Source organism: Lachnoclostridium phocaeense, assembly GCF_959599685.1.
GTDB lineage: Bacteria > Bacillota > Clostridia > Lachnospirales > Lachnospiraceae > Claveliimonas > Claveliimonas monacensis.
This window is the reverse complement of record NZ_CAUGIN010000002.1, coordinates 1-115,343: the sequence shown is the minus strand read 5'-3', so window position 1 is coordinate 115,343 and position 115,343 is coordinate 1. Positions and strand designations below refer to the sequence as shown.

Sequence of the window (115,343 nt, the reverse complement as noted above, 5' to 3'; positions counted from 1 at the left end):
TGGAAACAGATATGACAGTTGGAAGCCCGGTCAGGGTGATCCTGAATTTTACGCTCCCTATCTTTATAGGGAATATATTTCAGCAGCTCTACAATATGGCGGACGCGGTGATCGTGGGAAAATTCGTGGGACCAAACGCCCTGGCAGCTGTGGGATCCTGCGGAACGCTCATGTTTCTGATCATCGGTTTCCTGCAGGGACTGACGGCAGGTTTTACCGTGATCACGGCCCAGCACTTTGGGGCAGGCAACAAGAAGGCTATGCGCCAGTCTGTGGCGTCGGCTTACATTTTGTCCGCTATTGTCTCTGTCATCATGACCGTGCTGAGTATGTCCATGATGAAGCAGATCCTGGGCTGGATGAACACGCCGCCGGAGATCTACAGCGAGGCTTACGGGTATATCATGGTGATCTGCGCCGGAATTGTGGCCCAGGTGCTCTACAATCTGCTGGCCAGCATCCTGCGGGCTCTGGGAAACAGCAAGGTGCCCCTCTATTTCCTCATACTGGCGGCTTTTTTGAATGTGGTTCTGGACCTTGTGTTTATCGTCGTATTCCACATGGGGGCGGCGGGGGCTGCTTACGCCACCGTCATCTCCCAGGGTGTGTCAGGCATCGCCTGTCTGATTTACATTATTAAGAAAGTGCCGGATCTGCATCTGAAAAGAGAAGACTGGAAGCTGCATCGGGATCTGTCCTTGTGGCAGATCAAGATCGGATTGCCCATGGCGCTTCAGTATTCCATCACGGCCATCGGGACTATTATGGTGCAGGCGGCTCTGAATACGCTGGGAGCCCTGTCTGTGGCCAGCTTTGCGGCGGCCAGCAAGATCGAGCAGGTGGTGAGCCAGGCCTACGTGGCCCTTGGGACGACCATGGCCACCTACTGTGCCCAGAATATGGGAGCCGGCAAGTGGGACCGCCTGAAAAAAGGGTTTTCTTCTGCCACAGTGATCGGGAGCATTTACGCCGTCATCGCGGGAGGAGCCATCTTCTTCGGAGGGAAATACCTGGTGGTCCTCTTCGTGTCTGAGCAGGTGGGGCAGATCATGGAACTGGCGGACATCTATCTGAAATGTGCCGGTGCTATGTTCATCCCTCTGGCTGTGGTCAATATATACAGAAACGGGATCCAGGGGATGGGGTACGCGCTCCTTCCCATGATGGCGGGCGTGGCGGAGCTCATCGGCAGAGGGGCGGTGGCCCTGATCTCAGCGGAGAGAGGCAGCTACCTGGGTACCTGCATGGCAAGCCCCACGGCCTGGATCCTGGCCGGCGGCCTGCTGCTGGTGATGTATGTCTGCATTATGAGATCCCGCGCCCCGAAAGGCGCTGGATCGGGAAAAAAGTAAGTTCCCTTTTTCGGGAACCTATGCTATACTTTACCTTAGATATGCACAGAAGGAAAAGCCGGATGTGCAGCGGAGTACAACAGTAAGACAAGGAGTTAAACTTTATGAAAAGAGTGTTGTTAAAGCTGAGCGGAGAGGCGCTGGCAGGTGCGAAGAAGACCGGGTTTGACGAGGAGACCTGCATCGGCGTTGCAAAGCAGGTAAAACAGATCGTGGATCAGGGATACCAGGTGGCTATCGTGACCGGAGGCGGAAATTTCTGGAGGGGCAGGACCAGCGAGACCATTGACCGGACAAAGGCAGACCAGATCGGCATGCTTGCCACCGTCATGAACTGCATCTATGTCTCCGATATCTTCCGCCATGTGGGGATGCAGACAGAGGTGTTCACCCCCTTTGTGTGCGGTGCCTTTACGACTCTGTTCTCCAAAGATAAGGCTGTGGAGGCGCTGGAGCAGGGAAAAGTCATCTTCTTTGCGGGAGGAACAGGCCATCCCTATTTCTCCACGGATACAGGGGCTGTGCTGCGGGCCATCGAGATCGAGGCCGACGCCATGCTGCTTGCCAAGGCGATAGACGGTATCTATGACAGCGATCCGAAGGTGAATCCGAATGCTGTAAAATACGATGAGATCTCTATCCAGGAGATCATAGACAAGAAGCTGATGGCAGTGGATCTGACCGCCTCCATCATGTGTCTGGAGAACAAGATGCCCATGCTGGTGTTCGGACTGAACGAGGAGAACAGCATTGTGGAGACATTATCAGGAACATTTACCGGTACAAAAGTGACCGTGTAGCAGAAAGTCATAAGGGAGGAAACCAACATGAATGAAAGACTGAAACCATACGAGGACAAGATGAAAAAGACGCTGGCGAACCTGGAGGGAGAGCTGGTGACGATCCGTGCAGGGCGTGCAAACCCCAATGTGCTCAACAAGATCACAGTGGACTACTACGGATCTCCCACACCGATTCAGCAGGTGGCCAACGTGTCTGTGCCGGAGGCCCGGATGATCCAGATCCAGCCCTGGGAGAAGAGCATGCTGAAGGTTATCGAGAAGGCTATCAACATGTCAGACATTGGTATTAATCCGACCAACGACGGTTCCTGCGTGCGCCTGATCTTCCCGGAGCTGACAGAGGAGCGCAGAAAAGAACTGGTGAAGGATGTCAAGAAAAAAGGCGAGCAGGCCAAGGTGGCTGTCCGCAACATCCGCCGGGATGGAAATGACGCTTTTAAGAAATTAAAGGGAAGCGACGTATCAGAGGATGAGATCAAAGATCTGGAAGACGACCTTCAGAAGCTTACCGACAAGTTCATCAAGGAAGTAGATAAAGCGGTGGAGAGCAAGTCAAAAGAGGTTATGACAGTTTAGCCGGAAAAAACAGAGAGAAAAGACGGGGGACGGGACATCATGTGCCCGTCCTCCCTTGTGAAGGGAGACAATGCGATGAATGTACCAAGGCATGTGGCGGTCATCCTGGACGGAAACGGACGGTGGGCCAAGTCCAAGGGGATGCCCCGCAATTATGGGCATGCGCAGGGAAGCAAGAATGTGGAGAAAATCTGCGAGGAAGCCTGGAGGATGGGGATCAAGTACCTGACTGTGTACGCCTTCTCAACAGAGAACTGGAGCCGTCCCAAGGATGAAGTAGATGCTCTTATGAAGCTTCTTCGCAACTATATGAAGACCTGTCTGAAGACGGCGGCGAAAAATGATATGAAAGTCCGGGTCATCGGCGATAAGACCCGGCTGGATGACGATATCCGCAGCCGGATCGCGGAGCTGGAGGAGGCTACAAAGAATAATGGGGGACTGAACTTTCAGATTGCCCTTAACTACGGAAGCCGGGATGAGATCGTCCGGGCAGTTCAAAGAATAGCGGCAGATGTCAGGGTAGGAAAGATGGAGCCGGAGGACATTACCTCAGAGGTCATCTCCTCCTACCTGGACACTCATGACATACCGGACCCTGATCTTCTCATCCGCACGAGCGGGGAGGAGAGGCTGTCAAATTTCCTTCTGTGGCAGCTGGCCTACTCGGAGTTCTATTTTACAGATGTGCTCTGGCCGGATTTCACAAAAGAGGATCTTGTAAAAGCCATAGAGCAGTACAATGCAAGAGACCGGCGCTACGGCGGCGTGAAGAAGAAGGAGGGTGGGGAAGATGTTTAAGACCAGACTTTTGAGCGGGATCGTGCTGGTGATCGTTCTGATCGCCACGGTGGGATACGGTGGTAATCTTCTCTTTGCGGCCCTGGCGGTGATCAGCCTGATTGGCATGAGCGAGCTCTATAAAGTAGTGGATGCGCACAAAAAGGCGCTGGGCATTACAGGCTATGTGGGGGCGGTCTGCTACTACGCCCTTCTGTATTCAGACCATATGGAGTGGATGACCGCCTTTACCATCCTTTTCCTTGTGGTGGTCATGGCAGTCTATGTGTTCACCTTCCCGGCCTTCAGGACCGAGCAGGTGATGGTGACATTCTTCGGCCTGTTCTACGTGGCAGTGATGCTCTCCTACGTGTACCAGACCCGGATGCTGCCGGAGGGAGGCACGGCGGTGTGGCTGATCTTCTTAAGCTCCTGGGGATGTGACACCTGCGCCTACTGCGTGGGCATGCTCATCGGGAAGCACAAGATGGCGCCCCGCTTAAGTCCCAAGAAATCTGTGGAAGGCGGCGTAGGAGGCGTTCTTGGCGCGGCGCTTCTTGGCGCGCTCTTTTCCCTGGCCATGAACCAGTGGGGCGGTGCGGACGTGGATCCTCTGCTCTATGCAGTGATCTGCGGTGCCGGCGGTATTATCTCTCAGATCGGGGATCTGGCTGCTTCAGCCATCAAGCGCAATCACGACGTGAAAGATTATGGAAAGCTGATCCCGGGGCACGGCGGTATCCTGGACCGGTTTGACAGCGTCATCTTTACGGCGCCGGTGATCTATTATCTGGCAGCCATGATCCGATAGGCTGAACCTTTTTGCAGGAAGGAAGATAGAAATGAAGAAAATTGCCATACTGGGTTCCACAGGCTCCATTGGCACACAGACCCTGGAGGTTGTGAGGGAAAACAGAGATATAGAAGTGACGGCACTGGCAGCGGGCAGCAATATCGATCTGCTGGAGGAGCAGATCCGGGAATTCTCGCCCTGCCTGGCTGCAGTCTGGGAGGAAGAGAAAGCGGCGGAACTGAAAAGCCGCATCCGGGATCTGGATACAAAGGTTGTATCCGGCATGGACGGACTGATTCAGGTATCAACAGAGGAAAAGGCGGATATACTTGTAACAGCTATTGTCGGTATGATCGGTATCCGCCCCACTATGGAGGCTATCCGGGCCGGAAAGGACATTGCACTGGCGAACAAGGAGACCCTGGTGACAGCGGGACATCTGATCATGCCCCTGGCCAAGGAGCGGGGCGTGTCCATCCTCCCTGTGGACAGCGAGCACAGCGCCATATTCCAGTCTCTCCAGGGAGGGCAGGAGCGGTCGCTGAAGAAGATCCTTTTGACCGCTTCCGGAGGGCCCTTCCGGGGCAGAAAGCGGGAGGAGCTTAAAGATGTGCAGGTGGAGGACGCCCTGAAGCACCCCAACTGGGAGATGGGCAGGAAGATCACCATCGACTCCTCCACCATGGTGAACAAAGGTCTGGAAGTGATCGAGGCAAAGTGGCTCTTCGGTGTGGACGTGGATCAGATCCAGGTGGTGGTCCAGCCCCAGAGTGTGGTCCATTCTATGGTGGAATACGAGGACGGAGCAGTCATTGCCCAGCTGGGGACGCCGGACATGAAGCTTCCCATCCAGTACGCCCTCTACTATCCCCGGCGGAGGTATCTGCCGGGAGAGAGACTGGATTTCTGGAGCATCGGAAAGCTGGATTTTGAGAGGCCGGATACAGATACGTTCCAGGCGCTTGAACTGGCGTACAGGGCCGGGAGGGCAGGAGGCAGCCTTCCCACTGTGTTTAACGCAGCAAATGAGATGGCTGTGGCCAAATTCCTGGACAGAAAGATCAGGTACCTGGAGATTACGGATCTGATCGGAGAGTGCATGGAGCGTCACGTAAATATTCCATCCCCCTCTCTCGACGAGATACTGGACACAGAAGCGGGCGTCTATGAATACATAAACAGCAGACTTGGCAGGAGGTAACACTTGGGTATAATCATTGCAATCTTAATCTTCAGCTTTATCATCTTTTTCCACGAACTGGGACATTTTACCCTGGCAAAGCTGAACCACATCGATGTGCAGGAGTTCTCTGTGGGCATGGGACCGGCGATCTTTACAAAAGAGTACCACGGCACCCTGTACGCAGTGCGTATCCTGCCCATCGGCGGGTACTGCGCTATGGGAGAGGACGAGGAGGCTACGGACTCTCCCACCAATTTCAACAATAAATCCGTTTGGGCCCGGATCTGTGTCATAGCGGCCGGCGCTGTCTTTAATTTTATCCTGGCTCTTATATGTGCTGTCGTCCTTATAGGGATGGCCGGTTACGACGAGCCTTTGGCAGGTGAGGTGGAAGAAGGATATCCGGCAGCGGAGGCGGGACTTCAGCCGGGAGACCGGATCGTTGAGATGAACGGCAAGAACATCCATCTTTTCAAGGAAATCCAGGTCTACAACCAGTTTCACCAGGGAGAGGACGTGGAGCTGACCTATTTAAGGGACGGGGAGGAATACACAGTCACCATCACGCCGAAATTTGATGAGGACCTCCAGTATTACAGGCTGGGCATCAGCAGCAGCGGCTACACGGCGGCGAATCCTTTGACGGCCATCCAGTACGGGGCCTACGAGGTCAAGTACTGGATCGATACCACTATTCTGAGTCTTAAGATGCTGGTGACGGGCCAGATCGGCATTGACCAGCTGTCAGGGCCTGTGGGGATCGTGGATGTGGTGGATGACACCTACCAGGAGGCCAGAAGTTACGGCGCTGCCACAGTGGCAGTCAATATGCTGAACATTGCGATCCTGATTTCCGCTAACCTGGGAGTTATGAACCTTCTGCCTCTGCCTGCTCTGGACGGAGGACGGCTTGTCTTCCTTGCCATAGAGGCGGTGCGGCGCAAGCGCATCCCGCCGGAGAAAGAGGGGTACGTCCACTTTGCAGGGATCGTGCTTCTGATGGCACTGATGGTAGTCGTTATGTTCAATGATATACAGAGAGTGTTCTTTTAGGGAGTCTGCCCCGGGGAGGGATACAGACTATAAATATATTGCAAAAAGAGGAACAGTTCCGCGTCTTGGGAGACGGATCTGCTCCTCTTTTTTTGACCTTTTGCCGGCAGAAAGATGTATTGCTAAAAAATTAACAGAAATACGAAAAACAGTTGAATTAGAGAGAAAAAAAATATATAATATAATAGGCAGAAAATTTGGTTGACTTTTTGCAATTATCTATAATCTGCATGGGAAAACCTGATTTAAATAATAATGAAAATGGAGGGCTAGGTTATGAGCAACATGGCAACAGAAAATGCAGCAAGCCGGAGAATCATGTCTCTGCTTGATGCAGGCAGCTTTGTTGAAATCGGCGGCGGCGTGACTGCCAGAGCAACTGATTTTAACATGCAGGAAACAAAAACTCCGGGAGACGGCGTCATTACCGGATACGGACTGATCGATGGAAATCTCGTCTACGTCTACAGCCAGGATGCATCTGTTCTTGGAGGATCTATCGGCGAGATGCATGCGAAGAAGATCGTGTCCGTCTACGATATGGCGATGAAGATGGGCGCGCCCGTCATCGGACTTGTGGACTGTGCGGGTATCCGTCTGCAGGAGGCGACAGATGCGCTGGACGCATTTGGACAGCTGTATCTGAAACAGACGCTGGCTTCCGGCGTTGTTCCCCAGATCACAGCGATCTTCGGAAACTGCGGCGGTGGACTGGCTGCCCTTGCCGCACTGACAGATTTCACATTTATGGAAGAGAAGAGCGCAAAACTGTTTGTGAATTCGCCCAATGCAATTCCGGGCAATACGGTCCAGAAATGCGACACATCCTCCGCGAAATTCCAGAGTGAGTCTGCAGGCCTTGTGGATGCGGTGGGAACAGAGGAGGGGATCCTCTCTGACATCCGCTCACTGATCTGTATGCTGCCGTGCAACAATGAGGAGGACGCCTCCTACGATGAGTGTACCGACGACCTGAACCGTCTGTGCGCGGATATCGAGAATGCGGCAGAAGATACATCCATAGCTCTGGCCCAGATTTCAGACAACGGTGTTGTGTTTGAGGTGAAGAAAGACTATGCGAAAGACATGGTTACCGCTTTTATCCGCCTCAACGGCATGACTGTGGGAGCTGTTGCAAACCGCTCCAAAGTATACAACGAGAATGCAGAAGTGGTGGCAGAATTCGACGGTTCTTTGTCCACAGCGGGCGCGAGAAAAGCAGCGCAGTTTGTGAAATTCTGTGACTCCTTCAATATTCCGGTTCTTACCCTGACAAATGTGACAGGCTTTGATGCTTCCAAGTGTGCGGAGAGAAACCTGGCAAGGGAGACGGCAAAGCTGATCTATGCATTTGCAGACGCAACCGTTCCGAAAGTAAATGTCATTATCGGGAAAGCTTACGGCAGCGCTTATGTGGCTATGAACAGCAAATCCATCGGCGCGGACATGGTATACGCCTGGCCGGACGCTGAGATCGGCATGATGGACGCGGACCTGGCAGCCAGGATCATGTATCCTGACGCTGACAGGACAGCCCAGAGGGAGAAGGCGGCAGATTACCGCGCCCTGCAGTCCAGCCCGGCTTCTGCAGCAGGACGGGGATATGTGGACGCCGTCATCAGCCCGGCAGAGACGCGCAAGTATATTATCGGAGCATTCGAGATGCTCTTTACCAAGAGGGAGGATCGTCCTGCCAAGAAACATGGAACAGTTTAGTGAGGTGAGACAAATTGAAGAAGAAAATTAGCTTATTATTATGCACGCTCATGGCTGTGTTTGCCCTGGCCGGATGCAGCGGCAGCGACTCGGGAGTCGAGTATGACCAGGCGGCCATAGAGGAGGCCACCGAGTTCCTCATCACCTACTGCTCCACAGCGGATGATACGACCATTGAGCAGTGGAACAGCCTCTCTGATGAGCAGCTGGAGATCCAGATGGCGCAGTCAGGTTATCCTTTCACCGGGGACAGCTTCCTTGGCTCCATGGACGCCTGGCAGGCAGGCGTGGAGGAGTGCGGAGCTTACGAGGGACACGGTGATTTCACATACGATGCCTCCCAGACAGAGCTCTCTGTGACGACTACAGCTCAGTTTGCGGACCGCGAGGCAAACCTGGAGATCATCTACAAGACAGATGTCCGCGGCAACCTGCATCTGGACAGCCTTACAGTCAGCGGTATCTACTCCATGAGCGAGATCCTGAGCAAGGCGGGATTGAACACCCTTCTTGGTATGGGAACCGTGTTTGTGGTACTGATCATCATCAGCGTGATCATCTCCCTGCTGAAATATATACCGAAACTGCAGGAGGCGTTTTCTAGAAAGAATACAAAAGCCCAGGCGGCGGAAGTTTCTGCGGCAGCAGCTCCGGAACCGGTTCAGACGGCAGTGCCGGAAGCGGCGCCCGAACCGGAGCCTGAGGATGTGACAGACGATGGCGAGCTTGTGGCAGTTATCGCAGCAGCGATAGCGGCATCGGAAGAAGTACCGGCAGACGGCTTTATCGTGAGAAGCATCAGACGTCGGAAATCAAATAAATGGATGTAAGTATAACCGGATCAGGAGGATATAAAAATGAAAAATTACACAATCACAGTAAATGGAAATGTATACGATGTAACGGTTGAGGAGAAAGCAGCAGGAGCAGCGCCGGCAGCGGCAGCAGCACCGGCAGCGGCACCGAAAGCAGCAGCGCCGGCACCGAAGGCACCTGCGGCAGCACCCGCACCGAAAGCGGCAGCAGGGGCAGGCTCCATCCAGGTGAAGGCAGGAGCGGCCGGAAAAGTATTCAAGATCGAAGCCAATGTAGGTCAGGCCGTAAAGCGCGGTGACGCTGTTATCATCATTGAGGCTATGAAAATGGAGATCCCCATCGTGGCACCCGAGGACGGAACCGTTGCCAGCATCGATGTGGCTGTAGGCGATGCCGTTGAGGCAGGCGCAGTTCTGGCTACATTGAACTAGGCGGCTAAGATGCCGTTCTGACGGAAACTTTTGAAACACGACTGGAGGTTAAAAAATGGATTATATTATAACGACCTTGGGAAACCTCGTGCAGCAGACAGCCTTCCTCAACCTTACATGGGGAAATCTGGTCATGATCGCTGTTGCATGTTTTTTCCTCTATCTTGCAATCAGACATGGATTTGAACCTCTGCTGCTCGTGCCTATTGCCTTCGGTATGCTGCTTGTCAATATCTATCCGGATATTATGCTGCATGCAGAGGACGCGGCCAACGGCACAGGAGGACTTCTCTATTATTTCTACGTACTGGATGAGTGGTCCATCCTTCCGTCACTGATCTTCCTCGGCGTGGGAGCCATGACGGACTTCGGACCGCTGATCGCCAACCCCAAGAGCTTTCTTCTGGGAGCGGCAGCACAGTTCGGTATTTTCGCCGCTTACCTTGGCGCTATGGCCATGGGATTTTCCGACAAGGCGGCTGCCGCTATCGCCATCATCGGCGGTGCGGACGGACCGACGTCCATCTTCCTTGCCGGAAAGCTGCAGCAGACAGCAATCCTTGGCCCTATTGCCGTGGCAGCTTACTCTTACATGGCGCTGGTTCCTATCATTCAGCCGCCGGTAATGAAACTTCTGACAACAGAAAAAGAAAGAAAGATCAAGATGGAGCAGCTTCGTCCTGTATCCAAGCTGGAGAGGATCCTCTTCCCCATCATTGTTACCATCGTGGTATGTATGATCCTTCCTACCACAGCACCTCTCGTAGGTATGCTCATGCTTGGTAACCTGTTCCGCGAGTGCGGTGTGGTAAGACAGCTTACAGAGACAGCTTCCAATGCACTGATGTACATTGTAGTTATCCTTCTTGGTACATCCGTCGGCGCTACAACAAGTGCAGAGGCATTCCTTAATCTGGATACACTGAAGATCGTGGCCCTCGGACTGATCGCTTTTATCTTCGGTACAGCGGCAGGTGTCCTGCTCGGAAAACTGATGTGCGTGCTTACCGGAGGAAAGGTCAATCCGCTGATCGGATCAGCCGGCGTGTCAGCCGTGCCTATGGCGGCCAGAGTATCCCAGAAAGTGGGTGCGGAGTACGATCCAACCAACTTCCTTCTCATGCATGCCATGGGACCGAACGTGGCCGGAGTTATCGGTACGGCGGTAGTCGCCGGAACCTTTATGGCAATCTTCGGAGTTATGTAAGACCGGATTTCCGGTCTGCATGACAGCCGGACCCGGCAATTTGAATAGAATATAATGGAGGAAGAAATAATGGCAGAAATTCAGAAAAAACCAGTGAAAATAACAGAAACCATTCTGCGGGATGCACACCAGTCTCTGATCGCCACACGTATGACAACAGAGCAGATGCTGCCCATTATCGATAAAATGGATAAGGTCGGCTACCATTCCGTGGAGTGCTGGGGCGGCGCTACATTTGACGCGTCCCTCCGCTTCCTGAAGGAAGATCCCTGGGACAGACTTCGCAAGTTCAGGGATGGATTTAAAAACACAAAGCTTCAGATGCTTTTCAGAGGACAGAACATCCTGGGATACCGTCCCTACGCAGATGACGTGGTAGAGTACTTCGTACAGAAATCCGTGGCAAACGGCATTGATATCATCCGTATCTTTGACTGTATGAATGATCTCCGCAACCTGCAGACTGCGGTCAAGGCGGCAAACAAGGAGAAAGCGGACGCACAGGTGGCCCTTTCCTACACACTGGGAGATGCCTACACAATGGACTACTGGGTAGACATCGCCAAGAGAATTGAGGATATGGGTGCCAATTCCATCTGTATCAAGGACATGGCAGGTCTGCTTCTGCCCTACGAGGCTACAAAGCTGATCGGAGCACTGAAAGAGGCAGTGGATCTCCCAATTCAGCTTCACACCCACTACACATCAGGCGTGGCTTCCATGACTTACCTGAAAGCAGTGGAGGCAGGTGTGGACGTCATCGACACAGCGATGTCTCCGTTCGCCCTGGGAACATCCCAGCCGGCCACAGAGGTTATGGTGGAGACCTTCCGCGGAACACCTTACGATACAGGACTGGACCAGAAGCTTCTGGCGGAGATCGCGGACTATTTCCGTCCTATCAGAGATGAGGCTCTGGACAGCGGACTTCTCAATCCGAAGAACCTTGGCGTCAACATCAAGACACTTCTGTACCAGGTACCCGGAGGTATGCTCTCCAACCTTACATCCCAGCTTAAAGAGCAGGGCGCTGAGGATAAGTACTACGAGGTCCTGGAAGAAGTGCCGAGAGTCCGCAAGGATCTGGGCGAGCCACCTCTTGTTACACCTTCCTCACAGATCGTGGGAACACAGGCTGTGTTCAATGTGCTGATGGGAGAGCGCTACAAGATGGCCACAAAAGAGACAAAGGACGTCCTGAGCGGAAAATACGGTGCTACTGTTAAACCGTTCAACCCGGATGTGGTTAAGAAGGTTCTCGGAGATAATCCGGAAGTTATCACATGCCGCCCGGCAGATCTGATCCCGGATGAGCTGGATACGCTTAGAAAAGAGTGTGAGCAGTGGATCCAGCAGGATGAGGACGTGCTGACATACGCCCTCTTCCCGCAGGTGGCAACAGACTTCTTCAAATACAGGGAAGCACAGCAGACAAAGATCGATCCTGTTGTTGCGGATACAGAAAGCGGAAGCTATCCTGTATAACAGGGCAACGGAGGATCGTGTAAGAAAGAAATAGTGGACAGACAGACTGCCGGCAGATCATGGGATCTGCCGCGGCCTGTCTGCTTTTTTATACATGGCTATACATTGAAGACTGTTTCTCTTCAGGTGAGCTCCGCGATCCGGGATACGCCCACGTAGATTTCGGAAATTTTATACCAGGTGGAATAATCTGTAATCCCTGTCTGTGGCAGCCCGAAGACTCCCTGGAACTGCCGCACTGCCTCAGCCGTGGCAGGTCCGTAAATGCCGTCTGCGTTAAGTGTGGGGAGAGCTGGATAGGCTCCGGCAATAACATTCAGTTGCTCCTGGAGTTGACGGACTTTCGCTCCGGTGGAGCCGATTTCCAGATTGTAGCCGGGCCAGGAGGAGGGAATGCCGGAGATGGCCTCTGCGGTGTTAATGTACATGTCATCCCCGTAGTAGTAGCGTAGGATCTCAATGGGAGAGTAGCCCTGGTCTCCCAGAGATTTTGATCCCCACTGGGTCATCCAGTTTGGACACTGTACCTGGCGCCCGTCGCAGTACTGGGTCAGGATGGGCTGGCGCACATTGGGGCGGGACAGGTAATCCGCAAAGAGCTCATCCACGATGACGGAGATGGTATCATAGATATTCCGTTCCGGGATCCACTTGTGGTCAAAGGCTGTGGAAGAGGTGATGGTGAAATCAAATCCCTGATTCCTGTACCACTCTGTATAAACCCGATTCAAGGTGAAGGACATGATGGCCAGCACATTGGCCCGGATGGTGTTGGCGGGCCAGGTGGCGTAGATCTCGCTGGAGGCCACATTTTTGATGTAGTCCTTGTATTTCACATAGTAATTCCGGGCCGTGCTGTCCCTGGGGCTGCCGTCGTGGACCACGATGTACTCCGGCACCACCACTCGGCTTAAGACGATCTCCCCGGTCTCATTTACCGGCTTGATCTCATCCTCCGGGATTTTGGGAGGATAGTTCCCGTAGAGAGTGTGGGCTGGGATGACAAAGCGCTCCTCCCGCCTGTCTGTGGAGTCGGAGGGACGCATCCTTATGTTCTGGATGGCAGTCACATCTCCCAGGATCTCGGCCCCTGCTATGCTGACTGTCTCAAATCCCGGGGCGCTGGCGAGGATAGTGTACTCGGAGTAGGGCTGCTCGTCAGAATTGACATCTAAGCTGTACTCCACGGGCGGCGCGTCCAGCTCCAGTGTCTCTGTCTGGCCGGAGCTGTCCGTGGAAGTCTCCTCCAGTATGTTGTCGGGGATGCCGGTGTAGGAGATGCGGATGTCGGCGCCGGAGACCGGATACCCGTTTATTTCTGAGGTGACGTTGATCTTCAGTTTTCCTATGGAAGAAGGCATAGTGAACCTCCCGGCACAATGGTTTTGTCAGTGTCAGTATATGAGGGGAAAATCAGATTGTGAAAAAAAGAAAATTTTCATATACTATATGTGGATACGAAAAAGCCGGCTGTGCCGGCCCGCAGGATTTTTTGACAGGAGTTTGGCTATATGGATAGAAGAAAGAGAAAGAGAGGATGCGGGGTGCTCTGCCTGCTCCTGGCGGCTGCCGCCGGAGCGGTCCTCTTTGGCTGCAGGGACAGCATTGCCGCCCTTTTAAGAGCGCAGCAGGAGAAGATCATGGAGACGGCAGCCCTGGAGGATGCGTCCACAGAGGACGGCGGACAGGAGCAGGCCGGGGCAGGAGAGGGAAGCGCGGTGTCCGGGGAGCCTTCCGGGACAGAAAAGTACTACTTTCAGCAGCTGGATGAGAGGGAGAGGGAGGTCTACGGGAAGATACGGGATGGACTTCTGGCCTTTCAGGAGGAGATAGAGCTGGAGGACGCGTCCACGGAGGAGATAGACCGTCTGTACGGCCTGGTCATGAAGGACTACCCGGAAATATTCTGGTGCGACGGGGCCGGCAGCGTGGTGACGAGCAGCGCCTCCTTTGGACTTTCCGGCCGCAGCGCCGCACTGCGGCCGGAGTACAACTGCTCGGAGGAGGAAAAGGAGGAGCGCCGGAGCCGGATAGAGGCGGAGGCGGACCAGTGTCTGTCAGGGATAGACAGCCAGGCAGGTGATTACGATAAGATCCTGTACGTGTACGAGTATGTGATAGGCGGCGTGGAGTATGACCTGTCAGCACCGGACAATCAGAATATTTACAGCGTGTTTGTGGGGAGGCACTCGGTGTGCGCCGGCTACGCCAAGGCGGTGCAGTATCTTTTGGAGAGGCTGGGCGTGTTCTGCACCTACGTCAGCGGCACGGCCGTCTCCCGGTCAGGGGAGGGCGGCCACGCCTGGAACCTGGCCAGGTGCGAGGGACAGTACTGCTATGTGGATGCCACCTGGGGAGACCCGGTCTACCTCCAGGAGGGCCGGGAAGAGGACCAGGAGGCGCAGGAGAGTCCGGAGATCGCCTACGATTACCTGTGCTGCGATGACACACAGCTCTTCCGGACCCATACGCCGGACAGCGACCAGGAGCTCCCGGCCTGCAGTACCATGGCCTACAATTACTATGTGGTGAACGGCATGTACTATGAGACCTACGATCCGGAGACCATCCTGCAGGCTATGAACCGTTCCATCGCAGCAGGAGAAGGGATGACTGTGCTGAAGTTTTCAGGGCCGGAGGTGTACCGGGAAGCCAGGGAGGAAGTGCTGACGGACTTGGCCGACAGGGCAGCCCGGAACCTGGCTCACCTGTACGGTATCGGCACGGTGAGATACTCCTACCGGGACGATGACAGCCTTGACAAGATAACCATGTACTGGGACTACGAATAAAATGTATTTTATCGGTTGAAAATTGTCCTGATCTGTAGTATAATCTTTACAATTTGTGGAGACATGATTTGTCGCTGGGGAGAAATGTAGAAAGGCAGTTGTGCTTGCACATACTGCCTTTTATTTCGCCCGGAAACATGCGGGCGCTTCAGCTGGCAGAACAATCTTCGCATATTACATGAAAACATTGTGAAGGGAAAAGGTGAATAAATGAAAGCGTTTCTTATTTTGGAAGACGGAACTGTCTTTACGGGAACCAGCATTGGATCTACGAGAGACATGATCAGTGAAATTGTATTTAATACCTCCATGACAGGCTATCTGGAGGTGCTGACTGACCCTTCTTACGCAGGACAGGCCGTAGTTATGACCTATCCATTGATTGGAAATTACGGAATTACACCGGACATGGAGTCAAAGAAAGCATGGCCGGACGGTTACATCGTAAGAGAATTATCGAGAATGCCAAGCAACTTCCGCTGCGAGGGAACCATCCAGGACTTCTTAAAGGAGCAGGATATCCCGGGCATCGCAGGAATTGATACCCGCGCCCTCACCAAGATCCTGAGGGAAAAGGGAACCATGAACGGTATGATCACTACCAATGAAAACTTTGATCTGGATGAGATCCTTCCGAAACTTCATGCGTACACAGTGGGAGATGTTGTGTCAAAGGTTACATGCCAGGAACCATATGTGCTGGAAGGAAATGGACCGAGGGTGGCGCTGATGGATTTCGGAGCCAAGAACAATATCGCAAAGTCCCTCAACAAGAGAGGCTGCCAGGTGACCATCTATCCGGCAGACACGACCGCTGAGGAGATCATCGCCTCCAGGCCGGACGGCATCATGCTCTCCAACGGCCCCGGGGACCCGGAGACCTGCACGGAGATCATCGGGCAGATCAAAAAGCTCTACGAGACAGATATCCCCATCTTTGCCATCTGTCTGGGACACCAGCTTATGGCTCTTGCCAATGGGGCAAAGACATACAAACTGAAATATGGTCACAGAGGCGGCAATCATCCGGTGAAGGATCTGACAAACAACCGGGTGTACATCTCCTCCCAGAATCACGGCTACGCGGTGGATGCCTCCACCATTGACCCGGCCATCGCAAAAGAGGCCTTTGTCAATGTCAACGACGGCACAAACGAGGGACTTTCCTATGTAGGAAAGAATATTTTCACTGTGCAGTTCCATCCGGAAGCATGTCCGGGACCACAGGACTCCGGGTATCTGTTTGACAGGTTTATGGATATGATGAAAGGAGCAAACTAATGCCTAGAAATAAAGATATTAAAAAAGTACTGGTTATCGGTTCCGGTCCGATCGTCATCGGGCAGGCGGCAGAATTTGACTATGCGGGAACACAGGCCTGCCGTTCTCTGAAAGAGGAAGGCCTGGAGGTTGTCCTTCTCAACTCAAACCCTGCCACCATCATGACAGACAAGGATATTGCGGACCGCGTCTACATCGAGCCTCTGACAGTGGAAGTGGTGGAGCAGCTCATCCTGAAGGAGAAGCCGGACAGCGTCCTTCCCACTCTGGGCGGACAGGCAGCTCTGAACCTGGCCATGGAGCTGGAGGAGAACGGCTTCCTGAAGAGAAACAATGTGCGCCTCATCGGTACCACATCCGAGACCATCAAGAAGGCGGAGGACCGTCTGGAGTTCAAGACCACCATGGAGAAGATCGGCGAGCCATGTGCGGCTTCCCTTGTGGTGGAGAACGTGGAGGATGGTATCAAGTTCGCAGAGAAGATAGGCTACCCGGTAGTCCTGCGCCCCGCCTACACGCTGGGCGGCAGCGGCGGCGGTATCGCCCACGACAGAGAGCAGCTTGTGGAGATCCTGGAAAACGGACTTCGCCTCTCCCGCGTGGGACAGGTCCTTGTGGAGCGCTGCATCGCGGGTTGGAAAGAGATTGAGTACGAGGTGATGCGGGATGGCAACGGCAACTGCATCACGGTATGTAATATGGAAAACATTGACCCGGTCGGCGTGCACACAGGCGACAGTATCGTAGTGGCTCCCTCTCAGACACTGGGGGACAAGGAGTACCAGATGCTCCGTACCTCAGCCCTGAACATCATCAGCGAGCTGAACATCACCGGTGGATGTAACGTGCAGTATGCCCTGCACCCGGATACATTTGAATACTGCGTTATCGAGGTAAATCCCCGTGTCAGCCGTTCTTCTGCCCTGGCTTCCAAGGCAACAGGCTATCCCATAGCCAAGGTGGCGGCCAAGATCGCTCTTGGATACACCCTGGATGAGATCAAGAATGCAGTTACACAGAAGACATACGCAAGCTTCGAGCCCATGCTGGACTACTGCGTGGTGAAGATGCCCCGTCTTCCGTTTGATAAATTCATCAGCGCAAAGCGTACGCTGACAACCCAGATGAAGGCCACAGGAGAGGTCATGAGTATCTGTGACAACTTCGAGGGCGCCCTCATGAAGGCCATCCGCTCCCTGGAGCAGCATGTGGACAGCCTTATGTCCTACGACTTCACGGCCCTTACAAAAGAGGAACTGCTGGAGAAGCTGGAGATCGTGGACGACCGCCGTATCTGGATGATCGCGGAGGCACTGAGAAAAGGCATCTCCTACGATGAGATCAACAGGATCACAAAGATTGACAAATGGTTCATCGACAAGATCGCCCGCCTGGTAGAGATGGAGCAGACACTGAAGACAACACCTCTGTCAGCAGACATCTTAAAAGAGGCAAAGAGAATGGAGTTCCCGGACAATGTGATCGCAGACCTGACCGGAAACACAGAGCGTCAGATCCATGACATGCGCCACGAGTACGGCATTACTGCTTCCTACAAGATGGTTGACACCTGCGCGGCTGAGTTTGCGGCTGCCACACCGTACTACTACTCTGTATACGGAAGCGAAAATGAGGTGGAGGAGACAAAGGGACGCAAGAAAGTCCTTGTCCTCGGTTCCGGCCCCATCCGTATCGGACAGGGGATCGAGTTCGACTTCTGCTCCGTGCACTGTACATGGGCTTTCTCCAAAGAAGGATATGAGACCATCATCGTCAACAACAACCCGGAGACAGTTAGTACAGACTTTGACATTGCAGACAAGCTGTATTTTGAGCCTCTCACACCGGAGGATGTGGAGAGCATCGTGGATCTGGAGAAACCGGACGGCGCCGTGGTACAGTTCGGCGGCCAGACAGCCATCAAGCTGACAGAAGCTCTCATGAAGATGGGCGTGCCCATCCTTGGTACATCCGCAGAGAACGTGGACGCGGCAGAGGACAGGGAGCTCTTTGACGAGATCCTGGAGAAATGCGGTATCCCGCGCCCAACAGGCGGCACGGTGTTTACTGCTGAGGAGGCAAAAGAGGTTGCCAACCGCCTTGGTTATCCTGTGCTGGTACGTCCTTCCTACGTACTTGGCGGACAGGGCATGCAGATCGCCATCAACGACCATGACATAGATGAGTTTATCGGTATCATCAACCGGATCGCTCAGGATCACCCCATCCTGGTAGACAAGTATCTCCAGGGCAAGGAGATCGAGGTGGACGCTGTCTGCGACGGAGAGGACATCCTCATACCGGGTATCATGGAGCATATTGAGAGAGCGGGTATCCACTCCGGAGACAGTATCTCCGTCTATCCGGCGCAGAGCATTTCCGAGAAGACAAAGAAGACCATCGAGGAGTACACCAGGAAGCTGGCCCAGTCCCTCCATGTCATCGGACTGATCAACATCCAGTTCATCGTGTGCGGGGAGGACGTGTACGTCATCGAGGTCAACCCCAGGTCCAGCCGTACCGTTCCCTACATCAGCAAGGTGACAGGCATCCCCATCGTGCCGCTGGCAACAAAGGTGATCATCGGACACAAGCTGAAGGACCTGGGCTACACCCCGGGACTGCAGAAGGAGGCAGACTACTTTGCCATCAAGATGCCGGTATTCTCCTTTGAGAAGATCCGGGGCGCTGATATTAGCCTCGGACCTGAGATGAAGTCCACAGGAGAGTGCCTGGGTATCGCAAAGACCTTTGACGAGGCCCTCTACAAGGCATTCCTGGGAGCCGGCATCAAGCTGCCGAAGCACAAGAACATGATCATCACCGTCCGGGATGAGGATAAGCCGGAGGCTGTGGAGATCGGACGCCGCTTTGAGAAGATCGGTTACAAGATCTTCGCCACAAGGAGCACAGCCGAGGCCCTGCAGGCCGGAGGCGTGAAGGCCGTTCCCGTGAACAAGATAGAGCAGGAGTCACCCAACCTTATGGATCTGATACTGGGACACAAGATCGACCTTGTCATCGACACGCCGCCTCAGGGGGCGGACAGGGCAAGGGATGGCTTTGTGATCCGCAGGAACGCCATCGAGACAGGCGTCAACGTGCTGACAGCCATCGACACGGCGGAGGCCCTCATCACCAGTCTGGAGAACACGGACATCAAGAAGCTGACCCTCATCGACATTGCGAAGATTTAGGAGAGGGCCAGATAAGAGAGGAAGAAATAAAAAAACGGGCAGGAATATCATTCCTGTCTGTTTTTTATGGTACAATGAAAAAGCGAAAAGGAGGATGACAGCATGTACCGTATTTTGATCGTGGAGGACGACAGCACCATCGCGGAGGCACTGAAGAGACATCTGGAGGGCTGGGATCATGAGACAGTGATAGCGGAGGATTTTAAGAATATCATGGCTGAGTTTACCAGGGTGGAGCCGGACCTTGTGCTCCTGGATATCGGCCTTCCCTTTTACAACGGATTTTACTGGTGCAGCCAGATACGGCAGGTTTCGGATGTGCCGATCATTTTTATCTCCTCTGCCAGCGACAATATGAACATTGTCATGGCCATGAACATGGGAGGGGATGAGTTTATCGAGAAGCCCTTTGACCTGCATGTGGTCACCGCCAAGGTGCAGGCGCTCCTGCGGCGGGCCTATTCCTACCGGGGCAGCGCAAGCCTCATGGAGTACAGGGGCTGCATCCTCAATCTGGCGGACGCTACAGTCACCTACCAGAACAGGAAGACGGACCTGACGAAAAATGAATTTAAGATTTTCCAGTGTCTCCTGGAAAATGCGGGAAAGATCGTGACGAGAGATGAGATCATCGCAAGGCTGTGGGAGAGCGACGCGTTCATCGACGAGAACACGCTGACGGTGAACGTTGCAAGGCTCAGAAAGAAGCTGGCCCAGATCGGCCTGGAGGAGGCTGTCGTGACGAAGAAAGGCATCGGGTACATGGTGGAGGCATGAAGACGTTTGGATACTATCTGAAGGAAATAAGAAGGCCCCTGGCTGTCTATGCCGGGACTGTGTTCATTTTTGCCCTTGTGGGCTATCTCTATGAGGTGACGCGGGACGCTGTGGGCTATGCCCTGCTCCTGTCGGCAGTCATCCTGCTGGTGTGCACGGCTCTGGACCTTGCCCGCTATCTGAAGAGAGAAAGGCGGATAGAGGAGATACGGAGAAATCTCCCCTATGCGGACCCCATGCTTCCGGGGGCGGACACTCTGGCGGAGAGGGAGTACCAGGAAATGCTGACAGAGCTTTTAAGAAAGAGGAGCGAGGAGAAAAATGACGCTGCGGAGAGGCGGCAGGAGAGCATGGATTATTACAGTCTGTGGGGGCACCAGATCAAGACGCCCATAGCGGCCATGCGCCTCCTTCTCCAGGAGGAGGAAAGAGAACGGCAGGGGAAGGACAGCTTTTTAAGGGAGATGGACAAGGAGCTGTTCCGGACAGAGCAGTATGTGGAGATGGTCATGACCTATCTGCGGATCGGGGACATTTCCCAGGATATGGTGCTCTCCTGGTATCCCCTGGACGACCTGATCCGCCAGGCGGTGAGAAAATATTCCAGGCTCTTTATCATCCAGAAGCTGAAGCTGGACTTTAAGGAGACGGACAGCCTGGTGCTGACGGATGAGAAGTGGCTTGTGTTTGTCATAGAACAGATTTTGTCCAACGCGCTGAAATACACAAAGGAGGGCGCTGTCTCCATCTATGCACAAAAAGACGGCCCCAGCCAGATCGCCCTTGTCATAGCGGACACAGGCATCGGCATTGCCCAGGAGGACCTGCCCCGGGTCTTTGAGCGGGGATTTACCGGATACAACGGGAGGGAGTACAAGAAGTCCACGGGCATTGGCCTCTATCTTTGCAGGAGAGTGATGGACCGACTGGGACACGGGATGCGGATCCAGTCTGCGCCGGGAGAGGGGACGAAGGTCTTTCTGGACCTGGGGAGAAAGCCTGTGGAGGCAGAATAAAAGAAGAGAGAGGAGAACACCAATGAAGATACAGAGACTGACGACAAAGAAGGAAAAGGGCTATTCGGCTCCGGACATCCAGGAGGCCATAGACCGGCTGGGGCGCCTGGAAGACCTCTATGAGGCCCTCTATGCGGAGCAGGACAGGATCACTGCGGATATGGAGCGCCTCTCCCAGGCCGGGCGGACGAAGAGCGCCACCTACCGGCAGCTCTTTGCCAGCAAGATGAACGTGACCAATCTCATCTCCAGGATGGAAATCTACATGTGAAGGAGGGGCTTCTAAAGGGGCGGCAGATACCCCAGGCGGATGGCCTTTGTGACCGCCTCCACGGAGGAGGAGACGAAGAGCTTCTCAAATATATGCTGCAGATGGTTGGATACCGTCCGCTCGCTTACCTGTAAGCGGCGGGCGATTTCTTTTCGCTTTATCCCCTGGGAGGAAGATCCTTACATTTTTGTAAGAAGGAGGCGGGCGCTGCGCGGCCATGGTATAATATAACCACTGACTACAGCAAAACAGGAGGCGGAGCAGAGCATGGACAGACTATTTCTTCTGGAGGACGATCAAAGCCTGATAGACGGACTTAGGTATTCCCTTGAGAAAAACGGATTTCGGCTTACCGTGGCCCGCACGGTGGAAGAGGCCATGGAAAGGCTGGAGCGGACGGAGGACTATGACCTTCTGCTCCTGGACGTATCTCTCCCCGATGGGACCGGGTTTGACGTGTGCCGGCAGGTGAGGGCGCAAGACACGGGCATCCCCATTATCTTCCTCACGGCGGCTGACGAGGAGACCAACGTGATCCGGGGGCTGGACGGGGGCGGGGACGACTACATCACAAAGCCCTTCCGCTTAGGGGAGCTGTGCTCCCGCATCCGGGCACAGCTTCGGCGCAGCAGCCGGCCCCAGGAGAGGGAGAGAAAGGAGCTGCGCTCCGGCGGCCTTTTCATAGACCTTCTGGCAGGCCGGGCCTACATGGAGGACAGGATGCTGGAGCTGACAGCGGCAGAGTACCGCCTCCTCTGCCTTCTCGTGGAAAATGAGGACCGGGTGCTGACAAGGACTCAGATCTTGGATGCCCTGTGGGATGGAAACGGGAGCTTTGTGGACGACAACACCCTGTCCGTCTATGTGCGCCGTCTGCGGGAAAAGCTGGAGGAGGACCCGTCGGCTCCGGCCCACCTTCTGACAGTGCGGGGCCGAGGCTATGAATGGAAGGGACAGAGGAGGGGATAAAAGATGAGAGGGATTTTGGAGGAAAGACAGACGAGGAGCTACCTGGCATTTATCCTCCTTCTGGCGGCGGCCATGGTGGCGGCAGCCTGTCTCCTTGGATGGGGGCAGACAGACCGGATGAGGACCCTTTATTTCCAGTGGGAGGGCAGGGTCAGCTCCGGCCTCCTCGGGGAGGGGGTGGAGCCTGCGGTCATTGCCAGAGCCTTTGCCGGGACAGAGGTGACAGCGGAAGGAGAGAGGTTCCTTTTGCAGGCGGGCTACACGGAGGAGACCACGCCCCTCTGGCTTTTGCCGGACCTCTATGAGGCGGGGATGAGGCAGGTGGGAGGACAGGCCGCTGTCTTTGGCGGGCTGTCCCTTCTGCTGCTTATGGGGACCCTTCTCTTCCTGGGACGGAGACAGCGGCTCTATGAGAGGGCGGCGGAGGTGATGGGAGAGTACGCAGGGGGAAATTTCTCCCGTCATCTGCCGAGAAATGAGCGGGGGACTCTGTTCCGGATGTTCGCCTCCGCGGAGCAGCTTGCCACAGCGCTGCAGGCCAGGAGCCAGGCCAGGCAGGCGGAAAAGGAGATGATGAAGGAGACTCTCTCTGACATCTCCCACCAGCTGAAAACCCCGCTGTCCGCTCTTTTCATGTACATGGAGATCATGGAGGGAGAGCCGGAGGAGCCCTCCGTGGTGCGGGAGTTTTCCGGGAAGGCCCTGAAGGCACTGGAGCGGATACAGGAGCTCATCCAGACGCTCTTAAAGGTGGCCCGGCTGGACGCAGGGGCGGTGGCCTTTGAGAAGGAGGACTGGCCTGTGGGCCGGCTTGCCGGGGAGGCGGCGGAGCAGCTCCTTGACAGGGCCCGCAAGGAAGAAAAGCAGCTCCTCCTTCAGGGGGAGGAACGCTCCCATCTGGTCTGTGACAGGTCCTGGATGCGGGAGGCCCTCTCCAACCTCATAAAAAATGCCCTGGACCACACGGACCCGGGCGGTGTCATCCGGGTGCGGTGGGAGGAGTCCCCGGCCATGCTGCGGATTTTCGTGGAGGACAACGGCCACGGCATACCGCCGGAGGACATCCATTTTATCTTCCGGCGCTTCTACAGGAGCAGCCGCTCCTCTGACAGGGAGGGGTGCGGGCTTGGGCTTCCCCTGGCAAAGTCTGTCATAGAGGGGCAGGGAGGCGTGATACAGGTGGAGAGCCGGCCCGGCCGGGGGAGCCGGTTTATCATCTCCTTTCCGGGCTTTGGGACAGAGGCCGCATCCGGCGGGCAGGTGACGAAACTGTAAGCTCACATTCATCTGGCTGTAAGGCTAAGGGAGTAGGATATCTACTGTAAAAGGAAGGAGCCGGCCTGGCCGGCGCCGGATAAGGAGGACAAAGACAATGGAACTTTTACGTGTAGAAAATCTCAGCAAGACATACGGGAAGGGGGAAGCGGCGGTCCGGGCCCTCCGGGACGTCTCCTTTTCCATGGAACGAGGGGAGTTCGCCGCCGTGGTGGGAGAGTCCGGCTCCGGCAAGAGCACCCTTCTGAACTGCATCGGCGGGCTGGACGCTCCCACAGGGGGAAAGGTGTACCTGGACGGAGAGGACCTTTTCTCTATGACAGAAAACAAACGGACCATCTTCCGCAGACAGAATATCGGTTTTATCTTCCAGTCCTTCCATCTCATCGAGGAGCTGGACGTGGAGCAGAACATTATTTTCCCCCTGCTTTTGGACTATCGGAAGCCAAAGAAGGGGCAGGTGGAGGAGCTTTTGGAGCTGCTGGGGCTCACAGAGAGACGCCACCATCTGCCGGGGCAGCTCTCCGGCGGGCAGCAGCAGAGGGTGGCCATTGGCCGGGCCCTGGTCATGCGCCCCATGCTCGTGCTGGCAGATGAGCCCACGGGCAACCTGGACTCCAGGAGCAGCCGGGATGTGATGGACCTTCTCTGCAAGGCGTCCCGGCATTACCAGCAGACCGTCCTCATGATCACTCACAATATGAACCTGACCGCCTCTGTGGACCGGGTCATGAAGGTGTCGGACGGAGTCCTCACAGAGATGGGAGGTGTGAGGCGATGAAGAGCTATCTGGACCTGGTGAAAATTTCCGGGAAGGTACACAGGAAGCAGAGCCTCATGACAAGGATCTGCATTTTCCTGGCTGTGTTTCTCGTGGCCGCCATTTTCAGCATGGCGGATATGGAGATCCGGGCGCAGCGGATTTCCACAGTAAAGAGCGACGGGGCCTGGCATGCGGTCTTCAGGGTACTGACCCGGGAGCAGCAGGAGCTGATCGCCGCAAGGCCCGAGGTGGAGGAGAGCTCCTGGTATGGAGCTACCAACTACTGGGTGGACATGGGCTATCAGATCCAGGGGACAGAGACCGTCATCTGCGGATTTGACAGGGAGTTCCTGGACCTTTACCCCTCCGTAGAGATAAAAGAGGGGAGCTTCCCTGAGGGGACGAAGGACGGTGTCGTGCTGACGGAGACTGCCGCTGACAGGCTGGGCATCGGCGTCGGGGACAAGGTCACTCTGGATACGCCGGAGGGAGAGCAGCTTGGCTTTACCGTGTCGGGCATTACGGGGGACACCTCCTCCATCCTGCAGCAGGGCGTCTACGGCATGTTCACGGACCGGGAGATTTACCAGGAGTATTTTATGAAGGACACCCAGGAGCTGGACGGGGAGTTCTACGTGTCCTTCACGCCCTGGTGCGATATCCAGGAGAAGATCAGGGAGATCAGGGACGCCTACTCCTTAAGTGACGAGCAGGTGGGGCAGAACGCGAAGCTCCTTGCCCTCATGCTGCAGAGCAGCGACCCCTACATCTTCCAGCTCTACGGGACAGCGGCAGTGCTGGCGCTCCTCGTTGTCCTGGCAGGCGTGCTGATGATATCGGGGAGCCTCAGCAGCAACATTGCCAGGAGGACCGGATTTTTCGGCATGCTCCGGTGCCTGGGTGCCCAGAAGAGGCAGGTTGTCCGCTTTGTGCGCCGGGAGGCCCTTGGCTGGTGCGTGACCGCCATTCCCCTGGGGGTGTTGGCAGGGGTTCTTGTCACCTGGGCTCTGTGTGCTCTGCTGCGGCTTGTGAGCGACAGATTTTTCGGCGATATGCCGGTCTTTGGCGTCAGCCTGCCGGGGATAGCGGCGGGCGCTGTCATTGGCCTTATCACGGTCCTGCTGGCCGCCAGGGCGCCGGCGAGAAAGGCCTCCAAGGCATCTCCCCTTGCGGCAGTGTCGGGGAACACCGGGGAGATCACCAGGGTCAGGCGCGCGGCCAGGACGAGGTTTTTCCTCGTGGACACGGTGCTTGGCATCCACCACGCAAAGGGAAAGAAGCGGAACTTCATCCTGCTGTCCGCCTCCTTTGCCTTCAGCATCCTGCTCTTTTTGTCCTTCAGCACGGCGGTGGATTTCATGCACCACGCCCTGGTGCCCCTGCGGCCCTACACACCGGACGTGTCCGTGGTGAGCGCAGACGAGACCTGCTCCATCCCGAAAGATCTGGCCCGGGAGCTTGAGGGGAAGGATTATGTAAAGCGGGTCTACGGCAGGAGCTTTGCCTATGAGCTGCCGGCGCAGACCGGCGGGAGGGCGGGCAGCATCAACCTCATCTCCCTGGAGGAGAACCAGCTTGGCTGGGCCGGGGAGGGCATTATAAAGGGAGATATAGAGAGTGTGGAAAAGGGAGACGGCGTGATGGGCGTCTACGTCAGCGAGGACGAGGGCCTCAAGCTGGGGGATGTGATCACTCTGGAGACCTCCTACGGCGTGCAGAAGCTGCCTGTCACAGCCCTCACCTCCTTCTCCATCGTGGGAACCCAGCAGGGGGCGGAGAATGTCTACTGCAGCGAGGCTCTTTTTAGCCAGCTCACAGGTCAGGACGGCTACACCATCATCGACGTGCAGCTTGCGGGAAATGCAACGGAGGGGGACGTGGAGGAAATCCGCAGCCTGGGCGGAGAGGAGACGACCTTCTCGGACCGGCGCATGGACAACGGCGAGGTGAGAGGAGTCTGGTACTCCATGGTCATCTTTGTGTACGGGTTTCTGGCTGTCATCGCCCTCATCTCCATGTTCAACATCATCAACAGCATTGGCATGAGCGTGGAGGCCAGGATGAAGCAGTACGGGGCCATGCGGGCCATCGGCATGAGCAGCGGGCAGCTCATTAAGATGGTGGCGGCGGAGGCGCTCACCTATGTGCTCTCGGGCATGCTCCTTGGCTGTGTTGTGGGCCTGCCCCTCCACAGGCTGCTCTACCAGTCCATGATCACCTCCCGCTGGGGAGATGAGTGGCAGATACCGGGAACAGCCCTTGCCGTGATACTGGCGGTGATGGCCCTCTCCGCCGTGCTGGCGGTGTGGGGCCCTGCAAGGCGGATCAGGAACATGTCCGTGGTGGACACCATCAGCGCTCTTTAGAAAAGTGCGGGGACAGGATTTTGTAAAAAGAGGCGTTTGCAAGCTGCCGTACAGCCTTTGCGCTGTACTACAGGGGTAACTTGCGAACGCCTCTTCTTTGCCCGTTTTTTTAATTCTGGCAGAGAGAAGGAACATAGTCAGGATGTGAAAAACAGAAAAAATAGTTGCGTACGCTACTAAAGTGTGGTATAGTCCTTCACCGGAGCAGAACAAGCAAGACAAGGAGGATTTTCTATGCAAGAGAGAGATTTCCCGGAAATAGGCCGGTGGGTGTCCATCTTCGACAGGCTCATGAAGATGTACTATGACCGGGGCCTGTCCGGGTATGAGATAGGCTGGGGCCAGCAGTTCTATGTGGAATATCTCCAGGAGCATCCCGGGGCCACGTCCCAGGAGATGGCAGAGCGGTTCCGGGTGGACAAGGCGACCCTGACCAAGATCATCAAGAAGCTGACGGAGGTTGGATATATAAGAGTCAGCGGCGATGAGCAGGACCGGCGGGTGAAGCATCTGTATCCCACCGACAAGGCGGTCCCGGCGGCCAGAAGGATCCGTCAGATCCATCAGGATTTCTACGAGACTGTCAGCCAGGGGATGGCCCCGGAGGAGCTGGAGGCTGTAGAGCAGGCGCTGCGGCACATGTCCGACAACATCAATCAGAAGGTATGGCATAGAATGGAGGTACATCATGGAAAATGAACATAAAAAACGAGAAATAAAGGATGGACAGAGGGCCATGATCTTTCTGTGCCTGGTGGTATCAGGCATTTCCTCCTCTGTCCTCTCCACGGCAATGACAACCGCTCTGCCGGGCGTGGTGGAGTATTTCGGGATCAGCACATCGGTGGGCCAGTGGATCACCAGCGGCTACTCCCTGGCCATGGGTATGATCATGCCCCTGACTGTCTTCCTCATCACCCGTTTCCCGACAAAAAGGCTGTATCTGACGGGAATAGGCGCATTTATCGCAGGACTTCTGGTCAGCATATTTGCGGGGGATTTTGCCCTGATGATGGTGGGGCGTGTCCTGCAGGCCTGCGGCAACGGCGTGCTGATGACAGCCGCCCAGGTGGTCATCATGACCATTTATCCCATAAAGAAGCGGGGGACCATGATGGGGACATACGGTCTGGCCACCACGGCCGCGCCTGTCGTGGCGCCCACCATCGCAGGGCTTATGATCGATGCCTTTGGGTGGAAGTCCATCTTCTACGTGTCGCTGGTCATCATGATACTGTCCTTTATCATATCCTGTATCGTGTTTGACGATGTCCTGGAGCTGCAGGACAAGAAATTTGACGTGGTCTCCTTTGTGGAGAGCATCGTGGCCTTTGGCGGCGTGACCCTGGGTATCGGGAACCTGAGCACCTTTGGCATTCTCAGCATAGAGGCAGGGGTTCCGCTTCTTCTCGGAGCCGTGGTCTGCGTCTTCTTTGTGACCCGCCAGTGCAGGCTGGAGAAGCCTTTCCTGGATGTGAAGATACTGGTCAACCGGAATTACGCGGTAAGCGTCATCTCCAGCATGGTCCTCTACCTTGTGATGATGGGCTCCTCCGTTATGATGCCTCTCTATGTCCAGAGCGTCATGGGCTACTCGGCGGTGGTGTCCGGTCTTGTGACCCTTCCCGGCTCCCTGGCCACGGCCCTTGTCAGCCCCTTTGCCGGGAAGCTGTACGATGAGATTGGGATAAAGAAGATTTTTGTGGCAGGGGCTGCCGCTCTTGTCATCAGCAACATAGGCATGTTTTCCCTTTCTATGGAAACGCCTCTGTGGACCGCTACAGCGCTGAATGTGATCCGCAACATTTCCATCGGAAGCCTGATGATGCCCCTCCTCACCTGGGGGACCAGCAACGTGCACCCCACAAAGATAGCGGACGCCTCCTCCCTTCTCACCTCCCTTCGGACCATCGCGGGCTCCATCGGCTCGGCGGTCTTTGTGGGGATCATGACCATGGTGGCTGCGTCCTCAGCGGAGACCTACGGGGACAACGCCATGATGCACGGCATGAACATGTCCTTTTTCTGGATGGCAGTGGGAGCGGCAGTACTTCTGCTGATCGCGGTCTTTGCTGTCAGGGAGCGTTAGGAAATAAATAATAGATCAAAGGGTACTCCTGGTTGACAGAAGATATAAGCTGATGTAAACTTGGAGTACCTTCTTTTTTGAGAAGACATTTCTTGAACCGCATCATTCAAAAAGCGGTTCCCATTCATATCTGACGTATCGGGCATATCTGCCGGATCACCTGGAAATGATGAAAAATTTATGTAAAAGTTGCGCGTGGGGAAGAAACTGTATTATACTGACAAGGAGGAGAGGGATGGAGCAGGAGAAGAGAAGACTGTCCTGGCATCCGGCTGGAGAAGAATATCGGAAGGATATTCAAGAGCTACAATATCATTGAGTACAAATCCCCGGAGGACTATCTGAGCATCAACGATTTCTACAAGGTGTACGCCTATGCCTGCCTGTATCAGTCAGACACGGACCGGGTGATGGAGGTGGACCCGGAGGAGATTACCCTGACATTCGTGTGTATGCGCTACCCCAGGAAGCTGCTGGGGCATCTGAAGAAGGCGAGAGGGATGAAGGTCATCAGGCAGGGTGACGGGATTTACTATCTTGAGGGAGACGCCCTTGCGATGCAGCTCCTGGTGACAAGGGAGCTGTCGGAGAGAGACAATTACTGGCTGCAGCATCTGAGGGGGAACCTGAAGGAGGGCCGCGAGCTGCAGGACCTGATGGAGAGATATGAGCGGCACAGACATTCAAAGTGGTACCAGGCGGCCATGGATCTGATCGTGCGGGCCAACTGGGACAGGATGAAGGAGGAGAAGGAAATGTGCGAGGCATTGAGAGAGCTGTTTGCAGACGAGCTGCAGGAGTCGAAGGAGCAGGGAGAGGAGACAAAGCTTATCTCCTGGATCTGTGCGAAACTAAAAAAGGATAAGCCCATTTCTGCTATCATAGAAGATTTCGGGGAACTGGGAGAGCCGGAGGAGAAGGTAAGCCTCATCTGCGAGACAGCCCGCCGGTTTGCCCCGGACTATGATGTGGACGAAATCTATGCTGCCCTCGCAGAGAGAGGGAGGAGAGGGGCCGGGGAAAAGCAGGTAAACGAACCGTCGGGCTGTGTATCCGGAAAATAGATCATACACAGGCTGACAAAGCCATTCTCTTAGAATATACTCTCTTTAGAAGGAGGGGATGAAATGGACGTAAAAAGGACAGGAAGCTTTATCGCGGAAATGCGGAAGGGGAAAAATATGACCCAGGCGGAGCTGGCAGCAAAGCTCCAGGTGACGGACAAGGCTGTCAGCCGCTGGGAGCGGGGCGTGGGCTACCCGGACATCACGCTTCTTGAGCCGCTGGCCGGGCAGCTTGGGGTTACAGTCCTGGACATTCTGAGAGGAGAGAAGACCTTCCCGGACAAAATGACGGGAGAGGAGACGGAACAGACAGTGGCGGAGACAGTCAGGCTGGCGGCCGGGCAGAGACGCCAGGCAGTCCGGCGCGTTATCCTGCTGGCCATCGTGATGCTGATCGGCGCTGCCATGCTCATTTGGGGTATCCTCTGGTGGACTTCCCAGCAGAGCGCCCTGAAGATCATTGCAGGGGCGGACGGGCCCTCGGCAGTCTTTGTGGCCTGGAAGGTGGAGCCGATGCTGCCGGTTGCTGTCTCGGCGGCGGGGGCTGTGCTGATCCTTGCTTCCCTGCTTATTTACAGATGGAGGAAATAGAGCATGTCAATAGAACACACGGAATCTATCCGCCTTCGCACTGCCTGTGAGGAGGACGCGGAGGCGCTGCTGGATATCTACGCGCCCTATGTGGAGCACACAGCTGTCAGTTTTGAGTATGAGGTGCCCTCTGTGGAAGAGTTCAGAGAGCGTATCCGCCGCATAAGGGAGCGGTATCCGTACCTGCTTGCAGAGTCAGAAGGAGAAATCCTGGGCTATGCCTACGCCTCTCCCTTTCACGAGAGGCGGGCCTACGACTGGGCGGCGGAGATGTCCATTTATCTGCGGAGGGACAGAAGGAGACAGGGGCTTGGGAGGAAGCTGTACGAGGCCCTGGAGGAAATCCTGCGGATGCAGGGGATTACGGATCTCTACGCCTGCATCGCCTGCCCGGAGGGGGAAGACCCGTACCTGAACGGGGACAGTATCCTGTTCCATCAGCGCATGGGATTTCGGACTGTGGGGCGGTTCCCGAGCTGCGGCTACAAATTCCACAGGTGGTACCACATGGTGTGGATGGCAAAAAATATAGGAGCGCATCGGGAAGAGCAGCCTGAGGTAAAGCCTTTTTCATCCATACGGCAAGGAGAGTGATAAGATGGATAAGACACAAGAGAAAAGACACAAGATCAAACTCCTGGCTGTGGACATGGACGGAACCTGCCTGGATGGAAGGAGCCGCATGTCCCGGGAGACAGTGGAAGCCTTGCGGGAAGCGGCCCGGGCGGGTATCATTGTGGTGCCCGCGACAGGCAGGAACCTTCACTGTCTCCCTCACCGGCTGGCGGGGGAGAGAGAGATTTACCGATATGTCATCAGCTCCAACGGGGCCGCAGTGACAGACTGTCGGACGGGAAAGGACCTGTTCCGGTCTATGATCCCAAAGGAGACGGCCCTGGGACTTCTCCGGGACTGCCGGAAGACAGGGGCCGGCATCACGGCCCATCTCCACCATGAATACCTGATACAGGGGCGGCTTCTTGTCCTTCTGGGCAGGCTGATATACGGGAAGGACGCCAGGGGCGTGTACCGTGTAAAGAGCATGGAGAGGACCATTGCAAGATCCAGGTACGGGGTGGAGGAGATCCAGTTTTATTTTCTGCGTCCCGGCGTGCGGGAACGGCTTGAAAAGCTGCTTAAGAGGACCCGGGGCCTGACCTGGGCCAGCACGCCCATATACGTGGAGGTGTTCTCCGAGAAGACGTCCAAGGGGATGGCTCTGGCCGCCCTGGCGGAAAGGCTTGGGATAAAGAAAGAAGAGACGGCCTGCATAGGCGACGGGGAGAACGACCTGCCCATGTTCCGGGCGGCAGGCCTTAAGATGGCCATGGGGAACGCCGTGCCGGAGCTGAGGGAGAAGGCGGATATCATCCTTCCATCCAACGGACGCGGCGGAGCGGCGAAGGGGATACGGCTGTGTCTTCCCCGCTGAGTCAAGCCCGGACAAGGGCAGGAAAACAGATATATAAAAGGAAGAGGACAGATGAGGATCGTAAACCTGATAGAAAACACAGAAGGCCAGCCCGGCTGCCGCTGTGAGCACGGACTGAGCTTTTACATAGAGACGGGGAGACATAAGGTGCTCATGGACACAGGGGCAAGTGATGGATTTCTTGCAAATGCCGACCTTCTGGGAATTGACCTGGGAGGGGTGGACGCGGTGATCTTAAGTCACGGCCACTATGACCACGGCGGCGGGATCCCCGCTTTCGCAAAGAAATATCCGGGGACAAGGATTTATATGCAGCAAAGCGCGGGAGGGAGCTTTTACCACCTGAAGCCGGAGGGTGAAAAGTACATCGGGCTGGAGCCCTGCATCCTGGGGCTGCCCCAGTGCGTGCTCCTCCAGGGAGACCACCGGATCGACAGGGAGCTGTTCCTTTTTTCCGGCATAGAGGGACACAGGATGTGGCCGGAGGGCAACCGGGCGCTGAAGCGGAAGGCCGGGGCGGTGTATATCCAGGACGATTTTTGCCATGAACAGTGCCTTGTGGTAAGTGAGGGGGATTTTCACGTGCTGCTCTCGGGCTGCGCCCACAACGGGGTGCTGAACATACTGGACAGATACCGGGAGATTTTTGGAGACTGGCCGGATGTGCTGGTCAGCGGTTTCCACATGAAGAAGGACAGGTATGAGGAGGCGGACCTGGAACATATCAGGGAGACGGCCCGGCTCCTGAAGAAGACGGGTATTCTCTGCTTCACAGGCCACTGCACAGGACAGAGGGCCTTTGACGTGATGAAGGATATCATGGGGGACCAGCTCCGGGCCATCCACAGCGGGGAAGTGGTCCTGGATACGGGGAAAGCGCTTCCGGATACCGGAGAATTGCTTCAGGATATGAGGGAGGAAAAAGATGCGGATAGCAGTATGTGACGACGAGCCTCTTTTCCTGGAGATGCTCCGGGAGAAGCTGGAGAGATACTACCGCAGCCTGGACCTGCGGATCGACGCCTTCTCCTCCGGGGAGGCCCTTGTGCGGGCTGTGGAGAGAGAGCCCTTCTGCTGGTCCCTGGTCTTCCTGGATATCGAGATGCCGGGGATGGACGGGCTGGAGGCGGCTCGGGCGGTGAGAGACGTAAATGACGCCATCCCGGTCATCCTCCTCACCAGCCACACAGAGTACGCCATGAAAGGGTACGAGGTGGAGGCCTTCCGTTTTCTTGCCAAGCCAGTGGAGGAATCGTCCCTCTTTGGGGCGCTGCGGGCTGTGGAGGAGAGGGAAAGGCGGAACAGGAGGATACAGGTGAAGGCGGACGGGAGAGAGCTTTTTATCCCTCTTGTAGAAATCCTGTATTTCCGAAGTGAGAACGTGTATCTCACCCTGTACATGACAGGCGGGAGACATTGCCTGCTCCGGAAGAAGCTTAAGGACCAGGCGGAAGGACTGCCGCCCCTGGATTTTTTCCAGATCCACAGGAGCTACCTGGTGGGACTGCGGCATGTGTCTGCCTTTGACGGGCGGGAGGTGATCCTGTCAGATGGGACCCGGCTGCCGGTGAGCCGGGGGAAGCGGGCTGCTTTTGTCCAGGCTCTCTCCCGGTATATATCTGAAAAGGAGTAGGAAGATGGCGGCAGAAACAGGAAAAATCTTATACAGCCTGGCGGGAGCGGCGGAGATCCTCATAGTTCTCATCCTGATTTCCCGCTATATTTATCTGGAGCCGGTCTTTGACACCAGGAGAAAATGGGCTCTCTTCTGGGGCATTTTCCTTTTCGGCCAGACAGCGCTCTTCCTGACAGTGGGGACAGACGGGGATCTGGCGGTCTTCTGGCCCCTCGCTGTCTTCGGGGGCTACACATCGGCGGTGAGGGACAGGCACAGGGCCAGGGGGTTCTTTCTATTCCTCCCGGTGACGGGATTTCTCATCGCGCCGGCCTCCCTTCTTTTCGGTATCCCCTACGTGCTGACCGGGGTCAGGGTGAGCGATATGGGAAATTCGGAGCTGCTTTTAGACCTTCTCATCTGGGGGCTCCTGCTTCTGGCTCTCTGGAAGAGCAGAGAAGCCCGGCGCCGCTTCCGGGCGGAGGCAGCCCACAGAAGGCTGGGAAGGTGGGAGCGGAACCTCCTCCACGGCACGGGCCTTTTTCTCCTGGCCATTGGAGTGATGATCGCGGGGGGAGAGGAGCTGCCAGTCTCAGAGGAGGCGGCCAGGGGCTTTACCCTCCTTGCCAGCGTGGCGGCCGTGCTCCTGGAGGTGTCTGTGACCGCGCTCGTACAGCAGGGAAACAGGCGGTCCTACTACCAGTACATGGCAGACCTGAACCGGTCCTACCTGAGGGCGGAGCTGAAGCATTTCCAGGCGCGCAGGGAGAGCGACACAAGGCTCCGCATGTTCCGCCACGATATCCGCAATCACCTGCTGTGCATCCGGGAGCTGGCCGACAGGGGGAACTACAGCGGTCTCTCCGGCTATATCGGGGAGCTGGAGGGGCGCCTGGAGATGGCGGACATCTCCCTCCACTGCGGAAACGATATCGGGGATGCCATCCTGAATGAAAAAAATATGCTGGCAGTCCAAAGAGGCATAGAGATACGGCTGGACGGCCGGCTGCCGTCCCCCTTGCCGGTAGACGCCGCGGACATCTGCGCCCTCTTTGCCAATGCCCTGGACAATGCCCTGGAGGCCCAGCCTCACGGCGGGTGGGTCCGGGTCCGCATCCGGCAGCAGGGGCAGATGCTCAGCCTTGTGTTTGAAAATCCGGCAGGAAATGCCAGGGCGGACATACCCCTGGGGCATACGGAAAAAGAAGACGGGGAGGAGCACGGCTTCGGCCTTCTCAATATGGAGTGGGCGGCAAGGAAATACCAGGGCACTCTCCGGCGGGAAATCCTGGAGCCGCCGGATGGCGGGCAGGGGGAGCGGATCTACCGCCTGGAAATCCTCCTCTTCCTTCCGGCGGAAAACAGGGCGTAAAAGGTTGCTGCCTCCGAATGTCCCGGGTGCCTCTCTCATATATATGAAGAAAAGCCCCAGGGGGAGAGGAAAGATGAAGCTTCCAGGGAAGAGGGCCGTGTTCCTTCTGTATGCCTGCGCCCTGCTCCTGCCGGTCCTGGCCGGCTCCTTCAGAGAGCAGGCCGGGGCCGGCAAAGTGACAGCGAAGACAGAGGCGCCGGTCCGGGAGACCGGCACAGGCGGCGGGACAGTGGAGACCGGTGCAGGAGGCAGGACGGCGGAGACCGATGCGGGCAGCAAGGCTGAGGCGCAGGAGGACGAAAAGTCCCGGCAGGTGGCGCTCACCTTTGACGACGGCCCCAGCCCCGACTGGACGCCAAAGCTGCTGGACGGGCTGAAGGAGCGGAATGTGCGGGCCACCTTTTTCCTCATCGGCATGTACGCGGTGCAGTACCCGGAAATCGTGGAGCGGATGGACCGGGAGGGACATCTCATCGGGAACCACACCTATCACCACGTCCAGCTGGATCTGGAGGATGAGGAGCATCTGCGCCGGGAAATAGGGGATACAGACAAAGTCATCTACCTTATCACGGGAAAGCACACAGACTATGTGCGCCCGCCCTTTGGCGTCTGGGATGAGAGGCTGGAGGAGGAGCTGCAGGTACTGCCGGTCCTGTGGACGGTGGATCCGCTGGACTGGACTACGGAAAATACGGACCAGATCGTAGAAAAGGTAGTGACGGAGGCGGAGGATGGTGATATCATTTTACTGCACGACTGCTACGAGTCCTCCGTGGAGGCGGCGCTGCGCATCGTGGATATCCTCCGGGACGAAGGATTTGCGTTCGTGACGGCAGATGAGCTGGTGCTGCCCTGAGGGGCGCGCCGCTGCAGGGCGTGAGGCATGGACCGCAGGCATGCGCGGCGATATGAAAATCGGCGTTTCAGTGAAGGCAGCGCTGAAAAGCAGGGAAAAAAGCAGAAAGAAAAGGCAAAAAGGATGACAGAATTGAGAGAACAGGAATATACAGCAGATGAATTTGCAAGGACAGCGCTCCTCATAGGGGAGGAGAAGCTGCAGAAAATACGAAGCTCCTCGGTCATGGTGCTGGGGGTGGGAGGCGTGGGCTCCCACTGCATCGAGGCTCTGGCAAGGGCCGGGGTGGGGCGTCTCATCCTGGTGGACAATGACAGGGTGTCCATGACCAACATCAACCGCCAGTCCATCGCCTGCCACAGCACGGTGGGCCGGTACAAGACGGAGGTGATGCGGGAGCGGATACAGGATATCTGCCCTGAGACGGAGGTACAGACCTTTGAGACCTTTGTCCTGGCGGACAATACAGACCCGCTTTTTGCGGAGAGGCCGGACTACATCGTGGACGCCATTGACACGGTGACGGCAAAGCTGGCGGTGATCGAGAGGGCGGACAGGGAGCGGATCCCCGTCATCAGCTGCATGGGGACAGGAAACAAGCTCCACCCGGAGCTCTTTGAGATTGAAGATATAAGCCGGACCTCCGTGTGCCCCCTCTGCAAGGTGATGCGAAGAGAGCTGAAAAAGCGGGGGATCGAGCATGTGAAGGTGCTCTACTCCAAAGAAAAGCCTGTGGACGTATCAGGACGGGACACGGGGGAGGACAAGGGACAAAGGAGGAGCCTGCCGGGAAGCATCTCCTTTACGCCCCCTGTGGCAGGCCTTCTCATCGCGGGGGAAGTGGTGCGGGATATAGCAGGACTTTAGGCTGGAAAGGTGGCAGAACAGATATGGATCTATTTGAGTACGCAAGAGAACAGAATATGGACAGGGAGTCTCCCCTGGCCTCCAGGCTGCGGCCGGAGACGCTGGAGGAGGTGGTGGGCCAGCAGCACATCATCGGGAAGGACAAGCTCCTCTACCGGGCCATCAAGGCGGACAAGCTGGGCTCCCTCATTTTCTACGGCCCGCCGGGAACCGGGAAGACTACCCTTGCCAAGGTCATCGCCCACACCACGAAGGCGGAGTTCACCCAGATCAACGCCACAGTGGCGGGAAAGAAAGACATGGAGGAGGTGGTCCGCCAGGCGAAGGAGCGCCGCGGAATGTACGGCCGCCGGACCATCCTCTTTGTGGATGAGATACACAGGTTCAACAAGGGGCAGCAGGACTATCTCCTTCCTTTTGTGGAGGACGGAACCATCACCCTCATCGGGGCCACCACGGAGAACCCCTATTTCGAGGTAAACGGGGCTCTCATCTCCAGGTCCAGCATCTTTGAACTCTATCCCCTGAGCAAGGAGGATGTGAAGACCCTCATCAACCGGGCGGTCTACGACAAAGAGAAGGGGATGAGCAGCTATGACGCGGTGATCGATGAGGACGCTCTGGAATTCCTGGCGGACGTGGCGGGCGGGGACGCAAGAAACGCCCTGAACGCGGTGGAGCTGGGTGTGCTGACCACAGAGCGGTCCGCTGACGGAAAGATCCACCTGACTCTGGAGGTGGCCTCCGAGTGCATCCAGAAGCGGGTGGTCCGCTACGACAAGACCGGGGACAATCACTACGACACCATCTCCGCCTTTATCAAGAGCATGAGAGGGTCAGACCCGGATGCGGCCGTGTACTATCTGGCCAAAATGCTCTACGCGGGGGAGGATATCAAGTTTATCGCCCGCAGGATCATGATATGCGCTTCGGAGGATGTGGGAAATGCGGACCCTATGGCTCTCACCGTGGCGGTTTCCGCCGCCCAGGCGGTGGAGCGGGTGGGGATGCCGGAGGCCCAGATCATCCTGTCCCAGGCAGCGCTCTACGTGGCCACGGCCCCCAAGAGCAACTCGGCGGTGAACGCCATTTTTGCCGCCATGGAGAATGTGGGGCGCTACAAGACCACCGTGCCTGCGCATCTTCAGGACGCCCACTACAGGGGGGCGAAGGACCTGGGCCGCGGCACAGGCTACAAGTACGCCCACGATTACCCGGACCATTATGTGGAGCAGCAGTACCTGCCTGACGAGATACAGGGCACCCGGTTCTATGAGCCCGGGGACATGGGATATGAGAGGCAGATCAAGGAGCATATGAGAAAGATAAAAGGACAGAAGAACTGACAGAGGGACTGACGGGCCCGCAGCTCCTTTACACCTTTCACAACAAAAAGAGCACCATTCGCAACAGAGGATGTGTGCTCTTTTTGTCTGGGGGCTATAGTAGGGGTACAAGGAGGTAAAAAAGAGAGATGAAAAAACAGGTACGGAAAATGACAAACCGCACAGCGGGCTATATTTTTTTCTACAATCTGATCATGGTAGCCGTCATGTTCGGAGCTGTCGCTATCAGGACCATCGCCATCATGGCAGGAGCCGGGTCAGAGCAGGCGGCAGATCGGGCGGTGGGGGCCTTTGGGCAGAACATGGGCTCTTTCCTGGGGATACTGAGCATTGCGGGCGTGTGCGGAGGACTTCTCTTCCTGGCCATAGCCAGCCGCAGGACAGGTCTTGTGAGGGAGGCATTCCGGAGCAGCCGAAAGATGGAGTCCGGAAATTTTATCCGGATATTCTGCGTTTTTATGGCCTGCCAGACAATCTTTACTGTGGCGGCTCTCCTGGCAGAACTGGTCCTCAATCCCTTTGGACTGACTCTTAAGAACGCGGCTGAGAGTGCATCGGCAGTGAGCGGCGACCTGCCCATGTTCCTCTACGCCTCCCTGATAGGGCCTGTGGCGGAGGAGCTTGTATTCAGGGGATTTGTATTGAGAAGGCTGCTGGGAGGGGGCAAAGGGTTTGCGATCGTCCTGTCCGCTGTCCTCTTTGGCGCCATGCACGGGAATTTCCTGCAGGGCACCTTCGCGGTGGGAGCGGGGCTGGTCTTCGGATATGTGGCGGTGGAGTACTCCATAGGGTGGTCCATCCTGATCCATGTTCTCAACAATCTGGTGTTCAGCGACCTCCTGGGGCGGCTGGCGGGGGCTCTCCCGAAGACGGCCGGGGCGGTGCTGGAGTACGGCGTGCCGGGATTTTTCTTCCTGGCGGCCTGCGTCATCCTTGTGAAGGAGAGAGAGAAGGTCGTCTCCTGGTGGCGGCGGAACCGCCCGCCCAGGAGGTACTGGCTGTGGGCTTTCACCACCTTCTGGATGCTCCTCTTCCTCATCATGGAGACAGTGGTGGCTCTGGAGGGAGTGAGCCGGCTTTAGGGAGACAGCCGCTGTGTGACAAAAATGTAAGGTACAGACCCGGAAATGTAATATGAAAAAATGGATAGCCTGCCTTTCCTTCGGTATAATGTCTACAGAACATACGAAGAGAAAGGCAGGTTATTTTCATGGCATTACTGGAAGTGAAAAATGTAAAGAAAATATATACGGCCCGGTTTGGCGGCAGCCAGGTGGAGGCGCTGCGAAATGTGAGCTTCTCTGTTGAACCCGGCGAGTATGTGTCGATCATGGGTGAGTCCGGCTCAGGCAAGACCACCCTCCTCAACATCCTGGCGGCGCTGGACCAGCCGACCGCCGGGAGAGTCTATCTGAAGGGAAATGATATCGGAAAGGTGAAGGAAAAGGAGATGGCGGCCTTCCGCAGGCAGAACCTGGGTTTTGTCTTTCAGGACTTCAATCTGCTGGATACCTTTTCCCTGAGGGACAACATTTTCCTGCCCCTGGTCCTGTCGGGAAAGAAGTATGAGGAGATGGACCGCCGCCTCCAGCCCATAGCGCAAAAGCTGGGTATCCGGGAAATCCTTGGCAAATTTCCCTACGAGGTGTCGGGAGGACAGAAGCAGAGGGCCGCGGTGGCAAGAGCACTCATCACAAAGCCCCAGCTTATCCTGGCAGATGAGCCCACGGGCGCCCTGGACTCCCGGTCTGCAGACGAGCTGCTGGGAATGTTCATGCAGATCAACAGAGACGGCCAGACTATCCTCATGGTGACCCACAGTGTGAAGGCGGCCAGCACGGCGGGGCGGGTCCTGTTCATCAAGGACGGGGAAGTGTTCCACCAGCTCTACAGAGGCAGCCTGACAAACGAGCAGCTCTACCAGAAGATTTCGGACACACTGACCGTTCTGGCTACGGGAGGTGAGAAGAGGTGAGCAGCAGGATCTACGCAAAGCTGGCGGTTACCAATATAAAGAACAACGGGAAGACCTATGTTCCCTTCATGCTGACGGCCGTGCTCACGGTCATGATGTACTACATGATGGATACTCTGGCCAGGAATGACAGCATCGGAAACAGGAATGTGACCACAATCCTCTTCCTCACCATACCGGTGATGACCCTTTTTTCCCTCATCTTCCTGTTTTACACAAACAGCTTTCTCATCAGGAGGAGGAAGAAGGAGATTGCGGTCTACAATATCCTGGGCATGGGGAAGGGACACATCGGCAGGATGCTCACCGTAGAGACGCTGCTCATATGGGCTGTCAGCCTGGTGCTGGGGATACTGGGAGGCATGGTCTTCGGGAAGCTGATGCATCTTCTCCTCCTGCGCATCCTGCAGTATGATGTGGGCATACGCTTCCATATCTCCCTGCCCTCCATCCTCTACACGGCGGTCCTCTTTACCTTTATCTTTTTCCTGACATGGCTCTACAACCTTTTTCAGGTAAAGCTGGCCAATCCGGTGGAACTCCTGCGGGGCGGCAATGTGGGGGAGAGGGAGCCGAGGACAAAGTGGCTCCTTGCTCTTGTCGGCGGGCTGGCAATGGGAGTGGGATACTATCTGGCGATCACTACGGAGCGGCCCATTGACGCCATCGACACCTTTATCGTGGCAGTCGTCCTTGTTATCATAGGCACCTACTGTCTCTTCATCGCGGGCAGCATTGCTGTCCTGAAGGCGCTCAGGAAAAAGAAAAATTTCTACTACAAGGCAAATCATTTCACAGCGGTGTCGGGCATGATCTACCGGATGAAGCAGAACGCGGCGGGGCTTGCCAATATCTGCATCCTGAGCACCATTGTGCTGGTGCTCATCTCCAGCACGGTGAGCCTTTACGCGGGGATGGAGGACATACTGGACCAGCGGTTCCCCTACGATTACTGCATCACCACGGCGGACGCCTCCGATCCGGCGACCATTTCGTCCATAGACCGGATCGTGGAGGAGGAGCTCTCTGCCCGCCATGTGGAGAAGGAGGACGGCATGTCCTACAGGTACGGCGCCACCGCCGTGCTCCGGCAGAGCGACACAGCCTTTACCAACAGCCAGACTGTGGACTACACGGTGGAGGATATGCAGGAGATGTATTTTATCCCTCTGGAGGACTACCAGAAGGTCCAGGGGGACCCCACGGAGCTCGCCCCGGACGAGGTCATCCTCTTCGTCACCGACGAGGGCAGCTACGGCCGGGACACCATCACAGTCAACGGAAAAGAGCTGAAGGTGGTGAAGGAGCTGAAGGATTTCCGGCTGGAGGACAAGAGCGTGGCCCGGGTGGTCACCGGCTGGTATCTGATCATGCCGGATGTGCAGTCCATACTGGATATGGGCGTGGTGAACGGCGCTCTCCAGTACTCCACCTACTTTGATATGGGAGGCAGTCGGGAGGACTGTCTGGCGGCGGTGCAGAGTATTGCGGACCGTGTGGGCCGGGAGGTGCCCGGGGCTGTGTGCGAGAACAGGGAACTGAGCCGGGAGAACTTCTTCTCCCTGTATGGAAGTCTCTTCTTCATCGGCCTCTACCTGGGTTCCATGTTCCTCATAGCCACCGTGCTCATCATCTACTACAAGCAGATTTCAGAGGGCTACGATGACAGGGAGCGGTACCAGATCATGCAGAAGGTGGGCATGGGAAAGCGGGAGGTCAGGCGGTCTATACGGAGCCAGGTGCTTCTGGTGTTCTTCCTGCCCCTTGTGGTGGCGGTGATCCACATTGCGGTGGCCTTCAATGTCATCGACAAGCTGCTGGCCATGCTGGGTCTTGTCAACACGCCTTTGTTCCTGGCCTGCACGGCGGCCACGGTGCTGGTGTTCGCCGTCTTCTATGTGATGGTCTTTGCCGTCACGGCGAGAGAGTATTATAAGATTGTCAATGAGTGAGACAGTGTGATAAAATAGTGGCAGATCAGTTCAAAGGAGGAATGTCACTATGACAAAAACATCAGAGAGAGAGACTGTCAAGGCAGAGCATGTCAACGGCGGCGCGGGATTTATCATGAAGGAGGCCCTCATCACAGGCGAGGAGCTGGGAGAGCACTGCAAGATGTTCAGCCGCGTGACCATAAAGCCGGGCTGTGAGCTGGGCCATCACGAGCACCACGGGGAGACAGAGACTTACTACGTGCTCAGCGGCAGCGGCATGTACGACGACAATGGGAAGGCAGTTCCCATCGAGGCGGGGGATGTGACCTTCTGCAAGGACGGGGACGGCCACGGGGTGAAGAACACAGGGACAGAGGACCTGGTCTTTGTGGCCCTCATCCTGAAAAAATAACAGGAAGGACAAGATGAAAGAGGGCGGACCTGCGCCCGGGAGCTTCTCCCGGATGCGGTCCGCCCTTTGCGGTGCACACGATCATTCTTCTGTGCTGTTTCCTATGCCAAGCAGGTTGTTCAGCACATCGCTGCTCACCAGGTACACCAGGTCGGAGTCCTGCACCTGCACGTACCTGGTGCCGTCCCCCGAGTCGCTGCCCAGGTAGAGGGTGTAGGTCAGACTGCCGCTGTCCTCCTCTTCGCTGTCCCCGGAGTCAGAGTCGGAGCTGTCGGAGGATGACTCCTGGTAGGTCAGGGTGACCGTGGTCCGGGACGCTTCGTCCAGTCCGAAGGTCGTCAGCTCCTCCGCGGTGGCGTGATAGCTGGCCAGGTCAGTGAGGGTCATGGCCCCATATCCGCCGGCGATGGTGGCGATGGTCTCGCTCTGCTCCTCATCGTCGGAGGAGTAGGTGGTTGTCTGCCCGTTCTCTGTAAATTCCGCTGTCAGAAGATTGCCGCCCCCAATGGCGGGCATGGTGTCCTTCTCTACCAGCGTGTCCAGATCGTACTGGAGGACAGATACAGCCGAGCTGGTGACTGTGTAGACAGGCGCCTGGGCGCTGTCCACAGTGAGATAGTAGTCCTCATCCGCCGCGTCCCCGACGGAGAAGGTGGTGGTGTTCCCATCGGCGTCTGTGGCCTGGACTGTGTAGGCCGGACTGTCAAGCCCGTAGTCGGACAGAGCGTCCGGCTCATCGATCTGTCTGGTGGCAGTCAGGGAGGCGTAGGTGTTTTCCATGGCGTCAATGTAGGTCTGGTCCAGGGGGATTTCCCGGTCATCTGCCATATACCAGGTGCCGTCCTCCTTCACAAAACTCATGCCTGTGCCGGTGGACTGGTCCGTGAACTGGAAGGAGGAAAGCTCGCCCAGGTCCGTGACCTGTATCTGGGAGTCCTCCCCGGAGTCTGCCTCATCCGCATCCCACTGGTAAGAGGAGAGGGCCAGGTAAATGAGGACCAGAACGATGAAAATGCCCCCCAGCAGAAACAGTGTGCGGTGTTTTCTTATATCCATATCCAGATTTCCTCCTTACGCTTTTCTACGCTTCATCCACCGGCGCAGGCCGTACAGCAGGAAGACGACGGGGATGCCGACGATGGCTGCCAGACCGATGAGACCGGTGTACTGCATGGTGTTGTACTCGATCTGCAGGCTCTTGGGCTCGATGGAAAGGTTCTCTATGTCGTCAAAATTGGCGGTCACAGCGTTCATGAACAGAGTCAGGTTCTCGATATTGGTAAACTGGCTCGTGATAGTCTCGTCGATCATGGACTCTGAGCTGATGACCGTGAGCCGGCTGTCGTTCTCCGTGGCCGTGGCTCCCAGCACATAGGTCCCCTGGGTAGACTGGCCGTCCTCTGTCACAGCGTAGCCGCTGGAGGAGGTGGTCATGAAGGGGGTCAGAGTGATGGTGTCTCGGGAGGGAGTTCCCTCCACCAGCCCGTTGGCATTGACCAGGAGGACCATATCTGACTGGAGCTCGTTTGCCATGTCGCCGGACACGGAGAGCTCGGGAAAGATGTAGTAGTAGTTCCCCTGGTAGCTTCTCTGCATATCTGCAATATAGCCGCCGGCAGAGGTCAGCCCGTATGTCTCCAGGAAGGAGGCCAGGTTGGGAGTCTGGCTGACATCGCTGCCCAGGATGACAAAGAGGTGGCCGCCTCCGTCCATATAGTCCGTGAGCATGGAAACCTCGTCCTCCGACAGGTCGTTGGCCGGGGCGTCCATGAGGAGCAGGTCACAGTCCTCCGGGATGGAGGAGGTCATCATCAGGTTCAGCTCGGTCAGTGTCAGGGAGGACTTGCCCAGCAGGTCCGTGACAGAGGAGGACAGAGAGCTCTCCCCGTGGCCGGAGGTGTAGTACACATTCCTGGTCACGTCTGTGGTCACATAGTTGACGGCGCTGGACAGCTGCCCCTCCCCGTCAAACTCCGATTCAGTGGCGCTCCCGGTGGTGTAGTAGGACATCTCGTCGTAGGTGATGATATCGCTGAAGGCGACCGTCGTGCTCCGGTCCGTGTCATCGCAGGATACCACGATGGTGTCGGAGTCAGCGCTGTAGGTTGTGAGAGCCGAGGGGTGCAGCACCGGGTCGATCCACTCCACGCTGATGTGGCTGGAAAGAGCGCTGTACCTGTCTATAAAGTTGCTGATGCGCTCGTCCGTGCTGCTTTTGTCAGCCAGCACCGTAAAAGTCACATCCCTGTCCAGACCGTCCAGCAGCTCCCGGCTCGTGTCCGTGATCTCGTAGATGTTGTTGGTGCTGATGTCGATCTGCCGGACCTGGCTGGGAAGCTGCCCCACAATGAGGTTGATGAGCACCACAATGGCGATAACGAGGGCAGTCAGTCCCACGCTGTAGCTGCCCTGCTTTGATGCAATACTGTTAAATGAATGTTTGATCTTATCCATGATTTTGCGTTCCTCCTAACTCCAGCGTCTTTTCTGTATGGACTGCATTGTCAGGAAGATGAAGAGCCCGATGACAGAAAGGTACAAGATGATACTGCCTGTATCCAGCAGGCTGCTGGCCACTACGTCCGTCAGAGGCGCTGTCAGATCCAGCTTTCCCAACACATCTGGCAGCAGGTTCTCATAGAGGCTGGAATCTACTGCGTAGACGATAATACCTGCGGCCAGGAAGAAGAGTTCCAGGACGCCTGCGATAACCAGATTCCCTGTTATGTGCCAGACAAGGACACTGACCAGACTTAAAAGCACCAGGAGAATGATCAGGTTCAGAAGGGCGGAAGAGGGCAGGAAGCCTAAAATTCCGTCCCACAGATAGAGGACCAGAAGCACGCCGAAAGAAGAGATGGCCGCAATGATCTGACTCTCTGTCAGGGAGGAGAGAAACATGCCGATGGATATGAACACACACCCCATCAGGAAGAACATAAGGATGCCGCAGTAGTCAGTCAGCAGATAGGCATTTCCCTGCATCTTGATTACAAGTGGATAGAGACAGAATACCAGGCTGGGGATCAGGTAGACTGTCACCATGGCCAGATATTTTCCCATAACGATCTGTCCCAGGGACACCGGGGCTGTCAGAAGAAGCTGGTCTGTCCTGCTTTTCCTGTCTTCCGAGAAGCTCTTCATGGTGAGTACAGGGATGGCGATCAGCAGAATGAACACAAGGGAACTGAGCACATAGGAAAATATGGGATATCCGTAATTCAGGTTGTACGCCATGAAATATACTCCTGTAAAAGCAAGGAAAAAGGCGATAAATACGTAACCGATCATAGAGTGGAAATAGGAGTCCAGCTCTCTTTTATAAATTGCTCTCATCTGTTGGATCCTCCTTTGTGATGTCATTGTTCCGGGAGGACTCTGAAGAGGTGAGCTCCAGGAAAATATCCTCCAGAGTGGTCCGGGTGTTGGCCAGGCGGAGCAGAGGAAGCTCGTTTTTGCAGAATGTCCAGAAAATATCCTCGCGGATGTCGTTTTGTTCTTTCACAGTGAGAAGAGCCTTTGTGCAGCCTGTCTCACCGGAGTCTTCGATCTGTGAGGAGAGGATGGAGGGGAGCTGCCTGATGACAGAGCCCGTCTGTTCCGGGCTGCCTTTGATGAGCAGCTCTATCGTCTCGTTCCCTTGCATCTTCTGTTCCAGGTTTTCCGGTGTGTCGCTGGCTACCAGCTTTCCCTGGTAGATGATCATGATGTGGTCGCAGACCTCCCGCACCTCGGACAGGATGTGGGAGCTGAGGATAACGGTGTGGTCTTTGGCGAGTCCTCGGATCAGCTGACGGATCTCAATGATCTGCTGAGGATCCAGGCCGACTGTGGGCTCATCCAGGATGATGATCTCCGGGAAACCGATGAGCGCACCGGCAAGCCCGACACGCTGGCGGTAACCTTTGGAAAGGTTTTTGATGAGTCTGTTTTTGACAGGCTCCAGACGTACCAGGCTGATCACCTGGTCAAGCTGTGCACTCTTGATGCTTTTGTCGATGAGTTTCAGAGCAGCCACAAACTTCAGGTATTCCAGAACTGTCATGTCCATGTAAAGGGGCGGCTGCTCCGGCAGATAGCCGATATCCCTCTTGGCCTTGTAAGGTTCTGCGAGGATATCGTGCCCGTTGATGAGTATCTGGCCCTCGGTGGCCCCAAGGTACCCTGTCATGATATTCATAGTTGTGGATTTCCCTGCGCCGTTGGGCCCGAGGAATCCATAGATCTGTCCCTTCTGGATGGTAAAATTCAGGTGATCTACAGCCATGTGATCGCCGTAGTATTTCACCAGATTTTTCGGGCGTATAATACATCCATGCATAATAGGTGTGGGCGAAGATGTCTAATACGTCTTCGCACATGCCTTTTTTGTATTTTATAGCATACATGAAATTCAAAGAATATATATTATTCTTATAACTGCTGTTATTTATATGTTATATTTATAACGGGTATTGCCATTATCAGAAAATTCTGATAGAATGTTATAAACGAACATGAAGAGGAGGCAGTTCTTCGTGTATTGTTATGTAGCTGTTTGTAAAGGAAAATCGCAGAGAAAAAAGAAAAAGGGGGCATTTTATGTTTGAATCTATCAGTAATGCAATCTATGCGATCGACGATGTGATCTGGGGATGGTGGATTATCATCCTCCTCTTTGGAACCCATGTATTTATGACATTCCGCACTGGCTTCATCCAGTGGAAGTCTATCAGCAAGGGAATCAAGCTTTCCGTTACGAGAGATCCTGAAGCGGAAGGTGAAGTATCCAACTTTGGAGCCCTGACTACAGCCCTGGCGGCTACTATCGGAACCGGCAACATCGTCGGCGTGGGAACAGCCATTGCTCTTGGAGGCCCCGGAGCGGTGCTCTGGTGCTGGCTCTCCGGTGTGTTCGGGATCGCCACAAAGTATTCCGAGTCCCTGATCGCCGTGAAATACCGCGTGAAGACAAAGGACGGACGTATGCAGGGCGGTGCCATGTACGCTCTCTCCAGAGGACTGAAATGGCAGCCCTTCGGCAAGATACTGGGACTTATCTTCGCTATCTTCGCTGGCTTTGCATCCTTTGGTATCGGATGTGCCACGCAGGTGAACGCTATCGCTAACATCGTGGAGGAGAACGTGGGGATTCCTGGCTGGATCATCGGTATCGTGATCGCAGTGCTGACAGCCATCGTTATCTTCGGCGGCATCAAATCCATCGCAAACGTGTGTGAGAAGCTGGTGCCCTTCATGGCCATCTTCTATGTGCTGGGATGTCTCATCATCCTCGGCATCAACTACGATTATATCATCCCGGCCATCAAGACGATCTGCACCTTGGCCTTCACACCGGGCGCCGCGGCAGGCGGACTTGTGGGAACAGGTATCATGGCAGCTATGAGATTCGGTGTTGCCAGAGGCCTTTTCTCCAATGAGTCAGGTATGGGCTCCGCTCCCATCGCGGCTGCAGCAGCACAGACAAGGAACCCGGTGCGTCAGGCGCTGGTATCCTCCACAGGTACATTCTGGGATACAGTTGTTGTTTGTCTTATGTCCGGACTTGTTATCGTGACATCTGTTATGAAGAACCCGAATATCAATGCGGATGAGATTGAGGACGGCGGTGTCCTGACAACACTTGCTTTCCAGCAGATCCCCTATCTTGGACCTATCATCCTGACACTTGGTATTATCTGTTTCGCATACTCTACTGTTCTTGGATGGGCTTATTACGGAGAGCGTGCAGTTGAGTACTTTGCCGGGAAGAAAGTTATTTACGTGTACCGTACCCTTTACATCCTTGTGGCAGCGATCGCTCCTATCGTCGCCCTGGACGTTGTATGGGCTCTGGCAGACATCCTGAATGCGCTGATGGCTGTGCCTAACCTGATAGCTGTACTCCTTCTGTCCAATGTTATAGCAAGCGAGACGAAGAAGTACATAAACGATCTGGACGCCTGGTCCGAAGAACCTGTACCGGTTATTGACGACTGATCGAAATTAAAAGGTAAAAAAGTTCTTGACAAAAATGCTTTGTCAGAGTAAAGTATTGTATATCAAATAAATATTCTATAAACCGATGAGAAAGAGAAGTAGATTATCACAGCAATGTCAAAGAGAGTGGCAGATGGTGAGATTGCCATACAGGGCGGATATTTGAATGGACTTTCGAGGGCAGCTTGAAAACTTTGAATAGTGAGTATGGCTTGTCGGGAACCGAACCCGTTATCAATCAGGAGTGTATGTTAGTACATGAGAAAGTGGACATTTGTCAATTTGAGTGGTACCGCGATAATAAAGATTTTATTACCGTCTCAAACCTTTAGGTTTGGGACGGTTTTTTTTGTTATTTCCGGCGCTCCACAGATTTTCTCTCCTGTACGGCAGCAAAAAAACAGATCAATAGTAAAGGAGAACAAAACAATGATGAAAAGAAAAATGATGGCAGTAGTATTAACGATGGCGATGACAACAGCGATGGCAGCAGGATGCTCCGGCTCCTCTGACACTTCCGGTTCCGGTGAGGACAGCTACACAATAGGTATCTCACAGTTTGCGGAGCATGGATCCCTGGATAACTGCAGGGAGGGCTTCCTTAAGGGTCTGGAAAACGAGGGCATCGTTGAGGGAGAAAATCTGACAGTAGAATACCAGAATGCAGCGGCTGACATGGGAACGGCAAGTCAGATCTCGGACGCCTTTGTATCTGACAAGGTGGATCTGATCTGTGCTATTGCAACCCCCACTGCCCAGAGCGCTTACAACGCAGCCATGGATACAGATATCCCGGTTGTTTACACAGCGGTGACAGATCCGGTAGCAGCAGAGCTGGCGGACGAGGATGGCAATCCGGTGGGGAATGTGACAGGAACCTCCGATGAACTTCCTATTAAGGAGCAGCTTGAAATGATCCGTCAGATGCTTCCGGAGGCTGAGACAGTGGGAATCATGTACACCACAAGTGAGGCAAATTCTATCTCTGCTCTGGAGACCTACAAGGAACTGGCGGGAGATTACGGTTTTGAGATCGTGGAGAGCGGCATCAGCTCCACGGCAGATATCTCCCTGGCAGCGGACGATCTTATCAGCAAGGTGGATTGTATCACCAATCTGACAGACAATACAGTGGTTGCCTCCCTGCCGACAATCCTTGAGAAGGCAAATGAGAAAGGCATCCCGGTATTCGGAAGCGAGATCGAGCAGGTAAGGATCGGCTGCCTGGCGGCGGAAGGCCTGGACTATGTGGCTCTTGGAGAGCAGACAGGTGAGATGGCGGCAAAGATCCTCAAAGGAGAAGAGCAGGCATCCGATATGGCTTATGAGACCATTACAGAGCCAGGCTTCTACGTAAATACAAAAGTGGCGGAAAATCTTGGCGTCACCGTGCCGGAAGAACTGGCACAAAACGCGGTGGAAAGCTTTGACGAGATCACAGAGTCATCCGCTGAATAGAGAATCAAAGCAGAAGGCGAGGCAGTTTTCATGGATTTTATCATAACAATACTGGAGCAGGGACTGATCTACGGGATCCTGGCCCTGGGTGTATACATCACATATAAAATACTGGATTTCCCGGATCTGACAGTGGACGGCAGCTTCCCGCTCGGGGGAGCTGTGACAGCCCTCCTTATCACAAACGGCATCAATCCCTATCTGAGCCTGCTGGCCTCCTTTGGAGCGGGGGCCCTGGCAGGGATCTGTACAGGGCTGATCCACGTAAAAGGGAAAGTAAGGGATCTGCTGTCCGGGATCATCATGATGACCGCACTGTGGACCATCAATCTGTATATAGCGGGCACATCCAACGTGCCGCTGTTCTCCCAGGACAGCATCTTTAAAAATGACTGGCTGGATGGGATCGTGCCGGAGGATCTCTCGGGTTATACCACATTGATCATTATCCTGATTCTGACAGTGATCGCCAAGGTGCTGCTGGATCTCTATCTGAAGACAAAATCCGGTTATCTGCTGCGGGCGGTGGGAGACAATCCGGTGCTTGTCACTTCCCTGGCAAAAGATCAGGGCAATGTGAAGATCGTGGGTCTTGCCATTGCCAACGGACTGGTGGCTCTGGCGGGAAGCGCTTTCTGCCAGGAGGAGCGGGTGTTTGAGATATCCATGGGAACGGGCGCCATCGTCATCGGACTTGCCAGCGTGATCATAGGAACCAGCCTTTTCAGAAAGATCACCATTATGCAGGCTACCACGGCGGTGCTCATCGGATCCGTGATCTACAAAGCCTGTGTGGCTGTGGCCATTCGCAATTTCCAGCCCCAGGCCATGAAGCTGATCACAGCGGTATTGTTCCTTGTTATTCTGATTATCAGCATGGAGAGAAGAAAGAAGGTGAAGACAGATGCTGGAACTGAAAGGAATTCATAAGTATTACAACCCCGGCACTGTCAATGAGATGTGCCTGTTTCAGAATTTTGATCTGAAAGTGGAGGACGGGGAGTTCGTGTCTGTAGTGGGCAGCAACGGCTCTGGAAAGACGTCCATGCTGAACATCATCTGCGGCAGTATCCCGGTGGAGGCCGGGAAAATATATATCAACGGCACGGACATTACAAAGGAGAAAGAGTTCCGGCGTAACCGCCGGATCGGACGTGTATACCAGAACCCTGCCATGGGCACCTGTCCCTCTATGACCATACTGGAGAACATGTCCCTGGCGGACAACAAGGGAAAGGTCTATGGCTTTGGCAGAGGGACCAGCAAAGCCAGGATCTCCTATTACCGGGAGAACCTCTCTCAGCTTGGGCTGGGACTGGAAGACAAACTGGACATCAAAGTAGGCTCCCTCTCCGGCGGGCAGCGGCAGGCCATGGCTCTTCTCATGTCAACCATGACGCCCATTGAATTTTTGATCCTGGATGAACATACAGCGGCCCTGGATCCAAAGACGGCGGAGCTGATCATGGAGTTGACAGATAAGATTGTGAAGGAAAAGAAGCTGACTACCATCATGGTTACCCATAATCTCAGGTACGCAACGGAGTACGGCGACAGACTCCTCATGATGCACCAGGGAGGTATCGTCCTGGACATGAAGGGGGAGGAGAAGCAGAAGGTTTCCGTGGATGAAATCCTGAAGCTGTTCAATGAGATCAGTATTGAGTGTGGAAATTGAAAAACAGTCTCATATAAGTATACAAAAATAAGAGCCTTCAGAGGCTCTTTTTTTGTGAAATATTTTCACGGTATTTCATTGACGGGGACAGATGCGGGATGGTAATATAGATAAGACATTTTTGCACAGCATATTGTGAAAATATAAAATACAAACACTAAATATAGCGCATGTGGGGATGCGCGAAAGATGGTGTGTCCATAAAGGAGAAACAGGTTTTATGAGAAAAGACAACGTGAAAGTAGTAAAAAAGGACGGTACAAAGGAATCCTTTAACGTCCAGAAAGTAGTGGTGGCAGTCAACAAATCTGCCTACCGCGCTCTCATTAAATTTACAGATGAGGAGCTGAAGTTCATCTGCCGGTTCGTGGAGGAGAAAGTGGATGATCTGGACATTACGGAAGTGCCCATATCCCAGATGCACAATGTGGTGGAGGGAGCCCTTGAGAAGGTGAATCCCGTGGTGGCAAAGAGCTACCGGGATTACAGGAACTACAAGCAGGATTTTGTCCAGATGCTGGATGACGTGTACAAGAAGAGCCAGTCCATCATGTATATCGGGGACAAGGAGAACAGCAACACGGACAGCGCCCTTGTATCCACAAAGAGGAGCCTTATTTTCAACGAGCTGAACAAGGAGCTGTACAAGAAATTTTTCCTGACCGTGGAGGAGATACAGGCCATCCGGGATGGCTACATCTACATCCACGACATGTCGGCCAGGAGAGATACCATGAATTGCTGCCTCTTTGACGTGAAGTCCGTGCTCACAGGGGGATTTGAGATGGGGAACCTGTGGTACAATGAACCAAAGACGCTGGACACAGCCTTTGACGTCATCGGGGACATTGTCCTGAGCGCGGCCAGCCAGCAGTACGGCGGTTTTACAGTGCCCAGTGTGGATGATATACTGGAGCCATTTGCCAGAAAATCCCACGAGAGACTTATCAAGAAATACAGAGATCTGGGTCTGGACGAGGAGACCGTGCAGAAGGTGGCCTGGGCAGATCTGGAAAAGGAGATGGAGCAGGGCTTCCAGGGATGGGAGTACAAGTTCAACTCCGTCTCCTCCAGCCGGGGAGACTATCCTTTTATCACTGTGACAGCGGGAACGGTTCCCAGTAAATACGGAAAACTTGTGACTATGAAGATGCTGGAAGTGCGGAAAAACGGACAGGGAAAAGAAGGACACAAAAAGCCTGTGCTCTTCCCCAAGATCGTGTTCCTCTACGACGAAAAACTCCACGGTCCCGGCGGGGAGATGGAGGATGTGTTCGAGGCGGGGATCGACTGCTCTGCAAAGACCATGTACCCGGATTGGCTTAGTCTTACCGGAGAAGGCTATGTGGCCAGCATGTACAAAAAGTATGGAAAAATTATCAGCCCCATGGGATGCCGGGCATTTCTGTCACCCTGGTATGAGCGCGGCGGCATGGAGCCGGCGGACGAGAAGGACGAACCGGTCTTTGTGGGAAGGTTCAATATCGGTGCCATCAGCCTTCATCTGCCGATGATTTACGCAAAGGCGAAGCAGGAGAGCCGGGATTTCCATGAGGTGCTGGACTACTATCTGAACCTGATTCGCCAGCTTCACCTGCGGACCTACGACTACCTTGGAGAGATGAAAGCCTCCACCAACCCTCTGGCCTACTGCGAGGGCGGTTTCTACGGCGGCCACCTGGGACTGTACGACAAGATCAAGCCGCTTCTTAAGTCGGCCACAGCCTCTTTTGGCATCACGGCACTGAATGAGCTGCAGCAGCTCCACAACAAGAAATCTCTTGTGGAGGACGGGCAGTTTGCCCTGGAGACACTCCAGTATATCAATGACAGGGTGAATGAGTTCAAGAAAGAGGACGGACGTCTCTACGCCATTTACGGGACACCGGCGGAGAACCTTTGCGGCGTGCAGGTGCAGCAGTTCCGGAAAAAATATGGTATCATAGAGAATGTATCGGACCGGGAGTACGTGAGCAACAGCTTCCACTGTCATGTCACCGAGGACATCACGCCTATCCAGAAGCAGGACCTGGAAGGAAGGTTCTGGGATTTAAGCAACGGCGGAAAGATCCAGTATGTGAAATACCCGGTCAATTATAATAAAGAAGCCATCCGTTCCCTGGTGCGCCGGGCCATGGCAAAAGGCTATTACGAGGGGGTCAATCTGTCTCTTGCCTACTGCGATGACTGCGGACACGAGGAGCTGTCCATGGATGTGTGCCCGGTGTGCGGAAGTACAAATCTGACAAAGATCGACCGCATGAACGGCTATCTGTCCTACTCCAGAGTCAAAGGGGATACAAGGCTCAATGAGGCCAAGATGGCGGAGATCGCAGAAAGGAAGAGCATGTAGGACAATGAGATACCACAATATTACGAAAGACGATATGCTCAACGGGGACGGCCTCCGGGTAGTGCTCTGGGTGGCCGGATGCTCCCACGCCTGCCCCGGATGCCACAACCCTGTTACCTGGGACCCGGCAGGAGGGCTTCCCTTTGAGGAGGAGGCCCGGCAGGAGATATTCCGGGAGCTTGACAAAGACTATGTCAGCGGCATCACCTTTTCCGGGGGAGATCCGCTCCACCCGGCCAATCTGGAGGGAGTGACAGCCCTTGCGGCGCAGATCCGGGAGAAATATCCGGACAAGACCATCTGGCTCTACACAGGAAGCACCTGGCAGGAAGTGAAAGACCTGGAAGTGATGCAGTATGTGGATGTGCTGGTAGACGGAGAATTTGAGGAAGAGAGAAAAGACACATCCCTGCCCTGGAGGGGCAGCGCCAACCAGCAGGTGATCGATGTGCCGGAAACAGTCAGGACAGGGAGGATGATTTTACATGGCTAAGAGGATTGCAAAATTTCACAAAGTAAGCTTTGAACAGTTCCAGGAAGGGTGGACAGATACATTCGGACCGGAAGATAAGAGCCGTATCCAGGAGATCTACGACGGCATCCGGCTGCCTGCCAGAGCCACAAAGGGCTCTGCAGGGTACGATTTTTTCGCACCTGCAGCCTTTACCCTTAAGCCGGGGGAGACGGTGAAGATCCCTACCGGCATCCGGGTGGAAATGGAGGAGGAGTGGGTGCTGAAATGCTACCCGAGAAGCGGCCTTGGTTTCAAGTACCGGCTGCAGCTCAACAACACGGTGGGTATCATAGACAGCGATTACTTCTACTCAGACAATGAGGGCCACATCTTTGCCAAGATCACCAACGACACCAACGAGGGTAAAACAGTGGAGATCCCGGCGGGGACAGGCTTCATGCAGGGGATCTTCGTGGAGTACGGCATCACGGTGGACGACCAGGCGGAGGGTATCCGCAATGGTGGATTTGGCAGCACGAATTAGTCTCGTCAGTTCAGCTTGATGTTCAGATAGCTCCGGCCGGAGAGGGTTTTGTTGAAGCAGATGCTGCAGATGATGATGACGCAGCCTGCGGCAAACCCGATCCAGTTGAAGAGAGCTGTCAGTATAAGGAGAAGAAGACGCATGAACTTTAGTGCATAACCCAGCTCAAAATTGGGCTGGGTATAATTGGCTACAGCCACAAATGCCATATACAGCATGACCTCTGAGTTGAACCAGCCGGACTGAACAGAAAATTCTCCCATGACAATACCGGCGATGACACTTAAGGGGGTGCTAAGCATACTGGGCGTATTCAGCGCCGCCAGGCGCAGGCCGTCGATGGCCATTTCCAGCAGGAGAAACTGGAGCACAAGGGGGATGTTGACCGTGTCCCGCAGAGCCACAAACCGGAACATATCCGGCAGCCATTCCAGGTTCTGCATAAAAAGCAGAAACACTGGCGTGAGAAACACGGTCAGAAACGTGATGAGGCTCCTGGAAAGCTTCAGATAAATCTGGGTCAGAGTCGGGAAATAGTAGTCGTTCGCCTCCTCGATGATATCCAGGATGGAAGTGGGCAGGATCATGGCGGAGGGGGAATTATCCACAAGGATCACCACTTTTCCCTCCAGAAGGCAGGCTGCCGCCGTGTCCGGACGCTCTGTGAACTTGAACTTTGGAAAGGGATTGAACCACTTCCTTTTAAAAAGCTGCTCAGCCAGGCTCTGCTGGTTCATGCGCAGGTCTCCTGTGCGGATGGACCGGAGCCTGTTTTCTGCGTTTTTAAGGAGAGCTTTGTCGGCCCGGTCTGACATATAGCACAGGGCCACGTCCGTCCGGGAACTGTCTCCGATCTCCATCATCTGCATGACAAGGTGCGGGTCACGGATCCTTCTGCGGATCAGGGCTGTGTTGAAGACGATGGTCTCCACGAACCCGTCCCTGGAACCCCGGAGGGATTTATCCTTTTCCGGCTCCCCCACGCTTCTGGCGGGGTAGGTGCGGCAGTCGATGACGATGCAGGTTTCATAGCCATCTATGAAAAGGCAGGTTGTGCCGGAGAGAAGGTTCCGCAGGACCTGGTCGAAATCGCTGATGGTGTCCACCTCCACATAAGGCAGGCACTGCCGGGCAAATCCGGTGGCGCTTGCCGGCATGTCTTCCTTTCTGACCTTCAGAAAAGAGTCCATGACCTTCAGCATGATCTCATCTTTCATAAAACCGTCTATAAAGAAAAAAGATGCTTCCCGTTCTCCTATCATAATATCCCGCTCTATAAGATCAAAACTTTCTTTCACAGGCAGGACCTGGTTCATGTATGCCACATTTTCTTTGACTGATGCGGTCACAATTCTTGTATCCGGCATAAATTTATTCCTCCATATCCACGCTTATACAGTACTTTTCGATAAAAATAATCTGCCCGGAATGGTGCGAAATATGCATGGGAAGTCAAAAGGCTTTGCCTTACTATATAAAAAATGTTATGATTAATATATTAGGATGAATAGGAGGTATAAGACCATGAGGGATTATGTGATTACTGTGAACAGTACGGTGGACCTGCCGAAGGAATGGCTGGAAGAGAGGAATGTTCCGGTTGTTCCTCTGAGATATACAATAGACGGACAGACCTATGAAGATATGAGCGGTCTGACTGCCAAAGAATTTTTCGACAAACTGAGAGAAGGGAAAATGTCCGTCACTTCCCAGGTGAACCCCGAGGAAGCCAGGGCGGCTCTGGAGCCTTTCCTGAAGGAGGGGAAGGACATCCTGCATCTCGCTTTTTCATCCGGCCTTTCCGGGACATGCAACAGTATGAAGATCGCAGGGGAGGAGCTGAAGGAGGAGTATCCGGAGGCAAAGATCATTGTCATTGATACTCTGTGTGCCTGCCTGGGTGAGGCGCTTCTTCTCTACAAGGCCCTTCAGCAGAAGGAGGCGGGAAAGACCATTGAGGAGACAGCGGCCTGGGTGGAGGAGAACAAGCTTCATATCTGCCATGATGTGACGGTGGACGATCTGAATCATCTGCACAGAGGCGGACGTGTCTCCAAGGCTACTGCTGTGGTGGGTACCATGGTGAAGATCAAGCCTATCATCCACATGGATGACAACGGCAAGCTGCAGGTTGTCGGAAAGGAGAGAGGACGTAAGAAATCTCTGAATAAGATCGTGGACATGGCTGTGGAGCAGTCAGAAGGCTGGGACAATGATATCATCATGATCACCCACGGAGACTGCATCGAGGATGCCGAGTACGTGGCCGGCCTTGTACGGGAGAAGATGGGCATTGACAACATTCTGATCAACAATATCGGCACAGTCATCGGAAGCCACACAGGCCCCGGTGTTGTGGCCGTGTTCTGTATGGGAAACAAGCGCTAGGCATATGGCAGGCCTTGCGGACAGAGGCCGGGGACCAAAAAAGCGGGCCCCGGCCTTTTTTGGCACAACAGGCCCGAACAGGGAAAGGAGACAAAGCGATATGAGAAAACAACTGTCGATCGATGAGGAGATGAAGGCCAAATGGCCGGACACGAGAGTGGGCTGCCTTCAATATAAAGTGAAAGTGGAAAAAAAGAATGAGGAAATGTGGGCCTATCTGAAGAAAGAGATCTTTAAGAAGACCAAGGACGCCATCTTTGACTTCGGTGTGACGGAGATCCCCAATATCAAGGAATCCAGGGCAGCCTACAAAGCCTTTGGAAAGGATCCGAGCCGGTACCGGGTTTCCTCCGAGGCGCTGATCCGCAGGATCGGCCAGGGCAAGGGACTGTACGAAGTCAACACGGTCGTGGACGTGAATAATCTGATCTCCATCGAGTCCGGATTTTCCGTGGGATCCTACGACACAGCCAATATAGGGGAGGACCTTGTTTTCCGTATTGGCCGGGAGGGGGAGACCTACAAGGGCATCGGAAAGGACGAGATCAATATTGAGCATCTGCCGGTGCTGGCTGACGAAAAAGGCGCCATCGGGAGCTCCACAAGCGACTCCGAGCGTGCCATGATCACGGATGAGGCGAGGGAGGTGCTGACCCTGATCTATTGCTTCTCCCCGGGAGATGAGCTGGAGAAGGCGCTGGAGTACGGAAAGAAATATCTGGAGAAATATGCGGGCGCGACAGACATGGAGAGCTGGATCGCAAAGTAGGCGGCTATGTTGATCAGCAGTCGGGACAGGAGCGATGGTTGTATATGCGTATATTGATAGCAGAGGATGAGAGATCCCTTTCCAGGGCACTTCTTGTGATCCTGGAGAAAAATGGATATTCAGCAGATGTGGTGTATGATGGACGACAGCATCCTCCTCTCTTCTTCGCCTGGGAAATGTCACTCTTGACCGGGCGGCTATGGAGCTCTCCTCAGTCGGGGGGAGATGTCAGCTCACGAACAAGGAATTCCAGGTAATGGAGCTTTTGATGAGTAATCCAAGACACCTCATTACCTCCGAGCATATGCTGGAGAAGATATGGGGGTATGACAGCGAGGCACAGGTCAGCGTGGTTTGGGCCTATATCTCGTATTTAAGGAAAAAACTGGCGGCTCTCAGAGCGAACGTTCGGATAAGAGCCAGCAGAAATGCCGGATACTCTCTGGAAATCGGGGAGGGTGGAGATGATTAGAAGGCTTCGGATCAAATTTACAGCGGCAGCAGTGGGAGCGATGGCCATAGTACTGACGGTCATACTTGGAATCGTTAACGGGGTGAATTATCACAATGTGATACGGGATGCCGGGTATGTTCTGGATCTGCTGGCAGAACATCAGGGTGACTTCCCTGATGACGGAGTGCGTGGAAGCAGGCAGAGGCGTCCGGGGATCTCTCCGGAGACGCCCTATGAGACGAGATTTTTTACAGTGACAGTCGGGAAGAATGGCGATATACTCGCGACAGACACGGAGAGGATCGCAGCGGTGGACGCTGCTGATGCGGAGGTCTACGCCGGGAAGGCGCTGGATACAGGCCGCAAGGAGGGGTTCCTCGATGATTACAGATACAGGTGCGAGAGTGTGGGGGGAGATGATATCCTGATCATTTTCCTGGACTGCACCCGCAGCCTAACAACATTTCGAAATTTCTTTTTTACAAGTATCCTGGTATCGGTCATGGGGGTGGCGGCTGTATCACTGCTCATCCTTCTTGCTTCCGGGCGCATCGTCCGGCCTTTTGTGGAAAACTATGAAAAGCAGAAACGCTTTATCACGGATGCGGGGCACGAGCTGAAGACACCTCTGACCATCATCGATGCGGATGCGGCGGTGATGGAAATGGAGCTGGGAGAGAATGAGTGGCTGCAGGATATAAAGCGGCAGACAAGGTATCTGCGGGAATTGACGGAGGATCTGATCTATCTGTCCCGGACAGAGGAGAGGGGAGAACATTTTGTGAGGGCGGATTTTTCTATCTCAGAGGTAGCGGAAGAGGTGACGGATTCTTTCGGCGCACTGGCAATAGCCCAGGAGAAAAAATTCCGGTCAAGGATAGAGCCCATGGTGAGCTACTGTGGGGGAGCAGGGGAAATCCGAAGGCTTTTCGCCATCCTTCTGGACAACGCTGTCAAATATTCAGCCCCGGAGGGTGAAATCTCCTTCTCGCTTGGAAAGGAAGGAAAGGCGGTTCGGATCCGCGTGTCCAATACGGTGGAGCATATTGACAGAGAACAGCTAGCACGGCTGTTCGACCGGTTTTACCGCACGGACAGCTCCAGAAATTCCGAGACAGGAGGACATGGCTTAGGGCTGTCCATTGCCAGGGCTGTGGTGACGGCGCACAGGGGAAAGATATGGGCTTCCACTGAGACGGGAAGAGATCTTACGGTCACTGTGCTTCTTTTTAGGTCTGTTTAAGGCAGTTCCTTTAAACTACAGGAGAGACGTTAGTTTAAAGGAGCTGTTTTATTATGAAAAGAAGAAAAAAGGGATACAGAAGATATGTGTCAGGAAGAAAAGGGAGAAAAAAAGTGCGCGTGCGGCGCTGGGAGTTCTCTGTCTGTCCTGCGCTGCTCTGCTCATGAACTGCCGGAAAGCAGCGGGAGAGGGAAGCGGGGATAAGGGGGATGAGGCCCAGGCTCTGGTCATAGACACAGCCGATGAGGATGAAGAAGCGGCCCGGGAGGTGCAGGAAGCACTTGATGAGCTGGACGATGATCTGGTAGAGCTGACAGGGAATGCAGACGGGACATGGAGTATTTATATCAAGGACCTTCTGACAGGCAGTGTGCTGTCTGTTAACAGTCAGCCGCTCTACGCAGCCAGCCTGATCAAACTTTTTGTCATGGAGAGCTGCTATGAGCACATGGATCTGATACTGGAAAATGACAGCGCCTATTCAGGGTCCACAGAGGAGAGCAGCAGTAAGGTGGATGAGCTGCTCACGAATATGATCACTGTGTCGGACAACGAGTCCTACAATGAGCTTGTTCGCATGCACAGTGCAAGCCGCAGCTTTACTGAGGGCTGCACTGTGGTGGAGGAATATATAGAGGAGAGTGTGTACAGGAATACGGGGATCTTCCACACGCTCAGCCCTTCCAGTACCCCGTCCCAGGCGACGGAAGATACAAGCAACTATACCTGTGTGGAGGACTGTGGGACGCTCCTCGAAGCCGTGTATGAAGGCACATGTGTGTCCGAAAGTGCATCGGAGGCGATGCTGGAACTGCTCAGAGGCCAGCAGTCTACGAGCAAGATACCTGCCGGTGTGCCAGGGGGAGTGGAGACGGCCAACAAGACCGGGGAGACAGATGAGGTGCAGCACGACGCGGCCATTGTCTTTGGAGAGAAAACAGACTATATCCTTTGCGTTATGTCTGAGGATATTGTGGATTCTGAAGCTGCGGTCAGCACGATACAGGAAATATCGGCGATGGTATACGAATGCCTGAACTGACCACAGATATCTGTCGGGAATGGAAATGCGGCAAAAAGCAGCCCTGCCATGTGAACTCACGGCAGGGCTGTTCCCTTTATTCCGATATTTTTTATTCCGGTATCTTGCACACATCTACCCATTCCTCGAAGCGGGAGTAGGTCTCCAGCTCCGGGATGGTCAGTTCAATGGCGCTGTTGGCGCTGCCGCAGGCAGGAAAGACGGTGGGAAACCGCCTGAGCGACTGGTCCAGATAGACCTTCACGCCCTCTTTGATCCCGAAGGGGCAAACACCGCCCACGGGATGTCCGACCAGTTCTGTCAGCTCATCCACCTTCAGCATGGTAGCCTTTTTGTGGAAGGTGGCTTTAAACTTCTTGTTGTCGATCTTGGCGTCCCCGGCTGCCACTACCAGGATGGGACCGTCATCCAGTATAAAGGACAGTGTCTTGGCAATCCGCCTCTCCTCGGTTCCCACCGCTTTGGCAGCCTCGGCCACAGTGGCGCTGGAGACCGGGAATTCCAGGATCTTTTCCTCCATGCCGGGCCACTGGCGGAAGTAGGATCTGACTTTTTCGATAGACATGTTTATCTACGACCTTTCTTAATTTACATTTACAGTTTGAACCAGCCCATGGAGTTGGCCACGGAGCTTCCAAGAATCAGCAGGAGAAATACCGGTGTGATCCATTTAATCATAACAGTGAAAAGCTTTTCTCCCACAAACTTTCCATTGGTCACTTTCACTTCGTCTGAGATCGCCTTTGGTCCGATGAAGAATCCTACGAAGATACAGGTGAAGAAAGCGACGATTGGCATCAGTACGCTGTTGCTTACAAAGTCCATGATATCCAGGATGGTCATGTTTGCCCAGGTGATGAAGCCTAACGGGCCGAATCCAAGGGAGGACGGAATGCCAAGTACCAGTGACAGGACTGTCACGAAGATACATGCATTCTTCCTGCTCCAGTGGAATTTATCCCGGAAGATGGATACAATGGTTTCCATCAGCGAGATGGAAGAGGTCAGGGCCGCGAAGATAACCAGCAGGAAGAAGGCAGCTCCGATGGCGCCGCCCATGGGCATGCTGCTGAACACCTTCGGGAGGATGACGAACATAAGGCTCGGGCCGCTCTGAAGGATCTTCGGATCACCGCCGGAGAATACAAACACGGCGGGGATGATCATAAGACCAGCCAGGAAAGCGATGACTGTGTCAAATATCTCGATCTGGCGCACAGAGCTCTCCAGGTTCGTGTCTTTTCGCATGTAGGAACCATATGTGACCATGATGCCCATAGCCAGGGACATGGAGTAGAAGAGCTGCCCCATGGCGGAAAGCACGGTCTTCACGGAGAAGTCTTCCATATGGGGCTGCACGTAATAGGCCAGTCCGTCCATGGCGCCGTCCAGAGTCAGACAGTAGATGGAGATGACAATGGCCAGCAGGACAAGGATAGGCATGGCGAATTTACTCACCTTCTCAATTCCTTTTTCCACGCCTAAAAGAACAATGATGGCTGTTGCACCGAGGAAGAGAAGGAACCAGCCCAGAGGCTCGAAGGTACTTCCCACGAAACCGGTAAAATAATCGTCAGCGGCTGCCGCAGAGCCACCGCCTGTCAGGAAGACGGTAAAATATTTGATGACCCATCCTCCGATGACGGAATAATATGGAAGAATGATAATGGGTACGGCGGACGCTAGGATTCCCAGGAACCCGAAGCGGGAGTCCAGAGCCTTGAACGCACCGATGGCCGACAGGCCTGTCTTTCTTCCGATGGCAATCTCTGCAACCATAAGGGAAAATCCGAATGTTACTGCAATGATCAGATAGATAAGAAGGAACGTACCTCCTCCGTACTGTGCTGCAAGATAGGGGAAACGCCAGATGTTTCCAAGACCTACCGCAGAACCGGCAGCGGCCAGCACAAAGCCCAGTTTGCCGGAAAAACTGCTTCGCTTATTCATTTGTAAAACCTCCTCAATATTTATAGATATCCTTTTTACTCTCACATATTCTGGACATGTGTAAGCCTTATTATAATGAATACCGGGATATTTAGCAAGGGAAAACGGGGGAGAAAAAAAGAAAAGTGTTGACATGGCCATGAAAGTGTGATAAATTAATTGATGCGTAAGGTGTAAAACAAAGCAGAGTATCCACTCTCACCGTAGCACAAGCGGGTGACTACTGGTTGATATTGAGACATTATACACTATGTGAGGTGTATTGTGCAATAGATTAAGTGGATAGTCTGGACTATTCGCTTATTTTTTTTGATGGAGGTGCACGACAATTAGCGATTTAATGATTAACGAACAGATCAGAGACAGGGAAGTACGTGTGATCAGCGAAGCGGGAGAGCAGCTTGGAATTATGTCTGCCCGGGAAGCCATGAAGCTGGCAGAGGAGGCTCAGCTGGATCTGGTCAAAATTGCTCCCAAAGCTCAGCCGCCGGTATGCAAGATCATTGACTACGGCAAGTATAAATATGAGCTGGCAAGAAAAGAAAAGGAAGCCAGAAAAAAACAGAAAACGGTTGAAGTGAAGGAAGTGCGTCTTTCACCAAATATTGACACCAATGACCTGAACACCAAGGTGAACAATGCGAAGAAATTCCTCACCAAGGGAAATAAAGTGAAGGTTACGCTCCGTTTCCGCGGAAGAGAGATGGCTCACGTACAGCAGAGCAAGCACATCCTGGATGATGTGGCTCAGATGCTTGCGGACGTGGCGGTTGTGGAAAAGCCGGCCAAACTCGAAGGAAGAAATATGAGCATGGTTTTAACTGAAAAACGTTAAAAATACTATTTATCTTTAAGGAGGAAAACATCATGCCAAAAATTAAAACAAATAGAGCTGCTGCAAAGCGCTTCAAAAAGACAGGTACAGGAAAGCTGAAAAGAAACAAAGCTTATAAGAGCCATATCTTAACCAAGAAGTCTACAAAGAGAAAAAGAAATCTCAGACAGGCTACAATCACAGATGCAACCAATGTAAAGAATATGAAGAAAGTATTACCATATCTGTAAGATTGGGAAAGATTGAAGGAGGAATTAGGACATGGCAAGAATTAAAGGCGGCTTAAACGCTAAGAAGAAACATAACAGAACATTAAAACTGGCGAAAGGATACAGAGGAGCCCGCTCCAAACAGTACAGAGTTGCAAAACAGTCTGTCATGAGAGCACTCACATCTGCATATGCAGGCAGAAAACAGCGCAAGCGTCAGATGCGTCAGCTGTGGATCGCACGTATCAACGCTGCTGCAAGAATGAACGGACTTTCCTACAGCAAGTTCATGCACGGACTTAAGGTTGCTAACATCGACATCAACAGAAAGATGCTGGCTGAGATGGCTGTCAATGACAAGGAAGGATTTGCTTCTCTGGCAGAGACTGCTAAGAAGAGCATTGCGTAACAGCACTCCGTGAGTGTATATGTGAAATCCGAAGATTTCCGCCCCGCAGAAGGGCGGGAATTTTCAAAGGATTTCTGAAAATATATATATTACAAAAAATATAAAAAATTTAAAAATAACTGTTGACATTCAGGCTGGCCTGTAGTATTATACTTTTCGGACAGCGAAATAAAGCAGTCATGCGGAAGTGTCGGAACTGGCAGACGAGCAAGACTAAGGATCTTGTGACATTCGTGTCGTGTGGGTTCAAGTCCCATCTTCCGCATTCAGTGAGAAGCCTTGAGTTTTCAAGGCTTTTTCTTTTTTGCGGCGAATGCCGGAAGGAGGATGCCCCATAAAAGCGGGCGCCTATAATATAAGGAAGGAAAGTGAAAATATGTTTTTTATCATAGGCCTCACCAGCGGGAGAAAGGATCTGAAATTTAATCAGGTGGTTATCTGCAGCAGATGCGGAAAGTACGGGAGATATATGGTGTATATGACATACACGGCACTGTCTCTGTTTTTTATTCCCTGCTTTAAGTGGAATAAACAGTACTTTGTACAGACAAGCTGTTGCGGCACGGTGTACAGGCTGGACTCGGAAGTGGGCAGGCGGGTCGCCAGGGGTGAAGAGCTGGAGATCCGGCAGGAGGATCTGGAGCCGGTTTCCGGAGGATGGCCGGGCGGACAGATGAAACGGTGTCCGAACTGCGGCTATACGACAGATGAAGATTTTACATTCTGCCCGAAATGCGGTGGAAGATTTTAAGGTTTACCGGGAAGGCTAACCATGATATAATAGTGTCTAATTTTGGAAATGTTTGTTGAAATCCAACAATATAACGGATAGAGGGCTTATGAAGATCAATACAAAGAGATTGTGGGATCACATTATGGAGTTGGGAAGGATCGGAAGCGGGGCGGACGGCAGCGTCACCCGCTTCCCGTTCACCCCTGAGGACAAAAGCGCAGAGAAGCTGATCTGCCGCTATATGGAAGAGGCAGGGCTGGACGTGGAGAGAGACGGAGCGGGCAACCTGATCGGAAAGTGGACGCCTGCCGGAAGTGGGGCAGCGGGACAGACACCGGTGATGACCGGCTCCCACTATGATACGGTCCTGCAGGGAGGGAAATTTGACGGATGCCTGGGGGTTCTGGGAGCCATTGAGGCAGTGCAGACTCTGTGTGAGGAAGGCTATGAACCGAAAGTGCCTGTGTGGGTGATCGGCTTTAAGGATGAGGAGGGTAACCGGTTTGGATACGGAATGATCGGGAGCAAAGCCATCTGTGGGAGAGTCCTGCCGGAGGGGCTGGCGTCTGTGGACGCGGACGGCATTTCTCTTGGCGACGCCATGAGAGCATACGGGCTTTCTCCCGACAGTCTGGACACCTGCAGGGTGGACAGGATAAAGGCTATGCTGGAGCTTCACATTGAACAGGGACAGGTCCTGGAAAAGAATGGCAGCCAGATCGGGATCGTGGAAGGCATTGCAGGACTGGAACGGTACACAGTGACCATCACAGGGAGCAGCGCCCACGCCGGAGCCACTCCCATGAGCGAACGGTCTGACCCGGTTCCTGCCATGAGCAGATGGATACTGAAGGCGACAGAGCTTGCAAAGGAGCGGAAAGACTGTGTGGCTACGGTGGGACGCATCAAAGTGCTGCCCGGAACCTGCAATATCATCTGCGGGGAGACGGAGTTTTCACTAGATATCCGCAGCGTCCGAGATGAAGATATACGGGATATCATGGAAGAGATGAGCCGATATGAAAAGCTGCTGGAAGAGCAGGAGCGGGTCAGCATAAAAAGAGCACTGGATCAGTCTCTTCCCGGCGTGCCTTGTGACAGCGGGCTGAAGGAGAGAATGGAGCAGATCTGCGACCAGTATGGATACGCCCACAGACGCTTGATGAGCGGTGCAGGGCATGACAGCATGAATTTCGGTGGGCTGTGTCCTGTCAGTATGATCTTTGTGCCGTCCCAGGGAGGATATTCTCACCGGAAAGAAGAGTTCACTTCTATGGAAGACTGTGAGGCCGGAACCCAGGTGCTCATGGAGATGATCCGGGAGATCACATCCCGGTAAAAAAGGAATGATTTTAACTTCCGGACAGGGCCTGTATGGACGGCCCTGCCGGGGGATAAAATAAAACTACAGAAAAGAAGAGTAAGAGGAGGTAACAAATGAAAGAAAAAATCAACAGTTTCTTTCAATTTAGTGAGAGAGGAACAAATTTCAAAGTGGAAACCATAGCTGGTATCACTACATTCATGACTATGGCGTACATTCTGGTCGTACAGCCCAGCCTTATGGTGGGGGATGCCGACTATGTCATTGACACCAACGGGGTGATGATCACCAAGGAGGCGATCCTTGTCACCTGTGCCCTTGTCAGCGCTGTCATCACACTGCTTATGGCCCTGTATGCCAACATGCCCTTTGCCCTTTCCACCGGAATGGGAAACAACGCCATGTTCGGTGCAATGCTCATCGCAGGGGCGATCTCTTTTGGGGGCATCATGTCTCTGATCCTGATATCAGGATTAATATTTCTGCTGCTTACAGTGTTTGGCGTTCGTGATCTCATTGTGAAAACGATTCCAAAGAACCTGAAGATCGCTATCAGTACAGCCATCGGTTTCTATATCGCTTACCTTGGATTTAACAACAGCGGTATCGGTACATTTACGGACGGCATCAGCCAGGGGGATTTCAAGCAGCCCTCTGTGTATCTGGCAATTTTCGGACTTATTCTGATTGCGGTGCTGACAGCCCGCAAAGTGACAGGAGCCATCCTGATCGGTATTGTGGCAGTCACTCTTCTTGGCATTCCTCTCGGTGTGACGACTGTGCCGGACACACTGGCAAAAGTGCCGGATTTTGACGGACTGGGCAACTTGATGTTTGCCTTCGACTTTAAAGAGGTGCTTTCTTTCTCAGCCGTCCCGCTGATCTTTGTCTCCTTCTGCGGTGACTTCTTCTCCACTCTGGGAACTGTTCTGGGTGTGGGAGCCAAGGCCGGTATGCTGGATGAGAATGGAAACCTGCCAAATATCCAGAAACCGTTCCTTGTAGATGCTATCGGTACCTGCGTGGGTGCATGTACAGGTAACACAGTTGTGACCACCTTTGTAGAATCCAGCGCCGGCGTAGAGGCGGGCGGACGCACCGGATTTGCCAGCGTGATCACAGCTCTCATTTTCGGGCTGATGGTATTCCTTTCACCTCTTGTGTTGATGATTCCCAACGCGGCTACAGGACCGGCTCTGATCTTTGTGGGATTCCTGATGATCCAGGGCATTCAGAACATCGACTTTTCTGATTTTACTGAGGCCTTTGGTCCTTTTGTCATGATCATGTTCACGATCTTCACAGGATCTATCGCAGGCGGTATTTCTGCAGGCATCATCGCTCACGGGCTCATCAAGCTGCTTACAGGCAGAGCAAAAGAGGTACATCCTTTCCTTTATGTTCTGTGCATTCCGCTGATCCTGTATTTCCTTTCATAAAATAGTTCCGGCAGATCTGAGGGTCTGCAGAAAGGCGGTATACAATGAAAATCCAACCGAATGATAAAAAACAGCTGCTCAAGGCAGCGCTGGGAGAGATCAGAAGTGATCTCGCCATCACAAATGTACAGCTTGTCAATGTGATCACCGGTGAGATCTACCCGGCGGACGTGTTCGTCTATGACGGGATGATCGCCCATGTGGAATACAAAAATCCCGGTACTGAACTGGACAAGGCAAATGAGGTCATCGACGGAGAAGGGAAATATCTGATCCCCGGCTTCATCGATGCCCATGAACACATTGAGAGTTCCATGATGACTCCCAGGAATTTTGCCAAGGGAGTGATCCCCCACGGCACGACGACTGTTGTCACAGACCCCCACGAGATTGCCAATGTGTGCGGCATGGAGGGTGTGCGCTACATGCATGAGGCAGGAGAGGATCTGCCTATGAGGCAGCTTATCGATGTACCCAGCTGTGTACCGGCGGTTCCGGGGCTGGAAAATGCGGGCGCGGAGTTCTTTGCAAAAGAGATAGAAGAACTCGCTTCCATGGACCGTGTGATCGGCCTTGCTGAGGTGATGGACTTCCTGGCAGTGATCCACGGGGAAGACCGGATGATGGATATTATTGATGTGATGGACAAAAAAGGACTTTATCTGCAAGGCCATGCGCCCTCTGTGTCCGGCAGGATGCTGTCTGCCTATCTGTGCGGCGGCCCCAATACCTGTCATGAGTCCAGGGAGAGAAATGAGGCGCTGGAGAAGCTTCGAAGCGGCATGTATGTGGATGCCAGGGAATCCTCCATCACGAAAAATGTGGAGGAGATCTATGAAGGCGTAAAAGGCGTGAAGTTCTATGACCATTTCTGCCTATGCACAGATGACAGGGAGGCGGATGATATCCTTCACGTGGGACATATGAATGATGTGGTTCGCACAGTCATCCGCAGCGGCATGGATCCGGTGACAGCGATCAAGAGCGCCACTTTAAACACGGCAAGAGAGATCCATATTGAGAATCTGGGCGCCATTGCCCCGGGATATGTGGCGGATATGCTCCTTGTGGGCGACCTGGAAGAGCTGAAACCGGACCTGGTATTCTTCGGTGGCAGGCTGGTGGCAGAAAAAGGCCATATGACTGTGCCCATAGAAGCAAGAGAGTATCCGCTGGAAAAGGTCAATACCATGTATGTGAAGGATCTGAAGGCGGAAGATTTCCGGATCAAGGCGCCGGTGGAGACCGGTACAGTCACAGTCAACGTGATGGAGTACCCGGATCTTCTCCTCTCCTCCACTGTGCTGACAACTGCGGAAGTCCCGGTAAAAGACGGGTATGTATGCCTGGAGGGAGAGGACCTGAAGTTCGTGGCAGTTGTGAACAGGCATAAAGGCCATGATACCATTGGGCTTGGCATTGTAAAGGGATTTGGAACGACCTGCGGTGCCCTGGCATCCACCGTGTCCCACGACAGCCACAATCTGACCGTTGTCTATGATACGGCAGAGAATGCGCTTATGGCTGCAGAGGCTCTGATCCAGTGCGGCGGCGGTATGAGTGCAGTCAGGGATGGTCGGCTGCTCCATGTTCTGGAGCTGCCTCTTGCAGGGCTGATCTCCCTGAAAGACGCAGCAGAGCTGGCAAAAGACAGCCAGCTGATGAAGGAGGCCAACAGGGAGCTGGGCCTTACCGGTCTGGAAAATCCGCTCCTTCGTATTGTGACGCTGGCCCTTCCCGTTATCCCGAAAGTGAAGATGTCTGACCTTGGGATGGTGGATGTGCTGAAAAAAGAACTGATCCCCCTGTTTGTGTGATCAGTCTGTACCTTATAACATAGAGAATGATAGTTATTGGAGGAATCGACGACTATGAAACAGCAAAAATCCGGAAGCGGAGAATTTAAGAAAGAGATCGGCCTGTTTGGCGGCATGAGCGTCATCTGTGGCATTATGATAGGTTCCGGTATCTTTTATCTGGGGTCCTATGTGCTCCAGAGGTCGGGCTATAGCCTTGGACTGGCCCTGATCTGCTGGCTCCTCGGAGGACTTGTGTCCCTGCTTGGAGGCCTCTGTTTTGCAGAGCTGGGAGCTTCTGACCCGAAAGCGGGAGGCCAGCTGGTGTATCTGAGCAAGGCTTACCATCCCGTGCTGGGATTTATGTATGGATTTACCCAGTGGATACTGGCCAGCTCAGGCTCTATTGCAGCCATTGCCGTGGCTATTCCCACAGCCCTGGTAGATTTTATCCCGGGGCTTACCCAGCTTCACATCAAACTGATCGCTATTGCCCTGATCGTGCTCCTTACGCTCTTTAATCTGCGGGGAGTCAAGGGGGCGTCCAATCTGCAGACATTTTTTATGGTAGCAAAACTGCTCCCGATCTTCATTATTATGATCGGAGCGCTTGTGCTGGGAAACCAGACACCGGATTTAAGTCCGGTTCCCGCCTCTGCGCCAGACGGATCACCGCTGACGGCAGGCTCTGTCTTTGGCATGATCGCCTTTGCCACCGTGGCGTCACTGTGGGCCTATGAGGGTTGGACCAACCTGAATGCTGTGGCAGAGGAGATCAAGAATGTAAAGAGAAATCTGCCCCTTGCCATTATCCTGGGCATCGGCGGCGTGGCTATTTTCTATGCACTTTTCAACTATTCCCTGATGCGGGTGATCCCGCTGGATGAAGCAAAGAGCCTGATCGAGAGCGGAAGCCTGTACCTGGGAACGACTGTGGCCGAGCGGCTCTTCGGCGTGGCCGGAAAGGTTATCGTGCTGATCGGCATGCTGCTGGCTATGTTCAACTGCCTGAACGGCATGGTGCTGGCCTTCTCAAGGATCTACTATGCCATGTCTGCTGAGAAGATCTTCTTCAAAAAGCTGGGCACACTGAATAAAAACGGAGTTCCGGCTGCAAGCCTGATCTCCCAGATGATTATTTCCATCATCCTTGTGTGTCTGCGGAACCTGGATCAGCTCACATCTCTTGTGGTATTCTGCGGTATGCTGTTCAACTGTCTTGCAGTGACAGCGGTATTTGTCTACAGGAGGAAGTATCCGGACCTGGAGAGACCCTACAAAGTATGGCTCTACCCGGTATCTGTCATCGTCACAGTCATCCTCTTTGTGGGGCTGATGATCAACAATCTGATGGAAGATCCGGTGACAGCACTGACAGGTCTGATCGTTCCGGTGATCGGCATCTTCTTCTATCTCTACTTTAAAAAGAAATACGGCGGGGAGGAGAAGGAACATGCGTAGGCCGGTGATCGGAATATCGGGGAATTTGATCCCTATTGAAAATGACGGAGTTTTTACAGGAAATCTGCGGCAGTATATCCACACGGATTACACGTCCAGCGTGGAGCGGGCGGGGGGCACCCCGCTGCTTCTGCCGGTCAGCGATGACCCGGAAGTGATCCGCGCACACGCGCAGCTCTGCGACGGCATCATCCTGTCGGGAGGGGCGGACGTGGACCCCATTCTCTACGGAGAGGAGGGCATTCAGGGCCAGGGTTACTCCATGCGGGAGATCGATGTCTACGATATGGAGCTCTTTCGGGCGGCTCTGGAGCAGAAGAAACCGGTCCTTGGCATCTGCAAGGGACTGCAGATCATCAACATCTGCTTCGGAGGGACTCTCTACCAGGATATTCCCTCCCAGAGAGAGCACTGTATCAAGCACACCCAGAATACGGAGCGCTACCAGGGTACCCACAAGATCCGGATCAAGGAGGACAGTGTTCTCCATGGTCTCCTGCCGGACGGCACATTTGTCAATTCCTGGCACCACCAGGCTGTCAAGGACGTGGCCCCAAAGCTGACCGTGACGGCTGTGGCTTCCGACGGTGTTGTGGAGGCTGCCGAGTATATGGAGGAGGGCCAGTTCATCATGGGCGTGCAGTGGCACCCGGAGATGATGGCCTCCTGTGGAAATGCGGAGCAGCTGGGCATTTTTAAGGAACTGGTGCGCAGATGTTCCCAGGGAGAAAGCGAGCAGTAAAAATGACAGAGATATTTATAAACGGAGATGTGACAACCATGGACGAGGAGCGGCCGCAAGCGGAGGCTTTTGCCGTCAGGGACGGCGTGTTCACTTTTGTGGGAACGAAGGAGGAAGCCCGGAAGCTGGCCGGCGAACTTAAGGCAGCACAGGAGAGCGTGATTTTTACCGATCTTAAGGGAAAGAGCGTGCTCCCGGCCTTTCAGGATTCCCACATGCACTTTGTCGGCTTTGCCAAACATTTTATCAATGTGGATCTGAACGGCTGCACCAGCATACAGATGATGCAGCAGCGCTTCCGGGACAGGCTCAGCCAGTGCGGCCCGGATGGCCGCTCCTGGCTGGAAGCTACGGGGTGGAACCAGGACTATTTTACAGAGGGAGAGAAAAGATTTCCCACAGCAAAGGATCTGGATAAAGTGACGGGGGATCGGCCTGTCATCGCCCTGCGTGTGTGTGAACATGTAGGTGTTGTTAATTCCGCGGGCATGCGTCTTCTCGGTTTGACCAGGGAGTCTGTCCGGGGGCTGGGAGACTTTGCCCTCACAGATGAGGCGGGAGAGCCTCTGGGCATTTTCAAGGAGCGAGTGCTGGACCGGATCCGAAGCCAGGTGCACACGCTGAACCGGGAGATCCTGGAGGACATCCTCCTGAAAGCACAGGAGGAGGCTTTCTCCTACGGTCTTGCCACGATCCAGACAGACGACATCGGCTTTATGCCGGACGAGGATTACAAGCTGCTCTTTTCCGTTTACCGGGATCTTCTGGAGAGCGGCAAGCTGAAGATCCGCATCTGCCAGCAGAGCCTCAGGCAGACGCCGGAGCGGATCAGAAAGTACTACGAGGATGGTTTCCGGTACGGCGGGGAGGACCATCACCTGCGCATCACCGGGATCAAGCTTTTGCAGGACGGCTCTCTGGGAGCCAGGACCGCCGGCCTCAGAGAGCCATACGCGGATGATCCTTCCACCTGCGGCCTTACCATCTTCACGGAAGAACAGCAGGATGAGCTGGTGAAGACGGCCCATGATCTGGGGTATCCGGTTCTGGTCCACGCTATCGGGGACCGCGCCATTGAGATGGTGCTGGACGCGCTGGAGAGGGACAAAAAGAACAGAAAGGCGGGAGAGACTTACCGGGACGGGATCGTCCATGTGCAGATCACAGACGGGGAGCTCCTGGAGCGTTTCAAAAGACAGCAGGTCATGGCGCTCGTGCAGCCGATCTTCATTGACTATGATATGCACATTGTGAGGGGTCGGGTAGGAGAGGCGGCGGATACATCCTATGCCTGGAAGACTCTGGTGGACAAGGGCGTGCGCGTCTCTTTTGGCACAGACTGTCCGGTGGAGTCCTGCGAGCCGCTCCCCAACATATATACAGCTGTGACTCGCCGCAATCTGACGGGGGAGGAGCAGCAGACTTACAGGCCGGAGGAGCGAATGTCTGTCTACGAGGCAGTAAGGGCTTACACGGTTGAGGGCGCCTACGCCTCCGGCGAGGAGGATGTGAAGGGCAGGATCCGGGAAGGGATGCTGGCGGATTTTATCATTCCGGACCGGGATCTTTTTGCCCTGGCAGATGAGGAGGAGCTGAAAGAAGCTAAAATCCTTGCCACCTATATAGACGGAGAAAAAGTATATCAGCGGGCCTGACAGGAAAACAAAAACGTCGATACACGCAAAATTGTGTGATATCGGCGTTTTTTGTATGTTAAATTATAGAAAATGATGTATAATAAGAGAAAAATATTCTGAAAAAGCAGAAGGGAGGAAAATCATGCTGGAAAAACTGGATCTCACGAAAAAGATGGAAAAAGAAGAGTATAAGGAGAAAATGGAGCATCTGGAGAAAAATCTGGGAAAGCTGCAGAGAAGATGCAAGGAGTTGAACATTCCGGTTATGATTGCCTTTGAAGGCTTTGGGGCTGCAGGGAAAGGACTGCAGATCGGCAAGCTGATCCAGTCTCTGGATCCGAGAGGATTCCGGGTGTATGCGGTGAAGAGTGAGACGGAGGAGGAGAAGATGCATCCCTTCCTGTGGCGGTTCTGGACCAAACTCCCGGAGAAAGGGCGCATTGCCATCTACGACACAAGCTGGTACAGGCGGGTCCTCACAGACCGTTTTGACAAAAAGATAAAGAAGTCCGAGCTTGCGGACGCTTATGAGTCCATCCTCTCTTTTGAAGACCAGCTCACAGAGGATGGGATGGTGATCATTAAACTCTTCCTTGCCATTGACAGGAAGGAGCAGAAGAAGAGATTTGACAGGCTGCTCTCCTCTAAGGATACGGCCTGGCGGGTGACAGAGGACGACCTGAAGCGGAATGAGAAATTTGACAAGTACCTGGAAATGAACGAGGAGATGCTTGCGCGCACAGACACAGAGAAAGCCCCCTGGCACATTGTGGAGGCGGTGGACCGGCGCTTTGCCACCGTGAAGATCTACTCGATCGTGGAGGAGATGCTGACAAGGCAGATCGAGGAAGCGGAACTTTCCCTGGCAGAGGAAGGAGCGGACGCACCGGAGGCAGATGCGGCGGAGACGAAAGAGCTGATGGAGTCCATCCTTGGCAAGGCGGATCTGAGCCTGTCCTGCAGCCGGAAGGAGTATGAAAAAGAATTAAAAGAGCTGCAGAGCCGCATCCAGGAGCTCCACGGAGAACTGTACAGGCGCAGGATCCCTGTTGTGCTGGGATTTGAGGGATGGGATGCCGGAGGAAAAGGGGGAGCCATCAAGCGGCTCACCGCCAAGATGGATCCCAGAGGGTATGTGGTCCACCCCACAGCCTCCCCCAATGCGGTGGAGCGGCAGTATCACTATCTCTGGCGGTTCTGGAAGGACATGCCCAAGGCAGGCCATATCACTATCTTTGACCGGACCTGGTACGGGCGGGTTATGGTGGAGCGGATCGAGGGCTTCTGCACGAAGAACGAGTGGCGCAGAGCCTATCGGGAGATCAATGACATGGAGCGGACCCTGACAAGGGAGGGTGTGCTGGTGCTGAAATTCTGGATGCAGATTGATAAGGACGAACAGGAGCGGCGATTCAGGGAGAGACAGGAAAATCCGGAAAAGCAGTGGAAGATCACGGAGGAGGACTGGCGGAACCGGGAGAAGTGGGATCAGTACGAGGCGGCTGTCAATGAGATGCTGATCCGCACCTCCACAGTCAATGCCCCCTGGATCGTGGTGGAAGGTAACGACAAATACTATGCGAGACTGAAAGTCCTGCGGACAGTGGTTGCGGCCATTGAGGAGAGGATCAAAAGTGGAGGGAAGAGAGCATGATGAACATTCGGGAGGAGATGGAGGCCAGGGAGGAAGCCAATTTAAGCCCCTACGCCACTCTCAGCAGCAGATCCAAAGGGAGAAACCGGCCGGAACCCCAGTGTGACATCCGACCGGTATTCCAAAGAGACAGGGACCGCATCCTTCACTGTAAGTCTTTTCGCAGGCTGAAGCAGAAGACGCAGGTATTTCTTCTGCCAAAAGGAGATCACTACCGTACCAGGCTGACCCACACACTGGAGGTGTCGCAGAACGCCAGGACCATCGCCAAGGCGCTGCGGCTCAACGAAGATCTGGTGGAGGCCATAGCCCTGGGCCACGATCTGGGCCATACCCCCTTCGGGCACGCCGGAGAGCGGGCTCTGAATCAGGTGTGCCCGGAAGGATTCCGCCACAATGAGCAGAGCGTCCGGGTGGTGGAGCTGCTGGAGAAGCAGGGGAGAGGGCTCAACCTGACCTGGGAGGTGGTGGACGGTATCCGGAACCATAAGTCCAGCGGTACACCCCACACACTGGAGGGCCAGATCGTCCGCCTCTCAGACAAGATCGCCTACATCAACCACGATATAGACGACGCGATCCGGGGAGGCCTGCTGACCGAGCAGGACCTTCCGGCGGAGTATACAGACGTGCTGGGACACAGCACCAGGATGCGATTGAATACGATGATCCACGACGTGGTGACCCACAGCATGGACAGGCCGGAGATCATCATGTCCGAGCGCATCCGGACAGCGACCATGGGACTGCGCAGATTTCTCTTTGAGAACGTGTATCAGAACCCGGTGGCAAAGGGGGAGGAGACGAAGGCAATCGGCATGATCCAGAACCTGTATGGCTGGTATCTGGACCATATGGAACTGATCCCCCAGCAGTATCTGGACATGGTGGACAGGGGCATAGCTGCAAAAGAGAGAGTGGTCTGCGATTATATAGCAGGGATGACAGACTCTTACGCCGTAAAAAAATTTCAGGAATATTTTATCCCGGAATCATGGAAAAATTAAAGGAAATCAAGAAGTTTTGTCGAATATTATAAATGTAGGCAATTGGAAAGCCGCAAAAAAATGAGAAGAGGATGACGACAGCTGATGTATTATCCGGATGAAGTGGTTGAGGAAGTCAGATCAAGAAATGACATTGTGGATGTGATATCAAGCTACATAAAATTACAGAAAAAGGGCAGTTCCTACTTTGGTCTCTGCCCTTTCCATAACGAAAAATCCCCCTCTTTTTCAGTGAGCCGGGACAAGCAGATGTACTACTGCTTTGGCTGCGGAGCCGGAGGCAACGTGTTTACCTTTCTGATGGAGTACGAGAACTTCTCTTTTGTGGAAGCTCTGAAGTTTCTCGCGGAGAGGGCAGGGGTCCAGCTCCCCGAGGAAGAGTATTCCAGGGAGGCAAAACAGAAGGCGGACCTGCGGTCCAGGATCCTGGAGGTCAACAAGCTGGCGGCCAAGTATTTTTACGCCCAGCTCAGGTCGCCCCAGGGGAAGACGGCATATGACTATCTGAAAAAGAGAGAGTTGGGAGACGAGACGATCGTGGCCTTTGGCCTTGGCTATGCCAACAAATACAGCGACGACCTGTACCGGTATCTGAAGACAAAGGGGTACACGGACCAGCTCCTGTCCCAGGCGGGGCTTATCTCCATAGATGAGAAGCATGGCCCCTACGACAAATTCTGGAACAGGGTCATGTTCCCCATTATGGACGCCAACAGCCGTGTCATCGGTTTTGGCGGACGGGTGATGGGAGATGCCAAGCCCAAGTATCTGAATTCTCCGGAGACAGTTGTCTTTGACAAGAGCCGCAACCTGTACGGACTGCACAGGGCCCGGACATCGAGAAAGCCCTATTTTCTCCTCTGCGAGGGGTATATGGATGTGATCTCCCTGCACCAGGCCGGATTTACCAACGCGGTAGCCTCCCTGGGGACTGCTCTGACAGCGGGACATGCCTCCCTGATCAAGCGGTATGTGAAAGAAGTCTATCTCACATATGACAGCGACGAGGCGGGGACAAAGGCGGCCCTGCGGGCTGCGCCGATCCTGCGGGCAGCCGGCATCACAGCCAGGGTGATCCGGATGGATCCCTACAAGGACCCGGATGAATTCATCAAGAATCTGGGGGCGGAGGCATTCGAGGAGAGGATCCGCAGCGCCAGGAACAGCTTCATGTTTGACCTGGAGGTGCTGGAGAAGGACTACGATATGACCAGCCCGGAGGGAAAGACAGGATTTCTGAAGGAGGCGGCCCGGCGTCTGACCACCTTTGACGAGGAGATCGAGAGAGGCAATTACATAGACGCTGTGGCAAAGGCCTACGCAGTCAGCAGCCAGGATCTGCGGAAACTGGTGACCCGCATGGCTGTGGAGGGAGGACTGGCAAAACCGGCCTCCCGCCCGAGGACAAGCGGTGACCGGGAGAAAGAGAAGGAGGACAGGCACCTGAAATCACAGAAGATCCTGCTCACCTGGATGCTGGAGGGGGAGGACATCTTCCGGCAGATCAAAAAGTACATCTCTCCTTCGGACTTTACGGAGGATCTGCTGCGCACAGTGGCGGAAAAGCTGTACCAGCAGTATGAAGAGGGAGATGTGAATCCGGCCCGGATCATCAACTTCTTTACAGACGAGGAGGAACATCGCCGGGTGGCGGAACTTTTCAACACAAAGATCCGTGAGCTACCCACTGTGAAGGAGCAGGAGAAGGCTCTGAGGGAGACGATCCTCCGGGTGAAAGAGAACAGTATAGAGGAGGCAGCCAGGAAGCTGGCACCCACAGATATTGCCGGACTCCAGAGACTGATGGAGGAGAAGCGGGCGCTGCAGGCCCCGGACAAACTGCATATTTCTATTAATTAAGGATAAAATATAAACAAGCAATGAGAGGATGGACACTGCATGGACGAGAACATGATAAAATTTACGGAGAAGCTGAATGAACTGAAGGCTCTTGCCAGAAAGAAAAAAAATGTGCTTGAGATCACAGAGATCAATGATTTTTTTGCTGACATGGATCTGAATTCCGATCAGATGGACAAAGTCTTCGAGTATCTGGAGGCGAACAATATCGATGTGCTCCGGATAGGAGATGACGATGAGGGACCGGACGATGCGGATCTCATGCTGACAGACGAAGATGAGGTGGATATGGAGAAGATCGACCTGTCCGTCCCCGACGGTATCAGCATTGAGGACCCGGTGCGCATGTATTTAAAAGAGATCGGCAAGGTGCCCCTTCTGTCTGCCGAGGAGGAAGTGGAGCTGGCCAAGAGGATGGCAGATGGAGATGAGGATGCCAAGAAGCGTCTGGCGGAGGCAAACCTTCGTCTGGTTGTGAGCATTGCCAAGCGCTACGTGGGAAGAGGTATGCTCTTCCTTGACCTGATCCAGGAAGGAAACTTAGGCCTTATCAAGGCAGTGGAAAAATTTGACTATGAAAAGGGATTTAAGTTCAGTACCTACGCCACATGGTGGATCCGTCAGGCTATCACCCGCGCCATTGCAGACCAGGCAAGGACCATCCGTATTCCTGTCCATATGGTGGAGACCATCAACAAGCTGATCCGTGTCTCCAGACAGCTGCTCCAGGAGCTGGGGCGCGAACCCACCCCGGAGGAGATCGCGGAGGAGCTGGACATGCCTGTGGACAGAGTGCGTGAGATCCTGAAGATCTCTCAGGAGCCGGTGTCCCTGGAGACGCCCATTGGCGAGGAGGAGGACAGCCATCTGGGAGATTTCATTCAGGACGACAATGTGCCGGTTCCGGCTGAGGCAGCAGCTGCCACCCTTCTCAAAGAGCAGCTGGATGAGGTGCTGGACACACTGACAGACAGAGAGCAGAAAGTGCTCCGGCTTCGTTTTGGCATGAACGACGGACGGGCCCGCACCCTGGAGGAAGTGGGAAAAGAGTTCGACGTCACAAGAGAGCGTATCCGTCAGATCGAGGCGAAAGCGCTCCGCAAGCTCCGGCATCCAAGCCGCAGCAGAAAACTGAGAGATTATCTGGATTAAGAAAGAGGCGCCTATGGAACTATCAAAAAGACTATCTGCCGTGGCAGGTCTTGTGACAGAGGGCGCCTCTGTCGCGGATATAGGCACGGATCATGGATACATACCCATCTGGCTGGCCAAAAGGGATCCGGCTGTAAAGCTGATCGCCATGGATGTCAATGAAGGTCCCCTTGAGAGGGCCAGGGAGCACATCCTGGCGGAGGGGCTGTCGGACAGAATCGATCTGCGGCTGTCAGACGGATTTTCTGCATTAGATCCCGGGGAAGTGCATACGATTATTGCAGCGGGCATGGGAGGCGGACTGGTGATACATATCCTGGAGGCGAATCCTGCAGTCACGGACTCGGTGCAGGAATTCATCCTCCAGCCCCAGTCTGAGATCGAGAGGGTTCGGGCTTATCTGGAGAGAGAAGGCTACACCATTGTGCGGGAAGAGATGGTGGAAGAGGATGGAAAGTACTACCCCATGATGAAGGCAGTGTACAGGAGGGAGATCATCCCCTACTCCGAAGTGGAGCTTTTGTACGGGAGGGATCTTCTGCGCCGCCGGCATCCGGTGCTGCGAGATTTTCTCCTGCGGGAGGAGCGTATCCGGGAGGACATCCTGGAGAGGCTGCGCCGGGCGGGAACGCCGGGGGCTGTCCAGAGGCAGGAAGATGTGGAAAGAGAGCTGGCCAGGATTCGGGAGGCTCTGGGCAGATACGCCTGCCAGTAAGGCAGGGAAAGGAGGATCAGACAATGCTTTGCAAAGAGGTAATGGATATACTGGAGGAGAACTACCCGGCAGACTATGCGCTGGACTGGGACAATGTAGGGCTTCTTGTAGGGAGAGATGACAAGGAAGTGAGGCGGATCTATGTGGCGCTGGACGCGGACGATGAGACCATCGAGGCTGCAGTCCGGTGGAAGGCAGATATGCTGGTGACCCACCATCCCATGATCTTCTCCGGGCTGAAGAGGATCAACAATCTGGACTTTATTGGAGCGCGTATCCTGAAGCTGGTACAAAACGACATTTCCTGCTATGCCATGCACACCAACTATGATGTGCTGGGCATGGCGGAGCTCTCCGGGAGAAAAATGTCCCTGGAAGACCCGGAAGTGCTGGAAGTGACAAGAGACGGCGAACAGCCGGAGGGCATTGGGAGAGTGGCAGATCTGGCCAGCCCGGCGCCCCTTCGGGAAATCTGCTGGTCTGTGAAGGACCGTTTTCACCTGGGGGCTGTGAAAGTCTTTGGGGATATGGATCAGCCTGTTTCAAGGATTGCTATCTCACCGGGCTCCGGCAAGAGCATGATAAAGGCTGCGCTGGACAAGAAAGCGGATGTCCTCATTACGGGGGACATCGATCATCACACCGGCATCGACGCCGTGGCACAGGGGCTGGCTGTCATTGACGCCGGACATTACGGGATCGAGCACATTTTTATAGAAGATGTCAAAGAGTACCTGAAAGAAAAGCTGGAGGGCGTGGAGGTGAAGGCTGCGCCGGTCCGCCACCCCTTCCAGATCGTGTGACAGCAAGAGATGTCGCAGAGACGTCAGACAGGAGGTAAGACATGGAGCAGAAGATGTACCGGATCGAGGCCGACGGAGAGACAAGAGAATACCCGGAGGGCACGCCCTACAGGGTGATCGCCGGGGATTTCCAGAAAAACCATGAAAATGATATTGTGCTTGTCTTTGTGGACGGCAAGCTGCAGGAGCTCCACAAGACACTGAGCCATGACTGCCGTCTCGTCTTTGAGACGACGGGAGATGACATTGGACATTCGACCTACAAAAGGAGCATGTGCCTTATGCTGGTCAAAGCCATCTACGATGCCGCCCACCATGAAGGAATCCGCAAGGTGCGTATACAGTATTCTCTTGGAGATGGCTATTACTGCACCATGGATGCGGATTTTCCGTTGACCCGGGATTTCCTTGCCCGGGTGGAGGCGAAGATGCGGGTTATGGTGGAAGAAGATATGCCGGTGCGCAAAAGGTCCATACACACAGATGAGGCGGTGGATCGGTTCCGCAGACATGGCATGTACGATAAGGAGAGACTTTTTGCGTACCGCAGGGTTTCCAAGGTCAATATCTACAGCATGAACGAATTTGAAGATTACTATTATGGCTACATGGTGCCCTCAGCCGGATATCTGCGGTATTTTGCCCTGTATCTCTATGATGAGGGCTTTGTCATCCAGATGCCCTCGAGGAAAAATCCCCGCAGTCTGTCCGCCTTTGCGCCCAAGAATAAGCTTTTCCAGGTTATGAAAGAGTCCACCAAGTGGGGAGACATGCAGGGGATCGAGACGGTGGGCGCACTCAATGACCGGATCACAAAGGGCGGCGATATGCGGGATATGGTGCTGGTGCAGGAGGCCCTTCAGGAGAAGAAGATCGCCCAGATCGCAGAGGAGATCGCGGGGAGAAAACAGGCTAAATTTGTGCTCATTGCCGGACCCTCCTCATCCGGGAAGACCACCTTCTCCCACAGGCTGTCCATTCAGCTTCGGGCGGCAGGCATGGTGCCTCATCCGATTTCTGTGGACAATTATTTTGTGGAAAGGGAGGATAATCCCAAGGACGAAAACGGCAACTATGATTTCGAGTGCCTTGAGGCGGTGGACACAGCCCTCTTCAATGAGCAGATGAACCGGCTTTTGGAGGGCCAGGAAGTGGTCCTGCCTGTCTTTAACTTTAAGACAGGGCACAAAGAGTTTGAGGGAAAGCCAAAGAAACTGGGGCCAGAGGACGTGCTTGTGATCGAGGGGATACACTGCCTCAATCCGAAGCTGACCCTCTCTTTGCCGGATGAGAACAAGTTCCGCATCTACATCAGCGCTCTCACCCAGCTCAACATAGATGAGCACAACCGGATCCCTACCACAGACGGCCGCCTGATCCGGCGGCTTGTCAGGGATGCCCGTACGAGAGGCTCCTCGGCCCGGAGGACCATAGCCATGTGGCCTTCTGTGCGAAGGGGGGAGGAGAAGAATATCTTCCCCTACCAGGAGGAGGCGGACGTCATGTTCAATTCGGCTTTGGTCTATGAGCTGGCGGTGCTGAAGCAGTACGTGGAACCCCTGCTTTTCGGAATAGAAAAAGACTGTCGGGAATATCTGGAGGCGAAGAGGCTGCTGAAATTCCTGGACTATTTTGTGGGAATTGAAAGCACCCTCGTGCCGGCCAATTCCCTGCTGCGGGAATTTATCGGCGGAGGATGCTTTCAACTATAGATCTCTGTAAAATTTTTTGATGCCAGACAGTCTGGAGCTCATGTTCACCATGAGGAGGTCTGCCACAGTGAGAGCGGCCATGGCCTCAACGACCACCACGGCTCTGGGGACGATGACAGGATCGTGGCGGCCGTGGATGAAAATCCGGACATTGTTTCCGTTTCTGTCCACGGTCTCCTGCTCCCTGGAGATGGAAGGAGTAGGTTTAACAGCGGCCCGGAGGATGACCGTGCTGCCGTCGCTGATGCCGCCCAGTGTGCCGCCGGCGTGGTTGGTCTTTTTCCGCACGGCTGGGCCGTCAGCATAGAACGGATCATTGTTCAGGCTGCCAAAAGACCGGGCTGCCCCAAAGCCGTCGCCGATCTCTACGCCTTTGACAGCGCCGATGGACATGACAGCACCCGCCAGGGAGGCGTCCAGCTTGCCAAAGACCGGTTCGCCGATACCGGCAGGAAGGCCGTCGATCCTGCACTCGATGACGCCGCCTGCGGAGTCCTGCTTTTGGATGCACTCTTCCAGAAAAGCGGCCGCCAACTCAGCGTGGGAGCGGGAGGGCATATAGAGAGGATTTTCTGTGATCTGGCTGAAATCATATGCGCCATCGGGGATAGAGATATCTCCGATGGCTTTTGTGTAGGTTGTAAAGTGTATGCCAAGTTCGGCCAGCATCTTGGCAGCCACGGCGCCGGCAGCTACCCGCCCGGCGGTCTCCCGTCCGGAGGAGCGCCCGCCGCCCCGGTAGTCCCGGATGCCGTATTTTTGGTCGAAGGTGTAATCTGCATGCCCCGGACGGCAACAGTCTTTGATGGCGCTGTAGTCCCGGGATCTCTGGTCTTCATTTCTTATTATAATGGAAATGGGAGTGCCGGTTGTCTTTCCCTCAAACACGCCGGAGAGGATCTGCGCCCGGTCTCCCTCCTTCCTGGCTGTCGTGTATTTCCCCTGCCCGGGTTTTCTGCGGTCCAGATATTTCTGTATGTCCTCCTCGCGCAGAGAGAGGCCGGCAGGGCATCCGTCCACGACAGCGCCCAGGGCGGCTCCGTGTGACTCACCCCAGGTGGTGACGGTAAAAAGTGTTCCCAATGTAGAACCTGCCATGTTGTATCGCTCCTTTATTTTGTGAAGTATGTGTTAAATCCTGTTAAGATATATTAAGAATTATTATAATCAAGAGTCGGATTATTGACAAGAGAAAGCCGGGACACTATAATTACTACGTATTACGAAAAGTGTAGTTATAAGTATATATAATATAAACAGGGAGCAGATTTTTATGAGTAATAGCGAAAACAGCAGGGAGGATATCGAGCGCTCTTCAGAAGAAATTCTCGAGGAGACCATGCGGGAGATCCGTGATGACCTGCAGAGTTCATCTCAGGACGATGTTTCCAATGCTTCATCAGAAGAGGAAGATGACGGCGTGATCCGGCTCGACGACAATGAAGAATTCTATGACATGGCAGAGGACGAAGAGGATGCATATTTGTCCGAGAAAGATGGGATAGAAGAGGATGAGCTGGACGAGGAAGAGGAGGAGAGCGGAAAAAAGCGTGGGAAGAAGAAAGCGCTGATTGTTCTGCTTGTCATTCTCGGTGTTCTTGCACTGGCCTATCTTGGCACAGCTTTGTTCTTTACAAAGCATTTCTTTTTCTATACAAAGATAAACGGCACGGAGTTTTCTGCTGAGACTGTCAGCGCCGTGGAGAGTTATATGGAAGAGCAGGTGGAGGGGTACGAGCTCACGCTGGAAGAGATTGACGGAGGTACGGAGACCATTGTCGGTGACGACATAGACCTGACTTATGTGGACGGGAAGGAAGTGGATGACCTTTTGAAGGATCAGAACCCACTTCTGTGGATCACAGCTCTCTGGGATCACCCGGATATCGAGGCTCCTGTGGGTGTGGAATATGACGCGGACAAGCTGAACGAAGTGATCGCAGGGCTGAAATGCATGCAGGCGGAAGAGCAGGTGGCGCCCCAGTCAGCCCGCCCGGTCTTTCAGGAGACAGAATTTGTGATCCAGGACGAGATGGTCGGCTCACAGATCGACACAGAGAAGTTCACGGAAGCCGTCAATGAAGCGATCAGCGGATTTCAGTCCACCCTGGACATGGAGGCGGAAGGATGTTATGTGCTGCCTGCATTCACTGCTGATGCGCCGGAAGTGGCGGCAGCAAGAGATGCCATGAACAGTTATCTGGGAGCCAGCATTACCTACGACTTCAGTCCTTATACGGAAGTGGTGGATTCTGCGGTCATCTCGCAGTGGGTGACGGTTGACGACAGCATGAATGTGACCTTTAACCAGGATGCAGTGCGGGCTTATATCCAGGAGCTTGCAAATAAATATGACACATACGGAAAGAACAGGACCATTGTCACAAGCCGCGGAAACACGGTGGAGGTCTCCGGCGGATCTTACGGCTGGCAGATCGATCAGGAGGCAGAGTACAATGCCCTTATCGCCAACATCCAGAATGCGGAGACAGTGACCAGAGAGCCCCAGTATGCGCGGCGCGCCGCTTCCCACGAGGGCAATGATTACGGCGGCAGCTATGTGGAGATCGATCTGACGAACCAGCATGTGTGGGTATACGTAAATGGCCAGTGCGTCGTTGAGACAGACTGCGTCACAGGAAATCCCCAGGAGGGCAACGGCACGCCCCAGGGCGTTTACTCCATCGCCTACAAGCAGATGAACACAACCCTCCGTGGACCGAAGCTGCCAGATGGGACCTATGAGTGGGAGTCTCCGGTTACCTACTGGATGCCCTTTAACGGAGGGATCGGACTTCACGATGCCCCCTGGCGTTCTGCCTTTGGCGGGAATATCTACCAGGGCGGGGGATCTCACGGCTGTGTAAACCTTCCCCCGTCAGTGGCCGGAACAGTATACAATAATATTCAGGCCGGCACACCGGTTGTATGCCACTATTAAGACAGATGAGGAATTTATAAGAATGTATGAACTTTTAAAAAGAGACGGAGCGGCCCGCAGAGGCCGGCTCCACACAGTACATGGGGTCATTGAGACCCCTGTATTTATGAATGTGGGAACAGTCGCCGCGATCAAGGGGGCTGTGTCCACAGAGGATCTGGAGCAGATCGGCACCCAGGTGGAGCTGTCCAACACCTATCACCTGCACGTGAGGCCGGGCGACCAGATCATTAAGAAGATGGGAGGTCTCCACAGGTTCATGTCCTGGGAGAAGCCTATCCTCACAGACTCGGGCGGGTTCCAGGTGTTTTCCCTGGCAGGCCTTCGAAGGATCAAGGAGGAGGGCGTCTATTTTAACTCCCATATAGATGGAAGAAAGATTTTTATGGGGCCTGAGGAGAGTATGCAGATTCAGTCCAATCTGGCCTCTACCATTGCCATGGCGTTCGATGAGTGCCCCTCCAGTGTGGCGGACAGAGAGTACATGGAGCGGTCTGTGGCCCGCACTACCAGGTGGCTGGAACGCTGTAAAAAAGAGATGGACAGGCTGAACAGCCTTCCGGATACCATCAACCGTCATCAAATGCTTTTTGGTATTAACCAGGGCGGTGTCTATGAGGATATCCGTATCCGCCACGCAAAAGAGATCGCTTCCATGGATCTGGATGGGTATGCTGTGGGCGGTCTGGCTGTGGGAGAGTCCCACGAGGAAATGTACCGCATACTGGATGCTGTAGTTCCCCAGCTGCCTCAGGAGAAGCCCATTTATCTGATGGGCGTGGGGACGCCTGCCAATATTCTGGAGGCAGTGGATCGGGGCGTGGACTTTTTTGACTGTGTGTACCCCAGCAGAAACGGACGCCACGGGCATGTGTATACAAAACAGGGAAAGAGGAATCTTTTCAACGCAAAATACGAGCTGGATGACCGACCCATCGAGGAGGGGTGCCAGTGCCCGGCGTGCCGCAGGTATTCCCGGTCCTACATCCGGCATCTCCTGAAAGCCAAAGAGATGCTGGGGATGCGTCTCTGTGTGCTCCACAACCTGTATTTCTACAACCATCTGATGGAGGAGATCCGTCAGGCCATCGAGGAAGGAAACTATAAAGAGTATAAAAAGAAGACATTAGAGGGCCTGCAGGGCGGAAAATAATTGCAAAAAGTCAAATACCGAAAAAAACTCTTGATGAAAACCCGGATATTGTGTATGATTACAATAGTGTCAAAAAGTGAGTGATTTAGGAGGAAATATTTATGTATACTTTAGCAGCTAGCAGCTTTTTGAACAGTCCCATCGGGCTGATCCTTTTATATGCTGTGATCATCGGCGCTTTCTGGTTTATTCTGATGCGTCCGCAGAAGAAGGAGCAAAAGAGGATTGCAGCCATGATCGCAGACATGGAAGTGGGCGATACAGTTCTCACAACAAGCGGTTTCTACGGAGTGATCATTGATATCACAGACGACGATGTGATCGTGGAGTTTGGAAGCAACAAGAACTGCCGTATTCCGATGCAGAAGGCAGCTATCGCACAGGTAGAGAAAGCGGATGCGGAATAAGAGACATTGACCTGAAGAAGGGCCGGTCCAGCGACCGGTTCTTTTTTTGTCTCAAACTGGCAAAATAAGTAAAAAGAGGTTATTCCTTGCAGAAAAGGGAAAAGTATGTTACGGTTATTCTGTATCAGTTTATATAAATAATTGAATAAGGGGAAGGAGGAAATCAAACCAATGAGAAAAAGCAAGTTGCTGATACTCCTGCTTTTCATGTGCATGGTGCTCACAGGACTGCCGGCCATGGAAAGCAAAGCAGAAGAGAGTGCGCAGGGAGGGGACGCGTATTCGGAACTGCAGGATGAAAATCCATACCGGACAGAGAATGTCACGGCTATGGATGAAAATGGAAATATCACTGAGGTGGGTGATTCCGACGGAAGTATGACAGACGGAGACGAGGTGTCTTCCGGCAGCATTTCTACATATGCAAGGTCATCCCGTGCGGCAGTTTCATCTGTCAAGGTGGTGAATTTCAACACGAAGAACAACGCGGTCACAGAGTACACAGAGGACGGCACGGGAGTCGCCGGCTACACAAACGGTGACTACGGCGCTGATGCCGCCTACCTTGGGACCAGCGGTGGAAAAGTAAAATTTATGATGTCCGGCGTGATCGGCTGGGTCAACGCATCGGAGGTGGAGGTCATTGACCTGTCGCAGGCCGCTGTAGTGAGCGGTTATGAGGTAGAGAATGGGAGACTTCTCCACGGTATCGTGTACACGATGGCCACACCCGGCTACAGGACAAGGCTGGATAACGGCCCGGCGCCCTCTTATCTGAGCGCAGGAGTCAAATACTACAGCTATGACGGCCACTATTTTTACACAGATTACGGGGTGATGATCTCTGACTATCAGAACAATACCCGTGCAAATTCTGTCAATCCGGACAATCCGTACTATAACTATTACCAGTATCTTCCGCTCAGGAGCAGTACATCCTACAGTGTGGACGCGCTGAACGCCATGATCGGCAGCAAAGCGTCGGCAGGATCTCTGATGGCGAACAAAGGAAGCGCTTTTATAGACAGTCAGAATACATATGGCGTCAATGCGCTTCTCATGACCGGTGTAGCAGCAAACGAGAGCGCCTGGGGGACAAGCAGCATTGCCCGGAGCAAGAACAATCTTTTCGGGCTGAATGCGGTGGACTCTTCTCCGGGAACAAGTGCCAGCACGTTTGCCAGCGTGGAGGCATGTATCAATGATTTTGCAAATGGCTGGATGTCCAGAGGATATCTCTATCCCGCGGACAGCAGATATAACGGCGGATTCCTTGGAAATAAGGCAAGCGGTATCAACGTAAAATATGCTTCGGACCCGTACTGGGGCGAGAAGGCGGCCAATGTCGCCTACACTCTTGACGCGGCCCAGGGCGGCGCGGATTACGGTCTGTATACTATCGGTGTGAAAGACACCCTGGCCTCCGGCCATCAGACCGTGAACGTGAGAAATGAAAGCAACACATCGTCCACAGTGCTCTACACTACAGGGCGGGCATCCAATTACTCTGTCCTGATCAAAAACAGCACTTCGGAAAATGGATTTTACAGAATCCAAAGTGACGCGGTGCTGGACAGTGGAAGGACCTCCATGGTCAAGGGCAGTGGGGCTTACAGTTATGATAATATGTATGCCTACATTTCGGCGGACTATGTGCAGATCGTAAACCAGGGAACTGTGTCGCAGCCGGAGCCAGAACCGGAGCCAGAGCCGGTACCAGTGACGCTGGACTCCATAACCATTGCAGCAGCGCCGTCCAAGACCGTTTATACGGAGGGAGAGAGCTTCGATCCCACGGGTATGTCGGTGCAGGCAAACTGGAGTGACGGCTCAGCCAGCGATGTGACTGGAGAAATCAGCTATACAACAGATCCGCTCACAGCAGATGTGACAGCTGTGGAGATCTCCTACACAAGCGGAGACGTGACAAAGACAGCGTCCCAGCCTGTACAGGTAAAAGCAAAGGCAGTCGTTACAGGAGTTATGATCAACCCCTCTGAAATTGATCTTTATCCTGGCGATGTAAAGACCTTTGGCGTATCTGTTCAGGGTACAGGGGATCCGTCTCAGGATGTAACGTGGTCAGTGGAGGGCGCTTTCAGCAGCCAGACAGTGATCGATGGAAATGGAAAACTGACTGTGGGGGCAGACGAGTCGACCCAGCAGCTTACGGTAAAAGCCCAGTCGGCCGTGGACCCATCCCAGTATGCGCAGGCGGTGGTGACGGTTCTGCAGAAAGCCAGTGAGGAACCGGACGAAGAGCAGCCTTCACAGCCTGATGCCGAGGAGCCTGGCACAGGCCAGGAAGGATCTGACGCGGATACAGAGGAGCCGGGAGAGGATGACGGACAGACAGAACCGGACGGCTCCGATGAAGCGTACCAGTCTATGGAGCTGAAGGCAGAGACAGAGGGCGTCAGTGCAAGCGGCGAATTTGCTGCGGGCACGGAGCTTGTAGTTACGCCTGTAGGGGAAGAGACAGAAGTGTACCAGACCCTTGTGAAAGAAGTGGGCGGAAAGCCTGTTCTTGGAGTGTTTGACCTGTCCTTGAACGGATCCGCAAAAGAGGGAAGCGCTATACAGGTTACATTCAGCCTGGATGAGCAGTACAATGGAAAAAGTATTCTGATCCTTCATTTCCCTGAAAAGGATGGTGTCTCTTACATTGAGAGATATGAGGTGACCGCCCAGGATGGCAGTATCACAGTGGAAGTGGACAGCTTCTCACCTTTTGTTCTTGCACTGAATGAGGAGAGCACCGGGGACGAAGCTGGCGACGGACAGACACCGGACAACGGGGAGACTGGAGATACAGGTGAACCCGCCGTGCCGGAGGATCCGGGAACATCCGAAGAACCAGGGACAACAGAAGATCCGGGAACTACAGAAACTCCAGGGACAACAGAAGATCCGGGAACTGTAGAAGATCCGGGAACCGCAGAAGAACCGGTTGTGCAGGATCCGGCAGCTACAGGCGGATCTGAAACAACGGATCCCGCAGATGTGTCAGGAGGAACAGGCACAGGCCAGTCATCCGGCACATCAGGAAAGACCACAGGAGCAGCAGCTTCAACAAATGTGGTTGGCCAAAATAAGACTGATACAAAGAACGCAGACAACAGTCAGGTGACAGCAGCGCCGAGAACGGGAGATACAGCTTCTCCGGTACTTTGGATCGTGCTTGTCATTGCCGCAGCAGCGGTGATCATTGCAGCTGTTGTCATCAAAAAAATCAGAAAATAGATTTTTAGGATAAAGGATATCACCGTTTAGGCGGTGGTATCCTTTTTTGCCATTTGTACCTGTGCAAAACAGAGGACGCTCTATTTTTTTGCGCTTTTACAGAGTAAAGGGTTGAAACACTGATAAAAATGCGATATGATTATGAAATAGTTAAATTTGTTGTACATAGAAAGGAAGAAGCATATGAACCTCAAGATCGGAGTTATCAAAGGGGATGGCATTGGACCGGAGATTGTCACAGAGGCCATGAAAGTGTTAGATAAAGTGGGAGAAGTATACGGACATACACTGGATTACGATCAGCTGCTTATGGGCGGAGCATCCATCGATGTGCACGGCGTGCCGCTCACAGATGACACGATTCGCAGAGCAAAGGAGTGTGACGCGGTGCTTATGGGATCGATAGGAGGAGATGCAAAGACCTCTCCCTGGTATCAGCTGGAGCCGGACAAGAGGCCAGAGGCAGGACTTTTGAAGATCCGCAAAGCGCTGAATCTTTTTGCCAATTTGCGGCCCGCTGTTCTCTATGAAGAATTGAAAGGCGCCTGTCCGCTGAAAGAAGAGATCACAGAAGGCGGGTTTGATATGATGATCATGCGTGAGCTGACAGGAGGTCTCTACTTCGGAGAGCGCAGGACCGTGGAGGAAAACGGGGTGATGACAGCCTATGATTCTCTCACGTACAATGAGAACGAGATCCGGCGGATCGCGAAGCGGGCATTTGACATAGCTATGAAGCGCCGCAGAAAAGTGACAAGTGTGGACAAAGCAAATGTACTGGACTCTTCCAGACTGTGGAGAAAAGTCGTAGAGGAGGTCGCCGGGGAGTATCCGGAAGTGACTTTGGAACATATGCTGGTTGACAACTGTGCTATGCAGCTTGTGAAGGATCCAAAGCAGTTTGATGTCATCCTGACAGAGAACATGTTCGGAGACATCCTCTCCGACGAGGCGAGCATGGTCACCGGTTCTATCGGAATGCTGGCCAGCGCCAGCCTCAACGAGACAAAGTTTGGACTGTATGAGCCAAGCGGCGGGTCAGCGCCGGACATTGCCGGAAAGGGCATTGCAAATCCCATCGCCACGATCCTCTCCGCAGCCATGATGCTCCGGTTCAGCTTTGACCTGGACGCAGAGGCAGATGCCATAGAAAAAGCAGTGGCAGACGTCCTGAGAGAAGGATGGAGGACCATCGATATCATGTCCGACGGCAAGAGCCAGGTGGGTACAGAAAAGATGGGAGACCTGATTGCTGCGCATATTGCGTAATGTAGTCAGAATAGTTTGTTTGATCACACACAATGTGACAGGAGTATTTTTATTCCGGACGTAATACTTTTAAAGAGGGTTACGTCCCCACTTACATGTATCCCTGTGGAATTGTGTGAATTGTAGATGGAGGTAGAACAATATGAGAAGTGACAATGTGAAGAAAGGGGTCCAGCAGGCGCCCCACCGTTCCTTATTTAACGCGTTAGGACTTACGAAGGAGGAGCTGGACCGACCGCTGATCGGCATCGTCAGCTCCCACAATGAGATCGTGCCGGGTCACATGAACCTGGACAAGGTCGTGGAGGCTGTAAAAATGGGAGTTGCCATGGCAGGCGGAACGCCCATCGTATTTCCGGCTATCGCAGTCTGTGACGGCATTGCCATGGGACATATCGGCATGAAGTACTCCCTGGTGACAAGAGACCTGATCGCGGACTCCACAGAGGCCATGGCCATGGCCCACCAGTTCGACGGACTGGTCATGGTGCCCAATTGTGACAAGAACGTGCCGGGACTTCTGATGGCAGCCGCAAGGATCAACATTCCAACGATCTTTGTCAGCGGCGGCCCCATGATGGCTGGCCGGGTACAGGGAAAGAAGACCAGTCTCTCCAGCATGTTTGAGGCTGTAGGAGCCAACGCGGCGGGCCTTCTGGACGACGAAGGGCTTCTGGAATATGAAAATAAGACCTGCCCCACCTGCGGTTCCTGCTCCGGAATGTACACAGCAAACAGCATGAACTGCCTGACCGAGGTGCTGGGTATGGGACTTCGGGGAAATGGCACCATCCCGGCCGTGTACTCTGAACGCATCCGTCTGGCAAAACATGCCGGTATGCAGGTTATGGAGCTTGTGCGCAAGGATATCCGCCCAAGAGATATCATGACAAAGGATGCCATCTTAAACGCCCTGACAGTTGACATGGCTCTTGGATGCTCCACAAACAGCATGCTCCACCTTCCGGCCATTGCCCACGAGATCGGCATGGACTTTGAGATCGATTTCGCAAACGGCATCAGTGAGCGTACACCGAACTTGTGCCACCTGGCGCCGGCTGGCCCCACCTACATAGAGGACCTCAACGAGGCGGGCGGTGTGTACGCTGTCATGGCGGAGCTGAACAAGAAGGATCTTCTCCACACAGACTGTCTGACCGTCACAGGAAAGACCGTGGGAGAGAATATAGCAGGCGTTGTCAACAAAAACCCCGAAGTCATCCGGCCCATTGACAATCCGTACAGCCAGACAGGCGGCCTGGCTGTTCTGAAAGGCAACCTTGCACCGGACGGAAGCGTGGTAAAACGCTCCGCCGTGGTGGAGGAGATGCTGGTGCATGAAGGCCCTGCCAGAGTGTTTGACTGTGAGGAAGATGCTATTGCAGCCATCAAGGGAGGCCAGATCAAAGAGGGAGATGTGGTTGTCATCCGCTATGTGGGACCCAAAGGCGGTCCGGGTATGCCGGAGATGCTCAATCCTACCTCTGCCATTGCGGGCATGGGACTTGGCACCAGCGTGGCCCTCATCACAGACGGGCGCTTCAGCGGTGCATCCCGCGGCGCTTCCATTGGACACGTATCGCCGGAAGCAGCAGTGGGCGGCCCCATCGCTCTTGTAGAAGAGGGGGATATCATTAAGATCGATATTCCGTCACTGAAGATCGAGCTGGATGTTCCGGACGAAGTGCTGGCCAAGAGAAAGGCCAACTGGCAGCCCCGCAAGCCCAGGATCACCACAGGCTATCTCGCAAGATATGCCGCTATGGTCACATCCGGCAACAGAGGAGCTGTCCTGGAGGTTCCGAAGAGCAGCCAGCAGTAAAGAGCTGTAAAAGGATGGAATAATCATAGAAAAGAGGAAGAGAGATTTATGCAGTTAACAGGTGCAGAAATTGTAGTGGAATGTTTGAAGGAGCAGGGCGTTGACACTGTGTTCGGATACCCGGGCGGCGCCATCCTTAATGTATATGATGAGCTGTATAAGCATAGTAATGAAATCAGGCATATTCTCACCTCCCACGAGCAGGGAGCGTCCCATGCGGCGGACGGATATGCCAGGGCTACAGGCAAAGTGGGCGTCTGCTTTGCCACAAGCGGTCCGGGTGCGACTAACCTGGTGACAGGGATAGCCACTGCCTACATGGACTCCATCCCGCTTGTGGCTATCACCTGCAATGTAGGTGTGTCCCTCCTTGGAAAAGACAGTTTCCAGGAAATCGATATAGCGGGCATCACCATGCCCATCACAAAGCATAATTATATTGTAAAGGATATAAATCAGCTGGCAGACACCATCCGCAAGTCCTTTATTATTGCCAGGAAAGGACGTCCCGGCCCGGTGCTGATCGATATTCCCAAGGATGTGACAGCAGCGAAGACAGAGTATACGCCTCAGCCCGCTGTTCAGGTGATGCCCTCCAGCGATATAGACGAGAGGGATCTGGAGACGGCTCTTGCCATGATCCGCAGGTCCGAAAGGCCTTTTATCTGTGTGGGTGGCGGTGCCATCCTGTCCGATGCAGCAGAGGAATTTTACAGATTTGCCAAGAAGGTGGACGCTCCTGTGACAGATACGCTGATGGGACACGGCGCCTTTCCGGAGACAGATGAACTCTACACGGGCATGGTGGGCATGCACGGAACCAAGGCGTCAGACTACGGCGTGGATGAGTGCGATCTCCTGATCGTGGCGGGCGCCCGTTTCAGCGACAGAGTCACCGGCAATGTAAATGAATTTGCGAAAAATGCAGAGATCCTGCAGTTTGACATTGATGCGGCGGAAATGAATAAAAATGTACTGATCACCGAAGGAGTGATCGGTGATCTGAAAGTGATCCTTGAGAAGCTGAACAGCAGACTGGAACAGCAGGATCACACGCAGTGGAAAGAGAGGATCAACAGCTACAAAGAAAAATATCCGCTGGTTTATCCGGCAGAAGGACTTTCGGGACCCTGGGTAGTGGAGGAGATCTACCGCCAGACAGGAGGAGACGCCATTGTGGTGACTGAGGTGGGACAGCATCAGATGTGGGCTGCCCAGTTTTATCAGTTCACAGAGCCCCGCACGTTCCTTACATCCGGAGGACTGGGAACCATGGGATATGGCCTGGGAGCCTCCATCGGAGCCAAAATGGGACGCCCGGATAAGACAGTAGTCAATATTGCAGGGGACGGCTGCCTTCGCATGAACATGAACGAGATCGCCACAGCGGCCAGAAACAATATACCGATCATTGAGGTGGTCATCAACAACCATGTGCTTGGCATGGTGCGCCAGTGGCAGGATCTGTTCTATCAGCAGAGGTATTCCCAGACTGTGCTGAACGATGCGGTGGACTTTGTCAAACTGGCGGAGGCAATGGGGGCTGTAGGATACAGAGCCCAGACAAGAGAGGAGTTCCAGAAGGCATTCGCCGAAGCCCTCACTCTTGGCAGGCCCGTGCTTATTGACTGCCAGATCGATAAAGATGAGAAAGTCTGGCCCATGGTGGCTCCCGGCGCGGCGATTCGGGACGCCTTTGACGAGGCTGACATGAAGAAAAAAGCTGACTAGAATCAAGAGAACAAAAAAGAAATCGGAGGGATCAACAATGAGCAGAGTGTACAATTTTTCAGCAGGACCGGCTGTGCTGCCGGAAGAAGTCCTCAAAGAAGCAGCAGACGAGATGTTAGATTACAGGGGAACGGGGGTGTCCGTGATGGAAATGAGTCACCGCTCAAAGGCTTTTGCCGGGATTATCCAGGAGGCAGAGGCGGACCTGCGGGAGCTGATGCATATTCCTGACAATTACAAGGTTCTCTTCCTGCAGGGAGGGGCATCCCAGCAGTTTGCCATGATCCCCATGAATTTGATGAAAAACAGGGTGGCGGATTACATTGTCACCGGACAGTGGGCGAAAAAGGCGTACCAGGAGGCCCAGAAGTACGGGAAAGTGAATAAGATCGCCTCATCGGAAGACAAGACATTTTCCTATATTCCGGACTGCTCGGATCTGCCTGTATCCCCGGATGCGGACTATGTGTACATATGTGAGAACAACACCATCTACGGTACAAAATTCAAGACCCTGCCCAACACAAAGGGAAAGACACTGGTGGCAGATGTGTCCTCCTGCTTCCTCTCTGAGCCGGTAGATGTGACAAAATACGGCCTGATCTATGGAGGCGTGCAGAAAAACATCGGCCCCGCCGGCGTCGTTATTGCCATCATCCGGGAAGATCTGATCACAGATGACGTGCTCCCGGGGACGCCCACGATGCTGAAGTATAAGACCCACGCAGATGCAGGATCCCTCTACAATACGCCGCCTGCCTACGGCATCTACATCTGCGGGAAGGTGTTCAAATGGCTGAAGGTCCAGGGCGGCCTGGAGGCGATGAAGGAGAGAAATGAGAAAAAGGCGGCTCTTCTCTATGATTTCCTGGACCAGAGCAGCCTGTTCAAGGGCACCGTCCGCAAAGAAGACCGCTCTCTTATGAATGTGCCCTTTGTGACAGGAGATGAAAAGCTGGACGCAAAATTTGTGGAGGAAGCGAAGAAAGCGGGACTTGAAAACCTGAAAGGACACCGTACAGTTGGCGGCATGAGAGCCAGCATTTACAACGCAATGCCTTACGAGGGCGTGCAGGCACTGGTAGACTTTATGGCACAATTTGAAAAGGAGAACTTATAATCATGTATCACTATTACTGCCTCAACCCTATTTCCGAAGTGGGAATAGATGCTATGACTGAAAATTATGTACCTGTTAGTGATCCTAAGAAGGCAGATGCACTTCTTGTCCGCAGCGCCGGCATGCACGATATGGAATTTTCACCGGAGCTGAAAGCCATTGCCCGGGCCGGTGCCGGCGTCAACAATATCCCCCTTGAGCGCTGCGCAGAGGAAGGCATTGTTGTGTTCAACACGCCGGGGGCCAACGCCAACGGTGTGAAAGAGCTGGTGGTTGCCGGCATGCTCCTGGCTTCCAGAGATATTATCGGGGGTATCAACTGGGTTCAGGAGAACGAGGAGGACGGCAACATTGCCAAGGATACGGAGAAGGCCAAGAAGGCCTTTGCCGGCTGTGAGCTGGAGGGCAAGAAGCTGGGCGTGATCGGTCTGGGGGCCATAGGCGGCCTGGTGGCCAACGCAGGCATCCACCTGGGCATGGAAGTCTTCGGATACGATCCCTATGTGTCCGTGGATGCGGCCTGGAGGCTGTCCCGCAATATCCATCATGCCAAGACCGTGGATGAGCTCTACAAGAACTGCGACTACATCACGCTCCATGTGCCGGCTACGGAGAGCAACCGGGGGATGATCGACAAAAATTCCCTGGGGCTTATGAAAAAAGGCGTAGTTGTGCTGAACTTTGCCAGGGATGTCCTGGTCAATGAGGAAGACATGATCGACGCGCTGGAGAGCGGCCAGGTCAAGCATTATGTGTCCGACTTTCCAACCCCTGTCATAGCCGGGGTGAAGGGGGCCATCGTAATCCCCCATCTGGGAGCTTCTACGGCGGAGTCAGAGGACAATTGTGCCAGGATGGCAGTGCGTGAGCTGATGGATTACCTGGAATACGGCAATATCAAAAACTCTGTCAACTATCCGGACTGCGATATGGGAATGCCGGGGGACAACAAGCGTATCGTACTCCTGCATTACAACAAGCCTAACATGCTGGGACAGTTTACCAAGATCCTGGCGGACGACAATATGAATATCGCGGATCTGTCCAATAAGAGCAAAGGCGCCTACGCCTACACGATGATCGACATTGACTCAGATATCCCTGCAAACGTGGAGCGGGATCTGAGAAATATTAAGGGTGTTTTAAGAGTAAGGGTTCTGAATTAGATCAGAACCCTTTTTTATTAACAAACTGTTACATGAAAGATAATAAATATTACATCTTCGTCACTTTTGTTGCAGGATACTGTATATAGTGTTATTCTCTACAATATAAAACAATTCTTTGTATTTTTCGGCAAATAGAGACAAAAGAGAAAGATTGCCGGACAGAAGGGGTACATATGTCAAAGAGGAGTAGAAATATCCGGTCTATGAATGCCAGGAAGAGATGGCTCGTCCACAGGCTGAGAAGAAGGAGGATACTCGGGGCACTGATCTTGCTTCTCATAATAGTGGCCGGGGCAGTGACTGTGACAGCGGCAACAAGGGCTGCCATGACAGATATCACGCTGAAGGTACAGTCTGTATCGATAAAGCAGGGGGAGCAGATGCCGGCTCTGCAGGCTGAGGTGTCCTGTGATAAGAAAGAGAAAAAACTGAAAAAGAAGGTGCTGGATAAAGAGACCGGCTATACAGCATGGAATCTTGTGGAAGATCTGAAAGCGGGAAAACTTTATCAGCTGCTCTGTGACAGTGACGGCGTGACAGAGGGCAAGTACCCGATACGCATCGAGCTGGACGGGGAGCTGAAGAAAAAGCTGGAAGATAAAGGCAGCTGGAAAAAGAAAGTGACACTTCACATCGAGGAGGGAACCTTCCAGGTACTCAACCAGGTGGGGAAATGGGATGGAGATAAATTCAAAAAGTGGGACGGAACCTATGTCCAGAACGATTTTGTAAATGCCAAGGGGAAGACTTACTACTTTGGAGAAGACGGCGTTAAGGTGACGGGCTGGAAGGAGATAGGCGTTACATACTACCATTTTGACAAGGACGGGGTCATGCAGACCGATATGTGGCTGGACAAAGGAGAAAGCAAGGCCTATCTGCAGTCGGATGGCAAGGCGGCGGCCGGGTGGTTTGACCTGGATGGGGCCACCTACTACTTTACCCAGGAAGGGGAGATGGTTACCGGGAAAAAACGGGTCGGTACCCTGGACTGTGTCTTCTCGGAAGATGGGAAGCTGGAATCCCAGAAAAGCAGCATTGATCCGGACAAGCCCATGATGGCACTGACCTTTGACGACGGACCGGGCGACAGGACCGGAGAGCTTCTGGATATGCTGGAGAAATATGACGCCCACGCTACCTTCTTTATGCAGGGGGTGAGCATTCCGGGAAGAGAGAGCCTCATCGCGCGGATGTTGGAGGCGGACTGTGAGCTTGGCAATCACTCTTACAACCACCCGGAGCTGACAAAGATCAGCGATGCGGATATCAGATCCCAGATCGGTACTACTGATGATCTGATCAAAGATGCCTGCGGGGAGGGGGCTACGCTCATGCGCCCGCCCTACGGCTCTATCAACGATGCAGTGAAAAAGAATGTGGGTATGCCCATGATCCTGTGGAATGTGGATACACTGGACTGGAAGGGAGACACCCAGTCTGTGATCAATTCCGTGCTCCAGAATGCTGATGACGGAGACATTGTTCTTATGCACGATATACACAGCACCACCGTGGATGCGGCCCTGCAGCTGATCCCCAAGCTGGTGGATCAGGGGTACCAGCTTGTGACTGTGTCCGAGATGGCTCAGGCAAGGGGCATTAACATGAAGGCAGGAGAGACGTACACAGACTTCAATAAATAAAAAGACAGACAAAAAAAGAGAAGACCGATGTGAGTCTTCTCTTTTTGCTATGATCTTTAGTTGTCATCGCCTTCCACGACAGTGTAAGTCTGGCGTTTTCTGGCCATCTCGTCGCTCTCAAGATACTCGTCGTATGTGGTGATCTTGTCGATGAGCTTTCCGCCGGGGACGATCTCCATGATCCGGTTTGCTGTTGTCTGTACGATCTGATGATCCCTGGAGGAGAAGAGGATGACGCCCGGGAATTTGATCATTCCGTTGTTGAGTGCGGTGATGGACTCCATATCCAGGTGGTTGGTGGGCTCGTTCAGAAGAAGTACGTTTGCACCGGAGATCATCATCTTGGAGAGAAGACATCTCACCTTCTCGCCTCCGGAGAGAACCTTCACACGCTTCACGCCGTCGTCGCCGGAGAAGAGCATACGTCCAAGGAAACCGCGCACATAGGTGGCATCCTTCTCCTCGGAGTACTGGGTCAGCCACTCCACGATAGTGTAGTCGTTGTCAAACTCATTGCCGTGATCCAGGGGGAAGTAAGCCTGGGTGGTGGTCACGCCCCACTTGTATGTTCCCTCATCCGGCTCCATCTCTCCCATAAGGATCTGGAAGAGGGTGGTCTTTGCCAGCTCATTGCCGCCTACAAAAGCTACTTTGTCCTCCCTGTTCAGGGTGAAGGAGATATTGTCCAGTACTTTCTCTCCATCGATGGTCTTGGAGAGGCCGTCCACAGTGAGCACCTCGTTTCCGATCTCCCTGTTGGGGCGGAAGTCGATGTAAGGGTATTTTCTGCTGGATGGCTGGATGTCGTCAAGCTGGATCTTTTCCAGAGCACGCTTTCTGGATGTAGCCTGCTTGGATTTTGAGGCGTTGGCGCTGAACCGGGAGATAAATTCCTGCAGCTCCTTGATCTTTTCCTCTTTCTTTTTGTTGGCTTCTTTCATCTGGCGGATGAGAAGCTGGCTGGACTCGTACCAGAAATCATAGTTTCCGGCATAGAGTTTGATCTTTCCGTAGTCGATATCCGCGATCTGTGTGCAGACCTTATTCAGGAAATAACGGTCGTGGGATACTACGATGACCGTGTTCTCAAAACCGATGAGGAACTCCTCCAGCCAGGCGATGGCGTCCAGATCCAGGTGGTTGGTAGGCTCGTCCAGAAGAAGGATGTCCGGGTTGCCAAAGAGTGCCTGGGCCAGAAGGACCTTCACCTTCTCGGGACCGTTTAAGTCCTTCATCAGTTTGTAGTGCATATCTGTGTCAATGCCAAGACCGTTTAAGAGAGAGGCAGCGTCGGACTCGGCCTCCCAGCCGTTCATGGTGGCGAACTCAGCTTCCAGCTCGCTGGCCTTGATGCCGTCCTCGTCTGTGAAATCCTCTTTGGCGTAGAGCACTTCCTTTTCCTTCATGATTTCATAGAGTCTTGCATTTCCCATGATGACCGTGTCAAGCACAGGGAATTCGTCATATTTAAAATGATCCTGCTGCAGGAAGGAAAGGCGCTCACCGGGTGTGATGATGACCTCGCCGCTTGTTGGCTCAAGCTGTCCGGAAAGGATCTTGAGAAAGGTGGATTTTCCGGCTCCGTTGGCACCGATCAGGCCGTAGCAGTTTCCTTCCGTGAATTTAATATTTACATCTTCAAACAATGCTTTTTTACCGACACGCAGTGTCACATTACTTGTACTGATCATAAATCCTGCTCCTTATCAATCTGTTTACAAGGTTTTTTACATACAAAGCCTATATTAGCAAAAAAAGGCGGAAATAGCAAGGAGAAAAGCGGCTTTGACAAAACAAAAAACAGTGGTTTCCAACCGGAAAAAATCCGTATATAATATAGGTTGAAAAGGAGGCTGACAATATGGTAAAAGCAACACTGGTACTGGAAGGCGGAGCCACCAGGGGAGTATTTACCTCGGGAGCTCTTGACTATCTGATGGAAAAGGATTTCTATACATCCTACGTTATCGGCGTCTCGGCCGGAAGCTGTAACGCGGTGGGTTACGTGTCAAAACAGCCCGGCAGGACAAGGGACTGCATGATCCAGAAGGATAAGGAATACAGTTATTACTACGGATTCAGAAAATTTATCAAAGAAAAAAGCCTGATGGATATGGACATGGTCTTTGACCGTTATCCCAACGAGATCTATCCTTTTGACTACGACACATACTTTGCCTCGGACATAGAGTGCGAGATCGTGACAACCAACTGCGTGACAGGGCGTGCAGAGTATATGACTGAGGATTCAGACAAACAGAGGCTGATGAAGATCTGCCGGGCTTCCTGCAGCATGCCCCTCATCTGCCCTATGGTCAACGTGGACGGTATCCCCTACCTGGACGGCGGTCTTGCGGACTCCATCCCCATAGAGAGGGCCATGGAGATCGGCAACGGAAAGAGTATTGTGATCCTTACGAGAAACCCGGGCTACCGCAAGAAGATGCCTTCCCGGGCCACTGTACAGCTCTACCGCAGAGCCTACAAAAAATATCCAAACCTGATCCGGAGCATCGTGAACAGGAGCATTGTGTACAACAGGACCATGAAACTTCTGGAGCAGCAGGAGGCGGAGGGGAAGATCTTTGTCCTTAGGCCTCTGATCCCCACGGTGTCCAGGCTGGAGAAGGACTACGACGCCCTGATGCATTTCTATGAGCACGGCTACAGACTGATGAGAAAACAGTACGATGAGCTCATGAGATTTCTGGAGAAATAAAAGGAGGACAAAGATATGCATTTGTTTGAACATCACATTTCCACGAGAGGATCACAGCAGATGACCAAGGTGACGGACATGGTGAGGGAGGACATTGAGAAGAGCGGCGCGAAGGACGGCATCGTGGTGGTCTTCTCCCCTCACACGACAGCGGGATTTACCATCAATGAGAACGCGGACCCGGATGTGGTGCGGGACATGCTCCAGGGCTTTGAGAAAGCCTTCCCTACAAAGACGGACTATTACAGACACGCGGAGGGCAATTCCCACGCCCACATGAAGACCACCCTGTTCGGCCCTTCCCAGACTATGATCTTAAGCGGCGGGGAGCTGATCCTGGGGATCTGGCAGGACCTGTATTTCTGCGACTTTGACGGCCCAAGAAACCGGACATACTACGTTAAGATACTGGAAGGATAAAACAGCATGATGGATCACGATACATTGCTTGGGTTCCTTGGACTGGCGGAAAAGCTGAAATGCCGCACCCGCCATTCCTGGACAAGCAGCGGGCGCCATGAGAGCGTGGCGGAGCATGTGTACCGCCTCATGGTTTTTGCCTGGCTTGTGAGAGATGAGTTTCCGGATGTGGATATGAACCGGGTCATGGAGCTGGCCCTCTTTCACGATATGGGAGAGGCGATAACCGGAGACATCCCGGCTTTTGAGAAGACAGGAGAGGACGAGAGGGCGGAGGAACAGGCGCTGGAGCAGATCGCGGATCTTCTGCCGGGCCCCCGCGGGGAAAAGCTGCGGGAAATTTTCCGGGAGATCAAGGAGAAGCAGACGCCGGAGGCACGGCTTGTGAATGCTATGGACAAGCTGGAGGCGCTGATCCAGCACAACGAGGCGGACCTTTCCACCTGGCTGCCCCTGGAGTACGACCTGCAGCTCACCTACGGGGAGAAGGAGACGAGGGATATCCCCTATATGGCGGCGCTTCGGGAGAGGGTGAACCGGGACTCGGTGGAGAAAATAAAAAAGGAGGACTAAAGATCCTCCAGGTTGATGCCCCTTGGCACATCCATATGGCGCAGGGTAATGTCGTAGATATGGGCTGTGTCCCCGGCCTCCATGGCTTCCAGGATGGCGAGGTGCTCATTGTACGTGTCCTCCATACGTCCCGGGTGGGAGAGGGACATCTGGGCCAGCCGCTGCATCCGGTACATAAAGGTGTCAAATATGGCGGAGAACTGCTGGTTCTCCAGATAGCGGACCACCGCTACATGAAACTGAAAATCGTAGGTACAGAAATCCTGGATAGACTGTGTTGTGTCCAGGATTTCTTTCATTTCTTCCATATTGAAGCGAAGCTCCCTGAACAGCCGCTTTGCTTTCCTGGAGGTGTAGGTGCGGGTGATCTCCATGGTGCAGTAGGTCTCCAGAGCGGAGCGGACCTGGAAGGTCTCTATCACATCCTGCTTTGTGAGCTGGTGAAGGCGGAATCCCTTGCTTGGGATGATGTCGATGTAACCCTCCTGCACCAGCCTGTGGATGGCGTCCCGGAATGGGGTGCGGGAGATGCCCAGCTCTTTCGCAAGTTTTGTCTCCGAGTAGATCTCCTGGTAGGAGAGCTGATCTTCCGTGATCATCTTTTTTAAATGTTCATAGGCTTGTTCGTTCAATGTCATCATGTCTTAGGGCTCCTTTTTGGCAATCGTTTATGTTTTGTCAAAGATAGATGCAAATCCTAAAAAATCTAGTTCTATTGTACACTGTTTCCTGTATAAAATCCAATAGAAACCTGTGAAAAATCCACTTTTTATCCATCCGCCACAGGTGGGATGGAGTGTTAATAAAATAACGCACAAATTCAGTGTTTATGGGGATTCTGCCCAAATTTGAAAGGCCTGAATTGGCAAAAACAGAGAAAGAAATTTAGGGGATTGACCGGTATACCGGTATGTAGTAAAGTGTAAGCATAAGGAACAAAAAGTAACAAATATGTACGGATAATGTGTGACTTTTTGTGCAAAACAATCAAAAACATATGTAAAGGAGAGAACGAAGTATGAAAGCAGGATTTATCGGACTTGGGATCATGGGACGTCCCATGGCAAAGAACCTTCTGAAGGCAGGCGTGGAGCTTCTGGTGACGGACCTCAATAAAGAGGCTGTGGCAGATGTGGTAGCAGCCGGTGCAAAGGCAGCCAGCTACGCACAGATCGGAGAAGAGTGCAGTACAGTGTTCATTATCGTGCCCAACGGCGATATCACAAAATCCATCCTTTTCGATGAGGGAGGCGTGGCATCCACCATTAAAGAGGGCAGCATCGTGTGCGACATGAGCTCCGTCACACCTGTGGAGTCAAAAGAGTGCTATGAGAGACTGAAAAAACAGGGCGTAGGTTTTGTGGATGCTCCCGTGTCGGGCGGAGAGCCGGGAGCTGTGGCAGGCACGCTGGCTATCATGGCCGGAGGCGAGGAGAAGGATTTCGAGGCCCTGAAGCCTTACTTTGATATCCTTGGATCTTCTGCTCTTCTCATCGGTGAGGCAGGCAGCGGCAGCGTCACCAAGCTGGCCAATCAGATCATTGTAAACAATACCATAGCTGTTGTGTCCGAGGCCTTTGTCCTGGCTGTGAAGGCAGGGGCAGATCCGGTGAAAGTCTACGAGGCCATCCGCGGCGGACTGGCAGGCAGCGCCGTGCTGGATGCCAAGATCCCTATGATCGTGGAGCGCAACTTCAAACCCGGCGGACCGATCCGCATTAATCATAAGGATATCAAGAATGTTGTCAATACAGCTCACGCCATTGACGTGCCCATTCCCTACACAGCGCAGCTCTATGAGATCATGCAGACACTGAAGATCCATGGGCATATGGAGGACGATCACGGCGGCATTGTACAGTACTTTGAGAAACTGGCAGATGTGGAAGTAAAGAAAGTGGATTAGAGGAGGAAAGACATATGTCCATCAGTGCAGATGTGATCACTTCTTATAAAAAGATAGACGAGGCTTACATTGACAGCCTTCTGGAGGCGGAGATCAAAGCCAGCAACAAAAAGATCGTAGTCCTGGACGACGACCCCACCGGCGTGCAGACGGTCCACGATATCTCTGTCTACACAAGCTGGGATAAGGACAGCATCCGGGCAGGCTTTGACGAGGAAAACAGCCTGTTCTACGTGCTCACCAACTCCAGAGGATTTACGGCGGAGCAGACCACAAAGGCGCACCATGAGATCGCGGCTGTGGTAGACGAGGTGGCAAAGGAGACAGGAAAAGAGTATATCTTTATCAGCCGCAGCGACAGCACCCTGCGGGGACACTACCCGCTGGAGACCGAGCTTTTGAAAGCGGACTATGAAAAGAACACCGGCAAGGTGATAGACGGGGAGATTCTCTGCCCCTTCTTCAAAGAGGGCGGAAGGTTCACCATAGAAAATGTCCACTATGTCAAATACGGCGATGAGCTGGTTCCGGCCAACGAGACCGAGTTCGCAAAAGACAAGACCTTTGGGTACACGGCGGCCACCATGCCGGAGTATGTGGAGGAAAAGACAAAAGGAGCGTACAAAAAAGAAGACGTAACCTGCATCTCCCTGGAAGATATCCACAACATGGAGATCGACAAGATCGAGGAGCAGCTCCTGGCTGTGCATGATTTCAACAAGATCATTGTCAACGCAGTGGACTATGTGGACGTGAAGGTGTTCTGCGTGGCCCTCTACCGCGCCATGAGGAAAGGAAAAGTCTACATGATGCGCACAGCGGCTGCCATTGTCAAGGTTATGGGCGGCGTCACAAGCCAGCCCCTCCTTACAAGAGAGCAGATGGTGGTGAAGGAGACAGAGAACGGCGGCATTATCGTGGTGGGCTCCCACACCGAGAAGACCACCCGCCAGGTGGAGGCTTTAAAAGAGCTGAAAGAGATCGAGTTCATCGAGCTTGACGCCACTCTGGTAAAGGATGATGCGGCCTTTGAAGCGGAAGTGCAGCGCTGCCTTGAAAAGGAAGAGGCCTGCATAAAGAGCGGCAGGACCGTGTGTTGCTACACCACGAGAGCGCTCATCACAGCGGACACAGGGGACAAGGAGGACGAGCTGCGTCTCTCCGTGAAGATCTCCGACGCGGTCCAGTCCCTGGTGGGAAGATTGTCTGTGACCCCCGCTTTTGTCATTGCTAAGGGAGGCATCACCTCCAGCGATGTGGGCACAAAGGCGCTGGCTGTAAAACGCGCCAATGTGCTGGGACAGATCCGTCCCGGTATCCCGGTGTGGCAGACGGGAGATGAGAGCAGATTTCCACTGACGCCTTACGTGATCTTCCCGGGCAACGTGGGAGATGACGAGACTCTCAGAGAGGCTGTGGAGATTCTGATCGGGAAATAAGCGGATTGACAAATATATAACGGGGAAAGAAAGGGAAAGGCCTGGCTCTGGGCAGGTCTTTCTTTTTTAAAGGCATAATAGACGAAAACAAACGTAAAAAACAACAAAAACAAACATTTTATTTGTTGATTTTGCATAACTACATTGATAAAAATTAGATTAAATTGACAAAAACGAACAACAGAAGTATAATATAAACAGAAATGAACATACAAAGCGCAAAGGAGGAACAAGACATGCCTCAGTGTGTTGTAATTGCAGATGATCTGACAGGGGCAAATGCCACTGGTGTACTTCTGAAGAAGATGAACTATACAGCCTACACGGTCATGAATGCGGAGAGGATCGAACTGAGCACTCTGAAGGACTGTGACTGTGTACTGTATCCCACGGACAGCAGAGGTGTAGACCCGGAGATAGCCTACAACCGTGTACACAATGTCTGCAGCCTGCTCAAAAACGATGATGTAAAGGTTTATTCCAAGAGGATCGACAGCACCCTCCGGGGAAACTTAGGAAGCGAGACAGATGCTATGCTGGACTGTCTGGGCGAGGACTATGTGGCCATTGTGGCACCCTGTTTCCCGTCATCGGGACGCATTGTCATCGGCGGCTACATGCTCGTAAACGGGCTGCCGCTGCACAAGACAGACATTGCCATTGACCCAAAGACACCGGTCACTATATCAGAAGACGCGGTGCTCTTTGAACAGCAGAGCAAGTACAAAGTGGCATCCATCCTGATGAAGGATCTGATGCACGGGAAGCATTATCTTGCGGACCTGATGAAAAAGCATGTGGCGGAAGAATGCAGGATCCTCACCATTGACTGTGTGACCCAGGAAGACCTGGATCTTATCGCAGACGCGGTGATCACAAGCAAGCTGAAAGTAGTGGCAGTGGATCCGGGAGTCTTTACAGCTACTCTGGCAAGAAAGCTGATCACACCTTCCCAGAAGCAGGAAAAGAGCCGTATCCTGGCAGTGGTCGGGAGCGTGCATCCAAATACAAAGAACCAGATGGAGGAGCTGTGGCTCTCCCAGAGGACGCACAATGTATTTGTGAACACAAAAGAACTTCTGGAGGACGAGGAGAGAAGGGAAAAAGAGATCAGCCGGGTAACGGAGGAGATCCTGAAAGAATGTAAGCTGAATGTAGTCTCCACAGTGACAGGGGACGGCATCTACCCGGAGAACCGCATTGACTTTAAGCCCTACATGGAGAAGTACAACTGCTCCATGGACGATGTGACAGGGCGCATCAATTCCGGATTTGCAGAGATCACCTACCGGATCTTCAAAGCGGAGCCTGAATTCAAGGGGCTCTACACAAGCGGCGGAGACATTACAGTAGCTGTGTGCGCCAGGTTTGACACGGCGGGCCTGAGCCTGATGGACGAAGTGCTCCCGCTGGCAGCCTACGGGCAGTTCCTGAAAGGAGAGTTCGAGGGCGTCCACATTATCACCAAGGGCGGCAGCCAGGGACAGAATGATGCCATCAACCGGTGCATCACCTATCTGAAGGAGAAATTGTACATCTAAGATGTGCAGTATAGACAGCAACCATGCAGACAAAAAAAGGAGGATGAGAATATGAGTAAACCGCTTATTGCAGTGACCATGGGGGATCCCGCCGGCGTAGGCCCGGAGATCGTGGCAAAATCGCTGGCATCTGAGGAGGTCACAGACGTGGCGGACTGCGTCATCGTGGGAGACAGAAAATGTATGGAGAACGCGATCCGCATTGTGGGCGCGGATCTGAAGATCAATGTGATCCAGAAGCCGGCCGAGGGGCAGTACGAGAAGGGGATCCTGAACCTGATTGATCTGGACAATGTGGACATGGATGCTTTTGCATTCGGAAAAGTCAGCGGCATGTGCGGAAAAGCGGCCTATGACTACATTGCCAGGAGCATCGAGCTTGCCAATGCCGGGGAGGTGGATGCAGTGTCCACTACACCTATCAACAAAGAGGCCCTGAAGGCAGGGGATGTTCACTTTATCGGACACACAGAGATCTTCGGAGCCCTGACCGGCACGGAAGATCCGCTGACCATGTTTGAGACAAACGGCATGCGGGTATTTTTCCTGACAAGGCATGTGTCCCTGCGGCAGATGCTGGACATGATCAAGAAGGACCGCATCGTGGACTATGTGGTAAGGTGTACGGAAGCGTTAAGAAGGCTGGGTGTGAAGGAAGGAACTATGGCTATCGCAGGATTAAATCCCCACAGCGGAGAGCACGGACTCTTCGGCTGGGAGGAGGTGGAGGAGATCATCCCCGCCATTGAGGAGCTGAAAAAGATGGGCTACGACGTGGCAGGACCTGTGGGCGCTGACTCTGTCTTCCACCAGGCGGCTATCGGAAAATACAACAGCGTTCTCTCCCTGTATCACGACCAGGGACACATCGCCACAAAGACACTGGATTTTGAAAAAACCATCGCGATTACAAATGGAATGCCGATCCTGCGGACATCCGTGGACCACGGCACTGCATTTGATATAGCGGGCACCGGAAAAGTGAGTGCCGTGAGCATGATCGAAGCCATCCGGCTGGCCGCAAAATACGCACCTCATTTTACAAAGTAAAAAGAAACATATCTAAAGGAGGAAATTGTTATGATAGGAGGACTGGACGGCAACAGGATGCTGATCGGACTTTTGATCGGTATCGTTGTACTTATTTTCCTTGTGCTTAAGACAAAAGTGCAGGCATTTCTCGCACTGATCATCTGTACAGTTATCGTGGGCGTTGTGGGTGGCATGCCGCTCTCGAACACGACGCTGGATGACGGCACTACATTGGGTATTGTCAACTCCATAACAGGAGGATTTGGAAGCACCCTGGGCAGCATCGGTATCATCATCGGCTTCGGCGTTATGATGGGGCAGATATTTGAGGCCACAGGAGCAGCCAAGCGGATGGCGTTTACCTTCCTGAAACTTTTTGGCAAGAAGAGAGAGGAGGAAGCTCTGTGTCTGACAGGTTTCCTTGTATCTATCCCGATCTTCTGTGACTCCGGTTTCGTGGTTCTTTCACCTATCGCAAAAGCGATTTCAAAGGCTACGAAGAAATCAGTCATCGGACTGGGTGTTGCCCTGGCGGCAGGTCTTGTTATCACCCACTCCCTTGTGCCCCCTACACCGGGACCTCTCGGTGTGTGCGGTATCTTCGGCATTGATGTAGGATCCTTTATCCTTCTCACTATCGTGCTGGGTATCCCGATGGCTATCGGATGTATCGCTTATTCCAGATTATATCTGAGCAAAAAGTATTTTCAGATTCCGGACGACAATGGGGACTTTATCTCCATGCCCTACCAGGAGCCTGACTATGAGAACGCATTCCACATGGACGAAGAAGGACTGCCGGGAACATTTTCATCTTTTGCACCGCTTCTTCTGCCTATCGTGCTGATCCTTATCAACACAGTTGCAACAGCCCTTGGCGCAACGACAGGCATCATGGAGGTGCTGATCTTCCTTGGGCAGCCCATTATCGCAGTGGGCCTTGGACTCGTGCTTGCCATCTTTACGCTGGGCAGGGTGCTTGACAGACATACAGCCCTGACAGAGATGGAGAAAGGTATGGAGTCAGCCGGTATCATCATGCTGGTAACAGGCGGTGGCGGAGCCCTCGGACAGATCATCAAGGACTCCGGACTTGGCACATACATGGCAGAGGGACTTGCCCAGACTGCTATCCCGATCATCGTGCTGCCTCTTATCATTTCCACACTGATGCGCTTCATCCAGGGATCAGGAACAGTTGCCATGACAACGGCTGCAAGTATCTCTGCGCCGATCATTATCGCGGCAGGTGTGAATCCCACACTGGGCGCCATCGCATGCTGCGTGGGCTCCCTGTTCTTCGGATACTTCAACGACAGTTATTTCTGGGTTGTAAACAGGACACTGGGTGTAAAAGAGGCGAAAGATCAGCTTATAACCTGGTCTGTCACATCCACCATCGCATGGGCTATCGGAGTTGTTGAAGTCCTGATATTGAGTATTTTCATGTAATCGTGTACAATAATCCTTAAGAGGTGATTTGTATGCTGGCAGCAGAGAGGCAGGCAAAGATAGCGGAATTGATCAGAGTGCAGGGGAGTGTGCAGGTGGATGACCTGGCTCACGACCTGAAAGTCAGCACAATGACGATCAGAAGGGATCTGGAAAAACTGCAGGAAGACAATATACTTGAGCGATGCCATGGAGGTGCGGTGGCAAAGCAGGAAGTGACTTATGCAGACAAAAGTACCAGCCATATGCAGGACAAGGTGAGACTGGCCGCCAGATGCGCGCCCCTCGTCTCGGCGGGAGACAACATTTATCTGGACGCCGGGACGACCACCTATGAAATTGCAAAAGCTATCCAGAACGTGCCAGATATCATGGTCATGACCAATGACCTGGAGATTGCCGGACTTCTGAAAAACAGCCAGGCTGAGCTGTTGCTGTGCGGCGGAATGGTACAGAAAAGTACCGGAAGCATGCTGGGCTATTATGCGACGCAGATGCTGGAAGATTTCCGATTTGATGTGGGCTTTTTCGGGGCCGCATCCATCAATGAAGAGCTGGAGGTTTTCACACCGACGGTAGACAAGGCTTTTCTGAAGAGGAAAGCTCTCCAGAGATGCCGGAAGGCGTATCTGGTAGTGGATGAATCCAAATTCGGAAAACAGGCCGTGACAAAAGTCAACCATCTGGCGGATTATACGGCTGTGATCACTACAGGCAGGCTGAGCGCAGAAGACCGGAAAAAAGCAGAAAAGTCGGATGTACGTCTGATATATGTGTAAAGAGTGAACCGCTGTGCGGCAGAGACAGATCTGCCCTCACAGCGGTTTTTTACTGCCTTTCTTGCCGCAGAATAGAGAAATTCTTGTGAGATAGTGTTCCTCATCTGCCGAGAGCTCATCCAGCACGGCTTCCTTGTAGACAAAACTGCCAGGAGACAGGCCATTTTCCCCTGCAAAGGCAAGAAGCCGGCGGCAGGCTTCCTCGGAACGGTAGTAGTCGCCCCGCAGGTAGATGGCGGCATAGCTGCCGGCCGGCTTGATGTGTACCTGTGTGTCCGGCGGGAGTGCGTCCACGGAGAAAGAAGTCTTGGTGAAAAAATATGCATAAGTCTCATAGTCTCCCTCCTGCAGAGCCGGGGTGGGGAGCATGGCGCCGTAGGGGTGGCCGCAGTTGAGATGTTCCCGGCTGCACAGGCCGATGTGGCTGCAGAGCACGGAGAAGATTTTGTCATGGTCAGATGTATACAGAGGACTGCTGAGTACCAGCAGTTCTTTTTTTGTCTGCTCTTCCAGGAGAACAGGGGAGAGACATTGTACATCCTGAAAGTCTCTGGCCTGTCTGACAAGGGAGAGCTTTGTCTCAATGACGGTGCGGATGCGCCGGAGCTGAGCCAGCTCTGCCTCCACCTTTTCCTGCTGTGTGAGCAGAAGTCTTTCTAAGCTGTCCGGGCTGCGGTTGTCTATGTAGTCCTTGATCTTCTTAAGAGGCATGCCCAGCTCTTTCAGGCAGGTGATGGTGAAAAAGACATCGCACTGGTTTTCGCTGTAATAGCGGTATCCTTTTTCATCTGTGAGAGCGGGAGAGAAAAGGCCGATCTCGTCGTAGTGAAAGAGGGTCCGCTTGTTGGTGCCGCACAGAGCGGCAAATTCCCCGGTTTTTATGCATGGAATGTCTAATTTTTGCATAATTATACATTTCCTCCTTGACTATACCGTAACGGTATACTTTATTATAATCGGGATAGACAGGACAGTCAATTTTAAATAGATGAGGAGACAAACGATTATGCCAAAATTAAGTGAGAGAGTGGGCACATTTACCGACTCAGTGATCCGCAGGATGACCCGGATCAGCGATGAATACGGAGCGATCAATCTATCCCAGGGATTTCCGGATTTTGATCCGCCGCAGGAGATCATGGACGCCCTGGCAGAGGCGGCCTACAAGGGACCTCATCAGTATTCCATTACATTCGGGGCGGAAAATTTCCGCCAGGCCCTGGCAAGAAAGCAGGAGAAAGCCATCGGGCGGGCCATTGACCCGGAGACGGAGATCGTGGTGACATGCGGCGGCACAGAGGCCATGATGTGTGCCATGATGACCATCTGCAATCCTGGGGACAAGGTGATGGTGTTCTCGCCTTTCTATGAAAATTACGGGGCGGACGCCATCTTGTCCGGTGCGGATCCTATCTATATCCCCCTGATGCCGCCGGCGTACACTTTCGATATCTCCCTTGTGGAGGAGGGATTTAGGGCGGGGGCGAAAGCTATCATTGTCTGCAATCCTTCCAACCCCTGCGGAAAGGTGTTTTCAAGGGATGAGCTGATGGCCATCGGAGAGCTGGCTGTGAAGTATGACGCCTTTGTGGTGACAGACGAAGTGTACGAACACATGGTGTACGAGCCATATCACCACACATGTATGGCTTCCCTGCCGGGCATGTATGAACACACCATCACCTGCAATTCCCTCTCCAAGACCTACTCCATCACCGGATGGCGCCTTGGATATCTCATCGGGCCGGAGGAAGTGGTGGAAGCGGCCAAGAAGGTCCACGATTTCCTGACAGTGGGAGCGGCAGCGCCCCTCCAGGAGGCAGCTGTGGCGGGGCTGAACTTCCCGGACAGCTACTATGAAGACCTGAAAAAGATCTACACAGAAAAGAGGGACTATTTCCTGGCCGGGCTGGACCGCATCGGACTGGCTCACAATGTTCCACAGGGTACCTATTTTGTCCTGATCGATATACAGAAATTCCTGGATCTGCCCAGATTTGCGGGTTACACGGACCTGGAGTTCTGCGAGTGGATGATCAAAAATATCGGTGTGGCCGCTGTGCCGGGTTCCAGCTTCTTTAAAGAAGAAGTGAACCATCTGATCCGGCTGCATTTTGCCAGAGAAAAAGAGACCATCGACGAGGCGATCAGCCGCCTTGGAAAGTTACAGGAGTTGTTATCATGAGATCATATTCAGTATTTTTTGCAAATTACACCATCGGGGAGGACGCCTACGTGCAGGTGCCTCAGGTCTGCCGTCCTTTTGGAACAAAGATCTTCCTGATCGGCGGGCGAAAGGGCATGGACGCCGCAGGCGGGCTTCTTGAGGAGGTCCTGAAGGGGACGGACCTTGTCGTTTTGGAATCTGTGGAGTTCGGATCAGACTGCACCTACAAGGATATTGACCGGTGGGCGGACCGGGCGAAGGAGCTGGGAGCGGACATGATCTTTGGCATGGGCGGTGGCAAGGCGCTGGACACAGCAAAGGGAGCTGCCGACAGAGCCGGACTTCCGGTCTTTACCTTCCCAACCATTGCAGCCACCTGTGCGGCAACGACAGCCCTGTCTGTGGTGTACAGGGAAGATGGAAATTTTGACAGCTTTTACTTTTATGACAAGCCGGCAAGGCACTGTTTTATCAATACCCGCGTCATTGCGGATGCGCCCTGGGAGTATCTGCGGGCCGGCATGGGAGATACGATGGGTAAATTTTTTGAGTGTCACTTCGCGGCCAGAGGAGACAGGCTGGATCACAGCTCTGCCCTGGGCAGGGAGATCAGCAACCTGTGTTATGGCCCCCTCCTGGAGCACGGTGTCCAGGCCCTTGCGGACTGCAAAAGACATGAGCCATCCTTTGCCCTGCAGCAGGCGGTGCTGGCCAATATCGTCAGCACGGGCATGGTGTCCCTGATGGTGCTGGACGACTACAACTGTGCCATCGCCCACTCGGTATATTACGGGCTTGTGCTCCTCCCGGGCTTTGAGGAGAAGTACCTCCACGGAGACGTGGTGGCCTACGGCGTTCTGGTGCAGCTTGCGGTGGACCAGGACAGAGAGCGCCTCGGGGAGGCGAAGAAGTTTCTTGAAAAGCTGGGTATTCCCTCCACGCTGAAAGAGATGGGCGTTCCCCTTGACAGGGAGTATCTGGCGGCGGTCCTGAGGGAGACGGTGACAGGTCCTGACATGGAGCATATTCCCTACCCGGTGACGGAGGATATGATCTTTGAGGCCATGAGAGAAGTGGAGGAGCTGGGAGAATAATGGGAAATACAGCAGAAAAAACTTATATAAATAAGAAGAATCTTTTGAAATTTATTTTCGGGTCAGCCTTCGGCGTGCTCATGTTCCTGGTGCCCATCCCCTATGAGTCCTCTTTTACGACTCTGCTGGACTTTGTGAAAATGTGGCTCCAGGCTCTCTTTGGGGGCAGCCTGATCTATATTGTGGTGACGCTGATCGTGGCGTCCGCGGTGCTCAGCACCTATGACTTTTTTGCAAAGCCGGATTTTATCCGGAAGAACCGCTACCTGAGCAAGGCTTTCTGCACCACGCCTCTGTATCTTGTGTCCAAGATCATTGGAGCCGTGGCGGGCGTCATGGTTGTGACAGGTGTGGGGCCGGAAGTGGTGGTCTCCCCGGATACAGGCGGGACCATCATTGACCTGTGCGGAACACTGTTCTGCATCCTGATCGCCTTCAGCTTTGTCCTTCCTTTCCTGACAGACTGCGGGATCATGGAATTCCTAGGCGTCATCGCCCGGCCTGTGGTGCGGCCACTGTTCCACGTGCCGGGAAGGGCCTCCGTTGACCTGATCGCATCCTGGTTCGGAGCGGCCAATGCAGCGGTCATCCTGACAAGAGAGCAGTATATGAAAGGGTATTACACGAAGAGGGAAGCAGCCTACATTATGACCAACTTCTCCCTTGTGTCCGTGCCCTTCTGCCTGATGGTGGCAAACACCATTGGACTGGACTCTATTTTCCCGGTCTTTTATCTCTGCATCTGCGTCATCGGCATCATCCTGGCGGTTATCATTGTGCGCATCCCGCCCATCCGCACGATCCCGGATACATACCGGGAGGTGACAGGCCGGCAGGTGGCTGAGGACAGACCCCAGGAAAAAGGATTGTGGAAATTTGCCCTGGAGTCCAGCTGTAAGAGAGCGTCCCAGTTCCATCTGGACACCGTGCTGACCAATGGTCTGGAAGTCATGATGGGAACCCTCTTTGATCTGATCCCCATTGTGGCGTCCTGGGGTGTTGTGGCCCTGGTCATTGCCACCTACACACCATTCTTTGACTGGATCTCCTATCCTATGGGGCTGTATCTGCAGCTCTTCGGCGTGGAGGATGCATTTGCTGTGGCGCCGGCCACACTGGTCGGGTTTACAGACATGTTCATCCCGGCCCTCCTGATCGCGGGGACCGAGGTGGCTGTAAAGACGAAATTCATCATCGGTGTCCTGTCCCTTGTGCAGATCATCTATCTGACCGAGGTGGGAACAGTGGTCATCAAGAGCGAAGTGCCGATGGGCTTCTGGAAGCTCTTTGCCGTCTTCATGGAGAGGACCCTGATCGCTATACCGTTTATCGTGCTTTTTGCCAATCTGATCTATTGAATATGACCAGACCGTATATATGGAAGAACGAAAAAGGGAAGCCCAAACGGGCAATGTCATTTAGTTAAGGCACTGAAATGATAACTCTCTTTTAGGCAGAACTT

General features: G+C 53.7%; 102 protein-coding genes, 1 tRNA gene and 1 other annotated feature (1 of these 104 running past the window's edge). Of the genes, 90 read left to right on the top strand and 13 right to left on the bottom strand.

Annotation, left to right across the window (positions count from 1 at the left end; genetic code table 11):
• From Q5911_RS01445 to Q5911_RS01390, 12 genes are all read left to right on the top strand, one after another.
• Positions 1-1,352, top strand: partial view of an MATE family efflux transporter gene (locus tag Q5911_RS01445; protein WP_303180410.1) — the 3' portion only. Its footprint begins 1 nt before the window's first position; only the last 1,352 of its 1,353 coding nucleotides appear in the window; the start codon is cut by the window's left edge — 2 of its three bases fall inside, at positions 1-2; it ends in the stop codon at positions 1,350-1,352.
• Between the two features lie 104 nt (positions 1,353-1,456).
• Positions 1,457-2,152, top strand: coding sequence for a UMP kinase (gene pyrH / locus Q5911_RS01440; protein ID WP_076777962.1), 696 nt, complete (start codon positions 1,457-1,459; stop codon positions 2,150-2,152).
• Between the two features lie 27 nt (positions 2,153-2,179).
• Complete coding sequence (gene frr, locus Q5911_RS01435; protein ID WP_076777961.1) at positions 2,180-2,731, top strand: ribosome recycling factor; 552 nt, start codon at positions 2,180-2,182, stop codon at positions 2,729-2,731.
• Positions 2,732-2,806: 75 nt separating this feature from the next.
• Positions 2,807-3,532 (top strand): isoprenyl transferase, encoded by a 726-nt coding sequence (locus tag Q5911_RS01430; protein WP_076780926.1) that lies wholly within the window; start codon positions 2,807-2,809, stop codon positions 3,530-3,532.
• Complete coding sequence (locus Q5911_RS01425) at positions 3,525-4,322, top strand: phosphatidate cytidylyltransferase (RefSeq protein ID WP_303180406.1); 798 nt, start codon at positions 3,525-3,527, stop codon at positions 4,320-4,322. Before Q5911_RS01430 ends, Q5911_RS01425 begins: the two co-directional genes overlap by 8 nt.
• Before the next feature lie 31 nt (positions 4,323-4,353).
• Positions 4,354-5,505 carry a 1-deoxy-D-xylulose-5-phosphate reductoisomerase gene (locus Q5911_RS01420; RefSeq protein WP_303180404.1) on the top strand — a complete coding sequence of 384 codons (1,152 nt, stop codon included), beginning with the start codon at positions 4,354-4,356 and terminating at the stop codon, positions 5,503-5,505.
• A gap of 3 nt (positions 5,506-5,508) precedes the next feature.
• The gene (gene rseP / locus Q5911_RS01415) at positions 5,509-6,540 is read left to right on the top strand and encodes an RIP metalloprotease RseP (RefSeq protein WP_076777958.1); all 1,032 of its coding nucleotides are present in this window, start codon (positions 5,509-5,511) and stop codon (positions 6,538-6,540) included.
• Positions 6,541-6,816: 276 nt separating this feature from the next.
• Positions 6,817-8,256 (top strand): acyl-CoA carboxylase subunit beta, encoded by a 1,440-nt coding sequence (locus tag Q5911_RS01410; protein ID WP_303180402.1) that lies wholly within the window; start codon positions 6,817-6,819, stop codon positions 8,254-8,256.
• Positions 8,257-8,270: 14 nt separating this feature from the next.
• On the top strand, positions 8,271-9,086 hold the full coding sequence (locus Q5911_RS01405) for an OadG family transporter subunit (protein WP_303180401.1): 816 nt from the start codon (positions 8,271-8,273) through the stop codon (positions 9,084-9,086).
• Between the two features lie 27 nt (positions 9,087-9,113).
• Positions 9,114-9,503, top strand: coding sequence for a biotin/lipoyl-containing protein (locus tag Q5911_RS01400; protein WP_303180399.1), 390 nt, complete (start codon positions 9,114-9,116; stop codon positions 9,501-9,503).
• Between the two features lie 55 nt (positions 9,504-9,558).
• Positions 9,559-10,710, top strand: coding sequence for a sodium ion-translocating decarboxylase subunit beta (locus tag Q5911_RS01395; RefSeq protein WP_303180397.1), 1,152 nt, complete (start codon positions 9,559-9,561; stop codon positions 10,708-10,710).
• A gap of 69 nt (positions 10,711-10,779) precedes the next feature.
• Entirely contained in the window at positions 10,780-12,195 is a 1,416-nt protein-coding gene (locus Q5911_RS01390; RefSeq protein ID WP_281725184.1) for an oxaloacetate decarboxylase subunit alpha, read from the top strand.
• Positions 12,196-12,317: 122 nt separating this feature from the next.
• Here Q5911_RS01390 and Q5911_RS01385 read toward each other — a convergent pair whose 3' ends face one another.
• A complete protein-coding gene (locus Q5911_RS01385) occupies positions 12,318-13,556 on the bottom strand; it encodes a peptidoglycan-binding protein (protein WP_303180393.1) in 1,239 nt (412 codons plus the stop codon).
• Positions 13,557-13,706: 150 nt separating this feature from the next.
• Between Q5911_RS01385 and Q5911_RS01380 the strand changes: the two genes are divergently transcribed.
• From Q5911_RS01380 to Q5911_RS01355, 6 genes are all read left to right on the top strand, one after another.
• Positions 13,707-14,987, top strand: a complete 1,281-nt coding sequence (locus tag Q5911_RS01380) for a transglutaminase domain-containing protein (protein ID WP_303180391.1) — start codon at positions 13,707-13,709, stop codon at positions 14,985-14,987.
• A gap of 210 nt (positions 14,988-15,197) precedes the next feature.
• On the top strand, positions 15,198-16,268 hold the full coding sequence (locus Q5911_RS01375; RefSeq protein ID WP_076777950.1) for a carbamoyl phosphate synthase small subunit: 1,071 nt from the start codon (positions 15,198-15,200) through the stop codon (positions 16,266-16,268).
• Positions 16,268-19,465 (top strand): carbamoyl-phosphate synthase large subunit, encoded by a 3,198-nt coding sequence (gene carB, locus Q5911_RS01370; protein WP_087172817.1) that lies wholly within the window; start codon positions 16,268-16,270, stop codon positions 19,463-19,465. Before Q5911_RS01375 ends, carB begins: the two co-directional genes overlap by 1 nt.
• 102 nt (positions 19,466-19,567) lie before the next feature.
• Positions 19,568-20,242: a response regulator transcription factor gene (locus Q5911_RS01365; protein WP_303180388.1), complete on the top strand. Its 675-nt coding sequence runs from the start codon at positions 19,568-19,570 to the stop codon at positions 20,240-20,242.
• Positions 20,239-21,258, top strand: coding sequence for a sensor histidine kinase (locus Q5911_RS01360; protein ID WP_076777947.1), 1,020 nt, complete (start codon positions 20,239-20,241; stop codon positions 21,256-21,258). Before Q5911_RS01365 ends, Q5911_RS01360 begins: the two co-directional genes overlap by 4 nt.
• A 22-nt stretch (positions 21,259-21,280) precedes the next feature.
• Entirely contained in the window at positions 21,281-21,529 is a 249-nt protein-coding gene (locus Q5911_RS01355) for a hypothetical protein (protein ID WP_033124409.1), read from the top strand.
• An 11-nt stretch (positions 21,530-21,540) separates the two neighbouring features.
• Here Q5911_RS01355 and Q5911_RS14885 read toward each other — a convergent pair whose 3' ends face one another.
• Entirely contained in the window at positions 21,541-21,675 is a 135-nt protein-coding gene (locus Q5911_RS14885; RefSeq protein WP_303180506.1) for a response regulator transcription factor, read from the bottom strand.
• Positions 21,676-21,796: 121 nt separating this feature from the next.
• Here Q5911_RS14885 and Q5911_RS01345 point away from each other — a divergent pair, with 121 nt between their 5' ends.
• The 20 genes from Q5911_RS01345 (at position 21,797) to Q5911_RS01250 (ending at position 42,458) form a co-directional block, all read left to right on the top strand.
• Complete coding sequence (locus tag Q5911_RS01345) at positions 21,797-22,498, top strand: response regulator transcription factor (protein WP_303180384.1); 702 nt, start codon at positions 21,797-21,799, stop codon at positions 22,496-22,498.
• A 3-nt stretch (positions 22,499-22,501) separates the two neighbouring features.
• A complete protein-coding gene (locus Q5911_RS01340) occupies positions 22,502-23,773 on the top strand; it encodes a sensor histidine kinase (protein WP_303180382.1) in 1,272 nt (423 codons plus the stop codon).
• A gap of 97 nt (positions 23,774-23,870) precedes the next feature.
• On the top strand, positions 23,871-24,554 hold the full coding sequence (locus Q5911_RS01335) for an ABC transporter ATP-binding protein (protein ID WP_087172823.1): 684 nt from the start codon (positions 23,871-23,873) through the stop codon (positions 24,552-24,554).
• Positions 24,551-26,902 (top strand): ABC transporter permease, encoded by a 2,352-nt coding sequence (locus tag Q5911_RS01330; protein WP_303180379.1) that lies wholly within the window; start codon positions 24,551-24,553, stop codon positions 26,900-26,902. The genes Q5911_RS01335 and Q5911_RS01330 overlap by 4 nt, the downstream gene beginning before the upstream one ends.
• A 234-nt stretch (positions 26,903-27,136) precedes the next feature.
• Positions 27,137-27,601: a MarR family winged helix-turn-helix transcriptional regulator gene (locus Q5911_RS01325; protein ID WP_303180377.1), complete on the top strand. Its 465-nt coding sequence runs from the start codon at positions 27,137-27,139 to the stop codon at positions 27,599-27,601.
• A complete protein-coding gene (locus Q5911_RS01320) occupies positions 27,591-28,991 on the top strand; it encodes a DHA2 family efflux MFS transporter permease subunit (RefSeq protein WP_303180374.1) in 1,401 nt (466 codons plus the stop codon). The genes Q5911_RS01325 and Q5911_RS01320 overlap by 11 nt, the downstream gene beginning before the upstream one ends.
• Before the next feature lie 365 nt (positions 28,992-29,356).
• Positions 29,357-30,055 carry a hypothetical protein gene (locus Q5911_RS01315; protein WP_303180372.1) on the top strand — a complete coding sequence of 233 codons (699 nt, stop codon included), beginning with the start codon at positions 29,357-29,359 and terminating at the stop codon, positions 30,053-30,055.
• A gap of 63 nt (positions 30,056-30,118) precedes the next feature.
• Complete coding sequence (locus tag Q5911_RS01310; protein ID WP_303180370.1) at positions 30,119-30,646, top strand: helix-turn-helix domain-containing protein; 528 nt, start codon at positions 30,119-30,121, stop codon at positions 30,644-30,646.
• A gap of 3 nt (positions 30,647-30,649) precedes the next feature.
• Positions 30,650-31,240 (top strand): GNAT family N-acetyltransferase, encoded by a 591-nt coding sequence (locus Q5911_RS01305; RefSeq protein WP_303180368.1) that lies wholly within the window; start codon positions 30,650-30,652, stop codon positions 31,238-31,240.
• A gap of 4 nt (positions 31,241-31,244) precedes the next feature.
• Positions 31,245-32,078, top strand: coding sequence for an HAD family hydrolase (locus Q5911_RS01300; RefSeq protein ID WP_303180366.1), 834 nt, complete (start codon positions 31,245-31,247; stop codon positions 32,076-32,078).
• A 51-nt stretch (positions 32,079-32,129) separates the two neighbouring features.
• Positions 32,130-33,023 (top strand): MBL fold metallo-hydrolase, encoded by an 894-nt coding sequence (locus tag Q5911_RS01295; RefSeq protein WP_303180364.1) that lies wholly within the window; start codon positions 32,130-32,132, stop codon positions 33,021-33,023.
• A complete protein-coding gene (locus Q5911_RS01290) occupies positions 33,004-33,711 on the top strand; it encodes a LytR/AlgR family response regulator transcription factor (RefSeq protein ID WP_303180362.1) in 708 nt (235 codons plus the stop codon). The genes Q5911_RS01295 and Q5911_RS01290 overlap by 20 nt, the downstream gene beginning before the upstream one ends.
• Positions 33,712-33,715: 4 nt before the next feature.
• Complete coding sequence (locus Q5911_RS01285) at positions 33,716-35,065, top strand: sensor histidine kinase (RefSeq protein WP_303180359.1); 1,350 nt, start codon at positions 33,716-33,718, stop codon at positions 35,063-35,065.
• Positions 35,066-35,138: 73 nt separating this feature from the next.
• Positions 35,139-35,924 (top strand): polysaccharide deacetylase family protein, encoded by a 786-nt coding sequence (locus Q5911_RS01280; protein ID WP_303180357.1) that lies wholly within the window; start codon positions 35,139-35,141, stop codon positions 35,922-35,924.
• Positions 35,925-36,056: 132 nt separating this feature from the next.
• Positions 36,057-36,791, top strand: a complete 735-nt coding sequence (locus Q5911_RS01275; RefSeq protein ID WP_226393887.1) for a tRNA threonylcarbamoyladenosine dehydratase — start codon at positions 36,057-36,059, stop codon at positions 36,789-36,791.
• 23 nt (positions 36,792-36,814) lie between these two features.
• A complete protein-coding gene (locus Q5911_RS01270) occupies positions 36,815-38,137 on the top strand; it encodes a replication-associated recombination protein A (protein ID WP_303180354.1) in 1,323 nt (440 codons plus the stop codon).
• A gap of 128 nt (positions 38,138-38,265) precedes the next feature.
• On the top strand, positions 38,266-39,219 hold the full coding sequence (locus Q5911_RS01265; protein ID WP_303180352.1) for a CPBP family intramembrane glutamic endopeptidase: 954 nt from the start codon (positions 38,266-38,268) through the stop codon (positions 39,217-39,219).
• 128 nt (positions 39,220-39,347) lie between these two features.
• Positions 39,348-40,112 carry an ABC transporter ATP-binding protein gene (locus Q5911_RS01260; RefSeq protein WP_303180350.1) on the top strand — a complete coding sequence of 255 codons (765 nt, stop codon included), beginning with the start codon at positions 39,348-39,350 and terminating at the stop codon, positions 40,110-40,112.
• The gene (locus Q5911_RS01255) at positions 40,109-42,064 is read left to right on the top strand and encodes an ABC transporter permease (RefSeq protein ID WP_303180347.1); all 1,956 of its coding nucleotides are present in this window, start codon (positions 40,109-40,111) and stop codon (positions 42,062-42,064) included. The genes Q5911_RS01260 and Q5911_RS01255 overlap by 4 nt, the downstream gene beginning before the upstream one ends.
• Positions 42,065-42,113: 49 nt before the next feature.
• Positions 42,114-42,458, top strand: a complete 345-nt coding sequence (locus Q5911_RS01250) for a cupin domain-containing protein (protein WP_303180345.1) — start codon at positions 42,114-42,116, stop codon at positions 42,456-42,458.
• A gap of 81 nt (positions 42,459-42,539) precedes the next feature.
• Here the strand turns inward: Q5911_RS01250 and Q5911_RS01245 are convergent, their stop codons facing one another.
• From Q5911_RS01245 to Q5911_RS01230, 4 genes are read right to left on the bottom strand one after another with little or no spacing between them, the layout of a single operon-like run.
• Positions 42,540-43,514 (bottom strand): DUF4340 domain-containing protein, encoded by a 975-nt coding sequence (locus Q5911_RS01245; RefSeq protein ID WP_303180342.1) that lies wholly within the window; start codon positions 43,512-43,514, stop codon positions 42,540-42,542.
• A gap of 15 nt (positions 43,515-43,529) precedes the next feature.
• The gene (locus Q5911_RS01240) at positions 43,530-44,912 is read right to left on the bottom strand and encodes a GldG family protein (RefSeq protein ID WP_303180340.1); all 1,383 of its coding nucleotides are present in this window, start codon (positions 44,910-44,912) and stop codon (positions 43,530-43,532) included.
• A gap of 15 nt (positions 44,913-44,927) precedes the next feature.
• Positions 44,928-45,794, bottom strand: a complete 867-nt coding sequence (locus tag Q5911_RS01235) for an ABC transporter permease (RefSeq protein ID WP_303180338.1) — start codon at positions 45,792-45,794, stop codon at positions 44,928-44,930.
• Positions 45,778-46,725 carry an ABC transporter ATP-binding protein gene (locus Q5911_RS01230; RefSeq protein ID WP_331591313.1) on the bottom strand — a complete coding sequence of 316 codons (948 nt, stop codon included), beginning with the start codon at positions 46,723-46,725 and terminating at the stop codon, positions 45,778-45,780. The genes Q5911_RS01235 and Q5911_RS01230 overlap by 17 nt, the downstream gene beginning before the upstream one ends.
• Positions 46,726-47,039: 314 nt before the next feature.
• Here Q5911_RS01230 and Q5911_RS01225 point away from each other — a divergent pair, with 314 nt between their 5' ends.
• The 7 genes from Q5911_RS01225 to Q5911_RS01195 all read left to right on the top strand — a co-directional run bounded on the left by Q5911_RS01225 (position 47,040) and on the right by Q5911_RS01195 (position 54,924).
• A complete protein-coding gene (locus Q5911_RS01225; protein WP_076777924.1) occupies positions 47,040-48,437 on the top strand; it encodes an alanine/glycine:cation symporter family protein in 1,398 nt (465 codons plus the stop codon).
• 76 nt (positions 48,438-48,513) lie between these two features.
• Positions 48,514-48,763, top strand: a binding site (T-box leader).
• A 106-nt stretch (positions 48,764-48,869) separates the two neighbouring features.
• Positions 48,870-49,895, top strand: a complete 1,026-nt coding sequence (locus Q5911_RS01220) for an ABC transporter substrate-binding protein (RefSeq protein WP_303180503.1) — start codon at positions 48,870-48,872, stop codon at positions 49,893-49,895.
• Positions 49,896-49,925: 30 nt separating this feature from the next.
• Positions 49,926-50,825: an ABC transporter permease gene (locus Q5911_RS01215; RefSeq protein WP_303180334.1), complete on the top strand. Its 900-nt coding sequence runs from the start codon at positions 49,926-49,928 to the stop codon at positions 50,823-50,825.
• Positions 50,800-51,573 carry an ABC transporter ATP-binding protein gene (locus Q5911_RS01210; RefSeq protein WP_303180332.1) on the top strand — a complete coding sequence of 258 codons (774 nt, stop codon included), beginning with the start codon at positions 50,800-50,802 and terminating at the stop codon, positions 51,571-51,573. Before Q5911_RS01215 ends, Q5911_RS01210 begins: the two co-directional genes overlap by 26 nt.
• 220 nt (positions 51,574-51,793) lie before the next feature.
• Entirely contained in the window at positions 51,794-53,926 is a 2,133-nt protein-coding gene (nrdD, locus tag Q5911_RS01205) for an anaerobic ribonucleoside-triphosphate reductase (RefSeq protein ID WP_076777921.1), read from the top strand.
• A gap of 4 nt (positions 53,927-53,930) precedes the next feature.
• Positions 53,931-54,419: an anaerobic ribonucleoside-triphosphate reductase activating protein gene (nrdG, locus tag Q5911_RS01200; protein WP_076777920.1), complete on the top strand. Its 489-nt coding sequence runs from the start codon at positions 53,931-53,933 to the stop codon at positions 54,417-54,419.
• Complete coding sequence (locus Q5911_RS01195) at positions 54,412-54,924, top strand: deoxyuridine 5'-triphosphate nucleotidohydrolase (protein WP_076777919.1); 513 nt, start codon at positions 54,412-54,414, stop codon at positions 54,922-54,924. Before nrdG ends, Q5911_RS01195 begins: the two co-directional genes overlap by 8 nt.
• Positions 54,925-54,929: 5 nt before the next feature.
• On the opposite strand, the gene Q5911_RS01190 is transcribed toward Q5911_RS01195, so the two are convergent.
• On the bottom strand, positions 54,930-56,291 hold the full coding sequence (locus Q5911_RS01190) for a spore germination protein (protein WP_076777918.1): 1,362 nt from the start codon (positions 56,289-56,291) through the stop codon (positions 54,930-54,932).
• A gap of 157 nt (positions 56,292-56,448) precedes the next feature.
• Between Q5911_RS01190 and Q5911_RS01185 the strand changes: the two genes are divergently transcribed.
• The 5 genes from Q5911_RS01185 to Q5911_RS01165 all read left to right on the top strand — a co-directional run bounded on the left by Q5911_RS01185 (position 56,449) and on the right by Q5911_RS01165 (position 60,820).
• Positions 56,449-57,312: a DegV family protein gene (locus Q5911_RS01185; protein WP_076777917.1), complete on the top strand. Its 864-nt coding sequence runs from the start codon at positions 56,449-56,451 to the stop codon at positions 57,310-57,312.
• A gap of 100 nt (positions 57,313-57,412) precedes the next feature.
• A complete protein-coding gene (locus Q5911_RS01180; protein WP_303180320.1) occupies positions 57,413-58,081 on the top strand; it encodes a B3/B4 domain-containing protein in 669 nt (222 codons plus the stop codon).
• Positions 58,082-58,337: 256 nt separating this feature from the next.
• On the top strand, positions 58,338-58,553 hold the full coding sequence (locus Q5911_RS14770) for a winged helix-turn-helix domain-containing protein (RefSeq protein WP_334307012.1): 216 nt from the start codon (positions 58,338-58,340) through the stop codon (positions 58,551-58,553).
• A complete protein-coding gene (locus Q5911_RS01170; RefSeq protein ID WP_303180318.1) occupies positions 58,546-59,778 on the top strand; it encodes a sensor histidine kinase in 1,233 nt (410 codons plus the stop codon). The genes Q5911_RS14770 and Q5911_RS01170 overlap by 8 nt, the downstream gene beginning before the upstream one ends.
• Before the next feature lie 163 nt (positions 59,779-59,941).
• Positions 59,942-60,820: a serine hydrolase gene (locus Q5911_RS01165; RefSeq protein ID WP_303180315.1), complete on the top strand. Its 879-nt coding sequence runs from the start codon at positions 59,942-59,944 to the stop codon at positions 60,818-60,820.
• A gap of 91 nt (positions 60,821-60,911) precedes the next feature.
• Here the strand turns inward: Q5911_RS01165 and Q5911_RS01160 are convergent, their stop codons facing one another.
• Positions 60,912-61,385: a YbaK/EbsC family protein gene (locus Q5911_RS01160; protein ID WP_076777912.1), complete on the bottom strand. Its 474-nt coding sequence runs from the start codon at positions 61,383-61,385 to the stop codon at positions 60,912-60,914.
• A 29-nt stretch (positions 61,386-61,414) separates the two neighbouring features.
• Positions 61,415-62,770, bottom strand: a complete 1,356-nt coding sequence (locus Q5911_RS01155) for a sodium-dependent transporter (protein ID WP_076777911.1) — start codon at positions 62,768-62,770, stop codon at positions 61,415-61,417.
• 340 nt (positions 62,771-63,110) lie between these two features.
• Between Q5911_RS01155 and infC the strand changes: the two genes are divergently transcribed.
• From infC to Q5911_RS01065, 18 genes are all read left to right on the top strand, one after another.
• Positions 63,111-63,605, top strand: coding sequence for a translation initiation factor IF-3 (infC, locus tag Q5911_RS01150; RefSeq protein ID WP_033125376.1), 495 nt, complete (start codon positions 63,111-63,113; stop codon positions 63,603-63,605).
• 32 nt (positions 63,606-63,637) lie between these two features.
• Positions 63,638-63,835, top strand: coding sequence for a 50S ribosomal protein L35 (rpmI, locus tag Q5911_RS01145; RefSeq protein WP_004840820.1), 198 nt, complete (start codon positions 63,638-63,640; stop codon positions 63,833-63,835).
• A gap of 31 nt (positions 63,836-63,866) precedes the next feature.
• Positions 63,867-64,223: a 50S ribosomal protein L20 gene (gene rplT / locus Q5911_RS01140; protein WP_076777910.1), complete on the top strand. Its 357-nt coding sequence runs from the start codon at positions 63,867-63,869 to the stop codon at positions 64,221-64,223.
• Positions 64,224-64,404: 181 nt separating this feature from the next.
• Positions 64,405-64,488, top strand: a tRNA-Leu gene (locus Q5911_RS01135).
• Between the two features lie 111 nt (positions 64,489-64,599).
• Positions 64,600-64,974 carry a zinc ribbon domain-containing protein gene (locus Q5911_RS01130; protein ID WP_303180299.1) on the top strand — a complete coding sequence of 125 codons (375 nt, stop codon included), beginning with the start codon at positions 64,600-64,602 and terminating at the stop codon, positions 64,972-64,974.
• A gap of 88 nt (positions 64,975-65,062) precedes the next feature.
• Positions 65,063-66,295, top strand: coding sequence for a Zn-dependent hydrolase (locus Q5911_RS01125; RefSeq protein ID WP_303180296.1), 1,233 nt, complete (start codon positions 65,063-65,065; stop codon positions 66,293-66,295).
• Positions 66,296-66,393: 98 nt separating this feature from the next.
• Positions 66,394-67,719: an NCS2 family permease gene (locus tag Q5911_RS01120; protein ID WP_076777719.1), complete on the top strand. Its 1,326-nt coding sequence runs from the start codon at positions 66,394-66,396 to the stop codon at positions 67,717-67,719.
• Positions 67,720-67,763: 44 nt separating this feature from the next.
• On the top strand, positions 67,764-69,536 hold the full coding sequence (gene ade, locus Q5911_RS01115) for an adenine deaminase (RefSeq protein ID WP_226393899.1): 1,773 nt from the start codon (positions 67,764-67,766) through the stop codon (positions 69,534-69,536).
• A gap of 54 nt (positions 69,537-69,590) precedes the next feature.
• Positions 69,591-70,976 (top strand): APC family permease, encoded by a 1,386-nt coding sequence (locus Q5911_RS01110; RefSeq protein ID WP_076777717.1) that lies wholly within the window; start codon positions 69,591-69,593, stop codon positions 70,974-70,976.
• Positions 70,969-71,718, top strand: a complete 750-nt coding sequence (locus Q5911_RS01105; protein ID WP_226393900.1) for a gamma-glutamyl-gamma-aminobutyrate hydrolase family protein — start codon at positions 70,969-70,971, stop codon at positions 71,716-71,718. Before Q5911_RS01110 ends, Q5911_RS01105 begins: the two co-directional genes overlap by 8 nt.
• A gap of 2 nt (positions 71,719-71,720) precedes the next feature.
• Positions 71,721-73,373 (top strand): amidohydrolase, encoded by a 1,653-nt coding sequence (locus tag Q5911_RS01100; RefSeq protein ID WP_303180291.1) that lies wholly within the window; start codon positions 71,721-71,723, stop codon positions 73,371-73,373.
• Positions 73,374-73,497: 124 nt separating this feature from the next.
• Positions 73,498-75,009, top strand: a complete 1,512-nt coding sequence (pap, locus tag Q5911_RS01095; RefSeq protein ID WP_303180289.1) for a polyphosphate:AMP phosphotransferase — start codon at positions 73,498-73,500, stop codon at positions 75,007-75,009.
• Positions 75,009-76,016 carry a deoxyguanosinetriphosphate triphosphohydrolase gene (locus Q5911_RS01090; protein WP_076780896.1) on the top strand — a complete coding sequence of 336 codons (1,008 nt, stop codon included), beginning with the start codon at positions 75,009-75,011 and terminating at the stop codon, positions 76,014-76,016. Before pap ends, Q5911_RS01090 begins: the two co-directional genes overlap by 1 nt.
• Before the next feature lie 84 nt (positions 76,017-76,100).
• The gene (gene dnaG, locus Q5911_RS01085) at positions 76,101-77,876 is read left to right on the top strand and encodes a DNA primase (RefSeq protein ID WP_303180287.1); all 1,776 of its coding nucleotides are present in this window, start codon (positions 76,101-76,103) and stop codon (positions 77,874-77,876) included.
• 39 nt (positions 77,877-77,915) lie between these two features.
• On the top strand, positions 77,916-79,028 hold the full coding sequence (rpoD, locus tag Q5911_RS01080) for an RNA polymerase sigma factor RpoD (RefSeq protein ID WP_076777712.1): 1,113 nt from the start codon (positions 77,916-77,918) through the stop codon (positions 79,026-79,028).
• A gap of 13 nt (positions 79,029-79,041) precedes the next feature.
• The gene (locus Q5911_RS01075; RefSeq protein ID WP_303180284.1) at positions 79,042-79,743 is read left to right on the top strand and encodes a tRNA (adenine(22)-N(1))-methyltransferase; all 702 of its coding nucleotides are present in this window, start codon (positions 79,042-79,044) and stop codon (positions 79,741-79,743) included.
• A 23-nt stretch (positions 79,744-79,766) separates the two neighbouring features.
• Positions 79,767-80,546 carry a Nif3-like dinuclear metal center hexameric protein gene (locus Q5911_RS01070; protein ID WP_303180282.1) on the top strand — a complete coding sequence of 260 codons (780 nt, stop codon included), beginning with the start codon at positions 79,767-79,769 and terminating at the stop codon, positions 80,544-80,546.
• Positions 80,547-80,587: 41 nt separating this feature from the next.
• Positions 80,588-82,258, top strand: coding sequence for a nucleoside kinase (locus tag Q5911_RS01065; protein WP_303180280.1), 1,671 nt, complete (start codon positions 80,588-80,590; stop codon positions 82,256-82,258).
• Here the strand turns inward: Q5911_RS01065 and aroC are convergent.
• A complete protein-coding gene (gene aroC / locus Q5911_RS01060; RefSeq protein WP_303180278.1) occupies positions 82,253-83,356 on the bottom strand; it encodes a chorismate synthase in 1,104 nt (367 codons plus the stop codon). The genes Q5911_RS01065 and aroC overlap by 6 nt on opposite strands.
• Before the next feature lie 175 nt (positions 83,357-83,531).
• Between aroC and Q5911_RS01055 the strand changes: the two genes are divergently transcribed.
• From Q5911_RS01055 to Q5911_RS01010, 10 genes are all read left to right on the top strand, one after another.
• Positions 83,532-85,199, top strand: a complete 1,668-nt coding sequence (locus tag Q5911_RS01055) for a L,D-transpeptidase family protein (RefSeq protein ID WP_303180276.1) — start codon at positions 83,532-83,534, stop codon at positions 85,197-85,199.
• Between the two features lie 22 nt (positions 85,200-85,221).
• Positions 85,222-86,352: a tRNA guanosine(34) transglycosylase Tgt gene (gene tgt / locus Q5911_RS01050; protein ID WP_076777643.1), complete on the top strand. Its 1,131-nt coding sequence runs from the start codon at positions 85,222-85,224 to the stop codon at positions 86,350-86,352.
• Between the two features lie 101 nt (positions 86,353-86,453).
• Positions 86,454-86,759 carry a preprotein translocase subunit YajC gene (gene yajC, locus Q5911_RS01045; RefSeq protein ID WP_076777642.1) on the top strand — a complete coding sequence of 102 codons (306 nt, stop codon included), beginning with the start codon at positions 86,454-86,456 and terminating at the stop codon, positions 86,757-86,759.
• Positions 86,760-86,930: 171 nt separating this feature from the next.
• Entirely contained in the window at positions 86,931-90,002 is a 3,072-nt protein-coding gene (locus tag Q5911_RS01040; RefSeq protein ID WP_303180274.1) for a glucosaminidase domain-containing protein, read from the top strand.
• A 183-nt stretch (positions 90,003-90,185) separates the two neighbouring features.
• On the top strand, positions 90,186-91,271 hold the full coding sequence (gene leuB / locus Q5911_RS01035) for a 3-isopropylmalate dehydrogenase (RefSeq protein WP_076777640.1): 1,086 nt from the start codon (positions 90,186-90,188) through the stop codon (positions 91,269-91,271).
• Positions 91,272-91,413: 142 nt separating this feature from the next.
• On the top strand, positions 91,414-93,093 hold the full coding sequence (ilvD, locus tag Q5911_RS01030) for a dihydroxy-acid dehydratase (protein ID WP_303180271.1): 1,680 nt from the start codon (positions 91,414-91,416) through the stop codon (positions 93,091-93,093).
• A 48-nt stretch (positions 93,094-93,141) separates the two neighbouring features.
• Positions 93,142-94,824, top strand: a complete 1,683-nt coding sequence (ilvB, locus tag Q5911_RS01025) for a biosynthetic-type acetolactate synthase large subunit (RefSeq protein ID WP_303180270.1) — start codon at positions 93,142-93,144, stop codon at positions 94,822-94,824.
• A 37-nt stretch (positions 94,825-94,861) separates the two neighbouring features.
• Entirely contained in the window at positions 94,862-95,944 is a 1,083-nt protein-coding gene (gene serC, locus Q5911_RS01020) for a 3-phosphoserine/phosphohydroxythreonine transaminase (RefSeq protein ID WP_303180269.1), read from the top strand.
• 2 nt (positions 95,945-95,946) lie between these two features.
• Positions 95,947-97,110 (top strand): phosphoglycerate dehydrogenase, encoded by a 1,164-nt coding sequence (locus Q5911_RS01015; RefSeq protein WP_076777636.1) that lies wholly within the window; start codon positions 95,947-95,949, stop codon positions 97,108-97,110.
• A gap of 176 nt (positions 97,111-97,286) precedes the next feature.
• Entirely contained in the window at positions 97,287-98,759 is a 1,473-nt protein-coding gene (locus Q5911_RS01010; RefSeq protein WP_303180268.1) for a polysaccharide deacetylase family protein, read from the top strand.
• 56 nt (positions 98,760-98,815) lie between these two features.
• Here the strand turns inward: Q5911_RS01010 and Q5911_RS01005 are convergent, their stop codons facing one another.
• Positions 98,816-100,450 carry an ABC-F family ATP-binding cassette domain-containing protein gene (locus Q5911_RS01005; RefSeq protein WP_076777633.1) on the bottom strand — a complete coding sequence of 545 codons (1,635 nt, stop codon included), beginning with the start codon at positions 100,448-100,450 and terminating at the stop codon, positions 98,816-98,818.
• A gap of 170 nt (positions 100,451-100,620) precedes the next feature.
• Here Q5911_RS01005 and Q5911_RS01000 point away from each other — a divergent pair, with 170 nt between their 5' ends.
• Genes Q5911_RS01000 through Q5911_RS00990 form a run of 3 tightly spaced genes read left to right on the top strand, consistent with a single transcriptional unit; the run spans position 100,621 to position 102,471 of the window.
• Positions 100,621-101,478 carry a patatin-like phospholipase family protein gene (locus tag Q5911_RS01000; RefSeq protein ID WP_226393913.1) on the top strand — a complete coding sequence of 286 codons (858 nt, stop codon included), beginning with the start codon at positions 100,621-100,623 and terminating at the stop codon, positions 101,476-101,478.
• A gap of 15 nt (positions 101,479-101,493) precedes the next feature.
• Entirely contained in the window at positions 101,494-101,898 is a 405-nt protein-coding gene (locus Q5911_RS00995; protein WP_303180265.1) for a secondary thiamine-phosphate synthase enzyme YjbQ, read from the top strand.
• A 6-nt stretch (positions 101,899-101,904) separates the two neighbouring features.
• Positions 101,905-102,471 (top strand): HD domain-containing protein, encoded by a 567-nt coding sequence (locus Q5911_RS00990; RefSeq protein ID WP_331591277.1) that lies wholly within the window; start codon positions 101,905-101,907, stop codon positions 102,469-102,471.
• Here the strand turns inward: Q5911_RS00990 and Q5911_RS00985 are convergent.
• Positions 102,468-103,112 (bottom strand): GntR family transcriptional regulator, encoded by a 645-nt coding sequence (locus Q5911_RS00985; RefSeq protein WP_303180264.1) that lies wholly within the window; start codon positions 103,110-103,112, stop codon positions 102,468-102,470. The genes Q5911_RS00990 and Q5911_RS00985 overlap by 4 nt on opposite strands.
• Positions 103,113-103,489: 377 nt before the next feature.
• Between Q5911_RS00985 and garR the strand changes: the two genes are divergently transcribed.
• From garR to Q5911_RS00955, 6 genes are all read left to right on the top strand, one after another.
• Positions 103,490-104,377, top strand: coding sequence for a 2-hydroxy-3-oxopropionate reductase (gene garR / locus Q5911_RS00980; protein ID WP_076777628.1), 888 nt, complete (start codon positions 103,490-103,492; stop codon positions 104,375-104,377).
• A 14-nt stretch (positions 104,378-104,391) separates the two neighbouring features.
• The gene (locus tag Q5911_RS00975) at positions 104,392-105,816 is read left to right on the top strand and encodes a four-carbon acid sugar kinase family protein (protein WP_226393915.1); all 1,425 of its coding nucleotides are present in this window, start codon (positions 104,392-104,394) and stop codon (positions 105,814-105,816) included.
• Positions 105,817-106,052: 236 nt separating this feature from the next.
• Positions 106,053-107,357 carry a four-carbon acid sugar kinase family protein gene (locus Q5911_RS00970; protein ID WP_303180260.1) on the top strand — a complete coding sequence of 435 codons (1,305 nt, stop codon included), beginning with the start codon at positions 106,053-106,055 and terminating at the stop codon, positions 107,355-107,357.
• Between the two features lie 51 nt (positions 107,358-107,408).
• Positions 107,409-108,407, top strand: a complete 999-nt coding sequence (gene pdxA / locus Q5911_RS00965; RefSeq protein ID WP_076777625.1) for a 4-hydroxythreonine-4-phosphate dehydrogenase PdxA — start codon at positions 107,409-107,411, stop codon at positions 108,405-108,407.
• Positions 108,408-108,437: 30 nt separating this feature from the next.
• Positions 108,438-109,841, top strand: coding sequence for a GntP family permease (locus tag Q5911_RS00960; RefSeq protein WP_076777624.1), 1,404 nt, complete (start codon positions 108,438-108,440; stop codon positions 109,839-109,841).
• A gap of 32 nt (positions 109,842-109,873) precedes the next feature.
• Positions 109,874-110,620: a DeoR/GlpR family DNA-binding transcription regulator gene (locus Q5911_RS00955; RefSeq protein ID WP_076777623.1), complete on the top strand. Its 747-nt coding sequence runs from the start codon at positions 109,874-109,876 to the stop codon at positions 110,618-110,620.
• A gap of 36 nt (positions 110,621-110,656) precedes the next feature.
• Here the strand turns inward: Q5911_RS00955 and Q5911_RS00950 are convergent, their stop codons facing one another.
• Positions 110,657-111,526 (bottom strand): MerR family transcriptional regulator, encoded by an 870-nt coding sequence (locus Q5911_RS00950; RefSeq protein WP_033125410.1) that lies wholly within the window; start codon positions 111,524-111,526, stop codon positions 110,657-110,659.
• A gap of 100 nt (positions 111,527-111,626) precedes the next feature.
• On the opposite strand from Q5911_RS00950, the gene Q5911_RS00945 reads away from it, so the two are divergent.
• The 3 genes from Q5911_RS00945 to Q5911_RS00935 are packed head-to-tail and all read left to right on the top strand — an operon-like array spanning position 111,627 to position 115,239.
• Positions 111,627-112,805 carry a pyridoxal phosphate-dependent aminotransferase gene (locus Q5911_RS00945; RefSeq protein ID WP_303180253.1) on the top strand — a complete coding sequence of 393 codons (1,179 nt, stop codon included), beginning with the start codon at positions 111,627-111,629 and terminating at the stop codon, positions 112,803-112,805.
• A complete protein-coding gene (locus Q5911_RS00940) occupies positions 112,802-113,881 on the top strand; it encodes an iron-containing alcohol dehydrogenase family protein (RefSeq protein ID WP_303180251.1) in 1,080 nt (359 codons plus the stop codon). The genes Q5911_RS00945 and Q5911_RS00940 overlap by 4 nt, the downstream gene beginning before the upstream one ends.
• Complete coding sequence (locus tag Q5911_RS00935; protein WP_303180248.1) at positions 113,881-115,239, top strand: YjiH family protein; 1,359 nt, start codon at positions 113,881-113,883, stop codon at positions 115,237-115,239. Before Q5911_RS00940 ends, Q5911_RS00935 begins: the two co-directional genes overlap by 1 nt.
• Positions 115,240-115,343: the final 104 nt, after the last annotated feature.

Bases quoted from the DNA above. Each gene is read 5' to 3' on its own strand.
- Q5911_RS01230 (WP_331591313.1), bottom strand. From the start codon at position 46,725: ATGGCTGTAGATCACCTGAATTTTACCATCCAGAAGGGACAGATCTAT.
- Q5911_RS01420 (WP_303180404.1), top strand. From the start codon at position 4,354: ATGAAGAAAATTGCCATACTGGGTTCCACAGGCTCCATTGGCACACAG.
- dnaG (WP_303180287.1), top strand. From the start codon at position 76,101: ATGTATTATCCGGATGAAGTGGTTGAGGAAGTCAGATCAAGAAATGAC.
- Q5911_RS01240 (WP_303180340.1), bottom strand. From the start codon at position 44,912: ATGGATAAGATCAAACATTCATTTAACAGTATTGCATCAAAGCAGGGC.
- Q5911_RS01015 (WP_076777636.1), top strand. From the start codon at position 95,947: ATGTATCACTATTACTGCCTCAACCCTATTTCCGAAGTGGGAATAGAT.
- Q5911_RS01365 (WP_303180388.1), top strand. From the start codon at position 19,568: ATGTACCGTATTTTGATCGTGGAGGACGACAGCACCATCGCGGAGGCA.
- Q5911_RS01125 (WP_303180296.1), top strand. From the start codon at position 65,063: ATGAAGATCAATACAAAGAGATTGTGGGATCACATTATGGAGTTGGGA.
- Q5911_RS01260 (WP_303180350.1), top strand. From the start codon at position 39,348: ATGGCATTACTGGAAGTGAAAAATGTAAAGAAAATATATACGGCCCGG.
- Q5911_RS01120 (WP_076777719.1), top strand. From the start codon at position 66,394: ATGAAAGAAAAAATCAACAGTTTCTTTCAATTTAGTGAGAGAGGAACA.
- Q5911_RS01290 (WP_303180362.1), top strand. From the start codon at position 33,004: ATGCGGATAGCAGTATGTGACGACGAGCCTCTTTTCCTGGAGATGCTC.
- Q5911_RS00995 (WP_303180265.1), top strand. From the start codon at position 101,494: ATGCATTTGTTTGAACATCACATTTCCACGAGAGGATCACAGCAGATG.
- Q5911_RS01180 (WP_303180320.1), top strand. From the start codon at position 57,413: ATGAGAAAACAACTGTCGATCGATGAGGAGATGAAGGCCAAATGGCCG.
- Q5911_RS00970 (WP_303180260.1), top strand. From the start codon at position 106,053: ATGCCTCAGTGTGTTGTAATTGCAGATGATCTGACAGGGGCAAATGCC.
- rpmI (WP_004840820.1), top strand. From the start codon at position 63,638: ATGCCAAAAATTAAAACAAATAGAGCTGCTGCAAAGCGCTTCAAAAAG.
- Q5911_RS01425 (WP_303180406.1), top strand. From the start codon at position 3,525: ATGTTTAAGACCAGACTTTTGAGCGGGATCGTGCTGGTGATCGTTCTG.
- ilvB (WP_303180270.1), top strand. From the start codon at position 93,142: ATGCAGTTAACAGGTGCAGAAATTGTAGTGGAATGTTTGAAGGAGCAG.
- Q5911_RS01070 (WP_303180282.1), top strand. From the start codon at position 79,767: ATGCTTTGCAAAGAGGTAATGGATATACTGGAGGAGAACTACCCGGCA.
- Q5911_RS01000 (WP_226393913.1), top strand. From the start codon at position 100,621: ATGGTAAAAGCAACACTGGTACTGGAAGGCGGAGCCACCAGGGGAGTA.
- Q5911_RS01190 (WP_076777918.1), bottom strand. From the start codon at position 56,291: ATGCCGGATACAAGAATTGTGACCGCATCAGTCAAAGAAAATGTGGCA.
- Q5911_RS01390 (WP_281725184.1), top strand. From the start codon at position 10,780: ATGGCAGAAATTCAGAAAAAACCAGTGAAAATAACAGAAACCATTCTG.
- Q5911_RS01195 (WP_076777919.1), top strand. From the start codon at position 54,412: ATGGCTAAGAGGATTGCAAAATTTCACAAAGTAAGCTTTGAACAGTTC.
- Q5911_RS01225 (WP_076777924.1), top strand. From the start codon at position 47,040: ATGTTTGAATCTATCAGTAATGCAATCTATGCGATCGACGATGTGATC.
- nrdG (WP_076777920.1), top strand. From the start codon at position 53,931: ATGAGATACCACAATATTACGAAAGACGATATGCTCAACGGGGACGGC.
- Q5911_RS01055 (WP_303180276.1), top strand. From the start codon at position 83,532: ATGAGTAATAGCGAAAACAGCAGGGAGGATATCGAGCGCTCTTCAGAA.
- Q5911_RS01170 (WP_303180318.1), top strand. From the start codon at position 58,546: ATGATTAGAAGGCTTCGGATCAAATTTACAGCGGCAGCAGTGGGAGCG.
- ade (WP_226393899.1), top strand. From the start codon at position 67,764: ATGAAAATCCAACCGAATGATAAAAAACAGCTGCTCAAGGCAGCGCTG.
- Q5911_RS01295 (WP_303180364.1), top strand. From the start codon at position 32,130: ATGAGGATCGTAAACCTGATAGAAAACACAGAAGGCCAGCCCGGCTGC.
- frr (WP_076777961.1), top strand. From the start codon at position 2,180: ATGAATGAAAGACTGAAACCATACGAGGACAAGATGAAAAAGACGCTG.
- Q5911_RS00940 (WP_303180251.1), top strand. From the start codon at position 112,802: ATGAGATCATATTCAGTATTTTTTGCAAATTACACCATCGGGGAGGAC.
- Q5911_RS01130 (WP_303180299.1), top strand. From the start codon at position 64,600: ATGTTTTTTATCATAGGCCTCACCAGCGGGAGAAAGGATCTGAAATTT.
- rpoD (WP_076777712.1), top strand. From the start codon at position 77,916: ATGGACGAGAACATGATAAAATTTACGGAGAAGCTGAATGAACTGAAG.
- Q5911_RS01210 (WP_303180332.1), top strand. From the start codon at position 50,800: ATGCTGGAACTGAAAGGAATTCATAAGTATTACAACCCCGGCACTGTC.
- Q5911_RS14770 (WP_334307012.1), top strand. From the start codon at position 58,338: ATGGAGCTTTTGATGAGTAATCCAAGACACCTCATTACCTCCGAGCAT.
- Q5911_RS01310 (WP_303180370.1), top strand. From the start codon at position 30,119: ATGGACGTAAAAAGGACAGGAAGCTTTATCGCGGAAATGCGGAAGGGG.
- Q5911_RS01335 (WP_087172823.1), top strand. From the start codon at position 23,871: ATGGAACTTTTACGTGTAGAAAATCTCAGCAAGACATACGGGAAGGGG.
- infC (WP_033125376.1), top strand. From the start codon at position 63,111: ATGATTAACGAACAGATCAGAGACAGGGAAGTACGTGTGATCAGCGAA.
- Q5911_RS01330 (WP_303180379.1), top strand. From the start codon at position 24,551: ATGAAGAGCTATCTGGACCTGGTGAAAATTTCCGGGAAGGTACACAGG.
- Q5911_RS01395 (WP_303180397.1), top strand. From the start codon at position 9,559: ATGGATTATATTATAACGACCTTGGGAAACCTCGTGCAGCAGACAGCC.
- Q5911_RS01065 (WP_303180280.1), top strand. From the start codon at position 80,588: ATGGAGCAGAAGATGTACCGGATCGAGGCCGACGGAGAGACAAGAGAA.
- Q5911_RS01400 (WP_303180399.1), top strand. From the start codon at position 9,114: ATGAAAAATTACACAATCACAGTAAATGGAAATGTATACGATGTAACG.
- Q5911_RS00975 (WP_226393915.1), top strand. From the start codon at position 104,392: ATGTCCATCAGTGCAGATGTGATCACTTCTTATAAAAAGATAGACGAG.
- Q5911_RS01075 (WP_303180284.1), top strand. From the start codon at position 79,042: ATGGAACTATCAAAAAGACTATCTGCCGTGGCAGGTCTTGTGACAGAG.
- Q5911_RS01185 (WP_076777917.1), top strand. From the start codon at position 56,449: ATGAGGGATTATGTGATTACTGTGAACAGTACGGTGGACCTGCCGAAG.
- Q5911_RS01345 (WP_303180384.1), top strand. From the start codon at position 21,797: ATGGACAGACTATTTCTTCTGGAGGACGATCAAAGCCTGATAGACGGA.
- aroC (WP_303180278.1), bottom strand. From the start codon at position 83,356: ATGGCAGGTTCTACATTGGGAACACTTTTTACCGTCACCACCTGGGGT.
- Q5911_RS01320 (WP_303180374.1), top strand. From the start codon at position 27,591: ATGGAAAATGAACATAAAAAACGAGAAATAAAGGATGGACAGAGGGCC.
- Q5911_RS00945 (WP_303180253.1), top strand. From the start codon at position 111,627: ATGCCAAAATTAAGTGAGAGAGTGGGCACATTTACCGACTCAGTGATC.
- tgt (WP_076777643.1), top strand. From the start codon at position 85,222: ATGTATGAACTTTTAAAAAGAGACGGAGCGGCCCGCAGAGGCCGGCTC.
- serC (WP_303180269.1), top strand. From the start codon at position 94,862: ATGAGCAGAGTGTACAATTTTTCAGCAGGACCGGCTGTGCTGCCGGAA.
- Q5911_RS00935 (WP_303180248.1), top strand. From the start codon at position 113,881: ATGGGAAATACAGCAGAAAAAACTTATATAAATAAGAAGAATCTTTTG.
- Q5911_RS01325 (WP_303180377.1), top strand. From the start codon at position 27,137: ATGCAAGAGAGAGATTTCCCGGAAATAGGCCGGTGGGTGTCCATCTTC.
- Q5911_RS01340 (WP_303180382.1), top strand. From the start codon at position 22,502: ATGAGAGGGATTTTGGAGGAAAGACAGACGAGGAGCTACCTGGCATTT.
- Q5911_RS01355 (WP_033124409.1), top strand. From the start codon at position 21,281: ATGAAGATACAGAGACTGACGACAAAGAAGGAAAAGGGCTATTCGGCT.
- yajC (WP_076777642.1), top strand. From the start codon at position 86,454: ATGTATACTTTAGCAGCTAGCAGCTTTTTGAACAGTCCCATCGGGCTG.
- Q5911_RS01220 (WP_303180503.1), top strand. From the start codon at position 48,870: ATGAAAAGAAAAATGATGGCAGTAGTATTAACGATGGCGATGACAACA.
- Q5911_RS00950 (WP_033125410.1), bottom strand. From the start codon at position 111,526: ATGCAAAAATTAGACATTCCATGCATAAAAACCGGGGAATTTGCCGCT.
- Q5911_RS01305 (WP_303180368.1), top strand. From the start codon at position 30,650: ATGTCAATAGAACACACGGAATCTATCCGCCTTCGCACTGCCTGTGAG.
- Q5911_RS01235 (WP_303180338.1), bottom strand. From the start codon at position 45,794: ATGAGAGCAATTTATAAAAGAGAGCTGGACTCCTATTTCCACTCTATG.
- Q5911_RS01280 (WP_303180357.1), top strand. From the start codon at position 35,139: ATGAAGCTTCCAGGGAAGAGGGCCGTGTTCCTTCTGTATGCCTGCGCC.
- Q5911_RS01245 (WP_303180342.1), bottom strand. From the start codon at position 43,514: ATGGATATAAGAAAACACCGCACACTGTTTCTGCTGGGGGGCATTTTC.
- Q5911_RS01410 (WP_303180402.1), top strand. From the start codon at position 6,817: ATGAGCAACATGGCAACAGAAAATGCAGCAAGCCGGAGAATCATGTCT.
- rplT (WP_076777910.1), top strand. From the start codon at position 63,867: ATGGCAAGAATTAAAGGCGGCTTAAACGCTAAGAAGAAACATAACAGA.
- pap (WP_303180289.1), top strand. From the start codon at position 73,498: ATGCTGGAAAAACTGGATCTCACGAAAAAGATGGAAAAAGAAGAGTAT.
- Q5911_RS01270 (WP_303180354.1), top strand. From the start codon at position 36,815: ATGGATCTATTTGAGTACGCAAGAGAACAGAATATGGACAGGGAGTCT.
- carB (WP_087172817.1), top strand. From the start codon at position 16,268: ATGCCTAGAAATAAAGATATTAAAAAAGTACTGGTTATCGGTTCCGGT.
- Q5911_RS01360 (WP_076777947.1), top strand. From the start codon at position 20,239: ATGAAGACGTTTGGATACTATCTGAAGGAAATAAGAAGGCCCCTGGCT.
- Q5911_RS01005 (WP_076777633.1), bottom strand. From the start codon at position 100,450: ATGATCAGTACAAGTAATGTGACACTGCGTGTCGGTAAAAAAGCATTG.
- leuB (WP_076777640.1), top strand. From the start codon at position 90,186: ATGAACCTCAAGATCGGAGTTATCAAAGGGGATGGCATTGGACCGGAG.
- Q5911_RS00960 (WP_076777624.1), top strand. From the start codon at position 108,438: ATGATAGGAGGACTGGACGGCAACAGGATGCTGATCGGACTTTTGATC.
- garR (WP_076777628.1), top strand. From the start codon at position 103,490: ATGAAAGCAGGATTTATCGGACTTGGGATCATGGGACGTCCCATGGCA.
- Q5911_RS01300 (WP_303180366.1), top strand. From the start codon at position 31,245: ATGGATAAGACACAAGAGAAAAGACACAAGATCAAACTCCTGGCTGTG.
- pyrH (WP_076777962.1), top strand. From the start codon at position 1,457: ATGAAAAGAGTGTTGTTAAAGCTGAGCGGAGAGGCGCTGGCAGGTGCG.
- Q5911_RS01385 (WP_303180393.1), bottom strand. From the start codon at position 13,556: ATGCCTTCTTCCATAGGAAAACTGAAGATCAACGTCACCTCAGAAATA.
- Q5911_RS01105 (WP_226393900.1), top strand. From the start codon at position 70,969: ATGCGTAGGCCGGTGATCGGAATATCGGGGAATTTGATCCCTATTGAA.
- Q5911_RS01110 (WP_076777717.1), top strand. From the start codon at position 69,591: ATGAAACAGCAAAAATCCGGAAGCGGAGAATTTAAGAAAGAGATCGGC.
- Q5911_RS01265 (WP_303180352.1), top strand. From the start codon at position 38,266: ATGAAAAAACAGGTACGGAAAATGACAAACCGCACAGCGGGCTATATT.
- Q5911_RS01040 (WP_303180274.1), top strand. From the start codon at position 86,931: ATGAGAAAAAGCAAGTTGCTGATACTCCTGCTTTTCATGTGCATGGTG.
- Q5911_RS00990 (WP_331591277.1), top strand. From the start codon at position 101,905: ATGATGGATCACGATACATTGCTTGGGTTCCTTGGACTGGCGGAAAAG.
- Q5911_RS01010 (WP_303180268.1), top strand. From the start codon at position 97,287: ATGTCAAAGAGGAGTAGAAATATCCGGTCTATGAATGCCAGGAAGAGA.
- Q5911_RS01375 (WP_076777950.1), top strand. From the start codon at position 15,198: ATGAAAGCGTTTCTTATTTTGGAAGACGGAACTGTCTTTACGGGAACC.
- Q5911_RS01285 (WP_303180359.1), top strand. From the start codon at position 33,716: ATGGCGGCAGAAACAGGAAAAATCTTATACAGCCTGGCGGGAGCGGCG.
- Q5911_RS01250 (WP_303180345.1), top strand. From the start codon at position 42,114: ATGACAAAAACATCAGAGAGAGAGACTGTCAAGGCAGAGCATGTCAAC.
- Q5911_RS01215 (WP_303180334.1), top strand. From the start codon at position 49,926: ATGGATTTTATCATAACAATACTGGAGCAGGGACTGATCTACGGGATC.
- Q5911_RS01380 (WP_303180391.1), top strand. From the start codon at position 13,707: ATGGATAGAAGAAAGAGAAAGAGAGGATGCGGGGTGCTCTGCCTGCTC.
- pdxA (WP_076777625.1), top strand. From the start codon at position 107,409: ATGAGTAAACCGCTTATTGCAGTGACCATGGGGGATCCCGCCGGCGTA.
- ilvD (WP_303180271.1), top strand. From the start codon at position 91,414: ATGAGAAGTGACAATGTGAAGAAAGGGGTCCAGCAGGCGCCCCACCGT.
- Q5911_RS01160 (WP_076777912.1), bottom strand. From the start codon at position 61,385: ATGTCTATCGAAAAAGTCAGATCCTACTTCCGCCAGTGGCCCGGCATG.
- Q5911_RS01090 (WP_076780896.1), top strand. From the start codon at position 75,009: ATGAACATTCGGGAGGAGATGGAGGCCAGGGAGGAAGCCAATTTAAGC.
- Q5911_RS01100 (WP_303180291.1), top strand. From the start codon at position 71,721: ATGACAGAGATATTTATAAACGGAGATGTGACAACCATGGACGAGGAG.
- Q5911_RS01165 (WP_303180315.1), top strand. From the start codon at position 59,942: ATGAACTGCCGGAAAGCAGCGGGAGAGGGAAGCGGGGATAAGGGGGAT.
- Q5911_RS00985 (WP_303180264.1), bottom strand. From the start codon at position 103,112: ATGATGACATTGAACGAACAAGCCTATGAACATTTAAAAAAGATGATC.
- Q5911_RS01155 (WP_076777911.1), bottom strand. From the start codon at position 62,770: ATGAATAAGCGAAGCAGTTTTTCCGGCAAACTGGGCTTTGTGCTGGCC.
- nrdD (WP_076777921.1), top strand. From the start codon at position 51,794: ATGAGAAAAGACAACGTGAAAGTAGTAAAAAAGGACGGTACAAAGGAA.
- Q5911_RS01430 (WP_076780926.1), top strand. From the start codon at position 2,807: ATGAATGTACCAAGGCATGTGGCGGTCATCCTGGACGGAAACGGACGG.
- Q5911_RS00955 (WP_076777623.1), top strand. From the start codon at position 109,874: ATGCTGGCAGCAGAGAGGCAGGCAAAGATAGCGGAATTGATCAGAGTG.